Origin of the sequence: Methylomonas sp. MS20 (assembly GCF_050275925.1) — a bacterium.
Lineage (GTDB): Bacteria > Pseudomonadota > Gammaproteobacteria > Methylococcales > Methylomonadaceae > Methylomonas > Methylomonas koyamae_A.
Map to the genome: position 1 here is coordinate 916978 of NZ_CP189962.1, position 112449 is coordinate 1029426.

The following is a 112449-nucleotide window of genomic DNA, read 5'->3' on the forward strand; positions in this document are numbered from 1 at the left end:
GAGTCGTTGCTGACGACCGCATTGGCCAGCGACAGTAAATCGACCGCTTCGGCCAGCGCGGTTGCACCGGCGAAATTGCGGCAAACCCTGCCGGTCAGATCGTTGATGGCGTTAGCCACTTCGCGGTCCTTATCCGATCCGAACAGCCATACCTGCCAACCCTCCGCGTGTTTGGCCTTGGCGACGGCGGCGAAATGCTCGGCCGGCCAGCGTTTGGCCGGACCGTATTCGGCACCGGGGCAGAGTGCCAAGATTTTAGTGTCGGCCGCGATTCCAAATCGGTCCGCGACACGTTGCCGTTGTTCGGCGGTTATCGCCAATTTCGGAAACGCATAGGCCGGCGGTTGTTCGGCGTCGGCCGGCAGGCCCAGCGCGACGAAGCGTTGCACCGTCATCGTCAAGCGGCGCTCATTCAGCCGGCGAGCGTCGTTCAGCAAGCCCCAGCGCAGTTCGCCGAGATAGCCGGTGCGTTGGGGAATACCGGCGAAAAACGGTATAAAAGCCGACTTCCACGAGTTAGGCAGGACGATGGCCCGGTCATAACGCCCGCGAATTGACCGGCCCAGTCTAAAACGCGCGCTCAGCCCGAACTCGCCGTGCCCCAACGGCATCGCGATGCCGTCGCGCACTTCCGGCATCCGCGCCAACAGAGGCAGCGACCAGGCCGGCGCCAGGACGTCGATGTGACACTCGGGGTGTTGTTGCTGGAGGGCGATGAACAGGCTTTGCGCCATCACCATGTCGCCGACCCAGGACGGGCCGACGACCAGGATGCGATGCGGGGAAGGCACGTCGGCTTAGGACACCAAGCTCAACCACTCCTTGCGGTCGGCGCGGCGGCCGTGAACGTAATCGAAGTACAAGGCTTGCAGTTTTTCGGTGACAGGTCCCCGGCTGCCGGAACCGATGTCGCGGTTGTCGTACTGGCGGATCGGCGTCACTTCTGCGGCGGAGCCGGTAAAGAAGGCTTCGTCGGCCACGTAAACTTCGTCGCGGGTAATGCGTTTTTCGATGACTTCGTAGCCTTGCTCGCGAGCGATCGTGATCAAGGTATCGCGGGTGATGCCTTCCAACGCCGAGGTGGTTTCCGGGGTGTACAGCTTGCCGTTGCGGACGATGAACAGGTTTTCGCCGCTGCCTTCGGCGCAGAAGCCTTCGTGGTCCAGCAACAGCGCTTCGTCGTAACCGGTGGACAGCGCTTCCTGCAAGGCCAGGATGGAATTAATGTAATTGCCGTTGGCCTTGGCCTTGCACATCGTGCTGTTGACGTGGTTGCGAGTATAGGACGAGGTGCGGATGCGGATGCCTTTTTCCATGTTTTCCGCGCCCAGGTAGGCGCCCCAAGTCCAGGCCGCGATCATCACATGGACTTTCAGATTGTCGGCGCGCAAGCCCATGCCTTCGGAGCCGAAAAACACCATGCTGCGGATGTAGGCGCTGTCCAGATTATTCTTGGCGACCGCGTCCTTGTGGGCCTGATTGATCTCGTCCTTGGAGTACGGCATTTTCATGTTCATGATATGCGCGGAACGATACAGACGGTCGGTATGTTCGGCCAGTTTGAAAATCGCGGTGCCGGCGTCGGTTTTGTAAGCGCGCAGGCCTTCGAACACGCCGCAGCCGTAATGCAGGGTATGAGTCAGTACATGCACTTTCGCATCGCGCCAAGCGACCCATTGGCCGTCTAGCCATATCCAACCGTCTCTGTCATCCATCGTTGTCATCGTCTGAACCTGCTGTGTTGTTGAGTTAGCGCGCCGCTACGGCGAGAATCGGGCGCAAATTGTACTATAAACCCGACAATCGCGGCACTGGTCGGGCACGCCGGGCGGTTTTCGCCAACCGGGCTACTTTTCAGCGCCGCGTTTACCAAAATTTACCTTTCCAGGCGTGGTTTTACGCGCCTTGCCGGTTAAAATTCAGCCACGGTCGCTCCGTAGCGGATATTCAGGGGGCGGCGTTTGCGATCGACTTTAACCATCAGGAGGAAGCATGTGCAATAAAAGGAAATGGGCCGGGGTTGCCGCCGGTTTGATGCTGGCGGTCGGTCAGGCCGACGCCGCGTCGTTTCAGATCAATTTGAACTTTAGCGGCTTGACCAGCGAACAGGAAAGCTATTTCCAAGACGCCGCCGGTTTTTGGGAATCCATTATCACCGGCTACGATAGCGCGGTAACTGATCAACGCATCAACGGCGTCACGATCAGCGCCTCGGCGGCGGCCATCGACGGCAGCGGCGGAACCTTGGGCTCGGCCGGTCCGTCGCAGACATGGAAAGCCAGCGGGCGTAATTCGTATAACACCGGCGGCTACCAGCTGACCCGGCTCGGCGACATGCAATTCGATACCGCCGACATCGCCAATATGATCAGCAACGGCACGTTCTTATCGGTGATCGAGCACGAAATGGCTCACGTGCTGGGCTTTGGTACCTTGTGGGAAGCCAATGGCTTATACACCAGCGGCAGCGGCCAATACACCGGCGAATATGGGGTCGCGGCCTACCGTAGCGAATTCGGTCAAGCCGGCGCGACTTACGTGCCGGTGGAACAGGGCGGCGGCAGCGGCACCGCCGACGGCCATTGGAACGAGGTCGACAAAGGTGCCGCCAATACCGGCATCGTCGATACCGAAGGCCACGACATGCGTTACGAACTGATGACCGGCTGGCTGAATGCGCCTGCCTTTCTGAGTAATACCACGATACAGTCGTTCCGCGACCTGGGTTATTCCGTGGTCGCGCCGGTGCCGCTGCCGGCTTCGCTATGGATGTTCGCGGGCGCGCTGCTGGGATTCGTCGGATTGCCCGGCCGACGCCGGTCGGCTTGATGGCGGGCGCGGGTAGCGGTCGGCATCGGCGCGCATCCGGCTGCTCGGCCCGCCGATGGTGGCGGGCGTTTCCGGCGCGGGTCTGGCTGGTATTCGGTCTTGCGGTATCGGCGGCGTCGGCTGGCGCCGGCGGATACGGCTTGCCGGCCGACGTCGACGCGGTGATACTGCGTTTCGATATGGCCGGCGGAATGCAGTCCCGGCCGGCCGACTCGCCGTTACTGACGTTGACGGCCGGTGGCCGCTTGACCGGGTCCGCCGCCTGGTTCGGCGACGGCGCGGATCGCAGCCGCCAACTGGCGCCGGCCGAGCTGCAAGCCTTGTTGACGTATCTGCTGGCCGACCAGCGCTTGCCCGATCTTGCCGCCGCCTCGATCGCCGAACGGATACGGGCCTTGCGGGCCGCCGACGGGCGTTTATTCAATATCGCCGACGCGCCAACCACGCGCATCGAGCTGGCGTTACCGGAACACCGGCACAGCGTCGAATTTTATGCCGTCGATGCCGCCGCCCGCCAATTTCCGGAGATTGCCGAGTTGAGGCGGTTGCAGGCGATCCAAAACCGCTTGCGCGACGTGCTGGACAGTCTGCGTTAAAGCTCGGCCAATACCGCCAGCGCTTCCTGAATGTTGCTGACCGCGTGTATCTCCAGATTCTTGATAGGGTCCTTGGGCTTGTTGCTCTTAGGAATAATCGCCTTCTTGAAGCCGTGCTTGGCGGCTTCGTTGAGCCGAGCATGGCCGTTGGCGACCGGGCGGATCTCGCCGTTCAAGCCCACCTCGCCGAAAAACACCGTGTCGTAGGGAATGATGCGGTCTCGTAAGCTGGACACCACCCCGACCAGAATCGCCAAATCGGTGCTGGTTTCCGAAACCTTGATGCCGCCGACCACGTTGGCGTAAATCTCGTCGTTGCCGGTGAAAATGCCGCCGTGGCGCGACAGCACCGCCAACAGCATCGCCAGCCGGTTTTGATCCAAACCCACCGCCAGCCGGCGCGGATTGCCATATTGGCTTTCGGTGACCAAGGCCTGAATCTCCACCAGCAACGGCCGCGTGCCTTCCCACAATACGGTTACTACGCTGCCCGGCGACGGCTTTTCGGCGCGCGATAAAAACATCGCCGACGGATTTTTCACTTCCTTCAAGCCGCTGCTTTCCATCGCGAAAAAACCCAGTTCGCCGACGCTGCCGAAACGGTTCTTGTCGGCGCGCAACACTCTAAAGCGCGAGTCGTCGGTGGACGACAACACCACTTGCGCATCGACGATATGGCTCAAGGTCATCGGTCCGGCCAGCGACTGGTCCTTGGTCACGTGGCCGACCATGAAAAACGACACGCCGCTGCGCTTGGCGTATTGGGTCAAATAGCTGGCGGATTCGCGCACCTGCGATACTGAGCCCGGCGCGGAATCGGAGTCGGCGGTGTACATGACTTGAATCGAATCGATGATGACCACCTTGGGCTGTTCCTCGTCCAAGACCTGGCAAATCTGCTGCACCGAGGTCTCCGCCAGCATCTTGATGCCGGCCGTGTTCAATTGCAGACGGTGGGCGCGCTCGGCGATCTGCTGCAACGATTCCTCGCCGGACACGTACAACACCGGTAAATGCCGGGCGATATGGGCGATGGCCTGCAGCAAAATCGTGCTCTTGCCGGCCCCCGGCGCGCCGCCGATCAACACCACGCTACCGGTGACGATACCGCCGCCCAGCACCCGGTCGAACTCGGCCAGGCCGCTGGAAATCCGCTCGGCTTGGGCCAGATTGACCTCGGACAGCAAACGCACCTCGCTGCGCGCGCCGGCGTAACCGGATTTGTCGCGCGCGGTCTTGCCGCCACCCAACTGCACCTCCTTGATGCTGTTCCACGCCCCGCACTGATTGCATTGCCCGGACCAGCCGGGATAATCGGCGCCGCACTCGGTGCAGACGTAGGCGGATTTGGTTTTTTTAGCCATAGCGATAAAGGTTTAACGATTTAGCCACAAGCCAGCCAAGTCATAGCCGAGTTGTTGGTGGTGTTTAATAGCGAGCGGATACATGCGTCGGCCGGTACAATTTGCTGTTGATGTCTTGCAAATTGGCGAGAAAGTGATCGGCAAAACCTACAGAGCGGTTCAAACGGATGCCGAATTTGCCCGAGCGTGTTTGATTTGCTTCAAGGCTTCGCAGGCATCCTGGTGGCACCCCGCCGCTACATCGGCCAATCCGCGTTCGATTTCATGCAATAACAATAAGTGGATATGCGCCCGTTCCAGGCGATGGTAACGATCCAAGCGTTCCGCGCCGATCAACGCCGCCGCGGCTTCGCCATTTTTTTCCTTACCGGTTTGCGCCTCGCTCGCCAAAGCGGATAACTGGGTCCAGGCTTCGGAAAACGGCACTATTTCGGTGACGGCAATACTCATGGCGGCTCCTGATTCGTTGGCGCAAAATTTCGTTCAATATTATGAGCCTTAGACTGAGTTGCATAGCGAAACTTTCCGGTCTATCCCATCTTCTGCTGCCTATCTTTAACGCACCAGCTTGACCGCAGATTTGGCGCTGCAGCGATTGGCTCTGAACCAGAGCTTACGAGTGATTAATTCTGCCTTGTCAGATTCTCGGTAGTGCTCGTCATTTCGGCAGGGATAGCCGAAATCCAGAGCCCGCGGACGGATCGAAGCTTGCCATCCTGGCACTGGATGCCCCCATCCCGGCAGGCATGACGGCGTTGCTTAAATCCGACAAAGTAGAATTAATGGCCGGGCTTTTTAAGTCTGTTTCTATCGAGCCGTTGCGGACTATGGCTCGATCTGATTCAATGGCAACAGTCTGGCCGTTACCGGTCATTATTTCTCCGCCGAAGGATATACAGAAAGGAAGATCACATGCAGATCAATAAGTTATCGTGGCAAAGGTCATTTTTCGGCAGATATACGGAAACAATCTAATTCCTTGTTAGGCGTCATAGGAATGTAGAACGGCAATACCGGAGCGAATTTATTTATGAAAGAATCAGACAAACTATTTATAGGTTTAGTGAGGGCTGGGGCGCTCATAGGGCTTACCGTTATACTAAATGAACATGGGATTCCACATGGGGATAAAGCTGCTGAGGTTTTGTTCAAACTGCTTGAGCTGTTTGGCATAACTGGAGTATTTGAGCTTTGGTATTATAAGCGCATGCAAAGCCGATAAGTAATCGCTCAGTTTTCTGGTCTGCGTTGCAGTGTAGTTTATGTCATCAGGCCTAACATGGCGCTCAACCGGAGCGCGGTTATAATGCGGTTTTGTTTTTTCAGCTTTCCGGGCCGCGCCCGGTTAGCTCTACGTTAGGCACCAAATTACGCATGAAAAATATTTACGAACTGATAGAACTAATAAGCACGCGTACTGCAATGTATACGGGAGAGTGCAAGTTATCTAATGTTCGTTCATTTTTGGATGGGTATACCTTTGCGGTTGAGAATGAAACAACCCTAATAGATTTTCTGAGCAATTTTCAGGGGTTTCATGACTGGGTTGCAAAGAAATTCGGCTTTTATGAATCTACTGCTGGTTGGCAAAACATGATCCTAGCAATCGAAATAGGTTTATCGCCAACAAATATCAAATGGGAAGGATATTCGTGTAATGTTACAGAAGAGCAGCATAGGTCATCTGTTATTAGATTTTTTGAATTGGTAAAGGAGTACAAAAATGCCTAACGATTGCGTCAACGTGACCGGTTTTCCGCTAACGCTCCAAACCGGCCCGTTACGCTGGCGTTAGCCGGCGATACTCACGATGCACACGTTACCGCACACAATTTTCCCGGACGAAAGATGTCACGAGCACGGCATCATTGACACATTGCCGTGTCCATGGCCCGAATGCCGGAATGGGGTCGAAGAAGATCAGTTTCAGGTGCTGTCACTCATGGAGGGCGAGCCACCTGATATCTACACGCGCCGGAGGTGGGTCGCCACATCTGGCACACCCTATTTCTCTTGGGACAACAATAGATTTCCAAACTGGTTCTCAGCACCGAAGACGTTCTGGAACGAAGCGAGAAGAAATCACTTGGTGCGAACCAAGACACCAGATCTCATTTACCACTACACATCACTCGATGGCTTCGTGGGTATAGTCGAAAGCGGAACTATTTGGCTCAGTGATTACGCATACCTGAATGACACCAGAGAACTGGCACACGGTGCGGAGTTGGTTCTCGACGTTATTGAAGAAATAACGAAAACTGAGACTGCCGAAGGTGTTCTTGGGCTACTTCAGACGTGGGGAAAGGACATCCAACAAAGTACGCACAGAATTTGCGTTGCTTCATTTTCTGCTGATGGTGACAGCTTGAGTCAATGGCGCTCCTATGGCCCGGTTGCAGTTGGCTTTGAGCCACGCAACTTGTCCTTGCATGCCTATCGCGCTCATCTTGGCCCTGTCGAATACGATCGGGAGCGCCAGCGTAGTCTTGTATCAACCTACCTAAACCACTTGTGCCAAGCATACGCCGTTGATATGGAGGCGAGTCGTCTGGATAGAATTCCAGACGTATATCACAAGGTTGATCGCCTTCTCGAACTGATTGCCTTCTTCAAAGACCCAGCCTTCCTGGTGGAAAACGAATACAGACTTGCCTATATTGAGTATCCCAGCCTCATTGAGGCATTTGAAATCGCCCCGACGCCAAAACACTTCCGCACTACGCGCACAAGACTTTTGCCGTATGCGGCCGCCAATGAGCTTGCTCCAACACTCTCCAATCAACCGCCACTGAAGCTTAGTCAAGTAATCCTTGGTCCCGACAGTGACATGCTGCTAGAACGTGGAATCCGAGAATTTCTTGCGACAAAGCAGCTTTCTGACGTTGAAGTTAAGCGATCAATAGTGCCCTACAGAACATAGCCTTGAGAATGTCAGCGTCCGACCATACATCGCCGGCTAACCCATCGTTCCAGGGGACGCTGCGCGATAAAGCTGCGCAGCGCCCCTGAGCTCAGACATTATGCGTCCCGAAATTCAGCAACTCATTGATCTCGGACCATTGCCACCCGAGGCTGAGGCTTCGTTGGAGTATCTGCGCGAGGCAGAAGGTTTGCTTCGAGCCATCGAGAAACCGTTGTCGGATGAAGAAGCAAGAAACCTTATTTCACTTTTTGGTCCGCCCGACAGCTGTTACGGTTTTGCGTGGTCACTCCTTCATCTGATTGAGACCGCGCCAAGTTGGCCAATGGCTGATTGCCTTGAAAATCCAAAAAATGAATGGGTGTCCTCTCTCAGAGATCGTGCGGTTCGTGGAGGTTTTTTGTGACAGCTTTAATGCTAACTGTCGCTTCAGAGCATAACGATTGCGTCAACGTGACCGGTTTTCCGCTAGCGCTCCAAACCGGCCCGTTACACTGGCGTTAGGTACTCGTCATATGCCAATCTGCACGAAATGCGGCGGATCGAGGTTCAACAGTTGGAATCGCTGTATGGACTGTAGAAACGCAAGAGCCAAACTACGCGCCCAAAGGATCAAGGAAAACGGAGGGAGCCATACCAAACGCGAATGGAGCGCTCTGCTTGCAAGATCGCCAACATGTGCCGAGTGCGACAGGGAATGGTCAGCTATTCCCCCAAGGCCAGACTCGCGTTACAAGAACGTCTGGACAAAGGGGCACAAGCACGCGGTCTATCACGGCGGCACTGACGACATCTCGAATATTCAGGCTGAGTGCTATGAATGCAACTTCAAGAAGAATGCTGGCCGCCTCAAAAGAACCTAACAAGTCCGTCAACGGGACGCCAAAATGCTGCGCATTTTGGTTCCCTTCGCTGCACTCCGGCGCCCGTTACGTCCAACGTTATGCCGCTTGATACTTTCACTCCCGGTTGGAAGCCCGTGCATGTCGGCGTTGAAGGCGACGGCGTGTCCATACTTGGGCTCAAGCTCTGGAAATTCAAATGGCAAAGCGTCGGTCAAGAACCTATCGTGGTTCCACATCCGAGTTATCTCCACGAACGCCACCAAGCGTGGGTTTATGAAGTCGAGACTTCCAGCAAGGTCGTCCGGTTTGCGGCGGGCGAACTCTCCAATGGTGTCTGGGGCTTTTATGTTCCTACCTAGTGCGTAGGTTGGGTTATCGAAGCGTAACCCAACACGTCGGTGCTGTTGTTCGACCGCAACGGCAGAGCATACTGGAACAGTGCGTAGGTTGGGTTAGCGCGTAGGTTGGGTTAGCGAAGCGTAACCCAACGTGTCGGCGTTCAATGGACCGGCAACCGCGAACCTTCGCTCCTAAAACTATCCCTGGTTTTAACCCTGTGGGCCAGTCAGGCGGCTATCGAATCCGTTTTTTAGGTAAGGCATTGATTTTATCCCCCTCACCCTGCCCTCTCCCGCAAGGAGAGGGTTCTGTTTCGACTTTTACGACACCCTCCGAAGCGAGGCGGTTCGATTTCGACGGATTCTCGCTCGATAACAAGCGATTGATCTTCCGACATCGGTGGGCTGCTCGGCGCTTAACAGCGCATGCGGATGCCAACGGGTTTTGGCCGCGCATGCGCCGGGAGAATTCACACTTGCGGGGCAGGATATGCGCTCAAAATTCGCGGCGTTCGCGCCGCCGTTTCCGCCGACCGCACGTAAAACTCATTCCACCGTACAGACTATCGTCCCGACCGCGTTCCATCGAGATTCGACCGCACCTTCGTAACCGCCGAACGGACGGCCGAGAGTGTCGAAGGTACGTTCGGGTGTCGCGGCGGTACGTTCGAAGCGTTGGAGCGTGCCTTCCGGTGATTTTTATGTGTGGTCGGCGTCTTTTAAAACGCGGCCGCGGCCGTTGGAAGCGCGGGCGAAGCCGGCGGCAGGCTGAAAAAAGCCTGCGGCCATGCGATCGGGGCGTTTTAATATCGAAAATTTGCCGGCCGGCGCGTACCGGCCGAGCGATGGCCTGAATTTGCTGTGAACGTCGGTGGGCGAAGTCTGACGCCACGGACGGATTTAAGCCTACCATCCACGGCACTGGATGCCCGCTTCCCGGCGGGCATGACGGTTTTGAACAACGCTGACAAATAAGAACTAGCGGAGCGAATCCGGACTCAACAGATGGATTTAAGCCTACCCTTCATGGCACTGGATGCCCATTTCCCGGCGGGCATGATGGTCTTGAACAACGCTGACAACTAAGCACTATCGGCGGATTTCAAGCGCGGCGGATTTAAGGTGTTCGAATCAGACCGATGATCTATGATTAGGGACTCTTACAACCAATCAGAGGGGGCCAGGATGTCGACCACGCCGCATCCGGAAAATGCCGCTCCTTTCCAAGCGGCCGTGTTGGCGGCACTGGCCAAACAATATTGCGTGTTGGATGCCGACGCCAAGGTCGTGCACGTCAGCGAAGCCTGGTTGGCGTTCGACCAAGCACACGCCAACGCCAAGCCGGCTCTACGACTCGGCCAACACTATCCGGACCTGCTCGCCGCCGGCCTGACCAACGACAGGGGCGGCCAGGCGTTTTACGACGGCATCTTGGCGGTGTTGAACGGTACGCAGCCGGAATTTTCGTTGGAGTACGCGTTTCGTACCGCCACCGGCCAACTGTGGTTTACCGGAAGAGTCGCGCGCTTCGCCGAGCCGGCCTTGGGCGCGGTCATCGTCATCCACGAAAACATTTCCGAATACCAACACCTGGAGAACCGGTTTCGGCAGGCGGTGGAAGCAGCGCCGAACGCGATCGTGATGGTCAACGAATCCGGTTGCATCGTCATGGTCAACGCCCAGACCGAGCTGTCGTTTGGGTACACCCGCGCCGAACTGATAGGCCGGGCCGTGGAAATGTTGGTGCCCGAGCGGTTTCGCGGCGGCCATGCCGACTTCCGTCGCGCCTACTTCGCCGATCCGGTGTCGCGGCCGATGGGTGCCGGCCGCGATTTATACGGGAGGCGCAAGGATGGCAGCGAATTTCCGGTCGAGATCGGCTTGGGCCTGATCGATAGCCACGATGAAACCCTGGTGCTGAGTTCCATCGTCGATATCACCGCCCGCAAACGCCTGGAACATCGATTTCGGCAGGCGGTCGAATCCGCGCCTAATGCTATCGTCATGGTCAACGAGTCCGGCACGATTTTGATGGTCAACGCGCAAACCGAGACCTCGTTCGGTTACTCGCGCACCGAGTTGCTGGGGCAGCCGGTCGAGCTACTGGTCCCGGAACGCTTTCGCGGCGGACACGTCGCCGCTCGCCAGGCCTATCTGGCCGATCCGGTATCGCGGCCGATGGGCGAGGGCCGGGATTTGTTCGGCTTGCGCAAGGACGGCAGCGAATTTCCGGTCGAAATCGGCTTGGGGCTGATCGACGACGAGAACGGCACCATCGTCCTCAGCTCCATCGTCGATATTACCGAGCGCAAAAATGCCCACGACCGCTTGCGCCAAGCGCTGACCGAAAAAGAGGTGTTGTTGAAGGAAGTCTACCACCGGGTCAAGAACAACCTGCAGGTGGTTTCCAGCCTGATCAATCTGCAAGCCGCCAGCGTGACCAACGCGGAAACCGCCGATCTGCTCCAGCAAAGCGCCGACCGAATCAAGGCCATGGCGCTACTGCACGAGAAGCTGTATCAATCGAAGGACTTGGCGAAAATCGATTTCAACGAATACATTCGCAGCCTGGTCGATCACTTGTTATTCGGTTACGGCGCGCATGCGGGTAACATCGCGATCGAAATGGCCATCGACAATGTGTTTCTCGGCGTGGATACCGCGATTCCCTGCGGCCTGATCATCAACGAATTGCTGTCCAACGCGCTCAAGCACGCGTTTCCCGGCCATCGCGCGGGTCAAGTGCGCATCGCTTTCAGCCTGCGGCTGGGCGAATACTGCCTGACGATCGCCGACGACGGCGTCGGTCTTCCCGAGGCGCTGGACTTTAAAAACACCGGCTCGCTGGGCTTGCAATTGGTGGATACCTTAACCCATCAATTGCTCGGCGGGATGGACTTGAACCGGACCGCGGGCACGGCGTTCACGCTGCGTTTTCCGGAAAATCCGCAATAACCCGATAACGAGGGGGCGACGATGCAAGCCAGCAAAATCCTGATTGTCGAAGACGAAGGCATCATCGCGATGGATATCCGCAGACAGTTGGAAGGCTTCGGCTACCAAGTGGTGGCGACCGCGTTTTCCGGCGGCCAGGCCATTACGCTGGCCAACCAGCATAAGCCGGACTTGGTGATGATGGACATCGTGTTGAAGGGCGAGATGGATGGCATTAGCGCCGCGCAAGCCATTGTCGAATCGTTGCGGATTCCGGTGATTTTTCTGACGGCTTACAGCGATTCCGCGACACTGGCGCGGGCGAAAGCCACCGGCGCCTACGGCTATTTGGTCAAGCCGTTCCGGCCGGACGAACTGCATGCTTCCATCGAAGTGGCTTTGTACAAGCACCAATTGGAACGCAAACTTAAGGAGAGCGAGCAGTGGTTCGGTAAAACCCTACGCTGCATTAGCGATGCCGTCATCGCCACCGATACCGACAGTAGGGTCCGGTTTATGAACCCGGTGGCAGAGGACGCGACCGGCCAAAGTTTGGAGCAGGCCAAGGGGCGCCGAATCGAGGAGCTGATGACACTGGTTTCCGAATCGGACCGGGGCGTGCTTGAAAATCCGATTATAAGCACCCTGAAAAGTCTGGAGGTCACAGCGCTGGAGCGCGCCACGATACTGGTCAATCCGCAGGGAACCGAGTTTCCGGTGGACGACGGCGCCGCGCCCATCATCGACGACGACGGCACCTTGTTCGGCGCGGTGATGGTGTTTCGCGACATCACCGCCCGCCGGGAAATGGAAAATTTACTGCGGGAAAGCGAAGAGCGCTTTCACAGCTCGTTCGAGATGGCCGCGATCGGCATGGCCTTGGTGGCGTTGGACGGCGCTTTTCTGCAAGTCAACAACGCGTTGTGCGACACCTTCGGTTACGGCCGGGCGGAGTTGTTGAGCGGCAGTCTGCGGATGTTGCTGCCGGAAGGCGAGCATCCCTTGCTCGATCAATGCTTGCGTCAACTGTTGGCCGACGAACGGCCCACATTTCAAATCGAATTGGAATGCACGCACAAAACCGCCGGCAAGCGGGTTTGGACGCTGTGGAGCGCCTCGTTGGTGCGCGGCCCGGACGGCGTGCCGCAATATTTCATCGTGCAGGTCCAGAATATCAGCAACCGCAAATACGCCGAACAGCAACTGATTTACTTGGCCAATCACGATCCGCTGACCGGGCTGCTCAATCGCGATCAATTTCATGCCCGGCTCACTCAAGCGCTGTCGGCCGCCCGCCGGCACGGCAGCAAGCTGGCTTTGATGTTTCTGGATTTGGATCGCTTCAAATTGATTAACGACACCTTGGGCCACCGCTTGGGCGACTTGTTGCTGCAAGCGACCAGCGATCGCTTGAAAAGTACCGTGCGCGGCAACGACGTACTGGCCCGCTTGGGCGGCGACGAATTTATCGTATTGCTGAACGACATCACTCACAGCGACGACGTCGCGCGCATCGCCCAGAAGACCATCGATATCCTGACCCAACCCTTTACGTTGGAAGGCAACGATCTGGTGGTCACAGCCAGCGTCGGCATCAGCGTGTTTCCCGACGACGGTAAAGACAGCCACACCCTGCTGATGAACGCCGACACCGCGATGTATCTGGCCAAGGAGCGCGGCAAGAACAACTATCAATTTTATACGCTGGCGATGACGGAGCGCTCGCTGGAACGGATGACCGTCGAACGCGGCTTGCGGCGCGCGCTGGCCGAGCGGGAATTGCGCCTGCACTTTCAAGTGCAGATAGACAGCGTCAGCGGTCTGGCGACCGGTGCGGAAGCCTTGGTACGCTGGCAGCACCCGGAATGGGGATTGGTTTATCCGGACCGCTTTATTACCGTCGCCGAGGAAACCGGGCTGATCGTGCAAGTCGGGGCTTGGGTATTGCGCGAAGCCTGTTTGCAGGCCAAGGCTTGGATCGAAAACGGCGGACCGTTCGCCAGCGTGGCGGTCAATGTCTCGGCGCGCCAGTTTTTGGAAGCGAATTTGTTTCAAACGGTGAGGGATATTCTGAGCGAAACCGGTCTGAATCCTAACGCGCTGGAATTGGAAATCACCGAGTCGGCGGTGATGCAAAACCCGGAAAGCACGTTACAGGTACTGCGCCAGTTTCAGGCCTTGGGCGTGCGGCTGAGCATAGACGATTTCGGTACCGGTTATTCCAACCTGACCTATCTGTACCGGTTTCCGGTACAGAGCGTCAAAATCGATCGCTCCTTCGTCATCGGTCTGGCCGACGACGGTAGCAGCAAAACCCTGGTCAGGGCGATCGTCGCGCTGGCCCACGAGCTAAGGCTGTCGGTGGTGGTCGAGGGTGTGGAGACCGCCGAGCAACTGGCCTTTTTAACGGCGCAAGGCTGCGATTCGCTACAAGGTTATCTGTTCAGCCGGCCGGTCAGCGCCGAACAATTCTCGCAGGCTTTCGTCGGCGCCGGGCTCAGGAGCCACTTGCCTTAAGCCGTAATGTCGTTAGGTTAAGGTTTGACCGTTCGCCCTGAGCCTGTCGAAGGGCGAATGGTTAAGCCGTTCATGGTTCGACAGGGCTCTCCTGAGCGCAGTCGTAGGACTCACCACGAACGACTCGACTTAACCTAAAAAGAGCAGTTTGGCGATGAAAAATCCCGTTCGTCCTGAGCTTGTCGAAGGGCGCGCGGGACTTTTCATTCACCCGTTTGGTGAGTGTATTGCGAGCCGTCCATGCTTCGACATTGCTCAGCACGAACGGCCCGCAATACACGCCAACTGCCCTTTTTAGGCTTAACGATCATGAAACCGCTGCATCGCCCAGCAAATGAAAGGTAGTGGCGTAGGGGTGGCTTTAGCCGCGATTGAAGGCGCTCTGCCACCGAATTGGGTGGCGGCGTCCGGCGACTTTCAGAGTAACGGCATTGCCGTGAGCCGGGATAGGCGGTCGTCGTGTCCGATCCAGCCCGCGACGTCGGCAAGCAAAATCGGATCGATACGACAAGATTTTCCGAGCGGAAGGCGGTGTGTTAACGTGGCCGTTTTTACCGGAAACCATCACTCGTTATGACATCATCCTTCAAGCTTGCTCTCGCCGCTCTCCTGCTGCCCGCCGCCGCGCTTGCCGCGACGCCGGCCGGGCAGGACCGCTTGCATATTTTTAACGACATGCCGACCAAGGCCGGCGATGCACTGTTTTCGTATACGGCGGAATGGCGTATCGACGACGGCGAACTTTATCGCGCCACCGGACTGAGCTTTTTGAATCCAGCCAAGTTCGAAGGCGCGGCGCCGACCGCGGTGACCAAAAAGCTGCTGATCGCGATCAAGGACGGCATGATACAGCTCGATCCCAATTGGCGCGGGATGACCGTCAACCAGCCGGAGGGTCAGCCTGAATTGGCGATTGCCAATCGAGCCGGCTACGCGCTGACCAATATCATCGTCAGGGATTACACCAACCAAAAAATGCGTTATGCCTTGGGTGACCGGGCGTTCGGCGCCGCCGGCGTCCGGGTGGCGGTCGATTTGGTATATGCGGCCGACGTTGAGTATTTGGAGGGTTTTACCTCCAAGAAGAACCAAAGCGGTTCGCACGGCGAAATCGAAATCGTAATCGACGGCCAGCGGCCGGTGACGCTCAAGACCGACGGCAAGACCACGGCCGAATTGGAACAAGAACTGGCCCGGCAACTGGCCGGTAGTCAGCTTGCGGTGACGCCGCTGTTTCCGCACATCGTCAACAAGGATACCCGCAACAACAAACCTTTCGACGGCAGCGAACTGCAATGGACCAATCTCGGCGCCAAGGCGATTGCGATCAATATCACCGATCCGCAACTCGGCGTTCTGGTCAAATTCAAATACCCGAACGATACCGCTGGCGGCGCGGTGGCCGATTCCAGTCTGATCCTGCCTTTGCTCGGCGCGGCGGCGGTTGGGGTGGTTGGATTTTTGGCATACCGCCGTCTCCGCCCCGTGTGATTCGGCGGCGGATTCAGTCGGCAAACTTTAATCCGGTTTTCACCGTTTTTTAATTCTCTCTCCAGAATGTCTTCATGCGGATTGCGTATTCTGTTTCACGTGCGTTACCGGGCCAGGCTGCGTCGCCGGCGGCTTGGGTTGGTAACGCACAAGACAGGATGTGGGTCGCACAAGGACGTGATTTTAATTTTTGGAGACAGTATGGTCAGATTCGGGACCGTTGTTTTAATCGGCTGGCTACTGGCCACCGATACCCCCCAGGCCAATAACCGGCTACCGACCGACCAAATTCATCATTTTCAGATTTCGGATAGGCTGTTCGATCAGTACGATTTCGAGCGGTGGAGTTTGTTAGCCGAAAGCGGTGCCGCCTTGCAACGGCCGGCTACTCCCAGCGCGGTTGGCGCGCGGCGCTTGGAGCTTGCCCATCAGAGCGGCGTTTCGTCCGGAGTCTATCGGTTTCAGGGCGAACGTTTGACGAATGCCGATCTTGGCGGCGAAAGCGCCGCGCAAATCTGGCTGGATAATGTGTTTTTGTTGGCGCTAACCGACGGGCCTCGCCGTAAAGTGCCGGCGGCGAATGTCGCGCCTATTCCGGATCTTGGCGGCGTTTCGGTGCCGTTGCCGGCGGCGGCGTGGACGATGTGTTCCGCCGTGATGGGGCTGCTGTACGCCGGACGGCGCAAGCCGGTTTAACGCTTTTTCTTCTCTTCCGTCCCCGCTCCGGGCGGACGGCCGCGAGTCGTCCCATGCGCCCGCGTCCCCGGTTCGGTGCTTGCTTGGCAAGCACCGGCTTCGGGTGCTATTCGGTCAAACGCTGGCAGATGCGCTGATACGCCGCTTTCAATTCCTCTCCGACCACTTGTGCCTTGGCAATGTAGTCTTCGGATGTTTCTATCGACTCGTCGGCGATTTCGGAGGCCTTGGACTTGAACTGCTGCCAAAGTTGTTCGGCTTCGGCGAATTCGTCCTTGGCATCCATAGAGGCCAGATGCAGTTTAAGTTGTAAGCTCTCCCGTTCCGTATTGAGTTTTTCCAGCAAATGATCGAAATCTTGGCTTAATGACATGGTCTATCTCCCGTTTGGTTGAGACCGTGCGACCGCCAATTAGCGGGAAAGTTTAACCGTTAAGCCGGTTCGCTGGCTTGGAACGCACGCGCGGCCGGTAGGGCTCGGCTTGATCGAGATCAAACCGTCCGGCGCGGCGTTGGGGTTAAATGTACTCGGAAAGTTCGCCAACGCGGCCGGCCGAGTCGTTGTCGATTCGGTCGGGTCTCGCCAGCGGTGCGCCGATTCCGCATCTTTTGGAGATAGGGGAGGACAAATGGATAACGACCTACTGATCGATCAAGCCCGCCGTCTGTATGCCCGATTGGCGGTATCGCAAGTTTGGCTACCTTACCCGCAAACCGGCGGCGCGTTGCGGCGTTTCGAGCAGGCGACGGAGCGCGCCTACGGGCGCTATCTGCGTCGCTTGAACCGTTGCGCCTGCTGCCATCGCCAGCGTGGCTACGAGTGCATCCGCCTAGCCGGGCATAAACGCATACCCTGTTTGCGTCGGCCTGCGGTCGCAAAGTCTCGGGCCGAGCAGAGCTGGCGGGATTACCGTTTAGCCGGCTGAGCCCGAATCCGCCGGTTTTCAGGCGGGGAGCTTCACTCTAGCGTCTCCTCTGCACGGCATCCGGGCTATCCTAAAATCGCCCACACCCTGGCGGCCGTCCCGCGCTAAAATCCCCGCCCAGGTTTGGCATGGGGCCAGGCCGACTGCTATCGCCACCATCATGCTCAATTTCAAAAACATCGCGATCCGCCGCGGCAACCGCTTGTTGTTCAGCGGCGCGTCCTTCACGATACACAAGGGCCAAAAGATCGGTCTGACTGGCGCCAACGGCGCCGGCAAATCCAGCTTGTTCGCGCTGTTACGCAACGAACTTCACGCCGACGAGGGCGAATTTTCGATGCCGCCGAATCTGGAGATTGCCCACGTGGCTCAGGAGACTCCGGCGCTGTCCAGTTCGGCGATCGATTACGTGTTGGACGGCGACCGCGAACTGCGCGCCTTGCAGCAACAATTGGCGGCGGCCGAGGCCGATCACGACGGCATCAAGTTGGCCGAATTGCACGTCGCGCTGGACCACGTCGGCGGCTACACCGCCCAGGCCCGCGCCTCGCGCTTGCTGAACGGCTTGGGATTCAGCACCGAACAGGAAAGCCGGCCGGTCAGTTCGTTCTCCGGCGGTTGGCGGATGCGCTTGAATCTGGCTCAAGCCTTGATGTGCCGGTCCGACGTGTTGCTGCTCGACGAGCCGACCAACCACCTGGACTTGGACGCGGTGATGTATTTGCAGGACTGGCTGGTCAAATATCCCGGCACCTTGCTGTTGATTTCGCACGACCGCGATTTTCTCGACACCATTACCGATCACATCGTCCATATCGAACAAAACCAGGCTGAGATCTACACCGGCAACTATTCGGCGTTCGAACGCATGCGCGCCGAAAAACTGGCCCAGCAGCAATCGGCTTACGAAAAACAGCAGCGCGAAATCGCGCACATGCAAAGCTTCGTCGATCGCTTCAAGGCCCAGGCGACCAAGGCCCGTCAGGCGCAGAGCCGGATCAAGGCCCTGGAACGCATGGAATTGATCGCCCAGGCCCACGTTGATTCGCCGTTCGGTTTCAGCTTTCCGCCGCCGAAAAAAATGCCCAATCCGCTGCTGCAACTGGAACACGCGGACATCGGCTACGGCGACAAAGTCATCGTCAAAAACGCCAGCCTGACCATCACGCCCGGCGATCGCATTGGCTTGCTGGGACCCAACGGCGCCGGCAAGTCCAGTCTGATCAAGGTGCTATCCGGACAAATGCCGGCCTTGAGCGGCAAGTTGCGGAACGCTCAGGACTTGAACATCGGCTACTTCGCCCAGCATCAACTGGAGTTGCTGCGGCTGGAGGAAAGCCCGCTGTGGCATCTGCAACAGCTCGACAAGCAAGCCACCGAGAAGGATTTGCGCAATTTTCTGGGCGGTTTCGATTTTCGCGGCGACAAGGTCAACGATCCGGTCGAGCCGTTTTCCGGCGGCGAAAAAGCCCGGCTGGTGTTGGCGATGCTGGTTTATCAAAACCCGAATTTGCTGTTGCTCGACGAGCCGACCAACCATCTGGATTTGGAGATGCGTCATGCCTTGAGCGTGGCCTTGCAGGAATACCAAGGCGCGTTGCTGGTGGTATCGCACGACCGGCATTTGCTGCGCTCGGTCACCGACACCTTGCTGCTGGTGGCCGGAGGGCAAGTCCAACCCTTCGACGGCGATCTGGACGATTACAAGCAATGGTTGGCCGAACAAAAAAAGGCCGGCGACGAACCGGCCGGGGTGGTGGAAGCGGCGAGCGGCGTGTCCCGTAAGGATCAACGCAAACAGGATGCCGAACGCCGGCAGCGTTTGAAACCGTTGCTGGACGCGGTCAAGAAAGCCGAGGCGGCGGTCGAGAAGTTTCACCAGCAGCAGCGCGAGCTGGAGGAACAACTGGCCGATCCGGCTATCTACAGCGACGACAACAAGGAAAGGCTCAAGCAGTTGTTGGCTCAAAAGGCGAACGTCGATAGCGCGCTGGAACAGGCCGAACTGGATTGGCTGACCGCCGAGGAAACTCTGGCGCAGGCCGAATAATCGGGGTTGGCCGATCCGGACGCGGCCGCCCACGTCCGGGCGGCGATTTGACAGACCGCCGATGTCCCGGCAGTTTAGCTTGCCAAGCCGGCGCGAGCCGGCACCTACTCATTTCAGCGGAGCCATCATGTACCAACTAGTGCTGTTGTTTTTCGAGATCTGCATGCTACGCAAGGGGCCGCAAGACGTGCCGGCGTCGCGCTGGCTAACCCGGCTGGCCTTCCTGCCTTACGCGCTGATCAATCTGTTGATTTTGCTGATCGGCAGTAGCTTCGCCGGCGCCCTGCTGCAGTTATTGCTGCAAACCGCGTTGATCGTTGGGTTTACCTATCCGTTGCTGTATTTTTCCGGCAATCCGAACCGCTTTCCACAAACCCTGACGGCGTTGCTGGGCTGCGATGCAATGATCACCTTCTTCGCGATTCCGGCGATGGCCAGTTTGGAAACCCAGGCCAACCAACTCGCCTATATCGCGATGTTGTTGCTGATGGCCTGGCACTGGCTGATCAACGGCAACATCTATCGCCACGCGCTGGACAAGCCGTTGCCGTTCGGGTTGGCGTTGGCGCTTTTGTATATACTGATTTCGTCGCAAGCGATGTCCTTGCTGTTTCCCGAACTTCCCACCGCAGAATAAGAGAGAGCCATGGCCATTTACCAACACATATTACTGGCAGTCGATTTTTTCGAGGCCAACGATCAAGTCGTTCACAAGGCTAGCCAAATTGCCGAGCAGAACAATGCCAAGCTCAGCTTGGTGCACGTCGTCGACAATTTGCCGATTTCCGATCCGGCCGCCGACGCCATCATCCCATTCGATGTCGAATTGACCCAAGAGCTGATGGATGCCTGCAAACAACGCCTAATTAAACTCGGCGAGGAGTTGCGGGTGCCGGTCGAACGCCAATACCTGGAAATGGGTAGCCCGAAAATGGAAATCGTCCGGATTGCCGAGGAAAACCAGGCCGACTTGATCGTGGTCGGCTCGCACGGCCGGCACGGTTTGGCCCTGCTGCTCGGCTCTACCGCCAACGGCGTGTTGCACCACGCCAAATGCGACGTACTGGCGGTCAGGCTGGCGGATGATTGAATTGGTGCTGGGCGGGGCGCGTTCAGGCAAGAGTCGCTATGCCGAAACGCGGGCCGCCGAATCGGGCTTGCCGGTGGTCTACGTGGCTACCGCCGAAGCCGGCGACGCCGAGATGCGCGAGCGCATCGCCCGCCATCGTCTAGATCGTCCCGCCGGCTGGGTGACCGTCGAGGAGCCGCTGGATCTGGCCGGTACGCTACGGGCCGCTGCCGCCGATCACTGCATTCTGGTCGATTGCCTGACGCTGTGGCTCAGCAATGCCTTGTTCGATAGTCGCGGCAATTTGCGGGCGGATCACTACTACCGCCACCGCGACGCGCTGTGCGAGACCTTGAGCTCGGTGCGGCGACGGGTGGTGATGGTCAGCAACGAAGTCGGTTACGGCGTGGTCGCCGCCGATCCGGCCACCCGCCGTTTCGTGGACGAGGCCGGTTTTTTGCATCAACGGCTGGCCGAAATCTGCGACCGGGTGACGTTGGTGGCGGCCGGTTTGCCGCTGGTTCTGAAATCGGCGTGAGCATGGATTGGATATTTCAAGCGCCGGCCCAGCCGGACCGGCGGCTGTTCGAGATCGCCGCCGCTCGGCAAACGCAATTGACCAAACCGCCCGGATCGTTGGGTGTTCTGGAGGAAAGCGCCGTGCGCTTGGCGGCTTTGCAGCGCCGGGAGCGGCCGAGCGTCGAACGGGTCTGGGTCAGTGTGTTCGCCGCCGATCACGGCATCGCCGAGGTGGGCGTGTCGGCATTTCCGCAAGTGGTCACCCAGGAAATGGTCAAGAATTTCGCGGCCGGCGGCGCCGCGGTCAACGTATTGGCTCGGGCCCTCGGCGCGGACTTCGAAGTCGTCGATGTCGGTCTGGTGGCGCCGGTGGACGTGCCGGGCGTCATCGATTGCCGCGCAGGCCCCGGTACGGCCAGCTTTTTGACGGCGCCGGCAATGAATGCCGAACAACTTGCTGTCGCGTTGTCCGCAGGCCGGGACGCGGTGGCGCGAGCGCTGGCTGCCGGCGCCGAATTGTTCGTCGGCGGCGAAATGGGTATCGCCAATACCGCCAGTGCCAGCGCATTGGCCGCCGCCCGGCTGGGTTTGCCGGCCGCCGATTTAACCGGCGCCGGTACCGGTCTGAGCCCTGGGCAGATCGACAGGAAGGCGGCGGTCATCGAGCAGGCCTTGGCTTTTCACCGCGAGGCCTTGAGCTCGCCGCTGGCGATGTTGCAAATCCTGGGCGGTTTCGAAATCGCCGCGCTGACCGGTGCCTATCTGGCCGCGGCCCAGCAGGGTTTGCCGGTCGTCGTCGACGGCTTCATTAGCGGGGTGGCGGCCTTGCTGGCCGCCGCGGTTTGTCCGGGCTGCGCCGATTGGTTGTTCTTCGGCCACCGTTCGGCCGAAAAAGGTCACGTTCTGGTGTTGGAAGCGCTACACGCCAGGCCCTTGCTGGCGTTGGATTTGCGGCTGGGCGAAGCCAGCGGGGCGTTGATGGCGATACCGGTGTTGCAAATGGCTTGCCGCTTGCACAACGAGATGGCGACCTTCGCCCAGGCCGGAGTCAGTACCGCTTGATGCCGGCGGAACGCCAGCCGTGGCGGCCGGGCGGCGTTTCCCGTATCATGAGCGGCCGAAAACGCCAGGGCTGATCCGGCGTTTTCGGCTACCGGGTCGGACTCCGACCTGCTTCATAAGAATAAACCCGCCCGAGAGCCCGATGCGGCGTATTCGAGGCGGCGAGAACCGGGTTAACGACATGCTAGGACATATAGAGAGTTACGACGCCGATTGCCAAACCGGCGTTATCAAAGCTAAAGACCAATTTTACGAGTTTCATATCGAGCAATGGCAATCCGACGCGCCGCCCAAGTCCGGCGACGACGTGGATTTCGATTTCGAGGACGACAAAGTCACCGAAGTCAGTCTGGTCGGTGCCTATCTGATGGAATCCCAGCCGGTGAAAAGCCGGATAGTGGCCGGTTTGTTGGGTATCTCGCTGGGCGCGGTCGGTTTGCACCGCCTCTATTTGGGCTTTTACACGATAGGCATCGTACAGATTCTGGTGACCTTGGCGACCGGCGGTTACGGCGTGATGTGGGGCTTCATCGAGGGCGTGCTGATCCTGACCGGACATATTTTCAAAGACGCCAAGGGCAGGCACCTGAAATAACCGTGCGAGCGTTCTGGCTGGCCTGGCAATTTCTGACCCGGTTTCCGGTCCCGGCGGTTGGGTTCGACGGACCGACGGCCGGCCGATCCTTGCTTTGCTATCCGTTGGTCGGTTTGCTGCTCGGCGGCTTGTTGAGCGGGTTGGCGGCCTGGTTGACCGGAACGCCGGCCTACTTGCTGGCGGGCATCTTGTTGACGGCTTGGGTACTGGCGACCGGCGCGCTGCATTTGGACGGTTTGGCCGATTGCGCGGATGCCTGGGTCGGCGGCCACGGCGACCGCGAACGCAGTTTGCGCATTATGAAAGATCCGGCCGCCGGGCCGGTGGCGGTCTGTTTGCTGGTGTTAATCCTGTTGCTGAAATGGGCGGCGCTGACGGCGCTGTTGGAACGGCATGATCCGTCACCGCTATGGACCGCGCCGTTGCTGGGGCGCACGGCGATTTTGCTGCTCATGTTGACCGCCGACTACGTCAGCCCAGCCGGGTTGGCGGCGACCTGGCTGGCGCATGCCGATTTCCGGGCGATGCGCTGGACCGTCGGCGCGGCGCTGTTGTTGGCGTTGGGCCTGTCGGGCTGGCTGCCGCTGCTCGCGGCCGGTCTGGTGCTGTGGTGGCTGCGGCGCGCGGCGCTGGCCCGTTTGGGCGGCGTGACCGGCGACGTGTACGGCGCCGCCGTCGAATTGGTCGAAACGACGGTATTGCTGGCGGTGGCCTTGTGAATCGGCCCGTGCCGATTAGTGAATCCGGCGAAACCGGCGCGGCTTCGGCTTTCAGTGCGGCCGAAATTGCCGGCGTTTACCGGGTGATCGCCGAGCGTCGCGATATGCGCCATTTTCTGTCCGATCCGGTCGATCCGGCCTTACTGGCCCGCTTGCTGCAAGCCGCGCATCAAGCCGGTAGCGTCGGTCTGATGCAACCCTGGCGCTTTATTCGCATCACCGATTCCACATTGCGGCAGCGCGTTCACGCCTTGGTCGAACAGGAACGCATCGCCACCGCCGAGGCGCTAGCCGAACGCCGCGACGAATTCATGCGCCTGAAGGTGGAGGGCATACTCGAATGCGGCGAATTGTTGGTGGTGGCCTTGCCGGATCGGCGCGAGCGGCATATCTTCGGCCGGCGCACCCTGCCGGAAATGGATGTGGCGTCGGCGGCCTGCGCGATACAAAACCTGTGGTTGGCGGCCCGCGCCGAAGGTCTCGGCATGGGCTGGGTGTCGCTATTCGATCCGGCGGCGTTGGCGGCCTTGCTGAATATGCCGGCCGGCGCCAAGCCGATCGCGATTTTGTGTTTGGGCCACGTCGCCGAGTTTTACCCCAAGCCGATGTTGGAACTGGAAAACTGGGCGACGCCGCAAGCCTTGTCGGCGTTGGTCTGGGAAAACGCTTGGCAAGATGATCCCTAAAGCCTTGATGGTGCAAGGCACCACTTCCGATGCCGGTAAGAGCACGCTGGTGACGGCGCTGTGCCGTTACTACCGGCGCCAGGGCGTGGCGGTGGCGCCGTTCAAGCCGCAAAACATGGCTTTGAACAGCGCGGTGACGGTGGACGGCGGCGAAATCGGCCGCGCCCAGGCGGTGCAGGCCGCCGCGTGCGGCTTGCCGCCGCATAGCGACATGAATCCAGTGCTGCTGAAGCCCCATTCCGATACCGGCGCTCAGGTCATCATTCACGGCCGGGTACTGGCCAACCAGTCCGCCGCGCAATATCACGATTACAAGACGGTGGCGATGCAGGCGGTGTTGGCCTCCTGGCGGCGTTTGACCGGACAATATCAAGCGGTGATCGTCGAAGGTGCCGGCAGTCCGGCCGAAATCAATTTGCGGGCCGGCGATATCGCTAATATGGGTTTCGCCGAAGCGGTCGACTGTCCGGTCATCTTGATCGCCGACATCGATCGCGGCGGGGTATTCGCCCACATTGTCGGTACTTTGGCGCTGTTGAGCGAAAGCGAGCGGCGGCGAGTCATCGGCTTCGTGATCAACCGGTTTCGCGGCGACATCGGGCTGCTTCAACCCGGCTTGGACTGGCTGGAAGCCGAAACCGGCAAGCCGGTACTGGCGGTGTTGCCTTATTTGCCCGATTTGTTCCTGGAGGCCGAGGACGCCTTGTCCAGCCGGCATGGCCGCAGCGACGGCGCACGGCCGTTCGACATCGTCGTGCCGCATCTGCCCAGCTTCAGCAACCATACCGACTTCGATCCGTTACAACTGCATCCCGGCGTCCGGGTGCGTTTCGCCAGATCGCCCGAGCGGATCGGCGGCGCCGATTTGGTGGTGTTGCCGGGCAGTAAGGCGGTGTGCCGCGACTTGATGCGTTTGCGGGCGATGGGCTGGGATACCTTCATCCAACGCCATTTGCGCTATGGCGGCAAACTGCTGGGTATTTGCGGCGGCTTTCAAATGCTGGGCCGGGCAATACACGACCCGCGCGGCATTGAGGGCGAGCCGGGTAGCGTGGCCGGTCTGGATCTGTTGGACATCGAGACCGAGCTGGCGCCGGACAAATGCTTGCGCCAAACCGTTGGCCGACTGGCAGGCACCGAGACGGCGGTAGCCGGCTATGAAATTCATATGGGCATCAGTCGCGGACCGGGCTTGGCGCGGCCGCTGTTGGAATTGGCGGCCGGCCCGGACGGCGCCGTGTCGGCCGACGGCCAGGTGGCCGGTACTTATTTGCACGGCTTGTTCGATTTGCCGGCGGCGGCCGATGCCTTACTCGCCTGGGCCGGTTACGCCGATGCCGGCGCGGTGGATTTGGCGGCCTTGCGCGAGGCGGGTATCGACAGCCTGGCCGACTGTCTGGCCGAGCATTTCGATTTCGCCAAGCTGACCGAGGGATTGCGCGAGTTTGGTTGAGTCCGCTTAGATGTAAAGCTCCAGTTGTTCCAAGAGCTGGATGATATCCAGGTTGGCGTTCAACAAACGTTGGTAGGTCTCGCCGGTCAGCGCGGGCCGTCCCTGTTGGTGTTCCCGCAACACTTGTTCGGCCAGCAAGGTTTGACGGGCTTGGGCTTGCGCCAGTTTGCCCAGCAAACGGCGGTCGGCGCTGGTTTCCAGTTCCAAGCGTTCCAGCCATTTGTTCATGTGCGATTTTTTCTGGATCAAGGTCGGCCAATAGCCGCCGTTGTCGGCCGGCGCGCGCAAATAGGCTTCCAGACGGCGCAACCAATATTGTTGCTGCAATTTCAGCAGCGACAACTGGACGCGACCGGGATGCAGCGGGTTCCGCGCGCTGGCGGTCCAGGCCGGGTAGTTGCGGTAATCGCGGATCCAGTCGGCCAGTGCCGTGGCCGGCATGGGCCGGGCGATGCCGAAGCCTTGGGCCAAATGGCAGCCTAGATGGATCAGAAACACGCCGTGTTCAATGTCTTCGACGCCCTCGGCGACTACGTCGCGCTTGAAGGCTCTGGCTAAGGCGATCACGCTTTCGACGATCGATAAGTCGTCCGGGTCGTCGATCATGCCGCGCACAAAGCTTTGGTCGATCTTGACCGCGCTAATGGTTAAGTGCCGCAGATGGGTCAGCGACGAATAACCGGTACCGAAGTCGTCCAGCACGCAGGGGATGCCCAGTTCGTGATAGCACTGCTTCAAGACTTCGCCGACCGAGATCAGGTCGTCGAGCACGCTGCTTTCCAACACTTCCAGTTCCAATTGCCGCGAAGAAATACCCGGATGGGCCGCCAGCAATTGCTCCAACTCCGGCACGAATCGCGGCCATTGCAAATGGCGCGGCGAGACGTTGATGCTGATCTGCAGCTTGAGACCGGTGTCTTGCCAGCGCTGCAATTCGGCGAAGGCGCTTCTTATTACCCAGTTGCTGATGTCGATTTCCAACGGATGACCTTCGACGATGGGCAGGAATTCAGCCGGTGCCAGCAAGCCCCGCTCCGGATGTTGCCAGCGGATTAGCGCTTCGGCGCCGACCACTTCGCCGCTAGCCAGATTGACTTTGGGTTGGTAATACAGGCGGAACTGACCTTGTTCGAGCGCGGCGCCGATTTCCCGCAACGCCAGTTCCAGCCGGTTCGGCGGCGCCGACTTCCGCTCCGGCAACTCGGCAAGTTCGTCGTAGAGGCGGTAGCAGTTGCGGCCGGCCAGTTTAGCCTGATACATCGCGTGATCGGCGTGGCGCAGCAGAAGGTCGGGTTCTTCGCGGTCGAGCGGATAGATCGTTACGCCGCTGCTGGCGGCGATCCGGACCGGACCGGCCGCCAGCTCGAAGGGTTCCGCGATGGCTTGATGGATGCGTTTTAACGTATCTTCGCATTGCGATACCGATTGCAGGTTTTCGAACAGCAGCGCGAATTCGTCGCCGCCCAATCGGCACACGGTGTCGCCCTCGCGCAGATTTTGACGGATGCGCTTGGCGACTTGTACCAGCAATTGGTCGCCGGCCTCGTGGCCGTAGCCGTCGTTGACCTGTTTGAAGCCGTCCAGATCCAGGTAACAGACCGCCAGCAAGCATTCCGAGCGCTTGCTGTGGGCGATGGCCTGAGCAAAGCGATCGCCGAACAGCGCCCGGTTGGGCAGCTGGGTCAGAACGTCGTAGTGAGCCAATACTTCCAATGCTTGTTGTTGGCGCTTGGTATCGGTAATGTCGGAAAACAGGCCGATGTAATGGACGATCTTGCCGGCGTCGTCGCGCAACGCCGAAATCGTCAGTAGCTCGGCGTAGCAGTCGCCGTTTTTGCGCCGGTTCCAGATTTCGCCCTGCCAATGGCCGTTGTCGGTCAACGCCTGCCACATCTCGGCGAAAAACTCGTCGGGCTGCTTGTCCGACTTCAGCAGGCGCGGGTTCAGGCCGAGCACTTCGGCGCGGTCGTAGCCGGTGATGGCGGTGAAGGCGGCGTTGACATCGATAATATTGGCTTCGGTATCGGTGATGACGATACCTTCGTGCGCGTCGGAAAACACCCGTGCCCACAGGCGCTGCTTTTCCTCGGCCGCCTTGCGTTCGCTGATGTCGTGGACGATGCCGCGCATCCGTAGCGGTTTGCCCTCGCTGTCGCGTTCGGCCTGGCCGACCGAGCGCATCCAGCGTTTTTGACCGTCGGCGTCCACGATCCGGTACTCGACATCGTATTTCGCGCCGGTTTCCAGGTGGGCGCGAGTCGCGGCCAGCACCGCCGGCCGGTCCTCGACATGCACCGCCGCCAAAAAATCGCCCCAACTGTGTTGCGCGGTTTTCGGAAAGCCCAGGCTGCCGGTGACGATCTCGGACCAAAACTGCCGGCCGGTCAGCAACTCCGCTTCCCAGATGCCGATGCCGCCGTAGATCTGGCTCATCCGGAAACGTTCCTCGCTCTGCGTCAGCGCCAGTTCGGTTTGTTTGCGCTCGGTGATGTCCTGGACCAGTACTACGAAACGGTCGGTGTCGGCCTTGTAGCTGTCGATCGCGTACCAGCGGCCGATTTCCTCGACGCGGTTTTCGAAATGGCGCGGTTCGCCGCTGGTTTCCAGGTCGTCGAAGCTGGCGATCCACGGGCAGTGGGTGTCCGGCAGCAGTTGCCGGACGGTTTTGTTCAGCCATTCTTGCCGGGCGATGCCGGTCATGCGTTCGAAGGCCGGGTTGATGTCGAGATAGCGGTAATCGACGATCTTGCCGGCGGCATCGCGAATCACTTGGTGCAGCGCGAATCCGAGCGACATGTTGGTGTAGAGCAGCGCCAATTCGGCTTGGCTGCGCTTGCGAGCCTTGACCTCGCGGTTCAGCCGATACAGCCAATAACCGACCAGGGCAAAGGTCAGGATGGCCGGCAAGCCCCATTTGAACAGAGTTTCCGGGCGGATGCCTTGCTCGATTTTCAGGCCCAGCCAGCGGTTGACGATGGCGTCGTGTTCGGCGTGGCTGATGGTGGTCAAGGCTTTTTCCAGAGCCGACAGCAATTCCGGGTTGGTCTTGCTTACCGCCATTCGGCTTTCGCTCAGGTAGCCGGCTTGGCCGGCGATGCGCAAATTCAGCAGGCCGGCGCGGCCGAGAGCGTGGCTGGCCGAGGCGGCGTCGCCGATATACACGTCGGCCTTGCCTTCCGCGACCAGGTTCAGCGCTTCGCCGACCGACGCGGCTTCCAGTTGCTGCAGCGTCGGGTGGTCGCGACGCAGCAATTCCTGGACGAAATAGCCTTTTTCGACGGCGACGCGTTGGCCCGCCAGCATTTGTAACGACCCAATGTAGCCGCTGCTTTCCGGCGCGATGATGACGGTCGGCGTCGAAATATAGGCTTGGGTAAAACTCAGGTAGTGCTCGCGTTCGGGGGTTTTGACCGCGGCGGCGATCATGTCCAATTCGCCGCGTTGCGCCATTTCCAGGGTTTCGTGCCAGGTTTTGTCGCGAACCGGTACGAATTCGACATTCAGCAGGCGGCTCACCAGACGAAGGAAATCCGGCGCGATGCCGATGTATTGGCCTTGGGCGTCTATCGACTCGTAAGGGGCAAAGTTAGGGTCTATCCCCAGCCGGATCTGGCGATGGGTCTGCAACCATTGACGTTCTTCGGCGGAAAGTTGCGGCCCGCTGGATTGGTTGCCGCCGCCGTATACAAAACCGTCCAATTGGGCGTCGTTTAGCGGCTTGGCCAGATTCAGGCTGGCGTAGATTTCGGCGACGCGCCGCAGCCGGCCGGTTTCTATCTGGCCGAGCGGGATCTTGTCCGGTAGGATCAGCTTGCGGGTTTCGGTGGCTTCGAAGCGCAGTTGCGCTTCGCTCAAGTCGTTGCGGTATTTCGAGCGGATCAGCCGGATGATTTCGTCCGGATGATCCAAGGCGTATTGCCAACCTTTCAGGCTGGCGCGGCGAAAGCGTTCGGCACGACCGGGGTGGCGCGCCAATTCGGTTTGGCTGGTGAACAGTAGGTCGCCGTAGAAATCGACGCCGTAGTTTTGCGGATTGATGATGTTGAAGCTGATGCCGGCTTTCTGCAGGGTGTAAGGGCGATCGGTGATATAGCCGGACATCACGTCGACCCGGTCCTGGATCAAATCCGCGTCGTCGAAGCTTTCCGGGACTTTGACGTAATGGCTCTCGTTGAGATTGGCTTCCGACAGCAGCGCCCGCACCGGCGCGTTGTTTTCGCCGACCACGTCGTACATGATGCGCTTGCCAGCCATCTCGTAAGGGCTGATGATGCCGGACGCTTGCTTGCTGAACAGCACCAGCGCATCGTGCTGAAAGATGGCGGCCAGGGCGACGATGGGCTTGCCGTTGGCATAGTCGGCGACGATGCCGGAGTCGCCGATACCGTAATCGGCCGCGCCGTCGGCGACTTGCCGAATGTAATCCTGGTTTGGCGAGCGTTCGCGAACTTCGACCTGCAAGCCTTCCTCGGCGTAATAGCCTTGTTCCACCGCCGCGTAATAGCCGGCGAATTGGAACTGGTGGAACCATTTGAGTTGCAGAACGACGTTTTCCGGCGGCGGGTCGGCGGCAGCGACCAAGTAAGGAAGCAGCAGAACGAAGACTGCCGCCAGCCGGGAACGGGTGAGTATCATGATTGCCGCTACGCGCTTCTGAAAAACTTAGCCCATTCTACATGCTCAGGCTTTGCTTTCAGCCGGATTTAGCGGGTTTGGTTGTTGGCGTCCGCAAACAGCGACTGGTATTTGGTTTTGCCGCCGGCTTGCCGGCCTTGCTCGGCTTGGGTCAGGGCCGATTTGGCGGCGTCGCGCAAGCGCAGGTCCGCCAACGAGGGCTGCTTGCGCAGTGGTGCCTGAATCGCTTTTTGCAGAAAGCTTACTGCTTCGGCGGTACGGTCTTGGTCGAGCAGGTAATCGGCGTAAAAATAATTGGCATCAATGCCGTTAGGGTTGATGCTCAGGCTGGTTTTCAACATTTGCTCGGCTTTCTGGTTGTCGCCGAACGATACCGGCCAGCCGGGTACCATGTAATACAAGGTGCCGAGCGTGACGTAAGCGGCGCCGTCCAGCGCGTTGGGGTTCATGCGAATCGCTTCTTCGAGTAACGCCTTAGCCGAATCCAGCGTGGACAGCGCTGTCAGCGAGGATTGAAAGGCCGCGTTGGTGACCATGATCGTGGCTTGCCAAATCTTGGGTTCGGCGGCATTCGGATAGCGCGCCGCCAATTCGGCGGCTTGCGCTAGCAACAGCGGATATTCCAGTTTCTGACGGTCTTCGTCGTGCTGGTAATACGCGTTGGCCCAATTGCTTTCCAGGGTGGCGATCACGCTGGAAAGCTCCGAAGCGGACGCGGCGGAGGAAAAAAGTATCAAAAAAACAACAATAGTAGCTTTAACCATACATTGACTATAGTGCATTTCAAACACCATTTCAATGTGTTGGTTAAATTATTGTTATTTATCCCAATCCTTGAACGGTTTTTGCGACAAATTGTTGTTGTAATAGCGCAAATCATCGGTGACTTCCTGGCCTAGCCACGCCGGTTTTTCAAAGGATTCGCCAATTTGCGACAGCTCGATTTCGGCGACGATCAGCCCTTGGTTGTCGCCGATGAATTCGTCGATTTCCCACAGGTGCGGATTACGGCGCACGAAATGGCGGGTTTTCTCGACTAACGGTTTGTGGCACAACTCATCCAATAGCGTGTTGGCGTCGGCCAGCGGAATTTCGTATTCGAATTCGTGGCGATGGGTGCCTATCGTCGCGCTTTTGATGTTTAGCCAGGCTTGAGTGTCCGAGACGCGTACCCGCACCGAACTGAGCGGACTGCCGCTCAAATAGCCTTGCCGGTAGGACACCGAATGCTCGACTTCCGCTCGCCAATCGTCGTTCGCCAACAAAAATTTATGCTCAATCTCAAGCGCCATGCCTATTCCCCTGCGATTAGATGGTGATCTGTGATAATTCTTTATTATAATGCTGGGTAATTAGGCGAAGGTACTTCCGGAGCCTAATAAGTTGCTGCTGTTCAATCACTCTGGAGAAAGAAGATGGCTTTTGAATTACCTGCATTACCGTACGCAAAAGACGCTTTGGCGCCGCATATTTCCGTGGAAACCATCGAGTATCACTACGGCAAACACCACCAAACCTACGTGACCAATCTGAACAATCTGGTACCCGGCACCGAGTTCGAAGGTCTGACGCTGGAAGAAATCGTCAAAAAATCCTCCGGCGGCATCTTCAACAATGCGGCCCAAATTTGGAATCACACCTTCTATTGGAACAGCCTGTCGCCGAACGGCGGCGGCGCGCCGACCGGCGGTTTGGCCAACGCGATCGACCGCACCTTCGGTTCGTTCGACAAATTCAAGGAAGAGTTCACCAAATGCGCGGTGACCACCTTCGGTTCCGGCTGGGCTTGGTTGGTGAAAAACGCCAACGGTAGTTTGGAGCTGGTCAGCACCAGTAACGCCGGTTGCCCGTTGACCGCAGGTCAAACTCCCATTCTGACCTGCGACGTTTGGGAACACGCTTATTACATCGACTTCCGCAACCTGCGTCCTAAATACCTGGAAGCGTTCTGGGCCTTGGTCAACTGGGAATTCGCCAGCGCCAACTACGACGCATAATCGCTAAACGCGGGGCGGGCGGTGTCCTCACAGGCCGGCTCGCTCCGCTCCTTTTTTGCCCTCCGCCGCTATTGCCGCAAATAAGCCGTCGGTTCTATCCGCCACCGGCCCGGCATTTCAAAACTTAATATCCGCCGGTTACAACTCGGCTTCGCCAAATCGTAGTCGCGCGGTTTGATAAAACGCCGTTGTCTGGCATCGAATATGGTCCTGACCTTGGGATGCAGCAAGTCTTCGCGATGTTGCTCGACTACCACGGCCAACTCGTCGCTCTCCAATTTGACCAGGGTGCCCACCGGGTAGATGCCGACCGTGCGGATGAACTGGTGCACCAAACGGGTATTGAAATGGCTGCCGCCGCCCTCCAGCAAGGTTTTCAGCACGGCGGTCGGTTCGGTACCGTTGTGGTAGACCCGGTTCGAAGTCAAAGCGTCGTATACGTCGACGATGGCCGCCATCTGACCGAAGCGGCTGATTTGCTCGCCGATCAAGCCCAGCGGGTAGCCGCTGCCGTCGTAACGTTCGTGGTGTTCGGCCGCGACGCTGATCGATATCGGCGAGATGCCGAAAGTGTTTTCCAATAGACCGCGGCCGGCCTCGACATGGCCCTTGACGATTTCGAATTCGGCGCTCGTCAATTTGCCGGCTTTGTTCAGTAGCTCCTGTGGAATCCGCATCTTGCCGATGTCGTGTAACAGTCCGCCCATGCCTGCCAATTCGATTTCGGCCCGCTCGATGTTCAGCGCCCGGCAAAAACTGATGAGCAATGTGCCGACCGCGACCGAATGTTGGAACGTGTATTGATCGGCGCGCTTCAAGCGCAACAAGCTGACCAAGGCATCCGGATTGCGGAAAATCGACTCGGTAATCGCCGTGACCACTGGGCGGGCTTGTTCCAGCGCCACCTGCTTGCCCAATCGGCAATCCTGTAACATGTCGCGCACTATGGAATGGGCTTCGTGGTAGACGTGGCGGGCTTGGCGCAGTTCTTCCGCGATCGGCACCGCCGCCACGATAGGCTCGATAGCGGCGCTGCGATGGATTTCGCTGGTCTGAGCCGGCGTGAATTGGTTCGAGTCGCCACTTGGCGCCAAGTCGTCGCCTTTGTCGGTGTCGATGTATACGTAACGCAAGCCCAAATCGGCGATTTTTTCGACATCTTGCGCCGACGCCAGCTTAAACCGGTTGCGCAAGAACGGATGCTCGGACCAGTCGCGGTTCAAATCGTGGACGTACATGCCAGGCCGCAGATCGCCGACCTCGATTTTTTTAATCACTGGGCTTAAGCTCCTGTCCGATGGGCGAAGGCCCAATCCAGGCGCCCGCGCGATCGCCTAGTTTGCGGTGTATTCGGCTTGGCCGTCAACCCGGAAAACCGGCCGAAGTGTCCGGGGACGACGGCGGGCGCCGCGTCTGCCCGCCGTCCCTTTCGGCGCTATAAAACCGTACGTTCCAACAACCAGTAAGCGCCCATCATGCACACCGCCGCCGAACAGCTTTTCAAAAATCTGTCGGCGATCGCGATTTGATTATTCAACCACCAGATGATCGGTAACACGATCGCGGCGACCGCGATCTGGCCGGTCTCGATGCCTAGGTTGAACGACAGCAGCGGCAACAAGATGCCGGTATCGCTGCTGGAAATCTCCATTTCCCGCAACACGCTGGCAAAACCGAAGCCGTGAACGAGGCCGAAGCCGAAAGTGAGCCATTCGCGGCCCTTGGGATGGTCGCCGCGTATCAGATTCTCGGCGCTGACATAAATAATCGTCGCGGCGATGAAGGGTTCGACGAAGCTGCTCGGCAGCTCGACCAAGTTCAAGCCGGCCAGCGCTAACGTGATCGAATGGGCGATCGTGAAGAAGGTGATGATTTTCAGCGCCGGCCAGAAATTGTGGGTGACCGCCAGCAATGCAAACAAAAACAGCAAGTGATCATAACCGGTCAGAATGTGTTCGACGCCCAGCTTAAAAAAGTCGGCGAAGGCCGTCAGCCAAGCGCCACCGCCGGCTTGCGCCGCGCCGGCCGTCAACTCGACGCTCAGGCTGGCGTCGTTTTTACCCAACATTTTTTCCGCCAAGGTTTTGCCGTTGCCGTCCTTGACCGTCAGGTATTGCTGATGACCGTCCGGCAGCGAAGCCAGAAACGCGGATTGCAGCGTCAGTCGGCCCGAGCTTAGCGGTCCGAAATGGAACTCGACGTGGGCGTTGTTTTGCTCGTCGTAATCGACCCGGCCCGGTTCGCTGGGCGCCAGCACGGCATTGCCGTCCAGAAGTCGAAATTGATCGGCCAATAATTTGGCGACGGCGGGTTTGGCCGCCTCGCGCTCGGCGTCGCTGACTTCGGCGTCCAGATCGCTGTCCATCGGCGAGAAGGCCTCGATGTCTTGTAGCGCGAACGTCACCTTGGCGATGACGCCGTCGGGTTTGACCACGACGTCGACCGAACTTAAACCCGGCGGGTGGGCGGCAACCCAGGCGGATTGCGTCAACAGCCAGCAGACTAGTAGGGTGCGAATCAGCCATGCCGGCTGAAAACATAGGTTTAGCTGACGCATCGCGTTAATTCTCCTGGCCTTCGGATGGCGGGCTCGGTTTGCGCTTGCGTAGAAAAAACCACACGCCAAATCCGGCCAACAATAATCCGCCAACGCTGCCGCCGATCAGCACCAGCGGCGGTTGGGCGCCGGCCGGCGCCACGCCGACTTCCAGCGGCACCCGAAATTTGTCGTCTTCCTCGATCGCATCGCCGATTAAAAAGTACAGCACGTAGTCGCCGGTTTTATCGACATCGGCCTGTGCCTCGACGGCGCCGCGCGGATAGAGTTTGGCCGGAAACTCGGCGACGGTACGGATCTCGCGGATATCGTTCGGCGGCTGTTGGCCGGTCTTTTCGACTTCAACCAGTTTCACGCCGATCGGGGTAGCGCGGATGTCGCGGTCGATCAAATCGGCGGTGAAAAACATCTTGCCGGCGCGGGGGATTTGCTGACAAAACGGCACGAAGGCGGCTTTGGCGTCGGCGGCGTTATCGGTTTTTTCCGGCTGGATATAAGCACTGAAATGCACCGCGTAAAAGTCGTTGGCGATGATGCAATCCAGATCGGGGCGATTGCCCAAGGCGTTGGATTGTTTGGCGCCGAAGCCGAGTTTATCGCAGCCGCTCAATAGCGGCAGCGCGGCCAGCAGCGCGGCTGTCAAGGAAAAGGAAAAACGGGTCATGGGCTTGCCTGGGAATTATGGTTTCACGGTGAAATCGAATTTGCCGGTGACGATGTGCGTATCTTCCGACACCACCCGATAGCGGACCGTGTACTTGCCCGGCGCCAAGTTGGCGACCGTGGCGTGAATATGGGAGCCGTCGGTCAGGCTTTGTTCGACGTCGTGATTATCGACGCGCTTGCCGGCGGCGTCGATGACCGCCAAGGCTTTGTATTCGCTACGGACCGGATCGTTGAACCACAAATCCACTTGTTTCGGCGCTTCCTTGACTTCCTCGTCCTTGGCCGGTTGCGACTTCACCAGGATGGCGTGCGCGAGCGCCGACAACGGGCTCAACAGTGCCGTCGCCACCAGGCCGGCCTTTATTATTGTTGTAATGTGCGACTTGGGCATGACTACCTCTCGAATGACAAAAATCTAATGAATCAACGCGGCCCGCCATTGTTTGGCGGAACCCGGTTGTTGCTCGTACCACAATGCCAGCCAGCCCTGGCCGGTTGCGACGATGCGCGGAAAACCGGCCGAGGCGGCCGGCGCCGACAGCAAGCGGCCCGGCGTCCAACTCGTGCCGTGGTCGGCGGACTCGGCCAGATACACTTTCGAGCCCGCCGGTCCCAGCGCGTCCCAAACCGCGAGCAAGCGCTCCGCGCCGGCGGCCAGATCGGCGTGGAACGGACTCATGCCGTTGCCCAGCCGATGCGGCGCGCTCCAGCTCGCGCCGCCGTCGGCCGACTGCAAATGATACAGGCCGATCTGTTGGTCCGCGCCGGTCCACACCAGCGCGTGCCGGCTGGCGTCGTCGGCGTAGGCCAGGCTGCCGCCGTTGTGCGGACAGCCGTCGAATTTCCAGCCGAAGCCGCCGACCGCGGCACTGCGTTGCCAGCTGATGCCGGCATCGGTGGATTGCGCCAGCGCCATGTCGCGCGGCTCCATGTCGCGGTACAGAATGTCGATCTTGCCGTCCGGCGCCGCCGCGATCCGGTTCCAGCAACACGAACAACTGCTGTCGTCCACGCTTTGCGCGGCTTGCCAATGCAAGCCGGTGTCGTCGGAGCGGGCGTAGCGCACGCCCTGATAACCGTTCTCGTCGCGGTCGTCCAGCCAGACCAGATGAAAACGGCCGGCCGCGTCGGCCGCCAGATCGTGGTGGGATTGGTCGACGTCGCTGCCGGTCGGGTTGGCGCCGGCTTGCCAGCTTTGGCCGCCGTCGGCCGAACGTGCCACGAACAGCGGGCCCATGCCTGGAATCTCGCCGCTGACTTGCCAAACCAGAACTACATTGTCGCCGCTGGCGGCCACTTGAATATCGTTGCCGGTTTTCGATTCCACCGGCCGCTGAAATTGCCCGGCCAGCGCCACCGGCGCCGACCAATGCCGGCCGCCGTCTTCCGAATGCAGATAACCGATGTAGGGCTGGCGCGGATCGCCGCCGTCGGCGATAAACGCCGCATGCACTTTAGCGCCGTTGGCCTGCACGTCGAAACTCCGCAGTCCCTGCAAGCCCAATGCCGCGAAATCGACGATTTGCACCGGTTCCGGCGCCGTGCCTATCACGTTCGCGACACCGCCGGCATCGCGCTCGGATGCGTTGTCGCAGGCCGTCAAGACGGCGGCGCTCAACAGGGCGGCGGTGCGGAACAATCGGCCGAGCGGCATCGGTGGTACTTCCGGAAATGGAATGGGGCGCTGATTAGACCACATTGGCGGGCAAAGCTGAATATCCGAAGAGCGGGGATGGGGTCGAGCGGCGCTTTTGTGGGTTTCGACCGAGACAATGTCCACCGAGGAAGGGATAGCCGGCCAATCGTCTTTTAGACTGTACAACCGGGGAAGTTTTCGCATGACTTCGCTGCAGCACTAGCGGGATAGAGGAGGCCGGTCTGACGATGATTCGGTTTGCCGCGAAATCCGGACGCAGCAGCATATCGCGCTTCCAAGCCGCTCGACGCGGGGCAGGCTGGTCATTTTAAAAACGATCCGACCGCATGGCCAGTCACTTTTTTGAAACTGCCGACTTCCCCGCCCGCGCTTCTACTAAGGTAGAAACTATTGCCTAGAATCACGCCTACCGATCTCGCCGTTTCGGTAAGCGACATCCATACAAAACGAATCTCGATATGCGGTGTCGACAATTTTTTAGAAATGTTTTAATAACCTAATTTTTAGAAGAAAAAATAGGCCTATGACCACCGCCAACATCAACACGACCATGCTGACCTGGGCGCGCGAGCGCTCCGGCATTGCCGTGCCTGAATTTGCGCGGAAATGCGGTGTCAGCCCAGACAAGCTCAGCGAATGGGAATCCGGCCATCGGCCTTTGACTTTCAAGCAGGCTATGACTTACGCTGAAAAAGCACATATCCCGTTCGGCTATTTGTTTCTGGTCCAGCCGCCAATCGACGAATTGCCGATTCCCGATTTAAGAACCGTCGAAGGCCAAGCAAACCGCAAATTCAGCGCCGAATTGCTCGACCTTATCAAGCTGATGCAACAGCGCCAGGAATGGTACAAAGATTACCTGCAACAACATTTTGTCGGTCCAAATCCTATTGTTGGCCGCTTTGCCGTCAAAGATGGGGTAACCACCATCGTCCACGACATGCGCACCGCGCTTGGTGTCGGCATTCATCCGCAACGCGGCAGTTGGGAAGACTATTACCGCGATTTGGTTAACCGTATCGAGTCTGTCGGGGTTTTAGTGATGCGCCAAAGTGATTTAGGCCACTACACGCGGCCGTTACGTGTCGAAGAGTTTCGCGGTTTTGCAATCGCTGACGACTATGCGCCGATCATATTCGTCAACCAAGCCGATGCCTTGGGTGCACGGCTGTTTACCCTGGTCCACGAACTGTGCCATATCTGGATCGGCCAGTCCGGCATTTCCGACGCTAGCACGCAAACCCACCGAGAAGAAGAGGTTCTTTGTAACGCCGTCGCCGCCGAGTTTTTAGTCCCGGCTACTGAATTTCAACCCCTATGGCAGCAGGGTCAGAAAAATTGGCAGTTTAATTTACCGACTTTGGAAGCGCATTTTCACGTCAGCACCTGGGCATTGGCGCGTCGCGCGCTGACGCTAAATTTCATCACACCGGACGAATACCAGCGTTACATCAACGCTCAGCAAGCGGCGTATCAAGATCGGAACGACGAAGGTGGTGGCCCCGGTTATTACCGCACCAAAAAAGCCCAAATTAGCCAGCGTTTTTCCCGTGCGGTCGTTAGCGAGGCTCTCAGCGGCCAATTGTTACTCCGTGAAGCCAGCCAGTTGTTGGGCGGCATCAAACCCGACAAAATCGCCACTTTTGCCAAGGAGTTGGGCGTTTGAAATATCTTCTGGACTCAAATACCTACATTCAAGCCAAGAATTTCTATTACGGCATGGACATCTGCCCGGCTTATTGGGATTGGCTGGATCATCAGTTTCAACTGGGTTTGGTCGCCAGCGTTCAGATGATAGGCAAGGAACTCAAAGACGGTGACGACGAACTGGCCGCTTGGGCCAAGGCCCGCCCAGAACATTTTATCGACAACGACGACACCGAAACCCAGGCGATGTTTTCCGAAATTGTCCAAAGTGTCGCAGCCGGCGACTATAACTCGGGTAACCGCGACAACTTCTTAGCCAAAGCCGATCCCTGGCTCATCGCTAAAGCCAAAACCCTGGGTGCGACAGTAGTCACCCACGAAGCGTTGCTGGCACCCAATACCAAGAAAGTCAAAGTTCCCAACATTTGCCGCCAATTCGGCGTGCCGTGCCTGGACACGTTTCAGTTTCTGCGGGAACTGAATGCTCGGTTCGTTTTGGAACGCTAAATTCCAGCCAAGGGTACGCACCGCGTACCTTTTTGGCTCAAACGATAGACATCAACGATCACTCCCCTCCAATCTCCACCAACCCTCCAAACAGGAAAGCACGGCGGTTTCAGGTTCGTCGTTCGTAGTGTTCTATGCGGCCCGCCCAGGATTGCGGTCAACGAATAGCCTAGTTGTCCGGAATACCTTAAACGATCCGATTCAGTATCAACCGCGCCTGCAAGCCGCCCATCGGCGAGCGGCCGAAAGCGATGTCGGCGCTGTGCAGCGCGACGATGCGCTGGACGATGGACAGGCCTAGGCCGCTGCCTTCGGCGGATTGGGCGGTTTCGACGCAGCGGTAGAAACGCTGGGTCAGGCGCGCCAGTTCGGCGTCGGCGACGCCGGGGCCGGTGTCGTCGACGCAGACCGCGACTCGGCCGGCTTCGAGCCGGCAGGACGCCAGCACCGCGCCGCCGGCCGGGGTGTATTTGATGGCGTTGTCCAGCAGATTGCGCAGCAGGATTTGCAACAATTGCGGATTGGCCGTGACCGCCAATTTGGCGTCGCCGCGCAATTCCAGATCGATTTGCTTGGCGCGGGCTAACGGTTCCAGATCGGCCAGCGTGTCGGCCAGCACTTGATGAATGTCCACGCTTTGCAAATCGATCCCGGCGTTATGGTGTTGCACCCGCGCCAGCGTCAACAATTGCTGAACCAAATGCGTCATCCGCAGCACGGCCTGTTGGGCCTTGGCGATGGCTTGGTCGCGCATGGCCGGATCGACGGCTTTTTGCGCCACTTGCAGTTGGGTTTGCAGGCCGGCCAACGGCGTGCGCAGTTCGTGCGAGGCGTCGGAGGTGAAATTACGTTCGTTAACGAAGGCCTGTTCCAGCATCGCCAGCAAGGCGTTGAGCTGATTGACCACCGGCAGCATTTCCTCGGGCAAGGCGTCCAAGGCCAGCGGTTGCAGGAAGTCGGCCTCGCGGCTGGCCAGTTCGTCCTTCAGCCGGTTGATCGGCCGCAAGGTGCGGCTGACGATCAGCCAAATCACCAAGCCCAGTACCGGCAGAGCAATCAGCACGCCGATGATTTGCTGGCCGGCGATGCTTTCGACCAGTTGCCGGCGGATGTCGTCGCGCTGGCCGACGTGGATCACGTAATCGCCGTTCTCGCTGCTCAAACTGAACACGTGCCAGAGCTGACCGTCCAGTACCGTTTCGCTGTAGCCGTTGCGGGTCAGCGACAGCGCGAATTCCGGCGCGCTTTCCGAGCGCAATACCAGACCGTCCTTGATCGAACGCAGTTGGAAGGCAATCTTGCGTTCGTATTTGTGGCCGAGGATAGGGGTGTCGAACAATTCCGGGGTTTTCTCGCGCTCCCACAATTTGGTCAGCGCGCGCAGCCGCAGCATGTTGTCGACGAAGGCCTGCACCACCCGCGCCGATTGCGCCAGCTCGGCGTTGAACAATTCGGCGATTTCGTCGCGGGTGCGTTGGTAATTCAGATAGGCGCTGACGCTCCAGCCCAGCAGCAGGGCCGACAGCAGCGAGAACAGCAGTTGCTTTTTCAGCGAGCGCGGCGCCAGCCGCCAGCGTTGGGTCATCAGTCGTGATCGACGATGTAACCGACGCCGCGTATCGTGCGGATCAGGCCAGCGTCCAGCTTTTTGCGCAAATGGTGAATGTGGACTTCGACAGCGTTGCTCTCGACTTCCGAGCCCCAGGCGTACAGCGCTTCTTCCAGGCGGGCGCGGGAAATCACCTGGCCGAGATGGCCGAGCAAATAGCTGAGCACCTCGAATTCCTTTTGCGCCAGATCGACCGGCTTACCTTGGAAAAACACCTGATGCGCGGCCGGATCGATGGTGACGCCCTTGTGCTCGATCAACGGTTGGGCGTGGCCTTCGTGGCGGCGCGCCAAGGCCCGCAGTCGGGCGCAGATTTCGGCCAGATCGAAGGGCTTGGCGACATAATCGTCCGCGCCGTTGTCCAGCCCGGCCACTCGTTCGGCCACGCCGTCGCGGGCGGTCAACAGCAACACCGGCGTGCCGTCCTTGCGGCGGCGCAGGTTTTTCAGGACCGTCATGCCGTCCATGCGCGGCAGATTCAGGTCCAGCACGATCAAATCGTAGTGGTTCAATTTCAGCGCTTCGTCGGCCTGGGCGCCGTCGGTCAGCCAATCGACCGCGTAGCCTTCCAGTGTCAGCCCGGCCTTGATGCCGTCACCCAAGATTGCATCGTCTTCCACCAATAATAAGCGCATGATGTTCCCAACCGGTTGCACAATTCGGCCGGCATTGTAGCAAGGAATTGCAACGGCGGATTTGCCGGTCTCAAGCTTGGATTTGCCGTTAGACCGAATCGTTGCTACATTTCGAACGTTTAGATCAATTCCGGCCGGAGGCTAATATGCGGCACATTTCTAGGTTCAAAGGCCGGCGCCGCTGGGGGGCGCCATGGCTAGCGCTGGCGTTTGCCGCCGCCGCGCAAGCCACGCCCAGCGACGATTCCGACATTCTGGCCCGGCGCGGCCAGCAACGGCCCTTGCCGACCGATGCCAGCCAGCCGCCGACGCTGACGTTGAGCCAACCGGCCGGCGGTTGGACCAGCGGCTTGCAGATCAAGGTGGAAGGCACTTGTTCCGATCCGGCCGCCGACCCGGTGGTGGTCAACATCAACGGCGTGCGCTACTACGTGCGCAACGTCAACGGCGGTTTCGCCCGTGCCTTCCCGGCCGCCAAGGGCAAGAACACCGTGATCGCCGAATGCGCCAACGCCGCCGGCGTCGCTAAAGCCTCGACGACGGTGGACGCGGTGATCGCGCCGATTCCGTTGAAAGTGGTGCTGACCAGCGACAGCGACGGTGTTTACACCGATTTGCATATCTACGAGCCCGACAATACCCACGTTTATTGGGCCGATACCAACTCGACCAGCGGCGGTATCTTCTTTCTGAACCAGAATGGCGACAATTTCGACCAGGCCGGTTACGGGCCTTATCTGTACGTCCATCCGGCCCCGCCGGTCGGGGTGTTCCGCATCGACACCAATTACTGGCCGGGCGGTGCGGTGCAGCATACTCTGGCGAATTTGGACATTATTCTCGACGAAGGTTTGCCCAGCGAAAGCCGGCGTCGGGTGCAAAAGCCGCTGGCCCGGCCAGGCGAAACCCAAACCCTGGCCTACGTGGTGATTCAAGGCAATCGCCGGCCGGCGAAAATCTACGTGCCGGGCCAGGACGCCGAGCGCGACATGCCCGCCGAGGTGCGCGACTACATCAAGCACGAACCCAAACGCGAAGGCGAGGACAGTGGCGGCGCGGAGCTGGGTTACCTGCCGCCGCAAGACGAACAGGCGTTGCGTCAGGTCGTTACCGACGTGGCTCTGCTGCAAGCCCGTAAATTCAGCCCCCTGTGGGAAACCAAGCAACGCGATTGCGCCGGCCTGGTGCGCTTTGCCTACCGCACCGCGCTGGAACCGCGCGACGCCGCTCGCACCGCCAAATTGGGCGTGCCGGCCAAGCTGAATTTACCGCCGGTATCGGAGCAGGCCAGGCAGGTGCTGCCCGCTTATCCGCAAATCTGGCAAACCGGCATCGGGAACGGTTTGCCGCGCTACGGCCATTTCGCCGACGCCGAGACGTTGATCGGCTACAACTTTCGGCTGAAATCCCGCGACCTGGCGGCGGCGCGAAACGGCGATTTACTGGTCTATCAAAAGCCCTTGATTAACGACGAGCCCTATCATTTGATGCTGTTTGCCGCCGGCCGCGCCGAGGATCTGGCCGTCTACCATAACGGTGCCCTGGGTGCCGACGGGCAGGTGCGGGTGGTCAGAATCGCCGAATTGTTGGAATCGCCCGATCCGGTCTGGATACCCCGGCCGGAGAATCCGTATTTTCTAGGAGTGTACGAATGGAACCGCTTACGCCCGCAAAACGCCTGACCGCGATGGCCGCCGCCGCAGCCCTGGTCGTGACGGCCGGCGTCGTCGCTTACCGGCAGTTGACCGAAAAACCGCTGGGGCAATTGACCAGAGCCGGGTTACCGATGCTGGATTTGGCCGTGCAATTGACCGACGCCGACGGCAACGTGTTGGTGGCCGAGGGTTCGCGGGTGGCCAACGGCGAGCCGGCGCCGGAAGGCGACGAACGCTGTCCGGCCTTGAGCGGCGGCGATATCGCCTCAGCGACCGCCGTCGATGCCAGCGTGCCGCGCGCCGGCGATTGCCCGCGCCGGGCCGCGTGGTACGTCAAGAAACATCCGGTGGCGCTGACCCTGCGTTTCAACGACGGCGCGGCCTTCTTGAATTGGTGGGACCGCCAGCCGCGACTGCAAGCCTTGGCCGACGACCGCTTCGTGCATGGCTTGTTTTTCGGATTGCTGCAAAGCCTGAAGGTGAGGGCCGAGCAGCTCAACCTGGATGGCTTGCAAGGCGAGTTTCTGCAACAACTGCTACGCGACGCGCTCGGCGCCGACGCCGAATTGCATTACGACATGGCTCATGCCAGCCAGGGCTGGGTGCTGAGTTATCGGCGTAGCGCCAGCCGCTACAGCGACCGGGCCATGCCGGCGCTGGCCGGCTTGTTGGCGGCCAGCGGCTATCGGGTCGGCAAGTTGCCCCAGCCTATCTTGGAAACCCGGATTGGCCCACAAAAGCTGTTTTTTACCGAATATCAGGGCAGGGTGTATCTCGCGCAAGGCTTGGAAGCTCTTCTGAACGTGATCGATAGCGTCGCGCCGCAAACCCAAGCCGGCGCCGCGCCGTTGAGCCTAACCCTGCGCGCCGAAGCCTTCGTCGGGCATTTGCTGCCGGTGTTCGTCGGCGCGGCCGAATATCCGTTGCGTTGGGATTTCGCGCTGACCGAAGGCGAACTCGGCGTGTTGCAATTGCCGCCGGCGCTTTGGCAAACCCGCTTGCACGGCCAATTGTTCGAAGGCGTGCTGGCCAGCATGCCGCACGACGCGTTCGCCGGCGTCGCCGCCAGCCTGGCACTGCCGCCGACCTGGACACTGGACGACTGGCGCGGCTTGGCGACCGACGGGCCGGCAACGGCGCCGCCAAGTCCCGAGCCGGCCGGCATCGCGCTGATCTGGGACTTCAATGCCGATAGTCCGGCCGGCGCGGTCGGCGTGATCGTCGCCAATCCGGGCCAACCGCAAGCCAGCGCCGCCTACGTCCAATATCTGAAAAATCCCGATCTCAGCGCCGAATGCGCCGGCGGTAGTCTGTTTTTGGCCGCCAGCTCGGAAAGCCTGTTGACGCGGATGAAGGACGCTTGCGCCCGGCAATCGCTCAGTCCGTTGGATTGGCAGCGCGGCGCCGAAAAGTCGCGCTGGCAAGCCGCGCAACTGGCGGCCTTCGTCAATCCCGGCGCCGGCCTTCGCGAACTGTTTCTGGCCGGCGGCGCCGGCGAGACCGCCCAGGACAGCAACGAATTCGCGCCGCGCTGGCAGCAGGATTACGCCAACGCCAAGGCCGCGATGCGCCGCGACGGCGACAAACTGTTCGCCGGATTGCCCATTTTCAGTTACGCCGGGCGCGTCGATACCGCAGGCGCCCGGCTGGCTGGGCGCTTGCTGGCCCAGTGAGCCGCCGGCTCAGTCGGTTGCTTAGTCTTGGCGCTGGGCAAATAGTCTGTGCCGAGGTAGGCTAGACGGCCATTTCCCAGCGGTTCTTAAAGATGAAATACAAAATTCCGATCGCCGCGACCTTGCTGGCCGTGGCTGGCGCGATTTGGCTGGCCAACCGCAAGCCGGCGCCGATCGATGTCGAAGTCTATACATTGGCCGAGGGCGAGGTGCGCGCCACGGTCGCCAACACTCGGGTCGGCACGGTCAAGGCCTGCCGGCGCGCCTATCTGGCGCCGGCCACCGGCGGTCAGGTCGCCAAGCTGCACGTGCGGGAAGGCGATAAGGTTCGGCAAGGCCAGGTATTGCTGGAAGTCTGGAACCAGGATTTACACGCCCAGGCCGCGTTGCAGCAGGCCCAAATCGCTGCCAACCTTGCCGCCGCCGAGCAAGCCTGCCAACTGGCCGGCGGCGCCGAGCGCGAAGCGGCCCGGATCAGCCGCTTGGGGCGGCGCGACCAAATTGTTTCCGAGGAACAAGTCGACAAATCGGTGACCGGCGGCAAAGCCCAGCGGGCCGGCTGCAAGGCCGCGCAACGGGCGGTCGATGTGGCGCAAGCCCAGCTCGGCGTCGCCGAGGCCGCCATCCAACGCACCTTGGTCAAGGCGCCTTTCGACGGCACCGTCGCCGAAGTCAATGCCGAGCTCGGCGAATTCGTCACGCCGTCGCCGCCCGGCATTCCAACCTTGCCGCCGATCGATTTGCTGGACTTGAGTTGTTTGATCGTGTCGGCGCCGATCGACGAGGTCGATGCCGCCGCGCTGAAGACCGGCATGACCGCTTGCGTGTCGTTGGACGCTTTTCCGGACAAGCGCTGCTCGGGCGTGGTCAGCCGCATCGCGCCCTATGTGTTGGAAAAGGAAAAGCAAGCCCGCACCGTCGAAGTCGAAGTCACCATGAAAGACCCGAAAGATCTGGCCGAACTGATGCCCGGTTACAGCGCCGATATCGAGGTGTTGCTGAACCGTAAGGAAAGCGCGCTACGCCTGCCGGCCGAAGCCATTCTGGAAAATAACCGGGTGTTGACGATAGATGCCGACGGCATCTTGCGCGAGCGCGGCTTCAAACCCGGTTTGTCCAACTGGAGCTATACCGAAGTGCTGGATGGCCTGCAAGCCGGCGAGCGAGTAGTCGTGTCGCTGGGTAAGGAAGGCGTTAAGGCCGGCGCGCGGGTCAAGGTCGTCGAGTGATACGGCTGAGCGGCATCGGCCGGCAATTCCAGGTCGGCGAACAAACCGTGCAAGCCTTGCGCGGCATCGATTTGCACGTGGCGCGCGGCGATTACTTGTCGGTGATGGGGCCGTCCGGCTCCGGCAAATCGACCTTGCTGAACATTATTGCCCTGCTGGATCAGCCCAGCGCCGGAAGCTACTGGCTGAACGGCCGGGATGTCACCCAACTCAGCGATGACGAACTGGCGCGAACCCGGCGCGATAACATCGGCTTCGTGTTTCAGTTTTTTCATCTGATCCCGCGCCTGACCGCCGCCGAAAATGTCGAAATGCCGATGATCCTGGCCGGCATTCCGGCCAAGCAACGCCGGGAACGGGTCGGCGAGGCGCTGGCCTCGGTGAGTTTGGCCGACCGTGCCGCGCACAAGCCCAACCAGTTATCCGGCGGCCAGTTGCAGCGTATCGCCATCGCCAGAGCCATGATCATGCGCCCGGCTATTCTGTTGGCCGACGAGCCGACCGGCAACCTGGACAGCCAGTCCGGCCTGGAAATCGTCGAACTGCTGGAAAACCTGAATCGGCAGGGCGTCACGCTGGTCGTCATCACCCACGATCCCAATCTGGGCGCGCGGGCCGGAAGGCAAGTCAGGATAGTGGATGGGACGTTGGTTTGAGTCCGGCAGCGGCCGGACTGGCGGGCGAATCGATAGGCGCGGTGTGTCGAGTTTGGTTTGAACTGCTTAAATTTTTCGCTTGAGTAGCCGCCGACGCTTAAGGTTCGAATAGCTGCGGAACGGTCTGATATTGCGCCGATCCGGGCGTTGGAAACCTGAGATAGGTGAACGTTTCGAGTTGGAGTTTGTGAAATCGCTCAATTTGTCCTATAGCTTGAACTACAATTCCTAGCCGTTAGGTATACGGCTTGGCTTGAGTCACCGAAATTCGAGTTTTGTTGTTTTTTGGAGTCACCAACCGATCGTCAAGCTTCCAAATATTCCAATTTTTTCAGTTAGTTGTAGTTCATCTGACGGCGTTCTCGCTATTAAGGGCGGAACGTTTTTCTTAAGTGACGCCGCTGTTTTTGTTTTCAAAAACGCGTAGGAGTAACACTATGCAAAACGCTAAGACTCTACTGACTTTGTTGCTTGGGCTTTCGCTGCAATCCACGCCCGTTCAAGCGGCTACATACACTGTTACGGACCTAGGTACGCTGGGTGGCACTAGTAGTTCCGCCACGGCCATCAATAACAGCGGTCAAGTGGCGGGTCATTCCCGGACGGCCGATCGAACTAATCGCGCTTTTTTGTTTCGAAACGGCGTTATCAGCGATATAGGCGCCTCGGGCAATTTTGGCAGCGCCGCCACCGGTATTAACGATAGCGGGCAAATCGTTGGCGATAACCATGTGACGATGACGGCTTCTCGCGGCTTTCTCTACAGTGGTAATGGAATCACCGAATTCGGCACCTTGGGCGGCACGAATAGTTTGGCTTTGGCCATCAACAATGCGGCGCAAGTGGTAGGCTGGTCCAATGCATTGGACGAGGCCCAGCATGCGTTTATTTACAGTGACGGCGTGATGACCGATTTGGGCGCCTTGGGCGGAACTTCGAGCGAAGCAAGCGACATCAACGACAGCGGGCAAGTCGTTGGTTGGGCTCAAACCGCGAACGGCGAAATACATGCGTTTGCGTACGACAACGCCACGATGACTGATCTGGGTACGTTAGGTGGTCCCACCAGTGGCGGCACAGGCATTAACGGCAGAGGGCAAGTGGTAGGCTACGCGAGTGTACCCGGCGAACTTTATGGGCACGCCTTCCTATACGACAGTGGCGTCATGAACGACCTGGGTAGTCTGTATGGTATCGGTAGTGTTGCCAACGACATCAACGATAGCGGGCAAATCGTCGGTAATGTGTTCACCACCGGCGATTTGGAAGAGCATGCCTTTATTTACGATAATGGCGTCATGACCGACTTAAACCGCCTAATCGCGGCCAATTCCGGTTGGAATTTGGTCACAGCCTTGGCTATTAATGATCGGGGACAAATTGTGGGTTCGGGTTTCAATCCGCAACATGAATCCCACGCGTTTTTATTGACGCCCACGGCTGTTCCCATTCCGTCCGTCATTTATCTATTCGCTTCCGCTTTGCTGGGTCTAGGATGGTCAGGGAAGTCCGCGTGAGTGGTCCGGGCGAAGCGGCCCGGACTCCCGTTGTTTGCGATCTTGCGTTTGATTTAGCGCCGTTTTACCGGGCTGGGCCGCGGAGTCCGCGATCGCGGAAAAGTATCGTCAATAAAACACCCTGAACAACCTTTGAATCTGTTCGAATTCGAACAAATACGGTTGGGCCACGTCGCGGTTGGCGGCGACCACCAGCAGGTCGTGGGAGAACACCGAGGTGTTGTACCAGTTGAAACTGCCGTCGATAACGATGTAATCGTCGATGACGCAGTATTTACTGTGTATCGGCGAGTAGGGCACCGGCAGATCGTCTTGGCCGTAAACCAAGCCGACCCGGATGCCGGCGTCCTTCAGGCGTTGCACGGCCGGCAACAGCGGGCGGGCCAGTTCGTCGCGCATTGGCCGCTCGACGCCGATCTTGCCTTGGCGGGCCAGATGACCGTTCAGCAACAGTTGCACGTCCACGCCGCGATCGCGGGCCTGGATCAGCGCCGACACCACGCTGTCGTGGTGGTCGCCGAGCAGGTCGCCGATCAGAAACAGACAGACTTTGATCGAGCGGCGGGCGCGGTGGATTTCGGCGAGTATCGCGTGATGCGGCCGGTAGACCTTGCCGTTGGCCATGGTTTGCCGGCCGAAGGTGTACAGCAGATTGAACGGGCTGAGCGGGTCGATGCCGTATTTTTGGATGACGCCGCCGCGCTGGCTTTGGAAGATGTTGTCCAGCAGCCGGCACACGCCCTGCGAATGAAAGCTCATCCCCGATTCCCAGTTGGCCCACCAGCGGTCGAAGGTGATGTTGAACGAGCCGAGGATGCAGTCCTCGTCGTTGAAGATCACGAACTTGGTGTGCATGTCCGGCTCGACTTCGATCAGATGATGCTTGGGGGTGCAGAACACGCCGACCAATTCGATGCCGGCCCGTTTCAGGCGTGCGTAGTTGTCGCTGTTGGTCAGCGTCATCTTGCGCCAATCGACGACGCATTGCACCAGCACGCCCTGGCGGCTGGCGTGGATCAGGTGGTTGATGAAGTCGTGGTCGTCTATGCAATCGACGCTGACCTTGATCGTGCAAAGCCGCCGCGGCTGATGATGCTTGGCGGCGATGGTCTTGTCGATGTGGTCGTGGATGTAGCGCTTGGGATGGTAGGGGTGGTGCTGTTGCCCCTTGGTGAATTTCGGCGTCAGATTGAGTGTGTCGAAACGTTGGGCGTACCAGTCGGCGTCGCTTTGTAACTGCTTGGGATCGAGTTCGTGGGCACGATAATGGTTGGGCGTCGCCCAATGGTCGCCGATGTGGCGATGCTGCGGTTCGGGATCGCTGGGTTGCTGGCCGTCCATGAAGATGTATTCCTGGCGGGAGGCGATCGAATGTTCGCCGATATGGACGATGAACGCAAACTTGATGCAGTGAATCTTGCCGAACTGGCGCGAGTAGGGCAGCACGTAGAAGTCGCGGGTGCTGCGTTTATGGCGGTTCCATTCGATGTCGTAGGCGTCGGTATCGACGATATAGGTCTCGCAAATCTCGGCCCGGTACACGCGTAGAATCACTTTCAAATTGGCCGCGATGCCGTGATTCATCTCGAAATCGAGCTTGCCCCAACGGATGTCGAAGCTTTCCCGAAAATCGTTGCCGCGCGGAAAGTAACCGCCCAGTTTGCCGAACACCGGCCTAGCGTAATGTTCTGCTGCTTGCATCTGTGATTGCCTACCTCGAACTAGCGATGAAACGGGTTAACGGGGCTCGAACTCGAAAAGATAACCGCAATGATCGGAAACCCTTCCGTAGTCCTGTTCAGTAAAGACCGCCCTGGCGGCGACGGCCTTGAGCGCGCCGCTCTTGTTCATGAAAATGTAATCGATTCGATAGTCTTCCGCCAAGTAGTTATGCCAGTGCGGATCGTTGACCCGGTAGATTTGTTGGTACAAATTGGGCGCGCTGGCCGCCAAATATTGATCGCGGTATTGGTTGCCTTCGACGATCAAGCGGTAGCCGATCGAGCCGGCCGCGACGTTGAAGTCGCCGCACAGCAGAGTGCCGCAGACCTCGCTGTCGCGGCGGGCGTCGGCCCAGGCCGCCAAACGGCGGAATTGGCTTTCGAACCCGTCTTCCCACCAGCTCAGATGCGCCGAGAATACGTCGATGCGGCCGAAGCGCGGCAGCGTGACGTTGGCGGCGACTACTTTGCGAGAATGTATGCTGTAGACATCGCTGCTGTCGGACACGTAGCGCGATTCCTGGCGTTCCAGCGGATAGCGGCTGAGGATGGCGACCCCTTCCCGGTAGCGGTCGAAACCCAGATGCGACCAATCGCAATGCAAGTGAAACGGTCGAGATAGTCGCGCGTTAATGATGTTGGCGGCGTTGGACGGCCAGTCGCCGTAGCCGTTGTTCCAATGCTCGGCGACTTCCTGCAAGCACACCAAATCGGCCCGCCAGTCGTCGATGGCGCGGGCAATCTGGCTGAATTTGCGGTCCTGATCGTTTTCCTGATAACAATGCAGATTCAACACCAGCACCCGTAGCGGTGGCCGGCTGAGCCGGTAGTTTTGGCCGGCGCGATTGTCCCAGTAGCTGCGGGACCGGGTGTGGGCGGCGATGCAATATTCGATGCGAAAGGCTTCGCCGATCCGCAAGCGCGTGTGCCAAAGCCGGGCCGGCTTCAGGCCGGTCGCGGGTCCCGCGACCGGTTTGCGGCGGCGGCCGGCCGCCTTGCACGGCGCTTGCCGGGTGCGCCGCCAACCGTCGCCGCTCCAAAGCACGCTGACGTGGTCGATGTCCAGCGTCGCGTCGGTCGCGACCACGACAGGCCATTCGACGGTTTCCAGATCCAAGGCCGTCGGCAAGGTCAAGGTTTGCAAGACCAAATCGTCGGCCAGATGATGGCCGCTGCCGGCGCGGGTTTGATAGTCGCGGCCTAGATTATTATCCCAGGCTTCGCCGTCCGGCCAACGGTAGTGCAGCGCAAATCGGATACCGCCCGGCAAGGCCGACCCTGCCTCGGCGCCGAATTCGGCCGCCGCATGCCAAACTTCGCCGCCTTCCGGCGTTTTGGTCAGATAGTTCGCGGGCAGGCGTTGCCAGACGCCGTCGTGGCCGCACCAGACCACATCGACGGTTTTGCGGTAGTCCAGATCGGCGACCAGGATCAGGAAGGTTAAGGTTTGACGGCGCGCGCCGGCCCGGCCGCCGGCGGTATTGCTGGTGTAAAGCAAGCGTATCGGGTCCATGCCGGGCTCCTGGTGCGATGGGCTGGCGAAATCCGGCGCGGCGGTCCGGGACGCGATGCCGGCTTAGCCGGCGTAATCGCGAAAGTCTATGTCGGGGAAAATATCGTCCATGATCTCCAGTGCTGTCAAATATCGCTCGTCGATGCGATTCTTGCGGATCGCGTCGTGCAGATAATTGAAGCGGGCCAGATGGTCGGCGATCCGCTTTCTGGCGTAATCGACGGTGGTGCCGGCCTTCATGATGAAGGGCCAGTCGGAGGCCTGCGCCAGCAGCAACGAGCGGGCGGCCTGATTCAGCGCGCGTTCTTGCGCCGGCGTGATCTTGAGGCCGTTCAGATCGTTGGCGAGCTTTTCCATTTCGGCGGCGGCCCGGTGCAGCAGCGGATAAATCCAGTCGTTGCTTTCGTTCAGCCAATAGCTCGAATAGCCGTGTTCACCCCAGCTCGACGCGGCCGGTCGGCCGATACCGTGGCGCAGCGGTTGCTGAAGGTAGTCAGAGCAGGCGGCCGTCGTCAAGCCGCTATCCGATTCGGCCGCCAACCGTAACACCTGTTCCAGCCAAAGCGGACCCTCGTACCACCAATGGCCGAACAGCTCGGCGTCATAGGGGGCGACAATGATGGGCGCTTGCGACAGTTCGCCATCCAGCGCGGCGATTTGCTCGCGGCGGCGGCGCACGAAGTCGGCGGCGTGCTGTCTGGCCTTGGCGTGGGCCTGAGCGGGTTGATAGGCTTGCTTGGGTTGGTTCTGCCCGGTGATACGGTAATACTTGATGCCGGTATTGACGCGGGTTTCGCGGTCCAGGATGTAGGGCGCGACGTACTCCAGCGGCAGGTCGAAGCCGATGTCCCGGTAATACTCGCGGTAATCCGGATCGCCGGGATAGCCCTGCTCCGCGCTCCACACTTGGCGCGACGAGGCCGGATCGCGACCGAAGGCGGCGACGCCGTTTCCGCTATCCAGCGGCGCGTAGACGCCCAGGCCCGCCGTATTGGCGGCGGTCATCAGTGCATGGCTGTCGACGAAGAAATGGTCGATGCCGGCGGCGGCCAATTCGTCTTCCAGGCCCGGATAATAGCCGCATTCCGGCAGCCAGAAGCCGCGCGGCCGAAAGCCGAAGCGCGACTCGAAACAGCGCAGGCCGACGCCGATTTGATTGCGGACAGCGGTCGGACTGACGTTGAGCAAGGGCAGAAAGCCGTGAGTGGCGGCCGTGGTCGTCAATTCCAGATTGCCGGTGGCGTGATGAAACTGAAATGCCGGCAACAATTCGCAACGGTAGCGCTCGCGGTAGCGGTACAACGCATCTTGATATTGCCGCAGATAAAACTCGGCCAAGGCCTGAAACTGGGGCAGGCCGCGGGTGCGGGCCACCTCGCGCTCGGCCAGTTCCACCCGGCCTTGCAAATAGTGCAAGTAGCGGTTTTGCAGCAAGGCGTCGCCCAGCATCGTGATCAAGGTCGGCGACAGCGACAGGGTCAAGCGGTAGGCGATCCGGTCGTAATGCAGCCGCTCCAATACCCCCAGCAAGGGCAGATAGCATTCGGTGATCGCCTCGAACAGCCAGTTTTCCTCGAAGAAACTGGCGTGTTCGGGGTGATGCACATAGGGCAGATGGGCGTGCAAAACGATGGCGAGATAGCCTTTAGTCATCGGCGTCTGAAGTCGGAGCCGCGGGATCGGCGGCCAGGGTTGAGGAAGCCGCGAGCTGCAGCGGCAACATGAATTGCGCGACGCTCGGCGTCAGATCGTGATTGCCGTCGGGTAACGCGGCGGTCGCGGCATCGTTGGAAATTGCCAGCGGACTGAATTGCCGGTCGCCGGTCAAGCGGCCGAGTACGGCCCGGTAGTGGGCGGCGGCGCCGCCGAGGTATTCGGGCAGGACGATGCGTTGCCGCGAGGCGTCGGCGGCTACCGGCACGTCGAACCAGACCGGCGCGCTGGCCGGGGGGGCCGGCGAGTCGGCGGCCGGGTTTGTTGCTGGGGCTTGCCGGAAGATGCGCAGCGTCAGCGGGCTGGATTCCGGCTGGTTCGGCAAAGTCGCGGGCGGCGGAGCGTCCAATTGCCAAAATGCGTGCAGGTGGCGGGGGTCTATCGGCAACAGCAGCAGGCTGGCTTGACTGCCGCGCGCGCGCGGCGCGTATTCGCGGCTGATTTGTTGACTGATTTCCAGCAATTCGCTGGGCGAGAATCCGCCGGTCGGCGCGCGCCGAACCCCGGATTCGTAGCGGCGCGGCGCGAATTGGCGGCTGATGGATAGACTGATTTCGCGTAATTCTTCGGCCGATAGCGGGGCGCGACTAGGAGTTGGTGACTGCGAAAAAGCCATCGGCGACGATAAGGAATCGGATTGTTGGTTTCGACTCGCTGTCAACTGCGTGAATTGTGCGGTATTTGGCAAAATCGGCAAATTGCGAAGACTCTACTCGTTGTCGCCTATTTACGCAAGGCATAGGCCGGATCGCCCGAATTGCAGTAGAATCGGGGCTTTCGGACTTTTTCGGTCAAGGAAATGCATAAACAATACCACTTGAAGTCGGGTAGTCCTTATCCCCACGGCGCCAAAGTCGGCGAGGGGGGCGTCAATTTTTCGATTTCCAGCCGTCATGCCACTTACGTGGAGCTGTTGCTGTTCGCTCAGTCGGACAGCGAAAAGCCGTTCCAAATTATTCCGTTAACCACCGATAAGCACCACACCTTTTTTTCCTGGCACGTGTTCGTCGTCGAATTACCGGTCGGCACCTGGTACGCCTGGCGCTTGGACGGCCCGTCGCAGACGCGGGAAACGGGATTGCGCTTCGACCGCGACAAGTTGTTGCTCGATCCCTGGGCGCGAGCGGTCAGCGACAAGTTGTGGGTGCGCGGCGCGGCCTGCGTGCCCGGCGACAATAGCTATCACGCGATGCGCGGTGTCGTCGTCGACGACCATTACGATTGGGAAGGGGATACGCCGCTGTCGATACGCAGCGAGAAAGTCATCGTCTACGAATTGCACGTCGGCGGTTTTACCCGGCATCCGTCGGCCAAGGTTAAGCATCCGGGGACCTTTCTGGGGCTGATCGAAAAAATTCCCTACCTGAAAAAACTGGGCATCACCCACGTCGAATTGTTACCGGCGATGGCCTTCGACGAACAGGACGTGCCGCCGCATACCGCCGAGCGCGGTTTGACCAACTATTGGGGTTACAGTACCCACAGCTTTTTCAGCCCGCATCCGGGCTATTGCGTGACGCCGGAACAGGGTACTCACATTAGGGAGTTTCGCGATCTGGTCAGGGCGCTGCACAAAGCCGGTATCGGCGTGATCATGGACGTGGTGTTCAACCATACCTCTGAGGCCGGCAGCGATGGGCCGGTCATCAATTTCAAGGGGATTACCGGCAACAGCTTTTATCTGACCGACAAATACGACAAAAGGCTCTTTCTGGATTACACCGGTTGCGGCAATACCGTCAACGCCAACCATCCGTTGGTGACTAACTTCATCATCACTTGCCTGGAATATTGGGTGCGGGAGATGCACGTCGACGGTTTCGGCTTCGATTTGGCCAGCGCCTTGGCGCGCGGCGAGGACGGCAGCGTGTTGCAGGACCCGCCGTTGGTGTGGGGCATCGAGCTGTCCCAGCAGTTGGCCAAGACCAAACTGATTGCCGAGGCTTGGGACGCGGCGGGTCTGTATCAAGTCGGCAATTTCCCCGGCTACCGTTGGGCCGAGTGGAACGGCCGCTACCGCGACGCGATACGCCGCTTCGTGCGCGGCGACGGCGGCATGATCAACGAAGTGGCCACCCGCATCTGCGGCAGCAGCGATCTCTACGAGCATCAACATCGCTTGCCGATCAGCGGCATCAACTTCGTGACCTGTCATGACGGCTTTACGCTGCACGATCTGTTCAGTTACAACGACAAACACAACGAAGCCAACGGCGAGGAAAACCGCGACGGCTGCAACAACAATTTGAGTTACAACTGCGGTGTCGAAGGGCCGACCGACGATCCCGAGATTTTGGCCGTGCGGCGGCGGCGCGCCAAGAACGCGTTGGCGATTCTGTTGCTCAGCCACGGTGTGCCGATGTTGCTGGCCGGCGACGAATTTTTGAATAGCCAGGGCGGCAACAACAACGGCTATTGCCAGGATAACGAGCTGAGCTGGTTGAACTGGGAGGATGCCAAGAAGAATGCCGACGTGCTGCGCTTCGTGCAGACTCTGATTAAACTGCGCAAGCGCCACACCGCGCTGATGCGCCGCCGCTTCCTGACCGGAAGGCCGCTGGAAGGTAAGACGCTGCCGGATATTCACTGGTACGACGTCGATCAGATGCATCCGCCGGCCTGGACCGATCCCGAGGCGCGCTTTTTGTCGTACACGCTGTCCGCGTTGGCCAAGGAGGAACCGGATTTGCACGTGGTGATGAATATGGCGAGCGAGGATGTGCTGATCGATTTGCCCAAAATCGAAGGCAAGGCTTGGTGTTTGTCGATCGATACCGCGCTGAGTTCGCCGGCCGACGCCGTCGAACTCGCCAATCAGTCGCCGCTGTCGCTACAGCAATACTGGGTGCGCGGCAATTCGGTGGTGGTATTGGAGAACACCCGTTTTTCCAACGAAGGCGGCGGCGAGTCCGTGTCGCATAAAGCATCGGCCTTTCTGAGCAAATTGACCGGCATCCGTTTGATCGATTAGGCCCATGCCGCCGGGGCTCGCTCTCGAGCCTCGGCTTCGGCGGCGAACGCCCCAAATTAGAGCACTGGTTCGAGTTTCGGTATCATGCGGTTTTGCCGTCGATACAGGAAACCGCCCATGCCCATTTTTGCCGCGTTGTCCCGCCATGCCGCTCCGCTGCCCGAGGATTTGCAATCCGTCGCCGCCGGTTTTTGCGAGCGGTTGGCGGCGGTTCTGGACGCCGAACAGGCGGCGGTGCTGGAGCACGAGGCGATCGCGGCGAGTGCCTTAAAGGTTTGCGTTTGCAGTCAATTCGTCGCCGACAGCTGGCTGCGCGAACCGGGCTTGATCGCGGAATTGGCGGCCGCCGGCGATTTGTTCGCGCCGACGCGCCGGGATCAATACGCCGCCGCGTTACGGACGGCCGTTGCCGAGATCGACGGCGAACCGGCGCTGGCCAAGGTCTTGCGCCGGTTTCGGCGTCGGGAAATGGTGCGTATCGCCTGGCGCGATTTGGCCGGCTGGGCCGATTTGGACGAAACGCTGGCCGATCTGACCGCGTTAGCGGAAGCCTGCATAGCCGCCGCGTTGGATTATTTGTACGCTCGGGCCTGCGATCGCTGGGGAACGCCGACGCTAGCCGACGGTAGGCCCTTCAATATCGTGGTGCTGGGCATGGGCAAGCTCGGCGCCTGGGAATTGAATTATTCGTCCGATATCGACTTGATTTTCGCGTTTGCCGAAGACGGCATGTTGACCGGCAAAAAAGAAATCAGTTACGGGGAGTTTTTTACCCGCTTGTGCCGGTCCTTGGTCAAGATGTTGGACGAAATCACCGTCGATGGCTTTGTGTTTCGTACCGACGTCAGGTTGCGGCCGTTCGGCGACAGCGGCCCGTTGATCATGGATTTCGACGGCATGGAAAAGTACTACCTGACCCAGGCGCGGGAATGGGAACGCTACGCGATGATCAAGGCCCGCCAGGTGGCCGGCGACTTCGAAACCGGCCGGCAATTGGCCGCGCTGATCAAGCCCTTCGTCTACCGCCGCTATCTGGATTACGGGGCCTTCGAGGAATTGCGCTCGTTGAAGTTTCAAATCGCTCAGGAATTAAAGCGCCGCGACCGCTTGGACAACGTCAAACTCGGTCCGGGCGGCATCCGCGAGGTCGAGTTCATCGGCCAGGCCTTCCAGTTGATTCGCGGCGGCCAGGAGCCGGTGCTGCAGCAGCGCGAGATTCAAGTCATCCTCGCCGCGCTGGCCGACCTGAAGCTGATGAGCGGCGATGACGTGGCGGCGCTGAAGTTCGCGTACCGCTTCCTGCGCCGCACCGAAAATCATATCCAGGAATACCAGGACAAACAAACCCACGATTTGCCGACCCAGCCGGTGGTCCGGCAAATTTTGGCTTACTCGCTGGATTTCGAGGATTGGGAGGCCTTCAAGCGCGAATTGGATGCCGTGCGCGAGCGGGTGCAGGATACCTTCGAGCAAGTGTTTTCGCTGAGCGAACAGGACACCAAGCAACGCAGTGCCCGGTTGATCTGGACTTGCGCCGCCGACGACGATTTAGCGTTGGAAGCGCTGGCGGACTACGGGTTCTCCGAACCGCGCAATGTGCTGCAAGCCATCGTCGATTTCAAGCACAGCCACGCGGTCAAGCGCATGACCGCTAAGGGCGCGACCATACTGGAGCGGTTAGTGCCGCAGACAATAGAACGCGTTGCCGAGACCGAACACCCCGAAGCCACCTTGCCGCGGGTGTTGAAACTGTTCGAGGCGGTGACCGGCCGGGCCGTCTATCTGTCCTTGTTGGCCGAGAATCCGCAGGCCTTGGCGCAATTGATCAAATTGACCGCCGCCAGTCCTTGGATCGCCGACTATCTGGCGTTGTATCCGATACTGTTCGACGAATTGCTGGATACCGGCGCCCTGTACGCGCCGCTGCAAAAACAGGCGTTGCGCGAGGACTTAGGCTTGGCCCTGAGCCGGGTCGAAGCCCAGGACAGCGAACAATTGATGATCGCGTTGCGCCTGTTCAAACATCAGCATGTGTTGCGGGTGGCGGCGGCCGACATCATGGGCTTTATTCCGGTGATGGTGGTCAGCGATTACTTGACCTGGATCGCTGAAGCAATCTTGGAGCAAGTGCTGACGCGAGCCTGGGCCATGCTGGGCGCCAAGCACGGTTATCCGCCCGTGACCGGACCGGAACCCAAGCATTTCGCGATCCTCGGCTTCGGCAAATTCGGCGGCATCGAACTCGGTTACGGCTCCGACCTGGATTTGGTATTCCTGTACGACGCCGCCGACGGCGATGCGCTCACCGATGGCGATAAGCCGATCGGCACGGCGCAGTTTTATATCAGGCTCGGCCAGAAGATCCGCCATATCCTCGACACCCGGATGCTGTCCGGGGTGTTGTACGAAGTCGATCTGCGGCTGCGGCCCAATGGCGATTCGGGTTTGTTGGTCACGCATATCGGTCATTACGAAGCGTATTTGCGCGATCAGGCTTGGACTTGGGAGCACCAGGCCCTGGTCCGAGCCCGCTTCGTCGCGGGCGACACCGAGTTGCAAGCCACGTACGAGGCGATTCGCGCGCGGATTTTGGCGCTGCCCCGCGATTACCGAGCGCTGCAAACCCAAGTGCGTGAGATGCGCCAAAAGATGCGCGACAATCTGGCGGCCAAGGATCCGGCGGTATTCGACTTAAAACAAAGCGCCGGCGGTATCGCCGATATCGAATTCATCGTGCAGTTTTGTATTCTGGCGCATGCGGCACGGCATTCCGATTTGGCCAAGTACACCGACAACGTCCGGCTGTTGGACGGCTTGCAGGCCCACGGCTTGATGCCGGCCGCCGAAACGGCGCTGTTGAAACAGGCTTACTGCGCCTATCGCGATTACGGCCACCACCAAGTATTGCAAGATCTGAGCGCAACGGCGGCGGCCGGCGATTTCACGGCGCTGCGCGCCGAGGTCGAGCGACTCTGGCAACAATACATGTGTTAGATCCTCGATACGCTAGGCTTGAAACAGGCGTTTGGCGGCGGCAACCACTGCTCGAGCGAGGAAGGAGAGCGTTTTTCAAGGTGCGTTAGCATACGTGGAAAATGCCGGCTGGAAGCGGGTTTATTGGCGTACGGCGTAAAAACATTCGGAGGTGCGTACGCGCGCAGGCGCGTTGGAAATAACCGCAGAAACCGGGCGTTAATTTTTCGCGATGGAGTCCGCTACACTTGTGCTTCGGGTTCGTAGCCGCGTTCTTCCGGAACCCCGCGTCGATGGGCGTGCTAGTTCGGTACGGGGGAAGTTACCGGGGAAGGTGTGGACGAACGCAGAAACTTCAGCACAGAGAATAACATGTTCGATTTCTTCAATCGGCGCTTAAAAACCGACTTGGCCGAGGCTCGGCGCCGCTTGGCCGATGCGACCGATTTTGCCGACGCGATCGAGGCCAATATTGCCACGATCCAGTTTCAGCCGAATGGCACGATCATTGGCGCCAACCGTTTGTTCCTGGATGTCGTAGGCTATTCGGCCGCCGAATTGCAGGGTCAGCAGCATCGAGTTTTGTGCGATCCGGGGCATGTCAATAGCGCCGAGTACGGCGCGTTTTGGAATGCCTTGAAAGCTGGGCGTCAGCAACACGGTACTTTTCAACGCCGCCATAAAAACGGGACGACGCTTTGGCTGGAAGCCACGTATTTTCCGGTTGTCAATCGTCAGGGCGATGTCACGCGCGTGTTCAAGATCGCAGCGGACGTCACCGAGATGCAGGATCGCTTGCGCGACCAATTGGCGATACAAAAGGCCATCGACCGGTCGATGGCGGTCATCGAATTTACGCCCGATGGACAAATCGTCACCGCGAACACCAATTTTCTGAGTGTAATGGGTTACCAGCTCGCCGATTTGGTCGGCAAGCACCATCGGGTGTTGTGCTTCGATCAGTTTTATCGGGATCAACCGAACTTTTGGGAAAAAATCCAGCGTGGCCAGTTCCAATCGGGACAATTTCAGCGCCGCAGTGCGCGTGGTGACAGCGTTTGGCTGGAGGCTTCCTACAATCCGGTGTTCGACGCCGACGGGCACGTGGTTAAAGTGATCAAGTTCGCCACCGACGTGACCGAGAGCGTCAATCGCAATACCACAGTGATCCAAGCCGCCGAGATGTCGTTTTCTACGGCGGAGGAAACCAGCCAGATTGCGCAGAAGGGCGCCGAATTGCTGGCGACATCGGTGACGATGTCCAACGAAATTACCGAGCAGATCAATCAGACCGGTGAGGTGATCAACCAGTTGAACGAACAATCCCGCAATATCGCGGCCATCGTGTCGACGATACGCGAGATCGCCGATCAAACCAATTTGCTGGCTCTGAATGCGGCGATCGAAGCGGCAAGGGCCGGCGATCAGGGACGGGGCTTCGCGGTGGTCGCCGACGAGGTGCGGCAATTGGCGGCCCGCACCAGCAAATCCACCGCCGAAATCGATCAAGTGGTTTACGCCAACCGCAACTTGACCGCGACCGTGACCGAACGGATGGACATCGTCAGAAGCAGCGGCCAATCCAGCAACGAGCAAATCGCACAGGTGTCGAAGGTCATGGACGAAATCTATCTCGGCGCGGTGAACGTTTCCAAAACCGTCGCGTCGTTGCTGACCAACCGCAAGTAAGACTTAGCCGTGCTCGTCGGGGCCGCGATCGGCACGGCATCGAAAGCGTAGCGCGCGACTTCGGAGTGCGGGAACAAAGTCGCCGCGCCTATGCCGGTGAATAGCAGGAGACGGCAGCGAACGGCCTCCGCGCAGGGGGCAACAGGCGGGACATCCACCAGGCGTCGCCTTCCTTCAAATCGACCACCGCAACCTCGCACTGGGTGGCAAGTGCCAGCGTATCGAGTATTTCCATCGGAGCGGCATCGGTGACGACGGTACCCGATATGCCGATGTTGTCCGCCAGTCTAAACGCCGGGTTGCTCGGCGCGGGGCCCGAAATCGATCTTGACGCCCTGGATGTCCAGCAGCGCTTGCCGCCGCGCCAAAAACTCAACCACCACCAATACCAGTGGCGCCAAGCCGGCCAAAATAACCGTCGGGACCAAATAGTTTCCGGCGTCGGCGTTTGGCCAATCCCGGTATCGATGGGTAAGGGCCGGCAGAATGCCGCATGTCAGCTAGATCAATGGCGCGACCAATAGCGCGAGTGTTTGCCGTAAGGCCACGGCGAGAACGTTGAATCGGTCATGGAGATACTCTCGGCGCGTGAGCTTGGGAACGAAATCGGCGCCGGCGGAGCTGATCCGGCTTAACCTCGTTTCAACGTTATATATAGCATCGGTCGAAAAGCCGAAAGCCGGATAAAACGGTATTGACGAACGCCTATCGAGACCGTGGCGCCAAAGGTTTGAAGCCATTCGAAGGGCATCGTTGCAATAACCACACGTAGGCTGTGAGTAAAACGACAGTGGCCAATACAAAATGTTGGGTATACGACTACATTGTTAGGCGTTTTTTGGTTAAAAAATCCTTTATAAATCAGTATCATGACTAACTCCGGCAAACTGGCACGCCCATTGCTGTAGTAGGGTTGTTATTAACAAAGCCCACAAGAGGAGAAAGTCATGGCGAAATTACGTCAATGTGCTATTTACGGTAAAGGTGGTATTGGTAAATCCACCACAACCCAAAACCTGGTTGCCGCTCTGGCGGAAGCCGGTAAAAAAGTGATGATCGTCGGTTGCGATCCTAAAGCCGATTCTACTCGCTTGATCCTGCACTCAAAAGCGCAAACCACCATCATGCATTTGGCTGCCGAAGCTGGTAGCGTCGAAGACTTGGAACTGGAAGACGTATTGAAAGTCGGCTACGGCGACGTGAAATGCGTTGAATCAGGCGGTCCAGAGCCAGGAGTTGGTTGCGCTGGCCGTGGTGTTATCACCGCGATCAACTTCCTGGAAGAGGAAGGCGCATACGACGACGAACTCGACTTCGTTTTCTACGACGTATTGGGTGACGTTGTTTGCGGCGGTTTCGCGATGCCTATCCGCGAAAACAAAGCGCAAGAAATTTACATCGTTTGCTCTGGCGAGATGATGGCTATGTACGCTGCCAACAACATCGCTAAAGGTATCGTCAAATACGCCAACTCAGGCGGCGTTCGTTTGGCCGGTTTGATCTGCAACTCTCGTCAAACAGCTCGTGAAGACGAACTGATCGAAGAATTGGCAAGACAAATGGGCACTCAAATGATCCATTTCGTACCACGCGACAACGTTGTACAACGTGCTGAAATCCGTCGTATGACAGTTATCGAGTACGAACCAACCGCGAAACAAGCCGACGAATACCGCGCTTTGGCTCAAAAAGTTCTGCACAACAAAAACTTGGTGATCCCTACTCCGATCACGATGGACGAGTTGGAAGAGTTGTTGATGAACTTCGGTTTGATGGAAGAAGAAGACGCAACTTTGATCGGTAAAACCGCTGCCGAAGAATAAGTCTTGCTAGAAACCGGCGGGCGGCTTGCCGTCCGCCACCCTATCTGTTCCCAAAAACTGTCTGTTGGGGGATTGCCCACGACATTAGGAGGATAACATCATGGCAGCCATGACAAGAGAAGAGACCGAAGCGCTGATCGCAGAAGTGCTGGAAGTCTATCCCGAGAAAGCCAAAAAAGACCGCGCGAAACATTTGGCGGTCAACGACCACGAGTTGGAAAAATCCAACAAATGCATCACTTCAAACCGCAAATCGTTGCCGGGCGTAATGACCATTCGTGGTTGCGCGTATGCCGGTTCCAAAGGTGTGGTTTGGGGCCCGATCAAGGACATGATCCATATTTCCCACGGTCCAGTCGGTTGCGGTCAATATTCCCGCGCCGGCCGCCGTAACTATTATGTCGGTACCACTGGTGTCAACACCTTCGGTACGATGAACTTTACCTCCGATTTCCAAGAGAAAGACATCGTATTCGGCGGCGACAAAAAACTGGCTAAATGTATCGACGAAATCGAAGCCTTGTTCCCATTGCACAAAGGCGTTTCGATTCAATCCGAGTGCCCGATCGGTCTGATCGGCGACGACATCGAAGCGGTTTCCAAAGTGAAATCCAAAGACATCGGCAAAACCGTTGTACCAGTGCGTTGCGAAGGCTTCCGCGGTGTTTCCCAATCTTTGGGTCACCACATCGCCAACGACGCCATCCGCGACTGGGTTTTGGATAAAAGCGACGGCAAACAACCCGCTTACGAGGTCGGTCCATACGACGTAGCCGTGATTGGCGACTACAACATCGGTGGCGACGCTTGGGCTTCGCGTACCCTGTTGGAAGAAATGGGCCTGAAAGTGGTCGCGCAATGGTCCGGCGACGGTACCATCGCCGAGATCGAAAACACCCCGAAAGTGAAATTGAACTTGATCCACTGCTACCGTTCGATGAACTACATCGCTCGGCATATGGAAGAAAAATATTCCATTCCCTGGATCGAGTACAACTTCTTCGGCCCAACCAAAATCGCCGAATCGTTGCGTAAAATCGCCGCGCACTTCGACGACAATATCAAACAAGGCGCGGAGCGCGTGATCGCTCGCTACAGCGCGGAATACGAAGCCGTTATCGCTAAATACAAACCGCGTCTGCAAGGCAAACGCGTGATGTTGTACATCGGCGGTTTGCGTCCTCGTCACGTGATTGGCGCCTACGAAGACTTGGGTATGGAAGTGGTTGGTACCGGTTACGAGTTCGGTCACAACGACGACTACGATCGTACCATCAAGGAAATCGGCAACGCCACGCTGTTGTATGACGATGTCACCGGCTACGAATTCGAAGAGTTCGTCAAAAAAGTTCAACCTGACCTAATTGGCTCCGGTATTAAAGAAAAGTACATTTTCCAAAAAATGGGTATCCCATTCCGGCAAATGCACTCTTGGGATTACTCAGGCCCATACCACGGCTACGACGGCTTCGCCATCTTCGCCCGCGATATGGACATGACGCTGAATAACCCATGCTGGAAACAAATCAAGGCGCCTTGGAAAACCGAAGCGTCTGAGAGCGAAGCGGTAAAAGCGGTCGCTTAATAGCGAATGCGATGATGCCGTAGGGCACGCGCCATCGCTCCTCGGGGCAATGGGCGTACCCTGCCTTTCGAAGATCGGGCTGTCTGGACAAAGCAGCCCGACTAAATCCAATCAACGCCGGACCACAGATTAGTGGCGCGTTTAGGAGATTATCATGAGCCAAAATGTCGACAAAATAGCCCCTAGTTATCCCTTGTTTCGAACCGACGAATACAAGGAAAATCTTGCCAACAAACGCGCGATGTACGAAGAGCGTCACCCGCAAGATACCATTGACGAAGTATTCGAATGGACGACGACTAAGGAATATCAAGAATTGAACTTCAGCCGCGAAGCGATCACGATCAATCCGGCTAAAGCTTGCCAACCGCTGGGTGCCGTGTTGTGCGCTCTGGGTTTCGAAAAAACCATGCCGTATGTCCACGGTTCGCAAGGTTGCGTGGCTTACTTCCGTACCTACTTCAACCGCCATTTCAAAGAGCCGGTTTCCTGCGTTTCCGACTCCATGACCGAAGACGCGGCGGTATTCGGTGGTCAGAAAAACATGTTCGCGGGTTTGGAAAACGCCAAAGCCCTATATCAGCCGGACATCATCGCGGTATCCACCACTTGCATGGCGGAAGTGATCGGCGACGACTTGAACGCGTTTATCAACAACGCCAAGAAAGAAGGCCATGTTGATCAAGATTTCCCGGTGCCATTCGCTCATACCCCAAGCTTCGTCGGTAGCCACACCACCGGTTGGGACAACATGTTCGAAGGCATGGCGCGCTACTTCACGCTGAAAACGATGGAAGGCAAGGAGCCCGGCAAAAACGGCAAGATCAACTTCGTACCCGGCTTCGAAACCTATTTGGGTAACTACCGCGTCATCCACCGGATGATGAAAGAAATGGGTGTCGATTACACGATGCTGAGCGATCCGACCGAAGTGTTGGATACCCCGGCGGACGGTACTTTCCGGATGTACTCCGGCGGTACCACGATGGACGAAATCAAGGATGCGCCGAACGCGATTACCACCGTGTTGCTGCAACCTTGGCAGTTGGAAAAAACCAAGAAATTCGCCGAAACCACTTGGAACCACGACGTGCCGAAACTGAACATTCCGATGGGCTTGGAATGGACCGACGCGTTGCTGATGAAAGTTTCCGAACTGAGCGGCAAACCCATTTCGAAATCACTGGAAGTCGAACGCGGTCGTTTGGTGGATATGATGACCGACTCGCACGCTTGGTTGCACGGCAAAAAATTCGCATTGTACGGCGATGCGGACTTCGCGTTGGGTATGACCAAAATGCTGCTGGAGTTTGGCGCGGAAGTCACCGACGTGTTGGTTAACCACGCCAACAAACGCTGGAAAAAAGCTTGCGAAGAAATCTTGAAAGCGTCGCCTTACGGTCAAACCGCTACCGTGCATATTGGTCGCGACTTGTGGCACTTCCGTTCGTTGATGTTTACCAATAAACCGGACTTCATGATCGGCAATTCCTACGGTAAATTCATCCAACGGGATACCATGTACAAAGGCGAGGAGTTCGAAGTGCCGCTGATTCGGATCGGCTTCCCGATTTTCGACCGTCACCACTTGCACCGTATGACCACCTTGGGCTACGAAGGCGCGATGTACGTGCTGACTACGCTGGTTAACGCGGTACTGGAGCAGTTGGATAAGGAAACCCGCGGTATGGGAACGACCGACTACAATTACGATTTGATCCGTTAACAAATCGTTTATCCGCGGGGGCAAATGCGAGTTTGCCCCCGCTTTCGTTTGGAGAAATCTATGCCCAGCGTCATGCTCAGAAAACGCGAAGATGGTAAACTGCTGTTCTATGTTGCCAAAAAAGACTTGGAAGAAACCATAGAATCGTTAGAATTCGATGGCGAGGACAAATGGGGCGGCGAAGTCACGTTGGGTGATGGCTCAAAATATTACTTCGAACCGATGAGTCCTCCACCGAAGATCCCAACCACATTGCAAGCCAAGCGATTAGCGGAGGAATAAAGCATGACTCTCTACATTGTTGCCGAGGAATGTATTTCCTGTGGTGATTGCAAACCTGTGTGCCCAACCGACTCGATCAAGGAAGGCGCGGTGGTGTTCGAAATCAACAAAAAAACCTGCACCGAGTGCAATGGTGACTTCGACGAACCGCAATGCGTTAAGGTTTGCCCGATTGACAATTGCATATTGCCGTTAGTGGCATAGTGCCATGCGCCAGTCCGCCTTGACGAGGGAACTGGCTTTGCGTATCGGGTTGGCGTCTCGAGCCCTGCCCGATACCGCTCCCAAATTATTTGTGTCGATTTTGCATGCTTGCGTGGGGCCGGTATTGGACGGCAACACGCTGGCTGAGCTTGGCGAGGACCGCTTCCGTCAGGCGCTGAGCAATTTCGGGATCTCGGCGGACCCGCAAACCGTGCGTTTAACGCTGGGGATATTGCAAAGCATCGCCTTTCCCGATCCGCCCAAGCCGCAAACCTTGCCGGCCGATGCCGCCGGCTCGATATTGGTGGCCGTGGTCAGCGACGATCCGACTCGGATCGCCGGCCATTTCGGCTCTTGCCGCCAGTTTTTGATCTATCAGGTGTCCGCGGACGAAGCTCGGTTAATCGACATCCGTAGTGTGGACATGGATGCTCAGCGGCGTCATGCCGACAAGAATACTTACCGCGCGGAGTTAATCGCCGATTGCCGGGTGCTCTACACCGCGTCCATCGGTGGTCCGGCGGCGGCTAAAGTCGTTAAATTCGGCATACACCCGATCAAGACCGAACTGGGCGCCGTCGTCTCCGAATTACTCAATCAATTGCAAACCGTCCTCGCCGATGCGCCGCCGCCTTGGTTGGCCAAATCGATGGGCATCCGCGCGGGCCGCCGTATCAGTCTCGAACAGGAATCCACTTCATGATCAAACCCGAACAACTGCAAGAAATCGCCGGTAAAATTGGCAGCGAAGTCCTTAACGAAACGGTCGTCGGTATGCTACGCGAAGCCTATACCGACATCCATTTCACCTATTGCATGGACGACGACATTCCCAATAACGAACCTGTGCTCGAGGGGCGGGGTTTTAATTTGTATCTGGTGGATGGCCGTGAACACTGTTTATGCCTGACCCGCGACTACGATCATGCCACCGGCATCGTGATTGCCGAAGTCATCGAGGATTGAGCGCGGCATGGCGGAATCAGACGCTCCCGACTCTACACCGATAGGTGACTGCAGTATCTGTCCCTTCCGCGGCAAAACGCTATTGATGGGGCGTTGCATGCCCGGCGACACTTGCGTGTTCGTCGATAGCGGCCGCCAAATCGACCGGTTTTTCCGGGTCAATCCAGCCTACGCCACGCACTATTTGAACGATAAATTCTGGGAGCGGCGAGCAATCGCGGTACGCTATGCCCCGCAGAAAGCCTTGCAGGCCTTGATACACGACGAGGATGAGGTCGTGCGGCGGGCGGTCGCCTTCCGCTTGCCGGCTCAGCAGTTGCAGAGCTGGATAGACGACCCGGATCGGGAGGTGCGGATGACGGTTGCCGACCGCATCGACCTCGAACATCTCGAGTTATTGGCGAACGATCCGGATTATATCGTTCGCTTGACCGTCGCGAAGCGTTTGCCGCCCGGCCGCTTGTTCCGCTTTATTAAGGATGAGGATTTGCAGGTGCGCAAGCGGGTCGCCGAACGTTTGCCGGAAGTTAGCTTGGGACTGATGGCCGAGGATCCCGCGTCCGATGTGCGGCGCATCGTCGTCGAGCGCATGCCGGCCGACGATGCCGCGACGATGTTGCAAGACCCGGACTGGGTGGTGCGCTATACTGCGGCTGCCAAGGTCGATCCCGCCCGTTTGACGGTACTCGCGGACGACCCGGAACCCGATGTGCGAGAATTGGTACATCAACGCTTGAATTCCACTAACAGCCCCAAAGCCGAACATGACTGAAGCCCGACTCGCGATTGCCGGACAAGACATTGCCGAATGCTGTAAAAAAATCATCCCAGGTCAAACCGACGGACTGTTGCAAAACAAGCTGCAACAACTGATTTCAGATTTCCCGCTCCGCTTGGCCATGATAGGCGACGAGTGGTACAAGCTTGGCGGTGTCGTCGACATGAACGGCACCCGGATCGCCAACGACATCACCGAATGGGTGGAGAGATCCTATATCGAGTGCGGGCAGAATCTGCAGACTCTGATCGAATATGCGCTTGAGCAAAAGCTGATCGCCACCAAACAGACCGGTAAAACGCTGTATTTTGTCGTGCAGACCGGCGATAGGGCAGAAGACTTTACGCTGATCGAAATCGATAAGACTCACGAAGTTTCGGATAGGATGTTGGTTGACGAAGCCAATCCGCCGGACGATTTGGAAGAGTTTATCGATCCGATTCATCCGTTTTGCATCGAGAGCTTCGGTTTCGGCCATTCGCGCTACGCTTATCGGCGCAAAACCGACGTGGCGTTGTTCATGGGCGTGATAGACGAGCGCCATCCCGGAGAGCACTCGGTGCGCCGCTTCATGGACGATTGGAATCGCAGCAGCGCCGGGCAGGTGGCTCGAATGTCGGAAGACTGGATCATTCGACCCTATTCGCATACCGGGCGTTTCGGGGAGCAAATCGTTAACGTCGAGTTGGTCAATACCCACAAACATCATCTGCCGCATCTGGAAGATTTCGCCGGTAAGAAAGGTAGCGCTCTCAGCAATGTGCTGACCCGCTTCGACCGGCAGGCCGGCCATCCGTTCGCCTGGTTTTTCTACATGTTGAAAGGCCGCTTGGTATCAACCCATATTGCCGAATCGGTATTTCGCGATATTTCCGGCGATTTTGCCTACTTGCCCAAGCGCGACGAAGCGGTGTTGCGCGATTGGATTGCCACGCCCTATAACGTGTAACGCAAGCGCCGTCGTCTCCGGGCTACGCGGTTAACTTGGGCCGTGCAGCCCTGCGGGAAGGGTGTTACAGGTATTTGAGATGAGGACTTGGCCGGCGACATCGGTCATGGGATCGAGGTCGGCCAGAGTATGGCTAACAAGAAAATCTCCCGCCTGCGCCGTCTGATACTTTCGTCCTTGAACCGGAGGTTCAAGTGGAAACCAAATCCAGTCAATCAGGCTTCCTGAGTGAACAGGCATGCACACCATGACGGGTAAAAAGCTTCCGGGGCAAATGCAGGTTCAGGAAACACCCAGTACTGCTCGAACGCCGCAGGAGATAGGGTCACTATTCTAAACGAATTAAGGGGTTTCCAAAACGTTTTCTATTTTGCGGCGTAAATCCGCCAATCGGCCGGCCATATCCGGGCTGGAGCTTGCGGCCTTATTGCCGGATGCCAAGTCGTGGGCAAGATTCAATGCCGCCAAGACCGCGATTCGATCAGCGCCGGTGACTTTGCCGGTATCGCGGATTTTGCGCATTTGCCGATCCAGTTCGCGGGCGGAATCGATCAGCGTGTCTTTTTCCTCGGCGGCGCAAGCGATTTTGTATTCCTTGCCCAAGATGTTTAACGATACGGCTTGCATCGTTTTACTCATGAATCGTGCTCCATCGCCTTCAAGCGGGCGATCATCGCCTCGACGCGAGCTTTGGCCAACGTGGTTTTTTCGAGTAGTCTGGCTTTTTCCTTGACCAGGGCATCCTGTTTAATTTTCAAAGACTTATTTTCGTTTTTGACTTGGTTGTATTGTGCTATCAGCGCATCCAGCTTGGCTTCCAACGCTTCGAGCTCGGTAGTTGGGTCTTTTTCGCTTTGAGACATAGCACGGAGAGGAGTTGAACCGATAAGGCGGTATAATCGTCGGGATTTCTTAACAATGTTAGCATAAGCCTCGTGATTAAACAGCCTATCCAGGCGCCAAGAGCCAGATGACTTATCAAACCTTAAATGCCATTTTGGAGCAACACGACGCCGATATGGGCGGCGCCGAAGCGCACGGTATCGCTACCGGTATGTTGTGTGTCGAAACCCGCGCGGACTTTGGCAATTGGTTGCACGAGCTCTTCGACGAAGACCTCGAATTGATCGACGAAGACCGCGAGTTTTTGGCGGGTTTGTTCGAAAAGACCCGGCAACTCCTGGAAAATCAGGATCAGAGTTTCGAGTTCGACTTGCTGATGCCCGACGAAGCCGAGCCGCTCGACGAACAAGTCGAGGCATTGCGTTGCTGGTGCCAGGGCTTTTTGTTCGGGGTTGGCTATGCCAAAACCGACGCGGACTGGCCCGGCGATACCGCCGAAGTGATGCGCGACATGATAGAACTGACCAAAATCGACAGCGATGTCGGTGGCGAAGACGACGAAAGCGCATTGACCGAAATCCGCGAATACGTGCGTGCCTCGGTGTTTACGGTTCGCGACCAATTCGCCGGCGACGGCGATCAACAAAGGCATTGATCTTTTTCTCATGAAACAAAGCGAATTCAAGAAGCGCCGGTCGGCGTTAATGAAACAAATCGGCAAGGGCAACATCGCCATTATCGCCAGTGCGCCGCAGCGCACCCGTAACCGCGACGTGCACTATCCGTTCCGCCAGGATAGCGATTTCTACTACCTGACCGGTTTCAACGAAGCCGAATCGATGGCGGTGTTCATCCCCGGCCGAGAGAAGGGCGAATACATTCTGTTTTGCCGCGAATTCGACGAGAAAAAGGCCCTGTGGGAAGGCGCCCACGCCGGCTTGGAGGGCGCTACCCAGCACTACGAGGCCGACGACTCCTTCCCGATAGCCGATCTGGACGACATCTTGCCCGGTATGCTGGAGAACAAGGGCAAGGTGTACTATCCGATGGGCAAGGACAGCGATCTCGATCATAAGCTGATGGAATGGATCAACAACATCCGCAAGCAATCGCGCTCCGGCGTCAGCGCGCCCGGCGAGTTGGTCGCGCTGGAGCACATCCTGCACGAAATGCGTTTGTTCAAAAGCCCGGAAGAGCTGAAATTGATGCGCCGCGCCGCCGAAGTTTCCGCCAAGGCCCACGTTCGGGCAATGCAAGCTTGCCAACCGGGCTTGTACGAGTATCAGATCGAAGCGGAACTGATTCATGAATTCATTCAGGACGGATTGCGGGCGGTAGCCTATCCGTCCATCGTCGCCGGCGGTAAAAATGCCTGTGTGCTGCATTACGTCGAGAATAAGGACAAGCTGAATAAGGGCGATCTGTTGTTGATCGATGCCGGCGTCGAATGCGACCACTACGCCGCCGACATTACCCGCACGTTTCCGGTTTCGGGCAAGTTCAGCGAACCACAGCGGCTACTCTATCAATTGGTGCTGGATGCCCAAACCGCGGCATTGGCCGAAATTAAACCCGGCAATCCGTGGAACAAGGCCCACGACGCCTCGGTGGAAACGTTGACCAGGGGTTTGGTCGAGCTTGGCTTGTTAAAAGGCCGGGTCAAGAAATTGATCAAGGACGAAAAATACAAACAGTTTTACATGCACCGCATCGGTCATTGGCTAGGCATGGACGTGCACGATGTCGGCGATTACAAAATCAAGGACGAATGGCGCTTGCTGGAGCCCGGTATGGTATTGACCGTCGAGCCCGGCTTGTACGTGCCGGCCCAGTGCGAAACTGTGGACAAACAGTGGCGCGGCATCGGCATTCGGATCGAGGACGACGTGCTGGTGACCAAGGACGGTCACGAGATTTTGACCGGTGGCGTGCCGAAACGCATTGCCGATATCGAAGCGTTGATGAATGCCTAAATGGCCCACGACTACGACCTGATCATCGTCGGCGCCGGCTTGGCGGGCAACTGCCTGGCGTTGGCGCTGAGGAACAGCGGCTTGAAAATCGCGCTGGTCGAAGCCAATAGCCGCGAGCAACTACGCCACTCGCCGGCCGGCGACCGGGCATTGGCCTTGGCGAAGGGTTCCGTCGAGTTGCTGGAGCAGTTGGGCGCGTGGCGCGGCGTGGCCGCCAAGGCCACCGCGATCGCGGACATCCATATCTCCGACCGCGGTCATTTCGGCAAAACCCGGCTGTCGGCGGCGGAACAGGGCGTCGATGCCTTGGGTTACGTGATTGTCGCCCGCGACATCGAACAGCATGCGGCCGACCTGGTCGAAAAAACCGACACTGATTGCCTATATCAAACGCGGGTTGCCGGCTTGATGGCGGGATACGATGCCGTCAACGTCAGCTTGAAGCAGGCCGACGGCCGCTCGTTGAATTTGAGTGCCCAAGTGCTGGTTGGTGCCGATGGCGGCGACTCGACGGTGCGCAAGTTACTGGAAATTCCCCAGCAAGTCAGCGAATACGGTCAAACCGCGCTGGTGACCACGGTGCAATCGGCCTTGCCCAATCGCCATGTCGCTTTCGAGCGTTTCACCGAATTCGGCCCGTTGGCCTTGCTGCCGGTGGCGGCCAAGCAATCCGCGGTGGTGTGGACCCGCAGCCACGAGCAAGCCGAAGCCTTGTTGGCCGTCAACGATCGCGAATTCCTCGCCGAACTGCAAAACTGTTTCGGTTACCGTTTGGGCGAACTGAAACTGGTCGCGCCGCGCCGCGCATTTCCGCTGAGTTTGATCCGCGCCGAAAGTATGGTGGCCGACCGGACCGTGATCATCGGCAACGCCGTCCACCAATTGCATCCGGTGGCGGGTCAGGGCTTCAATCTGGGTATTCGCGACGTCGCCTTGTTGGCGGAGTTGTTGATGGACCAGCACGATCACGGCGGCGATCTCGGCGCGGCCAGTCTATTGCGCGACTATAGCCGGCAACGCCGCCAGGATCACGACCGTACGATCGGTTTTACCGATACCGTGGTCCGACTGTTCTCGAACAACCGCTTGCCGGTGGCCGCGTTGCGTAACGCCGGTCTGGCGGTACTGGATCACCTGCCGTTCGCCAAATCGGCGCTGGCCAAGCATGCGATGGGCTTGGCCGGTAAATTGCCGAAATTGGGTAAGGACGAATAATCGCGGCCGCCGCTCCGGCGAGGCGGCCGGGCGGTATGGCTCAAGCTCTGGACGAAAATTCGCCGGTTTCGGTGTTCACCTTGATGATCTCGCCGGTTTCGATGTATTCCGGGATCTGCACTTCCAGGCCGGTCGTCAATTTCGCGGTTTTGGTGCGCTTGGTGGCGCTGGAGCCTTTCATCGCGGGCGGCGTTTCGACAATCTGCAACGTGACCGTCGTCGGCAATTGAATGCCCAGCGGCGCGTCGTCCATCAGCAACATGATGATGCCTTCCAGGCCGTCGCTCAAATACAGGGTCTGGCCTTCCAAATCCTCCGCCGCCAGCGCGTATTGCTCGTAAGTCTCGCTGTTCATGAAGTAATAGGTTTCGCCGTCCTGGTAGGAATACTGCACGTTGCAGCGCGAGCAATCCGCGGCCTTCAGCATGTCGTCGCTCTTGAAGGTTTCGTCCAGCTTTTGGCGGGTTTTCATGTGGGTGAAGCGGACTTTGTACAAGGTCGTCGCGCCGCGCGACGTCGGATTGCGCACATCGATGCTTTTGACGACATAGGGTTCGCCGTTGATTTCGATAGCGGTTCCTTGCTTGAGTTCGTTGGCTTTAGGCACTGCTTATTCCTCGTGGATTGAAGGGGGTAAAAGGGATTGCCATTGGCCGGCGATCAGGCCGGACAGCGGTTGATAGTCGATTTTGTAGCGCATTTTACGGCATTCGGCGATCCAAAAACCCAGATAAACGTAGGGTAGCTCCAATTGTTTGGCGTATTCGATCTGCCACAGCACCGCATACACGCCGGGACTGTAGGCCGCCAGGGCCGGGTCGAAAAAGGTATATACCGCCGACAGGCCGTGATCGACGACGTCGACGACCGCGACGGCCGCCAGCCGGCCTTCGATCAAGAATTCGACGAAATGGGTATCGCACCAACGGCTGCCGAGAAAACGCAAATAATCTTCCTCGCTCGGCGGCGCTTCGTCCGGTTTGTCGTGGCGAGCCCGCAGATAGGTTTGATAAAGCCGGAAATGGCGAGGATCGAATTCGGCGCCGCGTATGACGGTCCGGGTGGATGTGTTCCGCGTCAGGCAACGGCGTTGTTTGCGGTTCGGTTGGAATTCTCGCACTGGAACGCGGGTGGGTATGCAGGCTTGGCAGTGGTCGCAATGCGGCCGGTACACGTGATCGCCGCTACGCCGGAAGCCCAGTTCGATCAGGCGCGAATAAACGGCGGGATCCAGTTCGGTATCGGGATGGACGAAGGCCGAGCGAGCGCGCCGATCGTCCAGATAGGCGCAATCCTGTTCGCCGCTCAGCCAAAGAGAAATCGATTTTAGATTTGCCACGCTTGCGGATGCGGTGCCTGTTTGCACAAGACGGCCAGTGCCGCCGCGAATTCGCGGCGCGGGATGTCCTCTGCGCCTAAACTGAGTAAATGATCGCTACTGACTTGGCAGTCGATCAACTGGTAACCCCAGCTATCCAAATGACGCACCAAATCCACGAATGCGACTTTCGACGCATCGGTGGCGCGATGGAACATCGATTCGCCGAAGAACACCCGGCCGATCGCCAGACCGTACAAGCCGCCGACCAGTTCGCCGTTTTGCCAGGTCTCCCAGGAATGCGCGACGCCGAGTTGATGTAGCGTTTGGTAAGCGGCGCGCATATCGTCGGTGATCCAGGTGCCGCCATCCTCCCGGCGCGGCGCAGCGCAGGCCTCGATGACCTCGGCGAAAGCCGTGTCGCGGCGGGTTTCGAAATGCCCTCTACGCAGAGTTTTCGCCAGGCTGCGCGATACGTTCAAACTCTGCGGAAACAATACCAGGCGTGGATCGGGCGACCACCACAAGATCGGTTCGCCGGGGTTAAACCACGGAAACGCGCCGTGCCGGTAAGCGTTAACCAGACGCCGAGGCGATAGACAACCGCCTATCGCTAGCAGGCCGTTAGGCTCGGTCAGCGCGCGTTCCAACGGCGGGAACGCTTGACCGGGGCGCAGGGGGTCGAGAACGCTGAGTTGCATGCTGGCCGGACGTGAATGAATGGAGTTGCCAACATTGTAAAGCAAACCGGCTTACGGCGGATTGCTGGCGGGCGGCGGCCGTTAAGACTTCGCGGTGGGCGGGTATCGGTCTGGCAGAAAACGGACTCACGTATTCAGCGACAGTCCCAACACGAAATCGACCAGATTGAACGTCAAGCCAAAAATCGCTAGTTCCAGTTTGGCGGGAGATTTAAACAGCGAGGTCGCGGCCAGCATCATGCCGCAAGCATTGGCGGCCAGGAAACCGTATTGCATCAAGCGTAATACCAACAGCGAATTGTGGACGGGACCGTCGCTGGCTTGCACCGCGAACGACAACGGTAGCAAGAACGTCAGCCAGACTATCAGCGCGATGCCGCCAATAATCAATGCCGATCTGGCATAGCCGTACGAGCGATAGCGTCGCTTGCGGAGATTGGTCTGGCGGGAGATTTTGTTGTGGGTCAAGATGGACGCGGGCGGGTTTGTAACGGATATTTAGTTCTAAACGCTTGGGTGGGCAAAGTCACGGATGATGGCTGAAAACTGTCGCGCGGTGCAAATAATATTTTGCACTCCAAACGGCGCGGACTAATACTGTTAAGTTGCCGCGCCGCGAATGCACGCAAAACATGCCCGATGCCGATTAGGCACTGTTTAGAACCAAATCAATGCGGCGTTCGGAGGTAATGAAGAGCGGGGGGATTCGGCAACGAAGTCGTCGACAAACCCCAGAACGGCAAGCCCGGTTTAAACCGGCGCGGCCAACATGCCTTGGGTGACGATGAATTGAGCGACGGCGTCCAGGCCAACGCCGGCCTTGATATTGGTAAACACGAACGGCCGCTCGCCGCGCATTTTCTTGGCGTCGCGGTCCATCACCTCCAACGACGCACCGACGTAAGGCGCCAGATCGATTTTATTGATCACCAATAAATCCGATTTGGTAATGCCGGGGCCGCCCTTGCGCGGAATTTTGTCGCCGGCCGAGACGTCGATTACGTAAATCGTCAAATCGGCCAGTTCCGGGCTGAAGGTGGCGCTGAGATTGTCGCCGCCGCTTTCCACCAACACGAAATCCAGCTCCGGGAAGCGCTCGCACAACTCGTCCACCGCCGCCAGATTCATAGACGCATCTTCGCGGATCGCGGTATGCGGACAGCCACCGGTTTCCACACCCAGGATGCGTTCTTCCGGCAGCGCCTGGCTACGGATCAGAAATTGCTGATCCTCGCGGGTGTAAATGTCGTTGGTGACCACGCCGATTTGAAAATCCTCGCGCATGCGTTTGCACAAGGCGTCCACCAACGCGGTTTTGCCGGAACCCACCGGGCCGCCGACGCCGATTCTCAATACCTGTTTGTCGTTCATGTTGTCTCCAGTTGCCCGGATGCAATCCGGGGATTTAAGTTGATCCAACCTCGATTCCGCTGTACGGCAGCGAGGATGCGTCTCTCGGTAGCGGCGAATTATTCACCCGGCCCGCTTTATCACCGGTATTCCGTTCGGGCCGAGCTTGTCGAAGCCTGAGGTGGCAAGCTTTTCGACAGGGCGAACAGAGCGTAGGGCAATGCCGTTAAGTTAAGCCGTTCGTGGTGAGCCTGTCGAACCATGAACGGTTTAACTTAACGGCATCGAAGCGCAAGCTGGGCGCAGTAAGTGCCCACCTGCGATCTCAAGACCTAAACAGCCGCGAATACTGCATCTCGTGCCGGCTACTGGCCAAAGCCAGACCGAAACAACTGCCGCCGATCTGATCGTCATTCAATTGCAACGCCCGCTCGACCAAAGCCGGCAACTCGCCGGCCAAGCTTTGCAGCAACTGCTGCCCGGCCACCTGGCCCAGCGGCACCAGCTTGATCGCACCCAGCACCTGATTTTCCAGCCAGCCCCACAAATAACCGGCAACCGCATCGGCTTTATCGATTTGCCAGCGGGTTGCCGCCAGCGCAAACAAGGCCGCCAAGGTCGCATCGGGCCGTTTTTGCCAAGTCTGGGCTTCCGGCATCTCCAACTTGATCAGCAAGCGCGCCAGGGCCTGGCCGGTCTGCTTGTCCTCGGCGCGCAATTCGGCGGTTTCCCGGCAGGCGCTCAGGGTTTGGCTCCAATGCGTGACAGCCGTAAGGTCATTGGTCCGCCAGGCATCGTACAACCTTGCCAACAACGGCGCATCGACCTTGCCCAAGCCGTTGTGCAACAAGCCGCGCAGCCAGTCGCCGGTTTGTTCGGCATTGGTTACCCAGCCGTCATGCACCGCCGTTTCCAGCCCCTGGGAATAGCTGTACATGCCGATCGGCAAACTGGGGCTGACCAGTTGCAGCAGCCGCAACAAGCTTAAATCAGTGACCATGGCTGTGGTAAGCGCCGGCTTCCGGTTCGAACGGCAGGGTTTGATGCTCGACGGTCAAGCCCAAACCGACCAGCATTTGATCCAGCACATGATCGGTCAAAAACCGCAATTCGCCGGGCAAAATTTGCAAGGCCACGTGACGGTTGCCCAAGTGGTAACAGGCGCGGGCGAACAACATCGGATCGGCGCATTTCACCACCGATAAGGCTTCCGGCGCGGCGTTGACCCGCACCTTGAAGCCCTGGGCGTTGGTTAGCACCGCGCCGTGCTTCAAGGTTTGCCCTCTGGGCAAAAACACCCCGACTTGAACGCCGCCTTGGGTAATGGCCGGTTGCCGGGACTTTTGCCGGGCCTCGAAGGGCAGGGTTAGGGTGTCGTCGGGAGATTCTTGGGATTCTGTGGTTTCGGTGAGTTTTAGCATTTGGTTTTTTTGTGTAGGTCGGGTTAGCGAAGCGTAACCCGACACGTCGGCTTCCAGATTACTTGATGTCTTTTGGTCTTGTTGTGTCGCTGTCGCGACGGTTTTTTTACATGTCGGTTCGCGGACCGACAACCGCGTTACTTTCGCTACGAAAATCGTCCCTGGTTTTCGCCCTTTGGCCAACCTGTCGGTTGTTCATATTCATTCCAAACGAATTTGTGCTTGGCCTCGGCAATTGCTCCATGCCTTGCTATACCTCCGGCATCCATATGGAAAAAGCCCCTCTCCCTTTGGGATAAGGTTGGGATGACGGAAACAAAATAAAGCTTTCTTGCCTATTTATCGCTCTCACCCTAGCTCTTCCTGAGGCAGAGGGGAGCATCCGTTCTTAACTAAATGGCAGTGGCGCAGCGCGTGGGGAAGCATAAAATTATCAGCAGCCACCGCCGCCTTCGTTTGAATGATTACTGGGGCCAATTTTCCGCCATTCACTATACCCGCAGCGTTTGCAACGATAGAAATATTCCAATTCATATACGGCTTGTTTCAATTGCCGGCTCTGGCCGGTTTTATTAAACGACCTGTATTCCTGGCAATGCGGGCATTGGTCAATGAAACACAAACCGATACAAACCACAAACAACAAAATCAGTATGAAAAATGCCATTTAATGACGCTTATTTATTTGATGTCGCTGTCGGGGCGGGTGGTTGAAATGTCGGGTCTCGGCCCGACAGCCACGATACTTTCGCTACGAAAATCATTCCTGGTTTTCTCTCTACTGGCCTTGATGTCTTTTGGTTTTGTTGTGTCGCTGTCGCGACGAGTTTTTTACATGTCGGTTCGCGGACCGACAACCGCGATACTTTCTTTTGCTTGGCCAAAAGAAAGTATCCAAAGAAAAGGCCATCCCATGCCGCTTGAATCACTCGGTACATTCATATACCTCGCCCTTCGAGTGCTATCGCATGCAAATCGGCTATCCTGTCGATTTGCCCTGTGCTCCGAAGGGTTTGAGCGGGGGCTCGAATGGGCATTCAGCCCCTGCGAAAAACGCGATGTATCCTTGCATCGCCCCTGCGGACAAATCCGCCTCAACCCTCCGGTACTCGGCGCGGCGTCAGGGGAGAAAAAAACTCCCAACATTAATGCTGTCTTGTTTCTTATCGTTCCGAAACTCCAGCGTCGGAACTACTCAAGACGTGGGTTAATTGCTTTGCAATATGGGTGTAAACCCTTTGGTTGCTAACCATAAGCTTATGTAACGGTGCATTGATTTTATGGTTGCTAGCCATTCGCCATTCGGAGCTTTTGGACGGCACTATCATCGCATCTAGCGGCGTTCTATACGTATGTAAGGCAATATGCGCAAGCTTGTTTTCGGACTTGGCTAGTTCATTAAGTAACGGGCTATTCGGCCTTAAATCCTTTACGCCTTGGCCGGGGTACAAATACGCGGTTAGCGTTCCTTTGAGCGGACCGGATATCGCGAAAAAAGCTTTTGTCCGTCGATAGCCGTCTAATTGTTGCAAGTAATAACGGGATACTATTGTGCCCATACTAAAACCGACAACGGCAATCGGCTCATCGTTACTAACTTGTTCGTCAATATATTGCTTCAGTTTTTCAGATAGATCGGCAATTCCTAGTCGCAGCATCTGCTGGTTTTAAGTCAGGTGCAAAGCATTGATGACCGTTTGCTTCCAATTTCGCGATTAAACGGTGAAATATTCTTCCTGTATCAAATATGCCATGGACAAGTATTACTTTCATAATCGGATATTTAGGATATTTGTTGTATTGTTGAGCCGATTTTGAAGTGCCCAGGTTGAGCACGATTTAGCCAGCGTAGTCCAATGGGATGGACTCCTCCCCCCTAGCGGCATCGAAGTGCCGGAGGGGTAAACTTAAGTGACCCAACAAACGGATAACGACACCTAAAAACACAAAAACCATCAAGTAGGGTTTGCTTCGCAATATATGCCCATGGATAACGCTATAAACCAAACTCAAGCCATTTTCCGATCAGAATCATCCGAAAGATGGACGTTAAATTTCAGTCCCAATGCATTTGTCACCTTCAAAATAGTGCCGAAACTTGGATTACCCTCGCCGGACAACGCTTTATATAAACTTTCCCGCCCCATACCGGTATCCTTGGCCAACTGCGTCATGCTGCGGGCGCGGGCGACATTGCCCAAGGCTTTGGCGATAAAGGCGGCGTCGTCGCCGGCTTCTTCGAAACAAGCTTGCAAATACAATTCGATGTCTTCGTCGGTTTGTAAATGCTCGGCCGAATCCCAGCGTTTTAATTTGATTGTCATGATTGCTCCTTAATTTGTCTGGCCAACTGAATAGCGGTCTTGATGTCTTGAGCCTGCGAGGACTTATCGCCGCCAGCCAGTAGTACAACGATTTCGTAGCCGTCTCCACGTTGCGTGTAATAAATCCGATAACCCGGACCGGTGTTGACGCGCATTTCGGATACGCCTTCGCCAACCGGTTTGCAATCGCCGAAATGACCATCCTCGGCACGGTCGATACGCATTTGGATACGACGTTTGGCCTGAATGTCTTTCAAGCCGGTAAACCAGTGGTCGAAAAGCTCGGTCGTTAAAACGGTTTTCACGTTCCGATTGTATCCTAATTTATACAGATATAAAGCGATTGATCGGACTTAAACATTCCAGCCTTTCAACATCAAAACAAAAAATCCAACGCCGCCCTAATCTCAAACCGCAAAGCCTCCAGCGATGTTACCGGCTCCGTCAATATTCTTACCGGAACCGCAGCCAATTCCGGCATTTCCAAAACGTATTCGACGCCGTCGATGTCCAAGACCGGCATTAAATTAGCCGGTAACGAAATCGCCCGGAAGCGGTCGCGGCGCCGTAACGGGACCACAATCCGGCTATCCAAGCCATTCAAAACATCGCTTTGCACATCCAACAAAAAGGGTGCATCGGCGGATTTGTCGCTGTTATTGCCGTAGACCTCGAAACGCGCCATGTCAGAAGATCCGGAATTCGTCTAGCGGTAAACCATCTTGTTCCAAGATTTGGTTATAGGCCGAAATAAATTCGGCATGTTCCTGCCGCCAACTGCTTTCGCGCTCGCTACGCACCAGTTCGCGCAAGTAGCGGTCGCAGGCTTGCGAAATATTCATGTTCAACGTCTTGGCTTCGGCCAGCACGTCGGCGGACAAGGTGAGATTGGTGGCTTTTTGACTGTGCTGTTGGGTGCCATGATTACGCCTTAATGCGTCTAATGTATGCGCAACATAATGCACATGACAGCTAATGCTTGTACATCGGGTGAATTCCCCATGCAGTGCCGAGCATCGGAGGGTTCGACTGGTAACCAAGCTCCAGCTTGGTTACCTGATCTTGGAAACTCCCGTTTCCCGGTCAAATCAATCAAAGCTGGCGTTTTCAAGGCGCGGTTCCCAAACTGGAGTTTGGGGAACCGCCGCAAGTCTTTTTGCTTTTCGTTTAATGCTCTGAGCTTCACGCGCAAGGCTTTTTGCCTTTCGTTTATTGCTCGGAGTCTCGCGCGCAAATCTTTTTGTGTTGCGTTTATCGCTCGGAGCCTCGCACGCAAGTCTTTTTGTGTTGCGTTTATTGCTCGGAGCCTTGCGCACAAGGCTTTTTGGCTTGCGTTTATCGCTCGGAGCCTTGCGCGCAAGGCTTTTTGCCTTGCGTTTAATGCTCTGATCCTTGCTCGCCAGTCTTTTTGCGTTGCGTTTGCCGCCGGAGACAGCATCGACAAGACAATTGGCGTTGTTGGCCCGGTTTCGAATCGCACCGCACCCGTTAAACGCTTTGAGTAGCGCAAGCCGCGCCTTGGATTTACCACCGCAAACTAGGCATGTCCGGCTGGGCGCCGCAGTGCCGATGCTGTCTCAAACCCCAGATGCCCGCCGCATATCGCGAGATACCGAGAGAGTCATCCGCGTTTGCGCCAATGGCCGCCCGAAATAAAGCGTGGAAACCGTCACACTTTTCCAGTCTAAAACTTAACAGAGCGCCAAGGATAGTTTCCCTAAATTAACACCGTCCCAAACAGTTTCGCGGAGATTAAAAAAATGATCGCGAAGACCTACGGACACACTGCCCTTGCATTTGGATATTACCCATTTCCGAGTAAGTGGTATTCCAGATTTAAGCGCAGTGATTGCCAATTAATCCTTGTGTTTACTATCTTTTAGGTGAATCTCATGAAAACCATCAAAAATCTGTTGTTAATGCTGTCTGTAGTTGCTGCTTCCATGTTTGGCGCTAGTGCCGCCAATGCGGCGAGTTGTGGCGGAGGTTGGACTTATGTCTCCGGTGTCTACGAATATAATGTAAACGGCAACACATACGGTTATATTTACACGGTGCCCGAGCACAGCGTATTGCCGGGCTATACCAACTATTTCTTGACTTATAATCAAACCGCCTTGATCCAGGCAAAAATGGCGCTGCAAAACCATCAAAGCTTGTATTTGTACGGTGATTCCGGCACTGCAGCCTGCCCAACTTCCGGATCTTTCCGCTACCTGGGTACTTTAACCTATCTGTACGAGTATTAATCGCTAAACCGGATCATGCGGAATCTTTGGCCTGATTCGTCCGACCGAGATTCCGCTCCGAGCAAACTCAAACTAGGTCAAGGTCATGAACAAATTTGTCTCAATACTGGGTGTGGCTAGCATTTTTGCGAGCGGATATTTTGCCGGTCAGCAATTTCCGGATCGCGGCGAGAGCCATCCGGCGGCACCGGAACATGCCGCTTCAGCTTCCGCGCCGGTTATCGCGGTCGGCGCGAACAGAAGGCTGGATATTCCGCCGGCAAATACCGCAATGTCTCAGGATACTCAATTACCCCCGCACGAGCGCCAACGGCTGGCGCCAGCCAATAGCTTGTCGCCCGAGGATGAGGCTGCGCGTAACGAAGCCAATGCCGAGATGATTGCGTCGATGCGAGCTAACCATTTACCGGATGAGCATATTGCTCAAATGGAACAGACTTTGAAAGAACAGGAATCTGCTGGTCCCGTTCAGCCCGAAGAACCGGTCGCGGAACGAACCGGCGCGGAATTGAGCGCAGAGTTACGGGCAAGCCTCAAGCAATCCGGTGTTCCGCCGGAAATCATCGAAGCGATGGCTCAGCAAGTGGAAGCCGACACCGTCAGCATCGACGAACCGGTTCCGCCCCATAAAGCCCCCAGACCGGGTTCCTAAGCCAACGGCTGGCGAGTTTTCTTCCGCCATCCCTTTCTTGTTGTGGCTGGCCGATACCGGGCCGGACACGGGATAGGGATGGCTAAACCGTCCTCAAAACAAGAAATACCGCTGCGCCATCGGCAACACCACCGCCGGTTCGCAAATCAACAACTCTCCATCCGCCCGCACCTGATAAGTCTGCGGACAAACCTCCATCACCGGCTGATAGTCGTTCAATTTCAAATCGGCCTTGCCGATGGTTCGGGTGTTTTTCACCGCACCCACCCGTTTTTGTAGTCCCAATTGCTCCGCCAAACCCGATGCCACTGCCGCTTGAGGCAAAAAGATCATCGAATTGTTGGCGGCGGTGCGGCCGAAGCTGCCGAACATCGGCCGGTAATGCACCGGTTGCGGGGTGGGTATCGAGGCGTTGGCATCGCCCATCGGCGCGGCGGCGATTAGGCCGCCTTTGATGATCAGGCTGGGTTTGACGCCAAAAAACGCCGGTTGCCACAATACCAGATCGGCCAATTTGCCGGCTTCGATGGAACCCACTTCGTGGCTGATACCGTGGCTGATGGCAGGATTGATGGTGTATTTGGCGATGTAGCGCTTGATGCGGAAATTGTCGGCCCCCTCACCCTTAGGGAGAGGGGTTAGGGGTGAGGGTAAATGCCCACGCTGCACCTTCATCTTATGCGCAGTCTGCCAGGTACGAATGATCACTTCGCCGACCCGACCCATGGCTTGCGAATCCGACGAGATCATCGAAAATGCGCCCAAGTCGTGCAGAATGTCCTCGGCGGCGATGGTTTCGCGGCGGATGCGCGATTCGGCGAAAGCCACGTCTTCCGGGATGCTGGGGTCGAGGTGGTGGCAAACCATCAGCATGTCCAGGTGTTCGTCTACGGTGTTGACCGTGTAGGGCCGGGTGGGATTGGTCGACGACGGCAGCACATTGTTCAGACCGCAGGCTTTGATGATGTCCGGGGCGTGACCGCCGCCGGCGCCTTCGGTATGGTAAGTGTGGATGGTACGGCCCTTGAAGGCGGCGAAAGTGTCTTCCACAAACCCGGATTCGTTCAAGGTATCGGTGTGAATTGCCACCTGCACGTCGTAATCGTCGGCCACACCTAGGCAGCAGTCTATCGCCGCCGGGGTGGTGCCCCAATCTTCGTGCAGTTTCAGGCCCATCGCTCCGGCTTTGATTTGTTCTTCCAATGCACCGGGCAGGCTGGCGTTGCCCTTGCCCAGTAAACCAAAGTTCATCGGCAAACCGTCCAGCGCGGTCAGCATTTGTTGCAGATGCCAGGGGCCCGGCGTGCAGGTGGTGGCGTTAGTGCCGGTGGCCGGACCGGTGCCGCCGCCGATCATCGTCGTTACGCCGGAGCACAGCGCTTCTTCGATCTGTTGCGGGCAGATGAAATGGATGTGGGCGTCAATGCCGCCTGCTGTGAGAATCTGGCCTTCGCCCGCGATGACTTCGGTGCCGGGGCCGACGATGATGTCCACACCGGGTTGAATGTCCGGATTACCGGCTTTGCCGATCTTGAAAATGCGACCGTCCTTAACGCCGACATCGGCTTTGACGATGCCCCAATAATCGATGATCAAGGCGTTGGTAATCACCAAATCCACTGCCTGATCGTTGCCCAACTGGCTTTGGCCCATGCCGTCGCGGATCACTTTGCCGCCGCCGAATTTCACCTCGTCGCCGTAGACGGTGTAATCGGCTTCTACTTCCAGAATCAAATCGGTGTCGGCCAGCCGCAAGCGGTCGCCGGTGGTGGGGCCGAACATGTCGGCGTAAGCCGCTCTCGAAATCTTGCTCATGCGGTTTTCTCCAATGCGCCCATCACCTCGCCTCTAAAGCCATACACTTCGCGCTTGCCGGCAAAAGCCACCAATTGCACCTCGCGCTGCTGGCCCGGCTCAAACCGCACCGCAGTGCCGGCCGGAATATCCAGACGAAAACCCAAGGCCACGCTGCGGTCGAAATGCAAGGCTGGGTTGGTTTCATAAAAATGATAATGCGAGCCGACCTGAATTGGCCGGTCGCCGCTGTTGGCAACCAAGACTTTAACGGTGGCGCGGCCGGCGTTGAGTTCGATGTCGCCAGCGGCTGGGAAGATTTCTCCGGGGATCATTTTGGGCTCCTTTTATTCATTTTTTCCGCGTGGGCACGATAAATCGTGTCCACCCTACATGTTGGATTTTCTTTGCTTTCTGACGAATTGTCGTAGGGTGGGCACGTGCTTTTTGTGCCCACGCGATGATTAAACAATCGGCTCATGCACCGTCACCAGTTTGGTGCCGTCGGGAAACGTCGCTTCCACCTGCACCTCGGTCAACATCTCGGCGATGCCGTCCATCACGTCGTCGATGCTCAACAGCGTGCGACCATAAGCCATCAACTCGGCCACGGTCTGGCCGTCGCGGGCGCCTTCCATGATCGCGGCGGAGATATACGCCACGGCTTCCGGGTAGTTAAGTTTCAAGCCTCTGGCTTTGCGGCGCTCGGCGAGGAGGGCGGCAGTGAAGAGGAGGAGTTTGTCTTTTTCTCTTGGGGTTAATTGCATGGCGGTATTGTCAGCTAAATAGTAATGTTTGGAATGTGAGTAAGTTATATCGCGGTTAAATGTTTCCCAGCTTGCATAGGCCTATCTTCCGAGTTATTGTGCCGTACAGTTTTTCGTACAACAGGAGCATTAATGGACGCCATCAGTTACAGCGCCGCTCGCGCCAATTTAGCCAAAACCATGGACAAGGTTTGCGCCGACCATGCCCCCATCATCATCACCCGCAAAAGCGAATCCCCGGTGGTGATGCTGTCTTTGGAAGACTACCAAGCCATGGAGGAAACCGCCTATTTATTACGCTCGCCAGCCAACGCCCGCCGCTTGCTGGAATCCATCGCCGAGCTGGAATCCGGCCAAGGCACGGAGCATGAGTTGATCGAGTGAAAATCACTTTTTCCGCCGATGCCTGGGATAGCTATCTGTACTGGCAAACCACCGACAAGGCCATTCTTAAACGCATCAACCAATTGATCAAGGAAATCCAGCGCCAGCTGTTCGAAGGCATCGGCAAACCGGAACCACTGAAACACGGTTTGTCCGGCTATTGGTCGCGGCGGATAAACGACGAGCATCGAATCGTTTATAAGGTTACCGGGGATACTTTGTTGATTGCGCAGTTGCGGTATCACTATGAGTATTGATGTTGGTTGTTTATGTTGTGTCGCTGGCGCGATGGTTGTTTTTAATGTCGGGTCTCGGCCCGACAGCCGAGGTACTTTTCTTTGGACGGCCAAAGAAAAGTACCCAAAAGAAAGGCCGCCCCATGCCGCGTTGATCCTGCGCTCCGAAGGGTTTGAACGGGGTTTTCGGAAGGGCTATCCCTAGCCCTCCGAAAACGAGCGGCATCCCTGCCGCTCCCCTGCGGGCTGATCCGTCCAAACCCTCCGGTGCTCGGCGCGGCATCAGGGGAGACAACCGCCCCGGAATCACGAGTTACGGAATAGGTCGATATTGTAAAAAATGACAAAATCAGTAACGACATGGGTCCATATAAGGCCCATAAGTGGCATTCGGATCCCAAGAGCATGCTTGGTAATCAATCGAGCCCCCTTCTTCAAAAACGGATGCTACGGAGCGACATTGTCCGGGTGAAAGGTCACCTTGCATCCAAGCCCCACCATTAATTCGCCAGCGAACCGATATTTTGTTGTTGCATATATTAGAAATGTTGCGTTTGCCACCATTGCATTTAAAGCTTTCCGGTACAACTTCAACGCAGGCTGTCGCGTCTTTAGAATTGTATTTTTGATTTGATGATGGTTTTTCAATATCACCTTCATTGGATATTTCGTTATTGTTCGGCGATTGAACAGAAATATTAGAACCTTCCTTTGCGTGTTGCTCATTTAATATTTTGGCATAGATTGGTTCAATTTCCTCCCCACGTGCATCTTGAAATCCTTTGCTATTCATGCAATTGATAAACGTTGGAGTATTCATTTGGGCACTTTCTCCATGCTTAGCAATAATACTGCTTAACACGCAAGCTTTTTCCTGTTTGATTCCTGATTTCATTAACAGGCTCAGTCTTAATAGGATCAGGTTGTTTTAGGTTTTCTTGTATTTTAGATTCGGAGGCGTTGACGCTGGACTTACTCTGACCATCCGAGATACATTCCAACCATTTAATTTTTTCTCGGTATTTTGATTAATCGCGTCACAATTAAAGTCGGCAGTGGTGATGCAAGGAGGAGAATTGTTAGCTCGTTCCTTAATGTAACCAATTTCTTTTTTTATATCTGTAGTGGTTCCAGAGCCAGAACCGTCGCCATTAAACCAATCAGTTTGCCCGGCTACTTTCCCGTAACCAACCGTTCCCTTTGAATAGGTACGAGTATATGTTTGCCCATTACGTCCCCTGATGGTTACTGGGTTCTCATTTATTAACTCATAACCACTTAACCTAATAACGCCAGAACCGTTATCGCGATCATCATCTTGGACGATAACTTCTCGACCGCATTTAGATGCCGCATTACTTTGCCCTGCTTTAGCACTTGGCTGTAAAAACACAAAAACTAATATAGGTATTGATAGAAAAAATTTAAACATATCATTGACCTGAATTAAGCTAGCTTGAAAAAGGCGCATTTTTAAAAATCATTCTTTACGAAAGATGCACCACTAACATCCGAGCATCCTAAATTTACTGTTTTATTGAACAAGCAAGATATATTACGCCAATGATAAATAATATATGTTGTAGAAATGCTGCCACATACAGAGGTGCCGGAAACCATTCAAACAGAATCATTTGATGTATATTTGAGTCATCTTCAGACCTTTGTAATATTGAAGGTAAAGCGCCTAATATAAAAGTTGCAATAACTATAGAAATAATAAAACACGTTAATGTCAAATCATTTAGGGTTTTACCTTGCAACCCAAATAGACCAAGAACTCCAGTCTGTACTGTCACTAACCAAGTACTCCAGTCTTTTAAAAGTTTTATCGCTTCAAGTTGATTCTTCATTACTTTTGTCCCATAAAAAGTTAATATATTGGAGCCGTAGGATGCGCCGAACGGAGTGAGGCGCATCGGTCGCGATCAATGCGCTTCCTATTTTCGGTAGCATCCTACAATAGACCTTGAAACCTAAATTACAAATTTATCCAACAACCATTTTTCACGAGAGGGGGGGTTAATCCCCTGATGCCGCGCCGAGCACCGGAGGGTTTGGACGGATCAGCCCGCAGGGGAGCGGCAGGGATGCCGCTCGTTTTCGGAGGGCTAGGGATAGCCCTTCCGAAAACCCCGTTCAAACCCTTCGGAGCGCAGGATATAAGCGGCATGGGGTGGCCTTTTCTTTGGATACTTTCTTTTGGCCAAACAAAAGAAAGTATCTCGGCTGTCGGGCCGAGACCCGACATTAAAAACAACCGTCGCGCTAGCGACACCAAATCCCAACTCGAAGCCATCCATGGCTTCTGGATTCCGGCAATCCATGCCGGAATGACGCGTTCAGTAAGACCGCTGTAAACCGATACGACGACACCAGACAAAACAAACATGCTTACGTCGCCCAAATCCTCGGCGCACAAACGGCCTTACCAACAACATCCCCCCTCACCAAGCCCCAAACTTCTTCAAAAAACCCCTTCAACAAATCAGCCCTAAGATCCAAGCCTCGACAAATCAACAAACCCTCTATCAAAGTCACCCCGCGATTAGCCTCATCCCCAATCAACTCCTGCACCGCCGCTAACTGCGAAGCCGTAGCCGGATAAACAAACATCGTCCCGCAAGCCGAATGCCCAAACAAACCCCAGCGGGCCTTAAAGGCTTCCGCATCCAGATGCAAGCGTTCCATGTAAACCATGCGCCCGGCACGACTGATGCGCCAGCTTAAAGTGGCTGCCCCGTTATCGAAGCCTTCACCAGCAGCCGGGCGGCCCAAGGCTAATATTTCCCAGCCGATGAAGCGGGCGTGTTCGGCCAAATCGATATTCATGCTGGAATTTAAGCGCGCACCTTCGTAAACGATGGTTTCCTGCGGTAGCCATTCCAGGCTGGCGCCGTCGGCGACGCTGAGATTGACGTTTTGCCGCGCTTCGCCGCCGCCGCTACGATAAAACTTGCCGGCGGCTGGGGTGGTGATTAGTGCTTGCGCATCGGGTTCGACAGTGGCTGTAATGCTTAATTGATCGCCGGCCACCACGCCACCGGGCGGGTGTAGCAAGTACACATGGCAGACGCCGCCTTCGGGGTAGAAGGGGCGCTGCACGGTCAACGGGCCACGGTGGGCGCGGTTGACCAGGGCGGTTTTGGATCCACGTGGGGCGAAACCTAAAGTGAGTTCGGCTTCCCAGTGGCTGAACGATTGACTACAAAACTGTTTCTCCGCGAGCTCGTTACTCATTTGAATCTGTTAGTTGTTCAGGGTTCGAAACCTTATTTTGCGTGCCCTTCGACAAGCTCAGGACGACCGGTAATTAGAGGCGGGTAACAAAGTCAATCCGTTCGTCCTGAGCTTGTCGAAGGATGAACGGATTGACTTTTCACAAGCCGGCTAACTTCAGCCCAATCACCTCTCATCATGGCTTCTTTCTTTTTCCGACTCCAGCCCTTGATTTGCCGTTCCGCCGATAGCGCTTCTTCTCGCGTGCTGGTTGCCTGAGACCAAATGCACTCTACCGGAGGACGCGGTAAAGTGTAGCCACCGCATTCGCCAGCTTGATGTTGGGCTATTCGTTTTTCGAGATTATCGGTATGGCCGGTGTAATAGCTGCCGTCGGCGCAGCGAAGGATATAAACCCAGAACATTCTGCTTCCTTATCCTTGTTTGAGGTGTTGTAGGTCGCTGTTACGCCAATCAATTCCGCCGGGAAATAATCGCTACTCGCCAAACCGTTCGTGCTTCGACAAGGCTCTCCTGAGCGCCGCCGAAGGACTCAGCACGAACGGTTTGGCGCAGAGATGCACGGATTTTCCCGCCCATCCTTCGACGGGGCTCAGGACGAACGGGAAAATCCTAGCATGCAAACGGAAAAGTCGATTTTCGCCCCTAGAAAATCAAAATACTACACCGTCAAATACCGCTTCACCATGTCGTCCGCCAATTCGTTCATCGCCCCCACCGCCACATTCCGCCCCCGGTCCATGATGCAAAACTGATTGGCGACCTTGCGAGCAAACGGCAGTTTTTGTTCGACCAGCAATACCGTTACGCCCAGTTCTTTATGGATGCGGTCGATGGCTTGGTGGATTTCGCCGGTTTCCGGTTTTGGGGCCGGTGTCACTACACCGCGCGATTTATTCAGACGAATGATCACGTCGCCGATTTCGCTGACGATGTTGGGCTGAATGCCTTCGGTCGGTTCATCCAAGATCAGTAGGCGCGGATTCAGTACCAGCGCCCGGCCGATGGCCAATTGCTGCTGCTGGCCGCCGGACAGGTCGCCGCCCCGGCGTTTGAGCATTTGTTTTAGTACCGGAAAAATCTCGAAAATGCTGTCCGGCACTTTTTTGATACCGTGTTTGTTGGCGGCGCGCAGCCCGGTTTTCAGGTTTTCTTCCACCGTCAACAACGGAAAGATTTCCCGGCCTTGCGGCACATAACCGATGCCCAGTTCGGCGCGGGATTCGGCTTTGGCTTTGGCCAGTTCGACGCCGTCGAATTGAATGCTGCCCTCGGCCACCGGCAACAAGCCCATGATGGCTTTCAGTAGCGTGGTTTTGCCGACGCCGTTGCGGCCCATCAGGCAGACGCAGGCGCCGGCCGGCACGCTCAAATCCAGGTCCCACAAGGTGTGGCTGGCGCCGTAGTATTGTTGCAATGCGCTAATCGTTAACATCATCCCCCCAGGTAAACTTGGATCACGCGCGGGTCGTTTTGCACTTCATCCATCGTGCCTTCGGTCAGTACCGAGCCTTCGTGCAGCACCGTAACTTTACGGGCGATGCTGCGGACGAATTCCATATCGTGCTCGACCACCACGATGGAATGCTTGCCTTGCAAGGACAGCAATAACTCGGCGGTGCGTTCGACTTCCTGATGGGTCATGCCGGCGATGGGTTCGTCGACCAGCATCACTTTCGGGTCCTGCATCAGCAGCATGCCGATTTCCAGCCATTGCTTCTGACCGTGCGACAGCGCGCCGGCCAGTTGCCGTTGTTGAGCGGGCAGGGCGATGGTTTGCAATACATCCTGGATGCGGTCGCGTTGCTCGCTGTTGAGTTTATGAAATAAAGTCGGCCAAGTGCGCTTGTCGGTCCGTAAGGCCAGTTCCAGATTTTCGAACACGGTCAAGGCGTCGAACACACTAGGTTTTTGAAACTTGCGGCAGATGCCGGCCTGGGCGATGGCCGGTTCGTCCAGTTCCAGCAAATCGATGGTCTGGCCGAAGAATACCGAGCCGCTGTCGGGTTTGGTTTTGCCGGTGATGACGTCCATCAAGGTGGTCTTGCCGGCACCATTGGGGCCGATCAGGCAGCGCAGTTCGCCGTCGTCGATGTACAGCGATAAATGGTTCAGCGCCCGGAAGCCGTCGAAGCTGACACTGACGTCTTCCATGTACAGAATCGGGCCGTGGCGGGCGTCGATTTCCCCGACCAGCGGTAGGCTGGCGCCGCCTTCGGTGGTAGTTGCAGCCGAGATCATCATGCCGGTTGTCCTCCGGTAGCGTTAAGAGTGGGTTTGGGTTTACTGCGACGGCGCAGCAGGCCGACGATGCCGTCGGGCATTAATAAGGTGACCAGGATGAAGGCACCGCCCAGGCAAAACAGCCAGGCGTCCGGCATCAGGCCGGTCAATACGGTTTTGGCGTAGTTGACCAGCACCGCGCCGATGATCGCGCCGTATAAAGTGCCGCGCCCGCCGACCGCCACCCAGATGACGATCTCCAGCGAGTTGAGTGGTGAGAATTCGCTGGGGTTGATGATGCCGACCTGAGGTACGTAAAGCGCGCCGGCCAAGCCGGCCAGCATCGCCGCGAACACGAATACCCATAGTTTGAACAATTCCACCCGGTAACCGAGAAAACGCACCCGCGATTCTTGGTCGCGAACCGCCGTGACCACCCGGCCGAGTTTGCTATTCACAATCCAGCGGCACAGCAACAAGGCGCCAATCAGACTCAGGCCGGTCATTAGTAACAACACCGAGCGGACTGCTTCGGATTGGATGTTGAAACCCAGGATGTCTTTGAAATCGGTGAGGCCGTTATTGCCGCCGAAACCCATTTCGTTGCGGAAGAACGCCAGCAGTAACGCGTAGGTCAGGGCCTGGGTGATGATGGATAAGTAGACGCCGGTGACCCTTGAGCGAAACGCCAGCCAGCCGAATACGAAAGCCAGCAGTCCCGGCGCGAGCAATACCATCAACATCGCAAAGCCGAAATTATCGAAGCCGTGCCAATACCAGGGCAGCTCAGTCCAGTTCAGGAACACCATGAAGTCTGGTAATTCCGCGTTGCCGTAAACACCGCGGGTACCGATCTGCCGCATCAGATACATGCCCATCGCGTAGCCGCCCAACGCAAAGAATGCGCCCTGGCCCAGGACCAGAATCCCGGCGTAGCCCCAGACCATATCCAGTGATAAGCCGAGCAGGGCGAAGGTTAGGTATTTGCCGATTAGAGAGACTGAATAGGCTGAGAAGTGCAAGGCCGAATCTTCGGGGAAGATTAGGTTGCAGAGGGGGATCAAGAGGGTGACGCTTGCTAGGGCGATTAGCACTGAAGAGTAGGTTTTGTCTTGGGTCAGTTTAGCGATATTCATTTTTGACTTCCGTCTGTTTTAAAGTGTCGCTGTTGCGACGGCTTTTTTGAAGTCGGGTCTCGGCCCGACGGCCGAGGTACTTTCTTTTGCTTGGCCTCGGCAATTGCTCCTGCATTGCTCTACCTCCTGCATCCATGCAGTCGAAAAGAAAGTACCCAAAGAAAAAGGCACCCCATGCCGCTTTGATCCTGCGCGCCTACGGATTTGGCGAGGGTTTTCGGAAGGGCTGTCCTAGCCCTCCGAAAACGAGCGGCATCCGTGCCGCTCCCCTGCGGGCAACTTCTCGCCAAACCCTCCGGTGCTCGGCGCGGCATCAGGGGAGAAAACCGTCCCGGAAGTTAACGTTGCGTAGGGTGGGCAACTTTGCCCACAGTTGGCGGTTGGTTCCGCGTGGGCACTCAACCGTGCCCACCCTACGACTGAGCAAATGCGAAGCACATCGGTCGCGAGCGATGCGCCTCCTGTCGTCGGCACATCCTATAAATTCTTACCATCGTCAAACTATCCATCCACTTTAAATCCGCGACGGGTTTAATCCCCGCTCAAACCCGCAGGAGCGCAGGATACAAGCGGCATGGGGCGGCCTTTCTTTTGGATACTTTTCTTTCGACTGCATGGATGCAGGAGGTAGAGCAATGCAGGAGCAATTGCCGAGGCCAAGCAAAGAAAAGTATCGCGGTTGCCGGTCCGCGAACCGGCATTTAAAAAGCCGTCGCGATAGCGACACCAAACATTCCAGTCCCAGCCGCCGCGCCAAGTCAGGGTTCCCACGCAGCGCGTGGGAACCAGTAAGCTAAAACCTCACGATTCCGCCGCCCTCCCTTTCTGCGGAAACAACCCCCTCGGCTTCTTCTGAATAAACAAAATAATGAACACCAACACTAAAATCTTCGCCAACACCGCCCCGGCATAAGGCTCCAACACCTTATTGGCAATCCCTAGCGAAAACCCAGCGACTAAGGTACCGAACAAATTCCCCACGCCGCCGAACACCACCACCATGAACGAATCGACGATGTAGGCCTGACCCAGATTCGGCCCGACGTTGGTGATTTGGCTCAAGGCCACCCCGGCCACCCCGGCAATTCCGGAACCCAAACCAAAGGTCATCGCATCGACCCGCGAGGTGGGAATACCCATCGCTCTGGCCATGCCGCGATTTTGCGCGACGGCGCGGACTTCCAGGCCCAGCTTGGTGCGCTTCAAGATTTGCAGCAGCGCGGTAAACACCAGCAGGCAGAAAATCAGGATGTAAAAGCGGTTCCAGGTCAGCGACAGAAAGTCGTTGATCTGCCAGGAGCCGCTCATCCACTCCGGCGTGGAGACGCTACGGTTTAGCGGCGAGAAGATAGAGCGCACGGCTTGTTGCAGGAACAGGCTGACGCCGAAGGTGGCCAGCAGGGTTTCCAGCGGCCGGCCGTACAGGAAGCGGATGATGCCGCGTTCAATCGCTATACCTACTAGCGCGGCCACCAAAAAGGCCATCGGTATCGACAAAATCAACGCGGTACCCAGATTGTTCGGCAGCAGTTGCTGCATCACGTAAGTGGTGTAAGCGCCCAGCATCATCAGTTCGCCGTGGGCCATGTTGATCACGCCCATCACGCCAAAGGTAATGGCCAGGCCGATCGCGGCCAACACCAGCACTGCGCCCAGGCTCAGGCCGAAGAATACGGTTTCGACGACCGCGTAGGTTTGCAAGCGGTTGTGGATGCTGACCAGCGCGGCTTCGGCCAGATTGCGAATGTCGCTGTCGGGTTCGATGAAATTGCCGTCGGCGTCTTTCTCGGTCAGGGCTTGCAGGCGGTTGGCGGCGTCCTGGCTGGTACGGTCCTTCAAGGTGCCGATGGCGGCGATGCGCTTGGCCTTGTCGTCGCTGTCGATGTCTCGGAGCAGCAGAATTTCTTCGATCGCGGCGCGGACCTTGGGCGCGCTTTCTTGTTCCAGGCGGCCGCGCAGCAAGTCCAGGCCCTTGTCGTCGATCTCTTTTGCCATCGCCTTGACCGCCGCCAAGCGGGCGTCGGCATCGGCCACGTTCAACTGTAACTGGCCGATGGCCTTGCGCAAGCTGCCGCGCAGTTTGTTGGTGACGTTGATTTTGCCGACCGCCGCGCGGTCCACTTCCGCGAGTGCCGCGCCGCTGGCCGCGTCGGTCAATTGATAGCCGGCCGCCGATTCCACGCCGATCACCAGTTTGCTCTCGGCTTTTAAGTCGAACAATTTGCCGTCCAGTAAGGCTTGCAGCGCCGGCAAGGCGCGGCCGTCGGCGGCCAGGGTTTCGATCGCGGCTTCGCGCTCGGCCATGCTGCCGACGCGCAATTGCTCCAGATATTGGCTAAAGGCGTCCGGTTCTTGCGCCTGTACGGAAACCGCGAACATAAAAAGTAGGGTACGCACCGCGTACCAGGCGGTCACTCGAAAACCGGAACGCAAGCTACGCAATGCGTAACCCACACACGAAAAAATCGCTTTGATAACGCCGCTCGGCTTGGCCCCGGCCCACAGAGGAGTACGAACTGAACACAGGGATAGGGAAAGAGCAACGGCAAAGGCGCGGCCGAGCGGCGTTATTAAAGCGGTTTGCGAACAATGAACAGACATGGCGATTCCTTCGAGGTGGGTTGCGCCGGCTTCCGTGCCGGCGCAACCCTTGGCTAAGCGTGAGGCGGATCTGATCGAGGACCCGCCGGGTTCATCCGATCAGTATTTTTGACCTGAACATTTCTTGGTTTTGGTGTTGTAGTTGCCGCAGCTGATCGGCGCGGTCCAGTCGGCGATGATCGGTTTGCTGTCCGGCAAGAAGTCGGACCAAGCGTCGCCGTCGACGACTTTATTGGTTTGCCAGACCGTGACGAACTGGCCGTCTTCCTGAATCTCGCCGATCAGCACCGGTTTGCTGATATGGTGGTTGGGCAGCATTTTCGCCACGCCGCCGCTCAGGTTGGGGAACTCGACGCCGATCAGGGCTTTTTGTACCGCTTCGGGATCGGTGGTGCCGGCTTTCTCAACCGCTTTCACCCACATGTTGAAACCGATGTAATGCGCTTCCATTGGATCGTTGGTGACCCGTTTCGGGTTTTTGATGTAGTCCTTCCATTGTTGGATGAAGGCCGCGTTTTTGGTGGTATCGACGCTCATGAAGTAGTTCCAGGCCGCCAAATGGCCGACCAGCGGTTTGGTATCCATGCCGGACAATTCTTCCTCGCCGACCGAGAAGGCGACGACCGGAATGTCCTCGGCTTTGATGCCTTGGTTGCCCAGCTCTTTATAGAAAGGTACGTTGGCGTCGCCGTTGATCGTGGAAACCACGGCGGTTTTCTTACCGGCCGAGCCGAATTTTTTGATGTCGGCGACGATGCTTTGCCAGTCGGAATGGCCGAACGGCGTGTAGTTGATCATGATGTCCTTATCCTTGACGCCTTTGGCTTTCAGATAGGCTTCCAGGATTTTGTTGGTAGTACGCGGATAAACGTAGTCGGTACCGGCCAAGACCCAGCGTTGCACTTTCAGGTCGTTCATCAGGTAGTCGACCGCCGGAATCGCTTGTTGGTTGGGCGCGGCGCCGGTGTAGAACACGTTTTTCGACGACTCTTCGCCTTCGTATTGCACCGGGTAGAACAGGATGCCGTTCAATTCCTCAATGACCGGCAACACCGATTTACGCGACACCGAGGTCCAGCAACCGAAGATTGCCGCCACTTTGTCCTTGGTCAGTAATTCGCGGGCTTTTTCGGCGAACAGCGGCCAGTTGGACGCCGGGTCTACGACGACCGCTTCCAGTTTCTTGCCGAGCAAACCGCCTTTCTTGTTTTGCTCGTCGATCAGCATCAGCATGGTGTCTTTCAGCGTGGTTTCGGAAATCGCCATCGTCCCTGATAGCGAATGCAGCACGCCGACCTTGATAGTGTCTTCGGCGCGGGCCGGCGAGGCGCCGAGCAGCGCGGCGGACAGAGCCGCGACGGTCGCCAGTTTGTGGAAGGAATTGCTCAGTAGTTTCATCGTTTAAGTCCTATGTCGGGAAGAAATCGTCGGTGATGTGTCACCGGTCTTGTAGGGCAACGCCGTTAAGTTAAGCCGTTCGTGGTGAGCTGGTCGAACCAAGAACGGCTTAACCATTCGCCCTTCGGCAAGCTCAGGACGAACGGTCATCCGGAACTTAACGGCATTGTCTTGTAGGGTGGGCATCCAATGCCCGCGCGTGAAGGCTCCGCGTGGGCACCTATTCGGTGCCCACCCTACGGTTTGTCGCGTTGGCGTAAATTTGCGTACCCCAGCGTCATTAAATTTGCCATTGGAAGCCGACCATCACCTGGCTGGCGTTTTCGCCGCTGGCGGTGGATTTGTAGTTCAAGCCCTTGGTCAGCAAGTCACCGTATTGATAGGCGGCGAAAATTTTGGCGTTGTGGCCGTCGATGATGTAGTTGACGCCGCCTTCGTAAACTTCGCGGTTGGGGCTGTTGTCCGGCGATACATTGACGTAACGCAAATATGGCTGGAATTGGCCGATGCCGATCTTTTGCGGGAACAGATACATGCCGCTGATATCGTAGGCGTTGCCTTCGAACATCGAGAACTGGGCCGGCGCGCCGTCCGAGCCTTCCGCATCCCGGATCGCTTGGCTGTAAGGTCCGGAAATGCCGTAGTTTTTGTACTCGCCGTTTAAAGTGACCACGCCGCCGCCAGGCAACACTTTTTCCATCAACACGTCGGCGGTGGTGCCGCGGAAACTGCCGGGCGAACTTAGTGTGCCGGCGCCGTCTTCTTGATATTGGTTGGATACTCCGACGGTCAGAATGTCGCCGCCCTTGCCGTAATAAGTGCCCGAGGTGTAGTAGCCGGGATTTTTCTCGACGTCCCAGAAGTTGTAGGCGAAGCGCTGAGCGTACAGAATGTTGTCGTCGACGTTGGCGCCGCCGCGCAAGCCGCGGAAAAAACCGGCCGCGTATTGGAAACGGCCATCGAACACGGCGCCCCAGAAGGTGGCACCGTCGTCGCGGCCGAATGAGCCGGCCGAGGTGCCGTCTGATTTGATGGTCAGGTTGTAGTCCGACGGTTCGAACGGCGTGCCGGCGGAGAAGATGTTGTACACCGCGCTGTAGAACGGACCGTTCATCTCGCGGCGTTCGGCGGGAACCAGCATCCGGCCCACCCACAAGTTGGCGTAGGGCGTGACTTCGAATTTGCCGATGGCGTCCAGCACCCGCACTTCGCCGCCGTTGCCGCAAGTTTGACAGTCGGTGTTGAATTCGACTTTCAGATATTTATGAATCTGGCCGTTGATGTACAAACGGATGTTGTCCAGATTGAAATCGTTGCTCCATTTGTCGGCGTTCGCGCCGACCGAGCCTTCCTGGGCGCGGAAGCTGGTCCGCAAACCGGCGCCGACGCTGACCCATTTGGTGTCGTCGATTTTAAACGTCGCTCCGGCCAGCGCATCCGGCGCTTGGCTCAGGCCGAGGGCGCTTAGCGCCACGCTACCGAGCATCTTGGCGGCCCGGCGACTGTGTTTGGGTGGATTGATGCCTGTCATTACATTCCCCTGGTTTGGATTGAAAACTGCCGGGATTGGCGGTCCGGCGTTCGAAGACTTCGGGGAGATTTTTGAATTTTGTCGCTACCCGCCACAATCGGGTAAATGACTCATCAGTTATTTGACGTATGGCTGTAAAAGAACGGCTTCCCGTAGAGTAAGCCCCCAAGAACCGAGGGAAATTTATGAATTCGACACTAGAAATTGGGCCTGAACGGCCGGCCGGTAATTCGTTGGTCATGAAATATACGAGCGGCTTCAGCCGCGATCGATATATGGATTCGGCTCGAAAACCGCTAATGTACCGGATGGCCGGTTTGGCGCTGGCCGCCGCCGCATGGTTGGCTCCGCCGACGCCCGCGCTCGCAGCCGACGCCGTCAAACCCTTGCAAGCCGTGGCGTTTAGCGTGGCCGACGACAATCTGCGCCAGTTCGGCTTTGCATTGGAATCGGCGGCATTGGCCGACCGGGTCAGGGACAATCTGGCCGAATGGGAATTTCCGTTGCCGGTCCAGGGACCGTTCAGCCACAGTTTGCAAGCCAAGCTGGGCAAGGTCGCCCACCGCGAAACCCCGGTCGGTTTCTCGTTTTCGTCCGGTAACTCCGACCCGCGCGCGACCGACTTCCAGAAAGCCGACGTGTTGCCGATCACTTGCATTTTGCGCGATGCCGGCAATCAGGCGGTGTTGATCGAACGCGAATCCACCTTCAGCGCCCATGCCTTCGGCAAGGATGTCGCGCAAAGTTACGTGACCGACAAATTGGTCGATCAAATCAGCACCGCCTGTCTGGACGTGCTGGAACACGCGCCGTTGCCGAAAACCGAAGGCCGAGTGAAGACCGCGTTGTTCAAACCCAAGTGGATGCCGGACGTGCGGGTGGAGGTGAGAGAAGGTCAGGGCACGGTTGACGCGAATGGCGTGGCGCAACCGGCGGCTGTGGGCGACGAGCCGAAGAAGGAGGTGATTATCCACAACCAAGGCAATCCGGTGATTTTTACGTTTGGGCATGAGAGGAAGTAACGCTTGTCTTGCTCGCAGGGATGCGGGACGTCCAAAACACCGTCGAGCGTTAGACTCGGTCATTGCCGGCCGAGCCGTTCGCTAAGGGGCCATGTACTGAGCAGAGCCGGTCGCTGAGCGGATCCGAAGCGTTAAGCCCGAGCTGCGAACGGTCGCCGATTACGATCAGTTATAATCCGGACCGTCAGACAGGATGAGAATTAGCCATGAGTACCTACGAAACCGACTTCTACCGTTGGACCCACGAACAGGCCGCGGCAATCCGAGCGGGGCGTTTCAACGAATTGGATCTACAAAACATCGCCGAGGAGTTGGAAAGCATGGGCCGAAGCGAAAAACGGGCATTGGATAGCCGCTTGACGGTTTTATTGGCGCATTTGCTGAAGTGGCGGCATCAACCGGCACGGCGCGGTAAAAGCTGGCAACTGACGATTAAGGGGCAACGTCTCGCGGTGGCCGACGTGCTCGACGATAATCCGGGGCTTACCGCTAAATTGCCGGAAATCCTGACCCATGCCTATCGGCGAGCCGTTATCGACGCGTCCAGCGAAACCGGACTTGACGAGGAATTGTTTGCCGCCGATTGCCCGTGGACCTTCGATCAAATTGTCGATGCCGGGTTTTTTCCGGAGTGAATTGTCGCGGCGCGGCGTTGGTTTTGTTGTAAGGGTTTTGATGGTTTTGATGGTTTTGATGGTTTTGATGATTTGTGTCGCTGGCGCGACGGGTTTGATTTGAAGTCGGGTCTCGGCCCGACAGCCGAGATACTTTCGCTACGAAAACCATCCATGGTTTTCGCCCTGCGGGCCAGCCTATCGGCTGTTCAAATTCGTTCCGGACGAATTTGTGCTTGGCCAAAAGAAAGTATCCAAAGAAAAGGCCACCCCATACCGCTTATATCCTGCGCTCCTGCGGGTTTGAGCGGGGTTTTTGGAAGGGCTATCCATAGCCCTCCAAAAACGCGCGGCATCCCTGCCGCGCCCCTGTCGGGCACCACCGCTCAAACCCTCCGGTGCTCGGCGCGGCATCAGGGGATTAACCCCGTCGCGAGATGAAAGGTCGGCGGGTAGTTTTGCAAATTTGGATAAATGGTTCTGATGTAGGATGTCACAGAAATGGGAGGCGAAAGAATCCCAAACAACGCCCGTCTCGCTCAGTTTATTCTCTGGACCTAACAAATTATATTTTTTATGAAAAAACCGGCCGCTATTAATTGGGTTGTATCGCTTTTGTATCGGGTGGCTTTATTGCTTTGGGGGCCCACTATAAAAAGCTACATCAATTGTCAGTTTAAGCATTTTTTGTCGGAATATTATAGGCACTCGCAGAAAGAATGTTTATCTGATTATATTCAAACAATTATAAGTTCCTATAAAGAAGGCATCATTGTTCTAGGTTGGAGTGATGTTTGTGCCTTAAGAGTCGCTATTATTGATAAATTAAATGTTAGTGAACTAAAAATTGAGGAGAAACATTTAAAGCTGAGATTTAAGTCAATAGCTGATGATGATCAATATCATGCGTACGAGGAGTTTGTTAATAGCTCTGATGCCTCGGATGAAGTCTTTTTGCGCAGTCAAGTTGTTTATTTAGCAAATCGCTTGTATTGGGCCTATGCGCTTGCCACTAAAGGTCATGAGATTCGATCTTGCGTTAGCGTTGTAGTGTCAATCATATTTATTTTGTTGCTTTTTTTTATGTTTGCATATTCTCATGTTTATGCGGCACCTGAAAAACATGATCTTCTAGTTTCTGTTGCGTGCTTTGGCGCGTTTGGCGCATTTATTAGTTTCCATAGAAGGATGTCTCGTCTAAAAATCCATAGTGAAACTTTTTTATCATTTCTTCAGCTACGAAGTGGCTATTTTGATGGGGTATCTGCACTTTTTTCAGGAGCTTTATTTGCATTATTGGTATTGATATTGTGGGAGTCCGGTGTTTTAAGTTATATTTTGCATGGTGTTTTTAGTAAGGAGCTATTAGGGGTTATTTTGCCTGAAAAAACGCCATATGAATTAGGTTGTCCCACGAATATACCAAGTTTGTTTCTATGTATGAGCACCAATAGTTCACAAGATTTTGCAAAGCTACTCGCTATTTCTTTTTTGGCTGGGTTTGCTGAGAAATTGATTCCTGATGCTATTGATGGAATTGTTGACAGAGCAAAGCCTAAACAATAGTTCTAGTAACGTAGGGTGGGCACACGCTTTTTGTGCCCACGCGGAAACGCCAAAACCCTGATTTAACCGCCGAAATTTAACAACCGAAATGTCCCGTTACCGCCGCTCGCAAAATTCCGGAGCAACGTATTTTTTCACGGTGGTGACGTATCGGCGGCAGGCGATTTTATGTGATGAAACGGTGCGGGAGGCTTTGCGGAGAGCGATTGCAAGCACTCGCGCCAAACGGCCGTTTACCATTGATGCCTGGGTGTTGTTACCGGATCATTTGCATGCCATTTGGACCTTGCCGGCTGATGATGCGGACTTTGCAACCCGTTGGAGCGTGATCAAACGGCAGGTGAGCGTGGTTTGTGGCGAAGCATATCGGCGGGCCGAATGGATTAATGCGTCGAAACAAAAACATCGGGAATCGACCTTATGGCAACGCAGGTTTTGGGAACATCAAATTCGTGATGACACCGATTTTGCCCGACATATGGATTACGTTCATTTTAATCCGGTGAAACACGGCTATTGCCGACGAGTCAGCGAATGGCCTTATTCGACGTTTCATCGGTATGTTAAGGAAGGCGTTTATCCGATGGATTGGGGAGATGGCGTTGATATCGTCGTTGCGGGGGAATGAAGGTTTGTCCGCGTGGGCATATAAACTGTGCCCACCCTACGAAATCGGGATGGTTTTTATCCCCTGATGCCGCGCCGAGCACCGGAGGGTTTGGCGAGAAGTTGCCCGCAGGGGCGCGGCAGGGATGCCGCGCGTTTTCGGAGGGCTAGGACAGCCCTTCCGAAAACCCTCGACAAACCCGCAGGCGCGCAGGATTAAAGCGGCATGGGGCCGCCTTTCTTTTGGATACTTTTCTTTGGCGGAGCAAAGAAAAGTATCGCGGCTGTCGGTCCGCGAACCAGCATTAAATCACCCGTCGCGTCAGCGACACAACATATGAAAGCCATCCACCAAAACATCACCAAAATCCGCCGCGACTACAACCTGCTGGTCGCCAACGAAACCCTGGAAGATTACGCGCTCCGCTACGCCCCGCGCAGCTTCCGCAAGTGGTCGGAGTTCGAAGTCGCCAATACCGCCTTCGGCTCGACCTCGTTTCTGGTGCTGGAAGCGATCGGCGGGTTTTTGTCGATCAACTACGGCTTCACCAATGCCTTTTGGGCCATCATCGCGGTCGGCGCGGTGATCTTCATCACCTCATTGCCGATCAGCTATTACGCGGCCCGCTTTCATATCGACATCGATTTGCTGACCCGCGCCGCCGGCTTTGGCTACATCGGTTCGACGGTGACCTCGCTGATTTATGCTTCGTTCACCTTCACGCTGTTTGCGTTGGAGGCCTCGATCATGTCGCTGGCGCTGGAGCTGTATTTTCAGATACCGCTGGCCTATGCCCACGTGATCAGCGCGCTGATCGTGATTCCGCTGGTGACCTTCGGGATTACCACGATCAGCCGGATGCAGTTGTGGACCCAACCGGTGTGGCTGGCCTTGCTGATCGCGCCGTATATCGCGGTGGCGCGGACCGAGCCGGAAGCGTTGATGACGTTGGAGACCTATTTTTGGATCGCCGGCAGCGGCCAGGGCTTCGATTGGCTGCTGTTCGGCAGCGCGGCGACGGTGGCCTGTTCGATGGTGGCGCAGATCGGCGAACAGGTGGATTTTCTGCGCTTCTTGCCGGACAAGACCGCCGAGAACAAATGGCGCTGGTGGGCGGCGATGCTGAGCGCCGGGCCGGGCTGGGTGGTATTCGGCGTGCTCAGGCAGTTGCTTGGCGCCTTGCTGGCCCATTTGGCGATACGCCACGGCATCGCCCCGGAACATGCCCACGAGCCGACCCAGATGTATCTGGTAGCGTACAACGAACTGTTCGAAGATCCGCGCTGGGCCTTGGCCGCGACGGCCTTGTTCGTGGTGTTGAGCCAAATCAAGATCAACGTTACCAATGCCTATGCCGGGTCGCTGGCCTGGTCCAATTTCTTCTCGCGGCTGACTCACAGCCATCCCGGCCGGGTGGTGTGGTTGTTGTTTAACGTGATGATCGCGCTGCTGTTGATGGAATTCGGCGTGTTTGGCGCGCTGGAAAAGGTGCTGGGGCTGTTTTCGAATATGTCGATCGCCTGGATCAGCACGGTCGCGGCCGAGTTGATGATTAACAAGCCGCTGGGCTTAAGTCCCAAGGAAGTCGAGTTCAAGCGGGCCTATTTGTCCGACCTGAATCCGATCGGCATGGTGGCGACCTTCGTCGCGTCGGTGGTGTCGATACTGGCTTACGTCGGTTTGTTCGGCGAATGGCCCAAAGCCTTTTCGGCGTTCATCGCGCTGGGCCTCGCGTTCGCGCTGGCGCCGTTGCTGGCGTGGTGGAGCAAGGGCCAACATTATCTGGCGCGCGATCGCGACGAACACAACCGCTACGCCCGCAACACTTGTTCGATTTGCGAGAATGAGTTCGAACACGACGACGTGGCCTATTGTCCGGCCTACGCCGGCAGCATTTGTTCGTTGTGCTGCACGTTGGACGCGCGCTGTTTGGACGCCTGCAAGGTCGGCTATCGCTTCGACGATTATTTGGAACGCCTCGCCAAACGCGGCTTGCCGAATTTTTTGAGTCTGTACGTGCGCCTGCGGCTGTTGCGCTTCGGTTTGTTGTTTGTGTTTCTGTCAGTGTTGACCGGGATTTTCGTCAGCATCATTTACTACCAGGATTTGTTGAGCATTCGCCAGGATTGGCCGGCCTTCCAGTTATTGCTGAACAATTTCCTGAAAATATACGCCTCGTTGCTGGTGTTCATCGGCCTATGCACTTGGTGGCTGATCTTGAATGCCGAAAGCCGCAAGGTGGCGCAAGAGGAAACCGCCAAGCAGACCCAGCTGTTGTTGCAGGAAATCGAGGAGCATCAGAAAACCGACTTGAAATTGCAACAAGCGCTGAAAATGGCCGACGCCGCCAATCAGGCCAAGAGCCGTTTTCTGAGCAGCATGAGTCATGAAATCCGCTCGCCGCTGAACAGCATTATCGGCTACGCCCATATTTTGAACCAAGACCCCAGCATTCCGGAGCACCGGCGCCAGGCCGTCGATACCGTCAAGCGGAGCGGCGAGCATTTATGCGCATTGATCGAGGACATTCTGGATATCGCCCGGATCGAGGCGCGCAAATTCGATCTGAAGCAGGAAGCCTTTAACTTTCCGTTGTTCATCGAGCACTTGGTGCATACCTACCAGGCACAGGCCGAGGACAAGGGCTTGCGCTTCGTTTGCCAGATCGGCAACACCCTGCCGCAGCGAGTGCGCGGCGACGAAAAGCGGGTGGGGCAGATATTGATCAACTTGCTCGGCAACGCGGTCAAGTTTACCGACAGCGGCGAAATCGTGCTGCGGATAGGCTATAGCGGCGGCGTCGTCAATTTTCAGGTCATCGATACCGGCGCCGGCATAGCGGATGAGCAAATGCAAAATATCTTCCAGCCCTTTACCCGGCTCAATCAGCCGACCGGCAACGCGGTGGCCGGCAGCGGCTTGGGTTTGACGATCAGCAAGATCTTGACCGAAGTGATGGGCGGCGAAATAACGGTGAAAAGCCGACTCGGCGAGGGCTCGACCTTCAGCGTGCGCCTGCTGTTGCCGAGTTTGAACGTCGATGCCGAGCCGGAACCGCGCGCGGACATCGTCGGCTATCACGGCGTCCGCCGCAAGATTTTGGCGGTGGACGATCAGCGCGAGCATCGCGATTTGCTGCGGGCTTTGTTGGAGCCCTTGGGCTTCGAGGTTTGCGAAGCGGATTCGGGCGAGGAATGCCTGGTTCGGGTAGCCGAGCAATGTCCCGATCTGGTGATGCTGGACATTTCGATGACCGGTATCGACGGCATCGAAACCGCGATCCGGCTGCGCGAGCAGGGTTGGGCGATGCCGATCATCGTGCTGAGTGCCAATGCCTATCCCAGCGATCGTTTGGCGGCGCTGAATGCCGGTTGTAACGACTTTCTGGCCAAGCCGGTCCGGGTGGGCGATTTGATGGACAAATTGAAATTGTATTTGGCGCTGAGCTGGCTGTACCGCGACGAGGTCGCGGCGGTCGAACCGGGCGTTCGGGCGGCGTTGGCGGTGCCGCCGGAACCTCTGTTGCAGGGCTGTGTCGATTGCGTAAGGATCGGCGATCTGCTGGCCCTGAAAAAACAATTGGACGAACTGGCCGCGGCGCATCCGGACTATGCCGGCTATTTTGCCAAACTGAAAACACTGGCCGGCGAATTCCGGGTCGGCGAACTACGCAAATTGTTGAACATGAACCCGAAAACGCAGGAGGCACGATGAACGGCACCTATGGCAGTAGTGGCACGGTCTTGATCGTCGACGATACGCCGGGCAATCTGGCTCTGTTGTCCGATACCTTGTCGGAAGCCAATTACCGGGTCTTGGTCGCCACCGACGGTTGCTCGGCGATCGAACAAATTCAATACGTCAAACCCGACATCATTTTGTTGGATGTGATGATGCCCGGCATCGACGGCTTCGAAACCTGTAGCCGGCTGAAAGCCGATCCGGCCACCGCAGCGATTCCGGTGTTGTTCATGACCGGCCTTAGCGAGCTCGATCATTTGTTGCGCGGTTTCGGCGAAGGCGCGCTGGATTACATCGTCAAACCGATTCGGCCGGCCGAAGTGCTGGCGCGCATCGAAGTGCATCTGACTCAAACCCGCAATCTGCTGCGGGCCGAAGGAGTGCTGGACGACGGCGAATTCGCCGCGCTGGCGGTCGATGCCGGCGGCCGGATCGTCTGGTTAACGACGGCCGCCGCCGCCTGGCTGGCGGATTTTAAGCGCGGGCAGGGCGAGGCGGGGGCGTGCGGACTCGGCGACGCGTTGCCGGGCCGCTTGTTGGCCTGGTTCGCCAACTGGCGCGGCGACGGCGGCAAGGTGCCGGACGAGGAAAGCTTTGGCGCGGCGGTTGGCTTCAGCGTTGAGATCGGCGTTTGCCACCACCCGGACGAATATTTGTTGCTGCTCAGGCGCGAGGACGACGGCGCCTGGAATCCGGAACAATTGCGCGAGCGCTTGAAATTGACCTTCCGCGAAGCCGAAATTCTGATGTGGATTGCTCGCGGCAAAACCAACAAGGAAATCGGCATCATCCTCGGCAGCAGCCCGCGCACAATCAACAAGCATCTGGAACACATCTTCGAAAAGCTCGGCGTCTCGACCCGCGCGGCGGCGGTGGCGGCGGCGTTGCAGAGCGGTTGAGCCATAAAAAAAGCCCGCGGCCGGATCGGCGGCGGGCTCTTCGGCGCGGGTGATCGCCGGCCTAGGGCATGTACATGCCGCCGTTGACGTGCAGGGTTTCGCCGGTGATATAGGAGGCTTGCTCCGAGGCCAGGAAGGATACCGCGTGGGCGATTTCTTCCGGCTGACCGAGGCGGCCCAGCGCGATCGCGCCCAACAGGCTGTTTTTGATGTCGGCACCCAATTCCTTGGTCATGTCGGTATCGATGAAACCCGGCGCGACGGTGTTGACGGTGATGCCGCGCGAGCCGACTTCCTTGGCCATCGACTTGGCGAAACCGACCATGCCGGCCTTGGCGGCGGCGTAGTTGGTTTGGCCGGCGTTGCCGGTCGAGCCGACCACCGACGAGATATTGATGATGCGGCCGTACCGGGCCTTCATCATGCCGCGCGAGACGGCTTTACACATTCTGAACACCGAGGTCAGATTGGTGGCGATGATGTCGTCCCATTCCTCGTCTTTCATCCGCATCAGCAAGTTGTCGCGGGTAATGCCGGCGTTGTTGACCAGCACGGCCGGCGTGCCGAATTCGTCGCCGCTGATTTTGACGAAGTGCTCGATATCGGCGGCGTCGGCCACGTTCAGCTTGTAGCCCTTGCCGTTGTCGCCCAAATACGCGGAAATGGCGTCGGCGCCGGCGGCGGAGGTGGCGGTGCCCAGCACGTGGAAGCCGTCGGCGGCCAGTCTTTCGGCAATGGCCCGGCCGATACCCCGGCTGGCGCCGGTGACGATGGCGATTTTTTTATCCATTCAATTGCTCCACAACGTTGGCTAGGGTGTCCGGATCGTAGACCGCCAAGTGGGCGGCGTCCGGGGCGATGCGTTTGTTCAGGCCCAGCAGCACTTTGCCGGGGCCGCATTCGACAAAGGCGGTCACGCCTTGTTCGTGCATGAATTTGACGCTCTCGACCCAGCGCACCGGTTTGAATAGTTGTTCTTTCAGCGCATAGCGGATGACTTCCGGCGAGCCGTGCGATTTGACGTCCGCGTTGTGGATCAACGTCATCGCCGGCATGTCCAGCGCGGTGTTTTCCAGCAACGCCGCCAGTTGGCCGGACGCGGCTTCCATTAAACCGCAGTGCGAGGGCACGCTGACCGGCAGTTTTAACGCGCGCTTGGCGCCCAGTCCTTTCAGAGCGTCGATGGCTCTATCGACCGCGGCGGCGGCGCCGGCAATCACGACTTGGCCGGGGGCGTTGAAATTGGCGGCCGCGACGATTTCACCGTTGGCTACTTCGGCGCAGGTGTTAACTACTTGGTGGTCTTCCAGGCCGAGGATGGCCGCCATCGCGCCCTCGCCGGCCGGCACGGCTTCCTGCATCAGGCGGCCGCGTTCGGCGACCAGTTTGATCGCGTCTTGGAAATTCAGCGCGCCGGAGCAAACCAAGGCGGTGTATTCGCCCAAGCTATGGCCGGCCATCCAGGCTGGACGGATCGTGGTGGTTTCGCACCAGACCCGCCAAGCCGCGACGCCCGCCGCCAGCATGGCCGGCTGGGTGTTGCGGGTTTGATTCAGGTCGGTTTCCGGACCGTTGGCGACCAGATTCCACAGATCGAATCCCAGTGCTTCGGAGGCTTGGGCGAAGGTGTGTTCGACGGTCGGGTGGGTTTCGGCCAGCGCGGCCAGCATGCCGATGCTTTGCGAGCCTTGGCCGGGGAAAACGAAGGCCAGATTGTAGCTTTGTGCGTTTGGATTCATTTCAGTACCGAATTAAAGCGGAACCCCAGGTAAAACCGGCGCCGAAGGCTTCCATCAGCACGGTTTGGCCGCGTTGAATACGGCCGTCGCGCACGCCTTCGTTGAAGGCCAGCAGCACGGAGGCGGAGGAGGTGTTGCCTTGGTTTTCCAACGTGAGGATGACTTGGTCCATCGACATGCCCAGCTTTTTGGCGGTGGCGGCGATGATGCGGGTATTGGCCTGATGCGGTACCAGCCAGTCGATGTCGCTTTGGGCCAAACCGCTGGCTTCCAGGGTTTCGTCGACGATACGGCCCAATGTGTTGACCGCGACCTTGAAGACTTCGTTGCCGCGCATGCTGATATAGGGCGCTTCGTCCTGCTTGGCGGTCGCCGCGACTTGCGGGTTGGGGCAATACAACAGGTCTTCGTAGCCGCCGTCGGAATGAATATGGGTGGACAGGATGCCGGGCCGGTCGCCGGCGCTCAGCAACACCGCGCCGGCGCCGTCGCCGAACAGGATGCAGGTACCGCGGTCGCTCCAATCGACGATACGCGAGCAGATTTCGCTGCCGACCACCAATACGGTTTTGGCGAAGCCGCTTTTGATGTATTGGTCGGCGATGCTGAGTGCATAGACGGTGCCGGAACAGGCGGCCTGAATGTCGAAACCCACGCCGCGCTTGATGCCCAGGCGTTCCTGCAATAGGCAGGCGGTGCTGGGGTAGACTCGCTCCGGCGTGCCGGTGGCGACGATGATCATGTCGATGGCGTCGGCCGGCAGATTGGCCATCTCCAGCGCCTGACGGGCGGCGATCTCGGCCATGCTGGAGGCGGTTTCGTCCGGCCCGGCGATCCGCCGGCTTTTGATGCCGGTGCGCTCCTGAATCCAGCTATCCGACGTATCGACCATCGTTGAAATGTCGTCGTTGGTTCGGACGGTTTCGGGCAAGTAGCCGCCGGTGCCGATCACTTGAGACCAGATTGTCATGCCACAACCTTTTGGGCTAGCGCGATTTCCAATTTTTCGCTGATTTTACGGATGACGCCTTGCGCCACTTCGACTTCGGCCAGATGGATCGCGGTTTCGAAGGCCAACGCGTCGGCGCCGCCGTGACTTTTGATGACCAAGCCGCGCAAACCGATGAAACTGGCGCCGTTGTAAAGGCGCGGGTCGATGCTGTCCTTGAAGCGTTTCAGCACCGGATAGGCCACCAGGCCGGCCAGCTTGGTCAGCCAGTTTTGCGAAAAGCTGTCCTTGAGTTTGGAACTGATCATTTTCGCGGCACCTTCGATCGATTTTAACGCCACGTTACCGACAAAGCCATCGGTGACGATTAGATCGACCTTGGTATGGCCGGCGTTGATCGAATTGCCTTCGACGTAACCGATGTAGTTGAGCTCGGAATTTTCCAGCAATTTCGCGGCCGCCTTGACCTGCTCGTTGCCTTTCATGTCTTCTTCGCCGATGTTCAACAGGCCGACGCGGGGGCGTTCGATGTTTTCGACCGCCTTGACCACTTCCTCGCCCATCACCGCGAATTGGTACAGGTGCTCGGCGCTGGAATCGACGTTCGCGCCCAGGTCCAGCACATGGGTGTGGCCGAAGGTGGAGGGCAGCGTCGAAATGATGGCCGGCCGGTCGATGCCGGGGATCATTTTCAACACGAAACGGGCGGTCGCCATCAACGCGCCGGTATTGCCGGCGCTGACGCAGGCGTCGGCCCGGCCTTCCTGAACCAGGTTGATCGCGACCCGCATCGACGAATCTTTCTTGTTTTTCAGAGCCTTTTGTGGCGGTTCGTCCATTTCCACCACCTGCGATGCATGTTCAATGCTAAGCCGGCCGGCGAATTCGGTCAGGGCCGAGCCGAGTTTGTCCTTCAGCAAGGTCTCGTCGCCGACCAGGATCAAATTCAGTTTCGGGTTTTTTCTTAGACAAACCAGCGATGCGGGTATCGTGACTTGCGGTCCGAAATCCCCGCCCATGGCATCGATAGAGAGAGTTACGCTCACGCTTGGGATTAACTCCTGTGGTCGGAAGAAGCCGACAACAGCAGAAATACCCGTCGGCTTTACGTGATGGTGAATTTGCGAAGATTAATCTTCGTCTCTGCCGGCAACGATCTGGCGGCCTTTGTAAAAACCGTCCGGGGTCATGTGGTGACGCAGATGGGTTTCGCCGGTCAGGGTGTCCTGAGACAGGGTTTTGCCGACCAATGCATCGTGTGAACGACGTTGACCGCGTCTGGAACGCGATACTTTGCTCTTTTGTACTGCCATTTCAATCTCCAGTTTTTTTAAGTTTTGCTAACACGGAAAAAGGATTGTCTGCCTTAGTCCGGCTATCGGTGTAGTCGTTGTCCGAGGAGCTGTTGCGCTCGAGACAGCGGTGCTCGTGTCTGGGAAAATCCGGAATCGCCAGCAGGATTTCGTCCTCGACAACCGCGTGTAGCGAGATTTTGTCGTCGTCCAGCACTATCGGTTCGTAATCTTCCAATCGTTCGGCCTCGGTCGGCGTGGCGACGACGGCCAATTTGAAGCGAATGTCCAGTGGCCAGGCCACGCCTTGCAGGCAGGACTGGCATTCCAGTTGCACCGTGCCGACGATTTGGCCGCTCAACACGACACGCTTGCCTTCCTTGTCGAATTCCAGCCTGACGTCCACCGCGCCGTCGCGCTCGACAACGTAGTCCGACAAGCGTTCGAATTGGGCCAGCGCGAGCTGGCCCGCCACGGTGCCGCGCCTTTCGGCGAACACCAGAGGATCGATACGGTCGGGAAACTTGTCTGACATAACTGTACAATGATACAGACTACTCGCGGCCGCGTCAAACAAACACTCGATTAAACAATCACCTAGCCATGTCCGCTCTCGTTCTCGCTTCCGGCTCGTCTTATCGTCGGCAATTGCTGGCGCGCTTGCAGCTCGCATTTACCGTCGCCGCCAGCGACGTCGACGAGACGCCGCTGGTCGGCGAAACACCGGCCGACCTGACGGCTCGCTTGGCGTTGGCCAAGGCTCAGGCTTTGCGCGCCGTGTATCCAGAGCACTTGATTATCGGCTCGGATCAAGCGGCGGCAATAGACGGTGCTACCCTGGGCAAACCCGGTGGTCGGGAGGGGGCGATTCGGCAGCTCGCCCTTCAAGCCGGTCGGGTCGTGACATTTTACACTGCGGTTTGTTTGCTTGACGCCGGTTCCGGCCGCTGCTGGTGCGATCTCGATGTCTGCCAAGTGCATTTCCGGCCACTGACGCCGGCGCAAATCGAGCGTTACGTCGATCGCGAACAGCCGTTCGATTGTGCGGGTAGTTTCAAGTCCGAGGGATTGGGAATCGCGCTGTTCGAAAAAATCGTCGGCGACGATCCGAATGCCTTGATCGGCTTGCCGCTGATCAAACTGACCACGTTACTGGAACAGGCCGGCGTTTCGGTTTTGTAGGGTAGCGCGAACTTTAGTGAAAGCGCTTGCCCGGCGACAGCAATTCGAACATGTGCATGAATTCGCCTTCCACCTGTCCCATCAAGGCGATGATTTGTTCGCGGCTCAGCCGGGTCAGCGACAGCGATTGTTCCGACAGCATCGCCGCCGTGGCCTCGACGCCGTCCGCGTAGCGACCGCTATCGGCCAGCAGGGCCGAGATGTGTAGCAAGTGAGCGTCCAGTTTGTGGACCAAGGCGCGATTCGGTTCCAGGTAGCAGCCGACGGTTTCGTATAGGGATTCCGGTAGGCCCCAGCTTTTCAGCAGTTCCTGACCGACGTCGGCGTGGGTAAAGCC

114 protein-coding genes and 1 other RNA gene (2 of these 115 cut by a window edge) are annotated in these 112449 nt (G+C 57.5%); 58 read left to right on the top strand and 57 right to left on the bottom strand.

Translation table 11 applies throughout. The features are described 5' to 3' along the window. Window positions 1–740, bottom strand: the 5' portion of a protein-coding gene (waaF, locus tag ACQE3D_RS04035) for a lipopolysaccharide heptosyltransferase II (protein WP_409521101.1). 217 nt of this gene lie to the left of the window's left edge; only the first 740 of its 957 coding nucleotides appear in the window; its start codon is at window positions 738–740; the stop codon falls past the left edge of the window. A gap of 57 nt (window positions 741–797) precedes the next feature. After that, a complete protein-coding gene (locus ACQE3D_RS04040) occupies window positions 798–1724 on the bottom strand; it encodes a branched-chain amino acid transaminase (protein ID WP_281022319.1) in 927 nt (308 codons plus the stop codon). 268 nt (window positions 1725–1992) lie between these two features. On the opposite strand from ACQE3D_RS04040, the gene ACQE3D_RS04045 reads away from it, so the two are divergent. Both ACQE3D_RS04045 and ACQE3D_RS04050 read left to right on the top strand, forming a co-directional pair. Beyond that, on the top strand, window positions 1993–2829 hold the full coding sequence (locus tag ACQE3D_RS04045; RefSeq protein ID WP_313729015.1) for a leishmanolysin-related zinc metalloendopeptidase: 837 nt from the start codon (window positions 1993–1995) through the stop codon (window positions 2827–2829). Further along, complete coding sequence (locus ACQE3D_RS04050) at window positions 2829–3425, top strand: hypothetical protein (RefSeq protein ID WP_313729014.1); 597 nt, start codon at window positions 2829–2831, stop codon at window positions 3423–3425. Before ACQE3D_RS04045 ends, ACQE3D_RS04050 begins: the two co-directional genes overlap by 1 nt. Here the strand turns inward: ACQE3D_RS04050 and radA are convergent. The 3 genes from radA to ACQE3D_RS04065 all read right to left on the bottom strand — a co-directional run bounded on the left by radA (window position 3422) and on the right by ACQE3D_RS04065 (window position 5663). Further along, window positions 3422–4789 carry a DNA repair protein RadA gene (gene radA, locus ACQE3D_RS04055; protein WP_168031278.1) on the bottom strand — a complete coding sequence of 456 codons (1368 nt, stop codon included), beginning with the start codon at window positions 4787–4789 and terminating at the stop codon, window positions 3422–3424. The two genes, ACQE3D_RS04050 and radA, sit on opposite strands and share 4 nt — an antisense overlap. 159 nt (window positions 4790–4948) lie before the next feature. Further along, entirely contained in the window at window positions 4949–5239 is a 291-nt protein-coding gene (locus ACQE3D_RS04060) for a hypothetical protein (RefSeq protein ID WP_313729013.1), read from the bottom strand. A 208-nt stretch (window positions 5240–5447) separates the two neighbouring features. Then, a complete protein-coding gene (locus tag ACQE3D_RS04065; RefSeq protein WP_313729012.1) occupies window positions 5448–5663 on the bottom strand; it encodes a hypothetical protein in 216 nt (71 codons plus the stop codon). 156 nt (window positions 5664–5819) lie between these two features. Between ACQE3D_RS04065 and ACQE3D_RS04070 the strand changes: the two genes are divergently transcribed. The 10 genes from ACQE3D_RS04070 to ACQE3D_RS04115 all read left to right on the top strand — a co-directional run bounded on the left by ACQE3D_RS04070 (window position 5820) and on the right by ACQE3D_RS04115 (window position 16533). Then, window positions 5820–6011, top strand: coding sequence for a hypothetical protein (locus ACQE3D_RS04070; protein ID WP_313729011.1), 192 nt, complete (start codon window positions 5820–5822; stop codon window positions 6009–6011). 152 nt (window positions 6012–6163) lie between these two features. Then, window positions 6164–6520 (top strand): hypothetical protein, encoded by a 357-nt coding sequence (locus tag ACQE3D_RS04075; protein WP_064022071.1) that lies wholly within the window; start codon window positions 6164–6166, stop codon window positions 6518–6520. Window positions 6521–6599: 79 nt separating this feature from the next. Then, a complete protein-coding gene (locus ACQE3D_RS04080) occupies window positions 6600–7712 on the top strand; it encodes a DUF2971 domain-containing protein (RefSeq protein ID WP_313729008.1) in 1113 nt (370 codons plus the stop codon). Window positions 7713–7812: 100 nt separating this feature from the next. Next, window positions 7813–8118, top strand: coding sequence for a hypothetical protein (locus ACQE3D_RS04085; RefSeq protein WP_313729007.1), 306 nt, complete (start codon window positions 7813–7815; stop codon window positions 8116–8118). A 163-nt stretch (window positions 8119–8281) separates the two neighbouring features. Continuing rightward, on the top strand, window positions 8282–8575 hold the full coding sequence (locus tag ACQE3D_RS04090; protein WP_427501238.1) for an HNH endonuclease: 294 nt from the start codon (window positions 8282–8284) through the stop codon (window positions 8573–8575). Next, a complete protein-coding gene (locus ACQE3D_RS04095; RefSeq protein ID WP_313729006.1) occupies window positions 8533–8916 on the top strand; it encodes a hypothetical protein in 384 nt (127 codons plus the stop codon). Before ACQE3D_RS04090 ends, ACQE3D_RS04095 begins: the two co-directional genes overlap by 43 nt. Window positions 8917–10080: 1164 nt before the next feature. Then, complete coding sequence (locus tag ACQE3D_RS04100; RefSeq protein ID WP_313729005.1) at window positions 10081–11850, top strand: PAS domain S-box protein; 1770 nt, start codon at window positions 10081–10083, stop codon at window positions 11848–11850. A 21-nt stretch (window positions 11851–11871) separates the two neighbouring features. After that, window positions 11872–14346, top strand: coding sequence for a two-component system response regulator (locus tag ACQE3D_RS04105; protein ID WP_313729004.1), 2475 nt, complete (start codon window positions 11872–11874; stop codon window positions 14344–14346). 573 nt (window positions 14347–14919) lie between these two features. Next, window positions 14920–15837: a hypothetical protein gene (locus tag ACQE3D_RS04110; protein ID WP_313729003.1), complete on the top strand. Its 918-nt coding sequence runs from the start codon at window positions 14920–14922 to the stop codon at window positions 15835–15837. Window positions 15838–16038: 201 nt separating this feature from the next. Beyond that, complete coding sequence (locus ACQE3D_RS04115; protein ID WP_071159338.1) at window positions 16039–16533, top strand: hypothetical protein; 495 nt, start codon at window positions 16039–16041, stop codon at window positions 16531–16533. Between the two features lie 106 nt (window positions 16534–16639). On the opposite strand, the gene ACQE3D_RS04120 is transcribed toward ACQE3D_RS04115, so the two are convergent. After that, on the bottom strand, window positions 16640–16906 hold the full coding sequence (locus ACQE3D_RS04120) for a hypothetical protein (RefSeq protein ID WP_313729002.1): 267 nt from the start codon (window positions 16904–16906) through the stop codon (window positions 16640–16642). Between the two features lie 256 nt (window positions 16907–17162). On the opposite strand from ACQE3D_RS04120, the gene ACQE3D_RS04125 reads away from it, so the two are divergent. The 10 genes from ACQE3D_RS04125 to ACQE3D_RS04170 all read left to right on the top strand — a co-directional run bounded on the left by ACQE3D_RS04125 (window position 17163) and on the right by ACQE3D_RS04170 (window position 25612). Further along, window positions 17163–17459 carry a hypothetical protein gene (locus tag ACQE3D_RS04125; protein WP_064025540.1) on the top strand — a complete coding sequence of 99 codons (297 nt, stop codon included), beginning with the start codon at window positions 17163–17165 and terminating at the stop codon, window positions 17457–17459. A 160-nt stretch (window positions 17460–17619) separates the two neighbouring features. Beyond that, on the top strand, window positions 17620–19509 hold the full coding sequence (locus ACQE3D_RS04130) for an ATP-binding cassette domain-containing protein (protein WP_313729001.1): 1890 nt from the start codon (window positions 17620–17622) through the stop codon (window positions 19507–19509). Window positions 19510–19636: 127 nt separating this feature from the next. Continuing rightward, the gene (locus ACQE3D_RS04135; protein ID WP_064025557.1) at window positions 19637–20146 is read left to right on the top strand and encodes a hypothetical protein; all 510 of its coding nucleotides are present in this window, start codon (window positions 19637–19639) and stop codon (window positions 20144–20146) included. Between the two features lie 9 nt (window positions 20147–20155). Then, a complete protein-coding gene (locus ACQE3D_RS04140) occupies window positions 20156–20599 on the top strand; it encodes a universal stress protein (RefSeq protein ID WP_281022332.1) in 444 nt (147 codons plus the stop codon). Continuing rightward, the gene (cobU, locus tag ACQE3D_RS04145; protein WP_281022333.1) at window positions 20592–21116 is read left to right on the top strand and encodes a bifunctional adenosylcobinamide kinase/adenosylcobinamide-phosphate guanylyltransferase; all 525 of its coding nucleotides are present in this window, start codon (window positions 20592–20594) and stop codon (window positions 21114–21116) included. Before ACQE3D_RS04140 ends, cobU begins: the two co-directional genes overlap by 8 nt. Window positions 21117–21118: 2 nt before the next feature. After that, the gene (gene cobT, locus ACQE3D_RS04150; protein WP_313729000.1) at window positions 21119–22159 is read left to right on the top strand and encodes a nicotinate-nucleotide--dimethylbenzimidazole phosphoribosyltransferase; all 1041 of its coding nucleotides are present in this window, start codon (window positions 21119–21121) and stop codon (window positions 22157–22159) included. A gap of 142 nt (window positions 22160–22301) precedes the next feature. Continuing rightward, on the top strand, window positions 22302–22754 hold the full coding sequence (locus tag ACQE3D_RS04155; protein WP_313728999.1) for a TM2 domain-containing protein: 453 nt from the start codon (window positions 22302–22304) through the stop codon (window positions 22752–22754). Window positions 22755–22756: 2 nt separating this feature from the next. Further along, window positions 22757–23473 carry an adenosylcobinamide-GDP ribazoletransferase gene (locus tag ACQE3D_RS04160; protein WP_313728998.1) on the top strand — a complete coding sequence of 239 codons (717 nt, stop codon included), beginning with the start codon at window positions 22757–22759 and terminating at the stop codon, window positions 23471–23473. 8 nt (window positions 23474–23481) lie between these two features. Next, on the top strand, window positions 23482–24159 hold the full coding sequence (gene bluB, locus ACQE3D_RS04165; RefSeq protein WP_313728997.1) for a 5,6-dimethylbenzimidazole synthase: 678 nt from the start codon (window positions 23482–23484) through the stop codon (window positions 24157–24159). After that, complete coding sequence (locus ACQE3D_RS04170) at window positions 24149–25612, top strand: cobyric acid synthase (protein ID WP_313728996.1); 1464 nt, start codon at window positions 24149–24151, stop codon at window positions 25610–25612. The genes bluB and ACQE3D_RS04170 overlap by 11 nt, the downstream gene beginning before the upstream one ends. A gap of 6 nt (window positions 25613–25618) precedes the next feature. On the opposite strand, the gene ACQE3D_RS04175 is transcribed toward ACQE3D_RS04170, so the two are convergent. From ACQE3D_RS04175 to ACQE3D_RS04185, 3 genes are all read right to left on the bottom strand, one after another. Then, window positions 25619–30247 carry an EAL domain-containing protein gene (locus tag ACQE3D_RS04175; protein WP_313728995.1) on the bottom strand — a complete coding sequence of 1543 codons (4629 nt, stop codon included), beginning with the start codon at window positions 30245–30247 and terminating at the stop codon, window positions 25619–25621. A gap of 68 nt (window positions 30248–30315) precedes the next feature. After that, window positions 30316–30939: a tetratricopeptide repeat protein gene (locus ACQE3D_RS04180; RefSeq protein ID WP_313728994.1), complete on the bottom strand. Its 624-nt coding sequence runs from the start codon at window positions 30937–30939 to the stop codon at window positions 30316–30318. A gap of 126 nt (window positions 30940–31065) precedes the next feature. Further along, the gene (locus ACQE3D_RS04185; RefSeq protein ID WP_071158679.1) at window positions 31066–31539 is read right to left on the bottom strand and encodes a CYTH domain-containing protein; all 474 of its coding nucleotides are present in this window, start codon (window positions 31537–31539) and stop codon (window positions 31066–31068) included. A 123-nt stretch (window positions 31540–31662) separates the two neighbouring features. Between ACQE3D_RS04185 and sodB the strand changes: the two genes are divergently transcribed. Then, window positions 31663–32244, top strand: a complete 582-nt coding sequence (gene sodB / locus ACQE3D_RS04190; protein WP_064025524.1) for a superoxide dismutase [Fe] — start codon at window positions 31663–31665, stop codon at window positions 32242–32244. 68 nt (window positions 32245–32312) lie between these two features. On the opposite strand, the gene ACQE3D_RS04195 is transcribed toward sodB, so the two are convergent. The 5 genes from ACQE3D_RS04195 to ACQE3D_RS04215 all read right to left on the bottom strand — a co-directional run bounded on the left by ACQE3D_RS04195 (window position 32313) and on the right by ACQE3D_RS04215 (window position 37307). Continuing rightward, window positions 32313–33521, bottom strand: a complete 1209-nt coding sequence (locus ACQE3D_RS04195; protein WP_071158681.1) for an HD-GYP domain-containing protein — start codon at window positions 33519–33521, stop codon at window positions 32313–32315. Between the two features lie 158 nt (window positions 33522–33679). Further along, complete coding sequence (locus ACQE3D_RS04200; protein ID WP_313728993.1) at window positions 33680–34801, bottom strand: HupE/UreJ family protein; 1122 nt, start codon at window positions 34799–34801, stop codon at window positions 33680–33682. A gap of 4 nt (window positions 34802–34805) precedes the next feature. Beyond that, complete coding sequence (locus ACQE3D_RS04205; RefSeq protein WP_064025519.1) at window positions 34806–35465, bottom strand: hypothetical protein; 660 nt, start codon at window positions 35463–35465, stop codon at window positions 34806–34808. A 15-nt stretch (window positions 35466–35480) separates the two neighbouring features. Continuing rightward, window positions 35481–35858, bottom strand: a complete 378-nt coding sequence (locus ACQE3D_RS04210; protein ID WP_168031311.1) for a copper resistance CopC family protein — start codon at window positions 35856–35858, stop codon at window positions 35481–35483. 24 nt (window positions 35859–35882) lie between these two features. Then, the gene (locus ACQE3D_RS04215) at window positions 35883–37307 is read right to left on the bottom strand and encodes a sialidase family protein (RefSeq protein WP_313728992.1); all 1425 of its coding nucleotides are present in this window, start codon (window positions 37305–37307) and stop codon (window positions 35883–35885) included. A gap of 340 nt (window positions 37308–37647) precedes the next feature. On the opposite strand from ACQE3D_RS04215, the gene ACQE3D_RS04220 reads away from it, so the two are divergent. Continuing rightward, complete coding sequence (locus tag ACQE3D_RS04220; protein ID WP_313728991.1) at window positions 37648–38790, top strand: XRE family transcriptional regulator; 1143 nt, start codon at window positions 37648–37650, stop codon at window positions 38788–38790. Further along, on the top strand, window positions 38787–39278 hold the full coding sequence (locus ACQE3D_RS04225) for a DUF4411 family protein (protein WP_313728990.1): 492 nt from the start codon (window positions 38787–38789) through the stop codon (window positions 39276–39278). The genes ACQE3D_RS04220 and ACQE3D_RS04225 overlap by 4 nt, the downstream gene beginning before the upstream one ends. Before the next feature lie 187 nt (window positions 39279–39465). Here the strand turns inward: ACQE3D_RS04225 and ACQE3D_RS04230 are convergent, their stop codons facing one another. Together ACQE3D_RS04230 and ACQE3D_RS04235 are read right to left on the bottom strand one after the other, a co-directional pair. Continuing rightward, window positions 39466–40863 carry an ATP-binding protein gene (locus ACQE3D_RS04230; protein ID WP_313728989.1) on the bottom strand — a complete coding sequence of 466 codons (1398 nt, stop codon included), beginning with the start codon at window positions 40861–40863 and terminating at the stop codon, window positions 39466–39468. Further along, window positions 40863–41522, bottom strand: a complete 660-nt coding sequence (locus ACQE3D_RS04235; protein ID WP_313728988.1) for a response regulator — start codon at window positions 41520–41522, stop codon at window positions 40863–40865. Before ACQE3D_RS04235 ends, ACQE3D_RS04230 begins: the two co-directional genes overlap by 1 nt. Window positions 41523–41668: 146 nt before the next feature. On the opposite strand from ACQE3D_RS04235, the gene ACQE3D_RS04240 reads away from it, so the two are divergent. The 5 genes from ACQE3D_RS04240 to ACQE3D_RS04260 all read left to right on the top strand — a co-directional run bounded on the left by ACQE3D_RS04240 (window position 41669) and on the right by ACQE3D_RS04260 (window position 48252). After that, entirely contained in the window at window positions 41669–43204 is a 1536-nt protein-coding gene (locus tag ACQE3D_RS04240) for a DUF1175 family protein (RefSeq protein ID WP_313728987.1), read from the top strand. Next, window positions 43174–44850, top strand: coding sequence for a hypothetical protein (locus ACQE3D_RS04245; RefSeq protein ID WP_313728986.1), 1677 nt, complete (start codon window positions 43174–43176; stop codon window positions 44848–44850). The genes ACQE3D_RS04240 and ACQE3D_RS04245 overlap by 31 nt, the downstream gene beginning before the upstream one ends. A 92-nt stretch (window positions 44851–44942) precedes the next feature. Then, on the top strand, window positions 44943–46079 hold the full coding sequence (locus tag ACQE3D_RS04250) for an efflux RND transporter periplasmic adaptor subunit (RefSeq protein ID WP_313728985.1): 1137 nt from the start codon (window positions 44943–44945) through the stop codon (window positions 46077–46079). Continuing rightward, on the top strand, window positions 46076–46735 hold the full coding sequence (locus ACQE3D_RS04255; RefSeq protein WP_313728984.1) for an ABC transporter ATP-binding protein: 660 nt from the start codon (window positions 46076–46078) through the stop codon (window positions 46733–46735). Before ACQE3D_RS04250 ends, ACQE3D_RS04255 begins: the two co-directional genes overlap by 4 nt. A 437-nt stretch (window positions 46736–47172) precedes the next feature. Next, complete coding sequence (locus ACQE3D_RS04260; protein ID WP_313728983.1) at window positions 47173–48252, top strand: DUF3466 family protein; 1080 nt, start codon at window positions 47173–47175, stop codon at window positions 48250–48252. A gap of 108 nt (window positions 48253–48360) precedes the next feature. On the opposite strand, the gene ACQE3D_RS04265 is transcribed toward ACQE3D_RS04260, so the two are convergent. From ACQE3D_RS04265 to ACQE3D_RS04280, 4 genes are all read right to left on the bottom strand, one after another. Beyond that, window positions 48361–49953, bottom strand: a complete 1593-nt coding sequence (locus ACQE3D_RS04265) for a phospholipase D-like domain-containing protein (RefSeq protein WP_313728982.1) — start codon at window positions 49951–49953, stop codon at window positions 48361–48363. Window positions 49954–49989: 36 nt separating this feature from the next. Further along, window positions 49990–51486 carry an endonuclease/exonuclease/phosphatase family protein gene (locus tag ACQE3D_RS04270; protein ID WP_313728981.1) on the bottom strand — a complete coding sequence of 499 codons (1497 nt, stop codon included), beginning with the start codon at window positions 51484–51486 and terminating at the stop codon, window positions 49990–49992. Window positions 51487–51549: 63 nt separating this feature from the next. Continuing rightward, the gene (locus tag ACQE3D_RS04275) at window positions 51550–53139 is read right to left on the bottom strand and encodes a glycoside hydrolase family 57 protein (RefSeq protein WP_313728980.1); all 1590 of its coding nucleotides are present in this window, start codon (window positions 53137–53139) and stop codon (window positions 51550–51552) included. Further along, the gene (locus tag ACQE3D_RS04280; protein ID WP_064031162.1) at window positions 53132–53815 is read right to left on the bottom strand and encodes a hypothetical protein; all 684 of its coding nucleotides are present in this window, start codon (window positions 53813–53815) and stop codon (window positions 53132–53134) included. Before ACQE3D_RS04280 ends, ACQE3D_RS04275 begins: the two co-directional genes overlap by 8 nt. 183 nt (window positions 53816–53998) lie before the next feature. Here ACQE3D_RS04280 and glgX point away from each other — a divergent pair, with 183 nt between their 5' ends. The 3 genes from glgX to ACQE3D_RS04295 all read left to right on the top strand — a co-directional run bounded on the left by glgX (window position 53999) and on the right by ACQE3D_RS04295 (window position 60832). Continuing rightward, complete coding sequence (gene glgX / locus ACQE3D_RS04285) at window positions 53999–56170, top strand: glycogen debranching protein GlgX (RefSeq protein WP_427551405.1); 2172 nt, start codon at window positions 53999–54001, stop codon at window positions 56168–56170. Between the two features lie 117 nt (window positions 56171–56287). Beyond that, the gene (glnE, locus tag ACQE3D_RS04290) at window positions 56288–59164 is read left to right on the top strand and encodes a bifunctional [glutamate--ammonia ligase]-adenylyl-L-tyrosine phosphorylase/[glutamate--ammonia-ligase] adenylyltransferase (RefSeq protein WP_313728978.1); all 2877 of its coding nucleotides are present in this window, start codon (window positions 56288–56290) and stop codon (window positions 59162–59164) included. A 351-nt stretch (window positions 59165–59515) separates the two neighbouring features. Continuing rightward, on the top strand, window positions 59516–60832 hold the full coding sequence (locus ACQE3D_RS04295) for a methyl-accepting chemotaxis protein (RefSeq protein ID WP_064031159.1): 1317 nt from the start codon (window positions 59516–59518) through the stop codon (window positions 60830–60832). 287 nt (window positions 60833–61119) lie between these two features. Here ACQE3D_RS04295 and ACQE3D_RS04300 read toward each other — a convergent pair whose 3' ends face one another. Then, the gene (locus ACQE3D_RS04300; protein ID WP_313728977.1) at window positions 61120–61260 is read right to left on the bottom strand and encodes a hypothetical protein; all 141 of its coding nucleotides are present in this window, start codon (window positions 61258–61260) and stop codon (window positions 61120–61122) included. A 519-nt stretch (window positions 61261–61779) separates the two neighbouring features. Between ACQE3D_RS04300 and nifH the strand changes: the two genes are divergently transcribed. The 9 genes from nifH to ACQE3D_RS04345 all read left to right on the top strand — a co-directional run bounded on the left by nifH (window position 61780) and on the right by ACQE3D_RS04345 (window position 69145). Continuing rightward, window positions 61780–62655 (top strand): nitrogenase iron protein, encoded by an 876-nt coding sequence (nifH, locus tag ACQE3D_RS04305; protein ID WP_064027244.1) that lies wholly within the window; start codon window positions 61780–61782, stop codon window positions 62653–62655. A 100-nt stretch (window positions 62656–62755) separates the two neighbouring features. Further along, window positions 62756–64240 (top strand): nitrogenase molybdenum-iron protein alpha chain, encoded by a 1485-nt coding sequence (gene nifD / locus ACQE3D_RS04310; protein ID WP_064027246.1) that lies wholly within the window; start codon window positions 62756–62758, stop codon window positions 64238–64240. A 154-nt stretch (window positions 64241–64394) separates the two neighbouring features. After that, window positions 64395–65966 (top strand): nitrogenase molybdenum-iron protein subunit beta, encoded by a 1572-nt coding sequence (gene nifK, locus ACQE3D_RS04315; RefSeq protein WP_064027248.1) that lies wholly within the window; start codon window positions 64395–64397, stop codon window positions 65964–65966. Window positions 65967–66026: 60 nt separating this feature from the next. After that, complete coding sequence (nifT, locus tag ACQE3D_RS04320; protein WP_064027250.1) at window positions 66027–66248, top strand: putative nitrogen fixation protein NifT; 222 nt, start codon at window positions 66027–66029, stop codon at window positions 66246–66248. 3 nt (window positions 66249–66251) lie between these two features. Continuing rightward, window positions 66252–66452: a 4Fe-4S binding protein gene (locus ACQE3D_RS04325; protein ID WP_064027252.1), complete on the top strand. Its 201-nt coding sequence runs from the start codon at window positions 66252–66254 to the stop codon at window positions 66450–66452. Window positions 66453–66456: 4 nt separating this feature from the next. Further along, complete coding sequence (locus ACQE3D_RS04330; protein WP_064027254.1) at window positions 66457–67155, top strand: NifB/NifX family molybdenum-iron cluster-binding protein; 699 nt, start codon at window positions 66457–66459, stop codon at window positions 67153–67155. Then, window positions 67152–67418, top strand: coding sequence for a DUF6129 family protein (locus ACQE3D_RS04335; RefSeq protein ID WP_064027256.1), 267 nt, complete (start codon window positions 67152–67154; stop codon window positions 67416–67418). Before ACQE3D_RS04330 ends, ACQE3D_RS04335 begins: the two co-directional genes overlap by 4 nt. 7 nt (window positions 67419–67425) lie before the next feature. After that, window positions 67426–68190, top strand: a complete 765-nt coding sequence (locus ACQE3D_RS04340) for a 4Fe4S-binding leucine-rich repeat protein (RefSeq protein ID WP_064027258.1) — start codon at window positions 67426–67428, stop codon at window positions 68188–68190. Continuing rightward, window positions 68183–69145, top strand: coding sequence for a hypothetical protein (locus tag ACQE3D_RS04345; protein ID WP_313728976.1), 963 nt, complete (start codon window positions 68183–68185; stop codon window positions 69143–69145). Before ACQE3D_RS04340 ends, ACQE3D_RS04345 begins: the two co-directional genes overlap by 8 nt. A 142-nt stretch (window positions 69146–69287) precedes the next feature. On the opposite strand, the gene ssrS is transcribed toward ACQE3D_RS04345, so the two are convergent. From ssrS to ACQE3D_RS04360, 3 genes are all read right to left on the bottom strand, one after another. Beyond that, window positions 69288–69467, bottom strand: a non-coding RNA gene (ssrS, locus tag ACQE3D_RS04350) — 6S RNA. Between the two features lie 20 nt (window positions 69468–69487). After that, a complete protein-coding gene (locus tag ACQE3D_RS04355) occupies window positions 69488–69784 on the bottom strand; it encodes a cell division protein ZapA (RefSeq protein ID WP_064027262.1) in 297 nt (98 codons plus the stop codon). Then, window positions 69781–70008, bottom strand: a complete 228-nt coding sequence (locus tag ACQE3D_RS04360; protein ID WP_064027264.1) for a TIGR02449 family protein — start codon at window positions 70006–70008, stop codon at window positions 69781–69783. Before ACQE3D_RS04360 ends, ACQE3D_RS04355 begins: the two co-directional genes overlap by 4 nt. 107 nt (window positions 70009–70115) lie before the next feature. On the opposite strand from ACQE3D_RS04360, the gene ACQE3D_RS04365 reads away from it, so the two are divergent. The 3 genes from ACQE3D_RS04365 to ubiH are packed head-to-tail and all read left to right on the top strand — an operon-like array spanning window position 70116 to window position 73176. Next, the gene (locus tag ACQE3D_RS04365) at window positions 70116–70643 is read left to right on the top strand and encodes a UPF0149 family protein (RefSeq protein ID WP_071155264.1); all 528 of its coding nucleotides are present in this window, start codon (window positions 70116–70118) and stop codon (window positions 70641–70643) included. Between the two features lie 10 nt (window positions 70644–70653). Further along, window positions 70654–71961, top strand: coding sequence for a Xaa-Pro aminopeptidase (gene pepP, locus ACQE3D_RS04370; protein ID WP_313728975.1), 1308 nt, complete (start codon window positions 70654–70656; stop codon window positions 71959–71961). After that, window positions 71962–73176 carry a 2-octaprenyl-6-methoxyphenyl hydroxylase gene (ubiH, locus tag ACQE3D_RS04375; RefSeq protein ID WP_313728974.1) on the top strand — a complete coding sequence of 405 codons (1215 nt, stop codon included), beginning with the start codon at window positions 71962–71964 and terminating at the stop codon, window positions 73174–73176. It abuts the gene before it with no gap. A gap of 40 nt (window positions 73177–73216) precedes the next feature. On the opposite strand, the gene efpL is transcribed toward ubiH, so the two are convergent. From efpL to ureE, 7 genes are all read right to left on the bottom strand, one after another. Then, complete coding sequence (gene efpL, locus ACQE3D_RS04380; protein WP_064026840.1) at window positions 73217–73783, bottom strand: elongation factor P-like protein EfpL; 567 nt, start codon at window positions 73781–73783, stop codon at window positions 73217–73219. A gap of 3 nt (window positions 73784–73786) precedes the next feature. Further along, the gene (locus ACQE3D_RS04385; protein ID WP_313728973.1) at window positions 73787–74515 is read right to left on the bottom strand and encodes an arginyltransferase; all 729 of its coding nucleotides are present in this window, start codon (window positions 74513–74515) and stop codon (window positions 73787–73789) included. Further along, window positions 74503–75195, bottom strand: coding sequence for a leucyl/phenylalanyl-tRNA--protein transferase (gene aat / locus ACQE3D_RS04390; RefSeq protein ID WP_168032031.1), 693 nt, complete (start codon window positions 75193–75195; stop codon window positions 74503–74505). The genes ACQE3D_RS04385 and aat overlap by 13 nt, the downstream gene beginning before the upstream one ends. Before the next feature lie 126 nt (window positions 75196–75321). Beyond that, window positions 75322–75663, bottom strand: coding sequence for a hypothetical protein (locus tag ACQE3D_RS04395; RefSeq protein WP_064026847.1), 342 nt, complete (start codon window positions 75661–75663; stop codon window positions 75322–75324). A 282-nt stretch (window positions 75664–75945) separates the two neighbouring features. After that, window positions 75946–76566, bottom strand: coding sequence for an urease accessory protein UreG (gene ureG, locus ACQE3D_RS04400; RefSeq protein ID WP_313728971.1), 621 nt, complete (start codon window positions 76564–76566; stop codon window positions 75946–75948). A gap of 304 nt (window positions 76567–76870) precedes the next feature. Further along, window positions 76871–77545 carry an urease accessory protein UreF gene (locus tag ACQE3D_RS04405; protein WP_168032027.1) on the bottom strand — a complete coding sequence of 225 codons (675 nt, stop codon included), beginning with the start codon at window positions 77543–77545 and terminating at the stop codon, window positions 76871–76873. Next, on the bottom strand, window positions 77535–77966 hold the full coding sequence (gene ureE, locus ACQE3D_RS04410; RefSeq protein ID WP_064026853.1) for an urease accessory protein UreE: 432 nt from the start codon (window positions 77964–77966) through the stop codon (window positions 77535–77537). Before ureE ends, ACQE3D_RS04405 begins: the two co-directional genes overlap by 11 nt. A 460-nt stretch (window positions 77967–78426) precedes the next feature. Between ureE and ACQE3D_RS04415 the strand changes: the two genes are divergently transcribed. Next, window positions 78427–79215, top strand: a complete 789-nt coding sequence (locus ACQE3D_RS04415; RefSeq protein ID WP_313728970.1) for a hypothetical protein — start codon at window positions 78427–78429, stop codon at window positions 79213–79215. Here the strand turns inward: ACQE3D_RS04415 and ACQE3D_RS04420 are convergent. The 5 genes from ACQE3D_RS04420 to ACQE3D_RS04440 form a co-directional block, all read right to left on the bottom strand. Then, the gene (locus ACQE3D_RS04420) at window positions 79130–79624 is read right to left on the bottom strand and encodes an esterase/lipase family protein (RefSeq protein ID WP_409521092.1); all 495 of its coding nucleotides are present in this window, start codon (window positions 79622–79624) and stop codon (window positions 79130–79132) included. The two genes, ACQE3D_RS04415 and ACQE3D_RS04420, sit on opposite strands and share 86 nt — an antisense overlap. A 351-nt stretch (window positions 79625–79975) precedes the next feature. Then, entirely contained in the window at window positions 79976–80290 is a 315-nt protein-coding gene (locus tag ACQE3D_RS04425; RefSeq protein WP_281022366.1) for an addiction module antidote protein, read from the bottom strand. Further along, entirely contained in the window at window positions 80287–80595 is a 309-nt protein-coding gene (locus ACQE3D_RS04430) for a type II toxin-antitoxin system RelE/ParE family toxin (RefSeq protein WP_064026859.1), read from the bottom strand. Before ACQE3D_RS04430 ends, ACQE3D_RS04425 begins: the two co-directional genes overlap by 4 nt. Before the next feature lie 71 nt (window positions 80596–80666). Continuing rightward, on the bottom strand, window positions 80667–80975 hold the full coding sequence (locus ACQE3D_RS04435) for a CcdB family protein (protein WP_064026861.1): 309 nt from the start codon (window positions 80973–80975) through the stop codon (window positions 80667–80669). Window position 80976: 1 nt separating this feature from the next. After that, window positions 80977–81255, bottom strand: a complete 279-nt coding sequence (locus ACQE3D_RS04440) for a type II toxin-antitoxin system CcdA family antitoxin (RefSeq protein WP_313728969.1) — start codon at window positions 81253–81255, stop codon at window positions 80977–80979. Between ACQE3D_RS04440 and ACQE3D_RS04445 the strand changes: the two genes are divergently transcribed. The 3 genes from ACQE3D_RS04445 to ACQE3D_RS04455 all read left to right on the top strand — a co-directional run bounded on the left by ACQE3D_RS04445 (window position 81256) and on the right by ACQE3D_RS04455 (window position 83191). Further along, window positions 81256–81795, top strand: coding sequence for a hypothetical protein (locus ACQE3D_RS04445; protein WP_313728968.1), 540 nt, complete (start codon window positions 81256–81258; stop codon window positions 81793–81795). Window positions 81796–82182: 387 nt separating this feature from the next. Further along, window positions 82183–82539: a hypothetical protein gene (locus ACQE3D_RS04450; protein WP_313728967.1), complete on the top strand. Its 357-nt coding sequence runs from the start codon at window positions 82183–82185 to the stop codon at window positions 82537–82539. An 85-nt stretch (window positions 82540–82624) separates the two neighbouring features. Continuing rightward, window positions 82625–83191 carry a hypothetical protein gene (locus ACQE3D_RS04455; protein ID WP_313728966.1) on the top strand — a complete coding sequence of 189 codons (567 nt, stop codon included), beginning with the start codon at window positions 82625–82627 and terminating at the stop codon, window positions 83189–83191. A gap of 93 nt (window positions 83192–83284) precedes the next feature. Here the strand turns inward: ACQE3D_RS04455 and ureC are convergent, their stop codons facing one another. The 3 genes from ureC to ureA all read right to left on the bottom strand — a co-directional run bounded on the left by ureC (window position 83285) and on the right by ureA (window position 85752). Beyond that, window positions 83285–85006 (bottom strand): urease subunit alpha, encoded by a 1722-nt coding sequence (gene ureC, locus ACQE3D_RS04460; protein ID WP_313728965.1) that lies wholly within the window; start codon window positions 85004–85006, stop codon window positions 83285–83287. Beyond that, entirely contained in the window at window positions 85003–85320 is a 318-nt protein-coding gene (locus ACQE3D_RS04465) for an urease subunit beta (RefSeq protein ID WP_313728964.1), read from the bottom strand. The genes ureC and ACQE3D_RS04465 overlap by 4 nt, the downstream gene beginning before the upstream one ends. A gap of 129 nt (window positions 85321–85449) precedes the next feature. Continuing rightward, entirely contained in the window at window positions 85450–85752 is a 303-nt protein-coding gene (gene ureA / locus ACQE3D_RS04470) for an urease subunit gamma (RefSeq protein WP_020482653.1), read from the bottom strand. A 132-nt stretch (window positions 85753–85884) separates the two neighbouring features. Between ureA and ACQE3D_RS04475 the strand changes: the two genes are divergently transcribed. Next, complete coding sequence (locus ACQE3D_RS04475) at window positions 85885–86136, top strand: type II toxin-antitoxin system Phd/YefM family antitoxin (protein ID WP_064026876.1); 252 nt, start codon at window positions 85885–85887, stop codon at window positions 86134–86136. After that, the gene (locus tag ACQE3D_RS04480; RefSeq protein ID WP_313728963.1) at window positions 86133–86393 is read left to right on the top strand and encodes a Txe/YoeB family addiction module toxin; all 261 of its coding nucleotides are present in this window, start codon (window positions 86133–86135) and stop codon (window positions 86391–86393) included. Before ACQE3D_RS04475 ends, ACQE3D_RS04480 begins: the two co-directional genes overlap by 4 nt. Window positions 86394–86721: 328 nt before the next feature. On the opposite strand, the gene ACQE3D_RS04485 is transcribed toward ACQE3D_RS04480, so the two are convergent. The 11 genes from ACQE3D_RS04485 to ACQE3D_RS04535 all read right to left on the bottom strand — a co-directional run bounded on the left by ACQE3D_RS04485 (window position 86722) and on the right by ACQE3D_RS04535 (window position 98501). Next, window positions 86722–87267, bottom strand: coding sequence for a hypothetical protein (locus ACQE3D_RS04485; RefSeq protein ID WP_313728962.1), 546 nt, complete (start codon window positions 87265–87267; stop codon window positions 86722–86724). Between the two features lie 33 nt (window positions 87268–87300). Then, window positions 87301–87804 carry a hypothetical protein gene (locus tag ACQE3D_RS04490; RefSeq protein ID WP_313728961.1) on the bottom strand — a complete coding sequence of 168 codons (504 nt, stop codon included), beginning with the start codon at window positions 87802–87804 and terminating at the stop codon, window positions 87301–87303. A 94-nt stretch (window positions 87805–87898) separates the two neighbouring features. Then, a complete protein-coding gene (locus ACQE3D_RS04495) occupies window positions 87899–88225 on the bottom strand; it encodes a hypothetical protein (RefSeq protein WP_313728960.1) in 327 nt (108 codons plus the stop codon). Window positions 88226–88766: 541 nt separating this feature from the next. Next, window positions 88767–89612 carry an urease accessory protein UreD gene (locus ACQE3D_RS04500; protein WP_313728959.1) on the bottom strand — a complete coding sequence of 282 codons (846 nt, stop codon included), beginning with the start codon at window positions 89610–89612 and terminating at the stop codon, window positions 88767–88769. Window positions 89613–89704: 92 nt separating this feature from the next. Further along, a complete protein-coding gene (locus tag ACQE3D_RS04505; RefSeq protein WP_313728958.1) occupies window positions 89705–90016 on the bottom strand; it encodes a GIY-YIG nuclease family protein in 312 nt (103 codons plus the stop codon). Window positions 90017–90273: 257 nt separating this feature from the next. Further along, the gene (locus tag ACQE3D_RS04510; RefSeq protein WP_313728957.1) at window positions 90274–91047 is read right to left on the bottom strand and encodes an ABC transporter ATP-binding protein; all 774 of its coding nucleotides are present in this window, start codon (window positions 91045–91047) and stop codon (window positions 90274–90276) included. Then, a complete protein-coding gene (urtD, locus tag ACQE3D_RS04515; protein ID WP_313728956.1) occupies window positions 91047–91856 on the bottom strand; it encodes an urea ABC transporter ATP-binding protein UrtD in 810 nt (269 codons plus the stop codon). The genes ACQE3D_RS04510 and urtD overlap by 1 nt, the downstream gene beginning before the upstream one ends. Next, a complete protein-coding gene (gene urtC, locus ACQE3D_RS04520) occupies window positions 91853–92971 on the bottom strand; it encodes an urea ABC transporter permease subunit UrtC (RefSeq protein WP_313728955.1) in 1119 nt (372 codons plus the stop codon). The genes urtD and urtC overlap by 4 nt, the downstream gene beginning before the upstream one ends. Window positions 92972–93772: 801 nt before the next feature. Next, window positions 93773–95350 (bottom strand): urea ABC transporter permease subunit UrtB, encoded by a 1578-nt coding sequence (urtB, locus tag ACQE3D_RS04525; RefSeq protein WP_313729463.1) that lies wholly within the window; start codon window positions 95348–95350, stop codon window positions 93773–93775. A gap of 321 nt (window positions 95351–95671) precedes the next feature. Next, the gene (gene urtA, locus ACQE3D_RS04530; protein ID WP_064026572.1) at window positions 95672–96970 is read right to left on the bottom strand and encodes an urea ABC transporter substrate-binding protein; all 1299 of its coding nucleotides are present in this window, start codon (window positions 96968–96970) and stop codon (window positions 95672–95674) included. A gap of 280 nt (window positions 96971–97250) precedes the next feature. Then, window positions 97251–98501, bottom strand: a complete 1251-nt coding sequence (locus tag ACQE3D_RS04535; protein ID WP_313728954.1) for a hypothetical protein — start codon at window positions 98499–98501, stop codon at window positions 97251–97253. A gap of 239 nt (window positions 98502–98740) precedes the next feature. Here ACQE3D_RS04535 and ACQE3D_RS04540 point away from each other — a divergent pair, with 239 nt between their 5' ends. The 6 genes from ACQE3D_RS04540 to ACQE3D_RS04565 all read left to right on the top strand — a co-directional run bounded on the left by ACQE3D_RS04540 (window position 98741) and on the right by ACQE3D_RS04565 (window position 106950). After that, a complete protein-coding gene (locus tag ACQE3D_RS04540) occupies window positions 98741–99523 on the top strand; it encodes a hypothetical protein (protein WP_313728953.1) in 783 nt (260 codons plus the stop codon). Window positions 99524–99729: 206 nt separating this feature from the next. After that, window positions 99730–100158, top strand: a complete 429-nt coding sequence (locus ACQE3D_RS04545; protein WP_281022381.1) for a DUF29 domain-containing protein — start codon at window positions 99730–99732, stop codon at window positions 100156–100158. Window positions 100159–100713: 555 nt separating this feature from the next. Beyond that, a complete protein-coding gene (locus tag ACQE3D_RS04550; protein WP_071155220.1) occupies window positions 100714–101703 on the top strand; it encodes a hypothetical protein in 990 nt (329 codons plus the stop codon). Between the two features lie 88 nt (window positions 101704–101791). Further along, complete coding sequence (locus ACQE3D_RS04555; protein ID WP_313728952.1) at window positions 101792–102331, top strand: REP-associated tyrosine transposase; 540 nt, start codon at window positions 101792–101794, stop codon at window positions 102329–102331. 315 nt (window positions 102332–102646) lie between these two features. Next, on the top strand, window positions 102647–106024 hold the full coding sequence (locus tag ACQE3D_RS04560; RefSeq protein ID WP_427551411.1) for a hybrid sensor histidine kinase/response regulator: 3378 nt from the start codon (window positions 102647–102649) through the stop codon (window positions 106022–106024). Next, complete coding sequence (locus tag ACQE3D_RS04565; RefSeq protein ID WP_313728950.1) at window positions 106021–106950, top strand: response regulator transcription factor; 930 nt, start codon at window positions 106021–106023, stop codon at window positions 106948–106950. Before ACQE3D_RS04560 ends, ACQE3D_RS04565 begins: the two co-directional genes overlap by 4 nt. Window positions 106951–107011: 61 nt before the next feature. On the opposite strand, the gene fabG is transcribed toward ACQE3D_RS04565, so the two are convergent. The 6 genes from fabG to ACQE3D_RS04595 form a co-directional block, all read right to left on the bottom strand. Continuing rightward, window positions 107012–107740, bottom strand: a complete 729-nt coding sequence (gene fabG, locus ACQE3D_RS04570) for a 3-oxoacyl-ACP reductase FabG (protein ID WP_071155215.1) — start codon at window positions 107738–107740, stop codon at window positions 107012–107014. Continuing rightward, window positions 107733–108689 carry an ACP S-malonyltransferase gene (gene fabD / locus ACQE3D_RS04575; protein WP_064026090.1) on the bottom strand — a complete coding sequence of 319 codons (957 nt, stop codon included), beginning with the start codon at window positions 108687–108689 and terminating at the stop codon, window positions 107733–107735. Before fabD ends, fabG begins: the two co-directional genes overlap by 8 nt. A 1-nt stretch (window position 108690) precedes the next feature. Further along, complete coding sequence (locus ACQE3D_RS04580) at window positions 108691–109659, bottom strand: beta-ketoacyl-ACP synthase III (protein WP_064026092.1); 969 nt, start codon at window positions 109657–109659, stop codon at window positions 108691–108693. Next, window positions 109656–110684, bottom strand: coding sequence for a phosphate acyltransferase PlsX (gene plsX, locus ACQE3D_RS04585; protein WP_082885389.1), 1029 nt, complete (start codon window positions 110682–110684; stop codon window positions 109656–109658). Before plsX ends, ACQE3D_RS04580 begins: the two co-directional genes overlap by 4 nt. Window positions 110685–110768: 84 nt before the next feature. Further along, window positions 110769–110951 carry a 50S ribosomal protein L32 gene (gene rpmF, locus ACQE3D_RS04590; protein ID WP_064026096.1) on the bottom strand — a complete coding sequence of 61 codons (183 nt, stop codon included), beginning with the start codon at window positions 110949–110951 and terminating at the stop codon, window positions 110769–110771. A gap of 1 nt (window position 110952) precedes the next feature. Then, the gene (locus ACQE3D_RS04595; RefSeq protein ID WP_313728949.1) at window positions 110953–111465 is read right to left on the bottom strand and encodes a YceD family protein; all 513 of its coding nucleotides are present in this window, start codon (window positions 111463–111465) and stop codon (window positions 110953–110955) included. Window positions 111466–111533: 68 nt separating this feature from the next. Here ACQE3D_RS04595 and ACQE3D_RS04600 point away from each other — a divergent pair, with 68 nt between their 5' ends. Continuing rightward, window positions 111534–112112 carry a Maf family protein gene (locus tag ACQE3D_RS04600; protein ID WP_313728948.1) on the top strand — a complete coding sequence of 193 codons (579 nt, stop codon included), beginning with the start codon at window positions 111534–111536 and terminating at the stop codon, window positions 112110–112112. 13 nt (window positions 112113–112125) lie between these two features. Here ACQE3D_RS04600 and ACQE3D_RS04605 read toward each other — a convergent pair whose 3' ends face one another. Further along, window positions 112126–112449, bottom strand: the final stretch of a protein-coding gene (locus ACQE3D_RS04605; RefSeq protein WP_064026102.1) for an HDOD domain-containing protein. The gene runs 534 nt beyond the window's last position; only the last 324 of its 858 coding nucleotides appear in the window; its start codon lies off the right edge, out of view — the gene reads right to left on this strand; its stop codon occupies window positions 112126–112128.

Bases quoted from the DNA above. Each gene is read 5' to 3' on its own strand.
- ACQE3D_RS04540 (WP_313728953.1), top strand. From the start codon at position 98,741: ATGAAATATACGAGCGGCTTCAGCCGCGATCGATATATGGATTCGGCT.
- ACQE3D_RS04175 (WP_313728995.1), bottom strand. From the start codon at position 30,247: ATGATACTCACCCGTTCCCGGCTGGCGGCAGTCTTCGTTCTGCTGCTT.
- ureA (WP_020482653.1), bottom strand. From the start codon at position 85,752: ATGCAATTAACCCCAAGAGAAAAAGACAAACTCCTCCTCTTCACTGCC.
- ACQE3D_RS04125 (WP_064025540.1), top strand. From the start codon at position 17,163: ATGGATAACGACCTACTGATCGATCAAGCCCGCCGTCTGTATGCCCGA.
- ACQE3D_RS04185 (WP_071158679.1), bottom strand. From the start codon at position 31,539: ATGGCGCTTGAGATTGAGCATAAATTTTTGTTGGCGAACGACGATTGG.
- aat (WP_168032031.1), bottom strand. From the start codon at position 75,195: ATGCAACTCAGCGTTCTCGACCCCCTGCGCCCCGGTCAAGCGTTCCCG.
- ACQE3D_RS04050 (WP_313729014.1), top strand. From the start codon at position 2,829: ATGGCGGGCGCGGGTAGCGGTCGGCATCGGCGCGCATCCGGCTGCTCG.
- glnE (WP_313728978.1), top strand. From the start codon at position 56,288: ATGCCCATTTTTGCCGCGTTGTCCCGCCATGCCGCTCCGCTGCCCGAG.
- ubiH (WP_313728974.1), top strand. From the start codon at position 71,962: ATGGCCCACGACTACGACCTGATCATCGTCGGCGCCGGCTTGGCGGGC.
- ACQE3D_RS04265 (WP_313728982.1), bottom strand. From the start codon at position 49,953: ATGCAAGCAGCAGAACATTACGCTAGGCCGGTGTTCGGCAAACTGGGC.
- ACQE3D_RS04295 (WP_064031159.1), top strand. From the start codon at position 59,516: ATGTTCGATTTCTTCAATCGGCGCTTAAAAACCGACTTGGCCGAGGCT.
- cobU (WP_281022333.1), top strand. From the start codon at position 20,592: ATGATTGAATTGGTGCTGGGCGGGGCGCGTTCAGGCAAGAGTCGCTAT.
- ACQE3D_RS04355 (WP_064027262.1), bottom strand. From the start codon at position 69,784: ATGAGTAAAACGATGCAAGCCGTATCGTTAAACATCTTGGGCAAGGAA.
- ACQE3D_RS04405 (WP_168032027.1), bottom strand. From the start codon at position 77,545: ATGGTCACTGATTTAAGCTTGTTGCGGCTGCTGCAACTGGTCAGCCCC.
- ACQE3D_RS04420 (WP_409521092.1), bottom strand. From the start codon at position 79,624: ATGCTGCGACTAGGAATTGCCGATCTATCTGAAAAACTGAAGCAATAT.
- nifD (WP_064027246.1), top strand. From the start codon at position 62,756: ATGGCAGCCATGACAAGAGAAGAGACCGAAGCGCTGATCGCAGAAGTG.
- ACQE3D_RS04135 (WP_064025557.1), top strand. From the start codon at position 19,637: ATGTACCAACTAGTGCTGTTGTTTTTCGAGATCTGCATGCTACGCAAG.
- ACQE3D_RS04170 (WP_313728996.1), top strand. From the start codon at position 24,149: ATGATCCCTAAAGCCTTGATGGTGCAAGGCACCACTTCCGATGCCGGT.
- urtA (WP_064026572.1), bottom strand. From the start codon at position 96,970: ATGAAACTACTGAGCAATTCCTTCCACAAACTGGCGACCGTCGCGGCT.
- ureC (WP_313728965.1), bottom strand. From the start codon at position 85,006: ATGAGCAAGATTTCGAGAGCGGCTTACGCCGACATGTTCGGCCCCACC.
- ACQE3D_RS04040 (WP_281022319.1), bottom strand. From the start codon at position 1,724: ATGACAACGATGGATGACAGAGACGGTTGGATATGGCTAGACGGCCAA.
- ACQE3D_RS04595 (WP_313728949.1), bottom strand. From the start codon at position 111,465: ATGTCAGACAAGTTTCCCGACCGTATCGATCCTCTGGTGTTCGCCGAA.
- ACQE3D_RS04455 (WP_313728966.1), top strand. From the start codon at position 82,625: ATGAACAAATTTGTCTCAATACTGGGTGTGGCTAGCATTTTTGCGAGC.
- ACQE3D_RS04095 (WP_313729006.1), top strand. From the start codon at position 8,533: ATGCAACTTCAAGAAGAATGCTGGCCGCCTCAAAAGAACCTAACAAGT.
- fabD (WP_064026090.1), bottom strand. From the start codon at position 108,689: ATGAATCCAAACGCACAAAGCTACAATCTGGCCTTCGTTTTCCCCGGC.
- ACQE3D_RS04155 (WP_313728999.1), top strand. From the start codon at position 22,302: ATGCGGCGTATTCGAGGCGGCGAGAACCGGGTTAACGACATGCTAGGA.
- ACQE3D_RS04105 (WP_313729004.1), top strand. From the start codon at position 11,872: ATGCAAGCCAGCAAAATCCTGATTGTCGAAGACGAAGGCATCATCGCG.
- ACQE3D_RS04475 (WP_064026876.1), top strand. From the start codon at position 85,885: ATGGACGCCATCAGTTACAGCGCCGCTCGCGCCAATTTAGCCAAAACC.
- ACQE3D_RS04545 (WP_281022381.1), top strand. From the start codon at position 99,730: ATGAGTACCTACGAAACCGACTTCTACCGTTGGACCCACGAACAGGCC.
- ACQE3D_RS04130 (WP_313729001.1), top strand. From the start codon at position 17,620: ATGCTCAATTTCAAAAACATCGCGATCCGCCGCGGCAACCGCTTGTTG.
- ACQE3D_RS04245 (WP_313728986.1), top strand. From the start codon at position 43,174: ATGGAACCGCTTACGCCCGCAAAACGCCTGACCGCGATGGCCGCCGCC.
- ACQE3D_RS04325 (WP_064027252.1), top strand. From the start codon at position 66,252: ATGACTCTCTACATTGTTGCCGAGGAATGTATTTCCTGTGGTGATTGC.
- ACQE3D_RS04485 (WP_313728962.1), bottom strand. From the start codon at position 87,267: ATGAAATCAGGAATCAAACAGGAAAAAGCTTGCGTGTTAAGCAGTATT.
- ACQE3D_RS04490 (WP_313728961.1), bottom strand. From the start codon at position 87,804: ATGTTTAAATTTTTTCTATCAATACCTATATTAGTTTTTGTGTTTTTA.
- ACQE3D_RS04220 (WP_313728991.1), top strand. From the start codon at position 37,648: ATGACCACCGCCAACATCAACACGACCATGCTGACCTGGGCGCGCGAG.
- ACQE3D_RS04535 (WP_313728954.1), bottom strand. From the start codon at position 98,501: ATGACAGGCATCAATCCACCCAAACACAGTCGCCGGGCCGCCAAGATG.
- ACQE3D_RS04210 (WP_168031311.1), bottom strand. From the start codon at position 35,858: ATGCCCAAGTCGCACATTACAACAATAATAAAGGCCGGCCTGGTGGCG.
- ACQE3D_RS04365 (WP_071155264.1), top strand. From the start codon at position 70,116: ATGACTTATCAAACCTTAAATGCCATTTTGGAGCAACACGACGCCGAT.
- ACQE3D_RS04445 (WP_313728968.1), top strand. From the start codon at position 81,256: ATGACAGCTAATGCTTGTACATCGGGTGAATTCCCCATGCAGTGCCGA.
- ACQE3D_RS04465 (WP_313728964.1), bottom strand. From the start codon at position 85,320: ATGATCCCCGGAGAAATCTTCCCAGCCGCTGGCGACATCGAACTCAAC.
- ACQE3D_RS04060 (WP_313729013.1), bottom strand. From the start codon at position 5,239: ATGAGTATTGCCGTCACCGAAATAGTGCCGTTTTCCGAAGCCTGGACC.
- ACQE3D_RS04140 (WP_281022332.1), top strand. From the start codon at position 20,156: ATGGCCATTTACCAACACATATTACTGGCAGTCGATTTTTTCGAGGCC.
- rpmF (WP_064026096.1), bottom strand. From the start codon at position 110,951: ATGGCAGTACAAAAGAGCAAAGTATCGCGTTCCAGACGCGGTCAACGT.
- ACQE3D_RS04345 (WP_313728976.1), top strand. From the start codon at position 68,183: ATGACTGAAGCCCGACTCGCGATTGCCGGACAAGACATTGCCGAATGC.
- ACQE3D_RS04230 (WP_313728989.1), bottom strand. From the start codon at position 40,863: ATGACCCAACGCTGGCGGCTGGCGCCGCGCTCGCTGAAAAAGCAACTG.
- ACQE3D_RS04080 (WP_313729008.1), top strand. From the start codon at position 6,600: ATGCACACGTTACCGCACACAATTTTCCCGGACGAAAGATGTCACGAG.
- ACQE3D_RS04450 (WP_313728967.1), top strand. From the start codon at position 82,183: ATGAAAACCATCAAAAATCTGTTGTTAATGCTGTCTGTAGTTGCTGCT.
- ACQE3D_RS04270 (WP_313728981.1), bottom strand. From the start codon at position 51,486: ATGGACCCGATACGCTTGCTTTACACCAGCAATACCGCCGGCGGCCGG.
- ACQE3D_RS04200 (WP_313728993.1), bottom strand. From the start codon at position 34,801: ATGCGTCAGCTAAACCTATGTTTTCAGCCGGCATGGCTGATTCGCACC.
- ACQE3D_RS04335 (WP_064027256.1), top strand. From the start codon at position 67,152: ATGATCAAACCCGAACAACTGCAAGAAATCGCCGGTAAAATTGGCAGC.
- ACQE3D_RS04070 (WP_313729011.1), top strand. From the start codon at position 5,820: ATGAAAGAATCAGACAAACTATTTATAGGTTTAGTGAGGGCTGGGGCG.
- ACQE3D_RS04075 (WP_064022071.1), top strand. From the start codon at position 6,164: ATGAAAAATATTTACGAACTGATAGAACTAATAAGCACGCGTACTGCA.
- ureE (WP_064026853.1), bottom strand. From the start codon at position 77,966: ATGCTAAAACTCACCGAAACCACAGAATCCCAAGAATCTCCCGACGAC.
- ACQE3D_RS04560 (WP_427551411.1), top strand. From the start codon at position 102,647: ATGAAAGCCATCCACCAAAACATCACCAAAATCCGCCGCGACTACAAC.
- ACQE3D_RS04250 (WP_313728985.1), top strand. From the start codon at position 44,943: ATGAAATACAAAATTCCGATCGCCGCGACCTTGCTGGCCGTGGCTGGC.
- nifT (WP_064027250.1), top strand. From the start codon at position 66,027: ATGCCCAGCGTCATGCTCAGAAAACGCGAAGATGGTAAACTGCTGTTC.
- ACQE3D_RS04085 (WP_313729007.1), top strand. From the start codon at position 7,813: ATGCGTCCCGAAATTCAGCAACTCATTGATCTCGGACCATTGCCACCC.
- urtB (WP_313729463.1), bottom strand. From the start codon at position 95,350: ATGTTCGCGGTTTCCGTACAGGCGCAAGAACCGGACGCCTTTAGCCAA.
- fabG (WP_071155215.1), bottom strand. From the start codon at position 107,740: ATGGATAAAAAAATCGCCATCGTCACCGGCGCCAGCCGGGGTATCGGC.
- sodB (WP_064025524.1), top strand. From the start codon at position 31,663: ATGGCTTTTGAATTACCTGCATTACCGTACGCAAAAGACGCTTTGGCG.
- ACQE3D_RS04280 (WP_064031162.1), bottom strand. From the start codon at position 53,815: ATGGCTTTTTCGCAGTCACCAACTCCTAGTCGCGCCCCGCTATCGGCC.
- ACQE3D_RS04275 (WP_313728980.1), bottom strand. From the start codon at position 53,139: ATGACTAAAGGCTATCTCGCCATCGTTTTGCACGCCCATCTGCCCTAT.
- ureG (WP_313728971.1), bottom strand. From the start codon at position 76,566: ATGAACGACAAACAGGTATTGAGAATCGGCGTCGGCGGCCCGGTGGGT.
- ACQE3D_RS04360 (WP_064027264.1), bottom strand. From the start codon at position 70,008: ATGTCTCAAAGCGAAAAAGACCCAACTACCGAGCTCGAAGCGTTGGAA.
- ACQE3D_RS04555 (WP_313728952.1), top strand. From the start codon at position 101,792: ATGTCCCGTTACCGCCGCTCGCAAAATTCCGGAGCAACGTATTTTTTC.
- ACQE3D_RS04240 (WP_313728987.1), top strand. From the start codon at position 41,669: ATGCGGCACATTTCTAGGTTCAAAGGCCGGCGCCGCTGGGGGGCGCCA.
- ACQE3D_RS04045 (WP_313729015.1), top strand. From the start codon at position 1,993: ATGTGCAATAAAAGGAAATGGGCCGGGGTTGCCGCCGGTTTGATGCTG.
- ACQE3D_RS04505 (WP_313728958.1), bottom strand. From the start codon at position 90,016: ATGTTCTGGGTTTATATCCTTCGCTGCGCCGACGGCAGCTATTACACC.
- cobT (WP_313729000.1), top strand. From the start codon at position 21,119: ATGGATTGGATATTTCAAGCGCCGGCCCAGCCGGACCGGCGGCTGTTC.
- urtC (WP_313728955.1), bottom strand. From the start codon at position 92,971: ATGAATATCGCTAAACTGACCCAAGACAAAACCTACTCTTCAGTGCTA.
- ACQE3D_RS04120 (WP_313729002.1), bottom strand. From the start codon at position 16,906: ATGTCATTAAGCCAAGATTTCGATCATTTGCTGGAAAAACTCAATACG.
- radA (WP_168031278.1), bottom strand. From the start codon at position 4,789: ATGGCTAAAAAAACCAAATCCGCCTACGTCTGCACCGAGTGCGGCGCC.
- ACQE3D_RS04115 (WP_071159338.1), top strand. From the start codon at position 16,039: ATGGTCAGATTCGGGACCGTTGTTTTAATCGGCTGGCTACTGGCCACC.
- ACQE3D_RS04260 (WP_313728983.1), top strand. From the start codon at position 47,173: ATGCAAAACGCTAAGACTCTACTGACTTTGTTGCTTGGGCTTTCGCTG.
- ACQE3D_RS04215 (WP_313728992.1), bottom strand. From the start codon at position 37,307: ATGCGAAAACTTCCCCGGTTGTACAGTCTAAAAGACGATTGGCCGGCT.
- ACQE3D_RS04550 (WP_071155220.1), top strand. From the start codon at position 100,714: ATGAAAAAACCGGCCGCTATTAATTGGGTTGTATCGCTTTTGTATCGG.
- ACQE3D_RS04600 (WP_313728948.1), top strand. From the start codon at position 111,534: ATGTCCGCTCTCGTTCTCGCTTCCGGCTCGTCTTATCGTCGGCAATTG.
- ACQE3D_RS04415 (WP_313728970.1), top strand. From the start codon at position 78,427: ATGATTACTGGGGCCAATTTTCCGCCATTCACTATACCCGCAGCGTTT.
- ACQE3D_RS04110 (WP_313729003.1), top strand. From the start codon at position 14,920: ATGACATCATCCTTCAAGCTTGCTCTCGCCGCTCTCCTGCTGCCCGCC.
- ACQE3D_RS04205 (WP_064025519.1), bottom strand. From the start codon at position 35,465: ATGACCCGTTTTTCCTTTTCCTTGACAGCCGCGCTGCTGGCCGCGCTG.
- nifH (WP_064027244.1), top strand. From the start codon at position 61,780: ATGGCGAAATTACGTCAATGTGCTATTTACGGTAAAGGTGGTATTGGT.
- ACQE3D_RS04495 (WP_313728960.1), bottom strand. From the start codon at position 88,225: ATGAAGAATCAACTTGAAGCGATAAAACTTTTAAAAGACTGGAGTACT.
- ACQE3D_RS04340 (WP_064027258.1), top strand. From the start codon at position 67,426: ATGGCGGAATCAGACGCTCCCGACTCTACACCGATAGGTGACTGCAGT.
- ACQE3D_RS04330 (WP_064027254.1), top strand. From the start codon at position 66,457: ATGCGCCAGTCCGCCTTGACGAGGGAACTGGCTTTGCGTATCGGGTTG.
- glgX (WP_427551405.1), top strand. From the start codon at position 53,999: ATGCATAAACAATACCACTTGAAGTCGGGTAGTCCTTATCCCCACGGC.
- ACQE3D_RS04500 (WP_313728959.1), bottom strand. From the start codon at position 89,612: ATGAGTAACGAGCTCGCGGAGAAACAGTTTTGTAGTCAATCGTTCAGC.
- ACQE3D_RS04090 (WP_427501238.1), top strand. From the start codon at position 8,282: ATGGACTGTAGAAACGCAAGAGCCAAACTACGCGCCCAAAGGATCAAG.
- ACQE3D_RS04435 (WP_064026861.1), bottom strand. From the start codon at position 80,975: ATGGCGCGTTTCGAGGTCTACGGCAATAACAGCGACAAATCCGCCGAT.
- ACQE3D_RS04565 (WP_313728950.1), top strand. From the start codon at position 106,021: ATGAACGGCACCTATGGCAGTAGTGGCACGGTCTTGATCGTCGACGAT.
- pepP (WP_313728975.1), top strand. From the start codon at position 70,654: ATGAAACAAAGCGAATTCAAGAAGCGCCGGTCGGCGTTAATGAAACAA.
- ACQE3D_RS04235 (WP_313728988.1), bottom strand. From the start codon at position 41,522: ATGCGCTTATTATTGGTGGAAGACGATGCAATCTTGGGTGACGGCATC.
- ACQE3D_RS04580 (WP_064026092.1), bottom strand. From the start codon at position 109,659: ATGACAATCTGGTCTCAAGTGATCGGCACCGGCGGCTACTTGCCCGAA.
- ACQE3D_RS04510 (WP_313728957.1), bottom strand. From the start codon at position 91,047: ATGTTAACGATTAGCGCATTGCAACAATACTACGGCGCCAGCCACACC.
- ACQE3D_RS04065 (WP_313729012.1), bottom strand. From the start codon at position 5,663: ATGACCGGTAACGGCCAGACTGTTGCCATTGAATCAGATCGAGCCATA.
- nifK (WP_064027248.1), top strand. From the start codon at position 64,395: ATGAGCCAAAATGTCGACAAAATAGCCCCTAGTTATCCCTTGTTTCGA.
- ACQE3D_RS04425 (WP_281022366.1), bottom strand. From the start codon at position 80,290: ATGACAATCAAATTAAAACGCTGGGATTCGGCCGAGCATTTACAAACC.
- urtD (WP_313728956.1), bottom strand. From the start codon at position 91,856: ATGATGATCTCGGCTGCAACTACCACCGAAGGCGGCGCCAGCCTACCG.
- ACQE3D_RS04100 (WP_313729005.1), top strand. From the start codon at position 10,081: ATGTCGACCACGCCGCATCCGGAAAATGCCGCTCCTTTCCAAGCGGCC.